General features: G+C 32.9%; 111 protein-coding genes (2 of these 111 only partly in view). 41 read left to right on the top strand and 70 right to left on the bottom strand.

Going from position 1 to position 115,343, the window contains the following annotated elements:
- The 7 genes from cobA to ACF91D_RS01180 all read right to left on the bottom strand — a co-directional run.
- A protein-coding gene (gene cobA / locus ACF91D_RS01150) for a uroporphyrinogen-III C-methyltransferase (RefSeq protein ID WP_327620741.1) crosses the window boundary here: on the bottom strand, positions 1-930 show its 5' portion. It extends 27 nt beyond the left edge of the window; the window shows 930 of its 957 coding nt (coding positions 1-930); it begins with the start codon at positions 928-930; its stop codon lies off the left edge, out of view.
- Positions 921-1,235, bottom strand: a complete 315-nt coding sequence (gene nirD / locus ACF91D_RS01155) for a nitrite reductase small subunit NirD (protein WP_039067297.1) — start codon at positions 1,233-1,235, stop codon at positions 921-923. The genes cobA and nirD overlap by 10 nt, the downstream gene beginning before the upstream one ends.
- Positions 1,232-3,643, bottom strand: a complete 2,412-nt coding sequence (gene nirB, locus ACF91D_RS01160; protein ID WP_101093862.1) for a nitrite reductase large subunit NirB — start codon at positions 3,641-3,643, stop codon at positions 1,232-1,234. The genes nirD and nirB overlap by 4 nt, the downstream gene beginning before the upstream one ends.
- On the bottom strand, positions 3,636-4,100 hold the full coding sequence (locus ACF91D_RS01165) for a precorrin-2 dehydrogenase/sirohydrochlorin ferrochelatase family protein (protein WP_107549827.1): 465 nt from the start codon (positions 4,098-4,100) through the stop codon (positions 3,636-3,638). The genes nirB and ACF91D_RS01165 overlap by 8 nt, the downstream gene beginning before the upstream one ends.
- Complete coding sequence (locus ACF91D_RS01170) at positions 4,081-4,821, bottom strand: sirohydrochlorin chelatase (RefSeq protein ID WP_327620742.1); 741 nt, start codon at positions 4,819-4,821, stop codon at positions 4,081-4,083. Before ACF91D_RS01170 ends, ACF91D_RS01165 begins: the two co-directional genes overlap by 20 nt.
- A 136-nt stretch (positions 4,822-4,957) precedes the next feature.
- Positions 4,958-5,497, bottom strand: coding sequence for a GNAT family N-acetyltransferase (locus tag ACF91D_RS01175; protein ID WP_101049846.1), 540 nt, complete (start codon positions 5,495-5,497; stop codon positions 4,958-4,960).
- 302 nt (positions 5,498-5,799) lie between these two features.
- Complete coding sequence (locus tag ACF91D_RS01180) at positions 5,800-6,618, bottom strand: formate/nitrite transporter family protein (protein WP_327620743.1); 819 nt, start codon at positions 6,616-6,618, stop codon at positions 5,800-5,802.
- A gap of 195 nt (positions 6,619-6,813) precedes the next feature.
- On the opposite strand from ACF91D_RS01180, the gene ACF91D_RS01185 reads away from it, so the two are divergent.
- Positions 6,814-7,215 carry an Rrf2 family transcriptional regulator gene (locus tag ACF91D_RS01185; RefSeq protein ID WP_069792329.1) on the top strand — a complete coding sequence of 134 codons (402 nt, stop codon included), beginning with the start codon at positions 6,814-6,816 and terminating at the stop codon, positions 7,213-7,215.
- A 65-nt stretch (positions 7,216-7,280) separates the two neighbouring features.
- Here ACF91D_RS01185 and ACF91D_RS01190 read toward each other — a convergent pair whose 3' ends face one another.
- Positions 7,281-7,982, bottom strand: coding sequence for a GntR family transcriptional regulator (locus tag ACF91D_RS01190; protein ID WP_327620744.1), 702 nt, complete (start codon positions 7,980-7,982; stop codon positions 7,281-7,283).
- A gap of 177 nt (positions 7,983-8,159) precedes the next feature.
- On the opposite strand from ACF91D_RS01190, the gene ACF91D_RS01195 reads away from it, so the two are divergent.
- Positions 8,160-10,046: a beta-glucoside-specific PTS transporter subunit IIABC gene (locus tag ACF91D_RS01195; RefSeq protein WP_107548637.1), complete on the top strand. Its 1,887-nt coding sequence runs from the start codon at positions 8,160-8,162 to the stop codon at positions 10,044-10,046.
- A 23-nt stretch (positions 10,047-10,069) separates the two neighbouring features.
- Positions 10,070-11,512 (top strand): 6-phospho-beta-glucosidase, encoded by a 1,443-nt coding sequence (locus ACF91D_RS01200; RefSeq protein WP_069792326.1) that lies wholly within the window; start codon positions 10,070-10,072, stop codon positions 11,510-11,512.
- Positions 11,513-11,576: 64 nt separating this feature from the next.
- Here the strand turns inward: ACF91D_RS01200 and ACF91D_RS01205 are convergent, their stop codons facing one another.
- The 3 genes from ACF91D_RS01205 to ACF91D_RS01215 form a co-directional block, all read right to left on the bottom strand.
- Positions 11,577-11,753 carry a hypothetical protein gene (locus ACF91D_RS01205; protein ID WP_176723088.1) on the bottom strand — a complete coding sequence of 59 codons (177 nt, stop codon included), beginning with the start codon at positions 11,751-11,753 and terminating at the stop codon, positions 11,577-11,579.
- An 89-nt stretch (positions 11,754-11,842) separates the two neighbouring features.
- Positions 11,843-12,316, bottom strand: a complete 474-nt coding sequence (locus ACF91D_RS01210) for an SRPBCC family protein (protein WP_069792325.1) — start codon at positions 12,314-12,316, stop codon at positions 11,843-11,845.
- Complete coding sequence (locus ACF91D_RS01215) at positions 12,317-12,910, bottom strand: helix-hairpin-helix domain-containing protein (protein WP_039067311.1); 594 nt, start codon at positions 12,908-12,910, stop codon at positions 12,317-12,319.
- Between the two features lie 143 nt (positions 12,911-13,053).
- On the opposite strand from ACF91D_RS01215, the gene ACF91D_RS01220 reads away from it, so the two are divergent.
- On the top strand, positions 13,054-13,392 hold the full coding sequence (locus tag ACF91D_RS01220) for a PadR family transcriptional regulator (protein WP_039067312.1): 339 nt from the start codon (positions 13,054-13,056) through the stop codon (positions 13,390-13,392).
- The gene (locus ACF91D_RS01225; RefSeq protein ID WP_039067313.1) at positions 13,382-14,161 is read left to right on the top strand and encodes a hypothetical protein; all 780 of its coding nucleotides are present in this window, start codon (positions 13,382-13,384) and stop codon (positions 14,159-14,161) included. Before ACF91D_RS01220 ends, ACF91D_RS01225 begins: the two co-directional genes overlap by 11 nt.
- A 168-nt stretch (positions 14,162-14,329) precedes the next feature.
- Here the strand turns inward: ACF91D_RS01225 and ACF91D_RS01230 are convergent, their stop codons facing one another.
- The 4 genes from ACF91D_RS01230 to ACF91D_RS01245 all read right to left on the bottom strand — a co-directional run bounded on the left by ACF91D_RS01230 (position 14,330) and on the right by ACF91D_RS01245 (position 17,877).
- Positions 14,330-14,845, bottom strand: coding sequence for a YceI family protein (locus tag ACF91D_RS01230; RefSeq protein ID WP_039067315.1), 516 nt, complete (start codon positions 14,843-14,845; stop codon positions 14,330-14,332).
- Between the two features lie 170 nt (positions 14,846-15,015).
- Positions 15,016-16,560: a zinc ABC transporter substrate-binding lipoprotein AdcA gene (gene adcA, locus ACF91D_RS01235; protein ID WP_327620745.1), complete on the bottom strand. Its 1,545-nt coding sequence runs from the start codon at positions 16,558-16,560 to the stop codon at positions 15,016-15,018.
- Positions 16,561-16,864: 304 nt separating this feature from the next.
- A complete protein-coding gene (locus ACF91D_RS01240; protein WP_107549822.1) occupies positions 16,865-17,467 on the bottom strand; it encodes a DsbA family protein in 603 nt (200 codons plus the stop codon).
- Between the two features lie 41 nt (positions 17,468-17,508).
- Positions 17,509-17,877 (bottom strand): cystatin-like fold lipoprotein, encoded by a 369-nt coding sequence (locus tag ACF91D_RS01245; RefSeq protein ID WP_039067321.1) that lies wholly within the window; start codon positions 17,875-17,877, stop codon positions 17,509-17,511.
- A gap of 250 nt (positions 17,878-18,127) precedes the next feature.
- Here ACF91D_RS01245 and ACF91D_RS01250 point away from each other — a divergent pair, with 250 nt between their 5' ends.
- Positions 18,128-19,360: an aminoacyltransferase gene (locus ACF91D_RS01250; RefSeq protein WP_101049856.1), complete on the top strand. Its 1,233-nt coding sequence runs from the start codon at positions 18,128-18,130 to the stop codon at positions 19,358-19,360.
- Between the two features lie 160 nt (positions 19,361-19,520).
- Here ACF91D_RS01250 and ACF91D_RS01255 read toward each other — a convergent pair whose 3' ends face one another.
- Complete coding sequence (locus ACF91D_RS01255; protein WP_080750265.1) at positions 19,521-19,856, bottom strand: ASCH domain-containing protein; 336 nt, start codon at positions 19,854-19,856, stop codon at positions 19,521-19,523.
- A 30-nt stretch (positions 19,857-19,886) separates the two neighbouring features.
- Positions 19,887-21,332, bottom strand: coding sequence for an MDR family MFS transporter (locus ACF91D_RS01260; protein WP_039067324.1), 1,446 nt, complete (start codon positions 21,330-21,332; stop codon positions 19,887-19,889).
- Between the two features lie 220 nt (positions 21,333-21,552).
- Between ACF91D_RS01260 and ACF91D_RS01265 the strand changes: the two genes are divergently transcribed.
- Positions 21,553-21,657: a putative metal homeostasis protein gene (locus ACF91D_RS01265; protein ID WP_017722768.1), complete on the top strand. Its 105-nt coding sequence runs from the start codon at positions 21,553-21,555 to the stop codon at positions 21,655-21,657.
- Positions 21,658-21,862: 205 nt separating this feature from the next.
- Here ACF91D_RS01265 and ACF91D_RS01270 read toward each other — a convergent pair whose 3' ends face one another.
- Positions 21,863-22,549, bottom strand: a complete 687-nt coding sequence (locus ACF91D_RS01270) for a 2,3-diphosphoglycerate-dependent phosphoglycerate mutase (RefSeq protein ID WP_039067326.1) — start codon at positions 22,547-22,549, stop codon at positions 21,863-21,865.
- Between the two features lie 371 nt (positions 22,550-22,920).
- Between ACF91D_RS01270 and ACF91D_RS01275 the strand changes: the two genes are divergently transcribed.
- Complete coding sequence (locus ACF91D_RS01275) at positions 22,921-23,298, top strand: aggregation-promoting factor C-terminal-like domain-containing protein (RefSeq protein WP_039067328.1); 378 nt, start codon at positions 22,921-22,923, stop codon at positions 23,296-23,298.
- 530 nt (positions 23,299-23,828) lie between these two features.
- Here ACF91D_RS01275 and ACF91D_RS01280 read toward each other — a convergent pair.
- Positions 23,829-24,698 (bottom strand): cation diffusion facilitator family transporter, encoded by an 870-nt coding sequence (locus tag ACF91D_RS01280; RefSeq protein WP_069792320.1) that lies wholly within the window; start codon positions 24,696-24,698, stop codon positions 23,829-23,831.
- A 332-nt stretch (positions 24,699-25,030) separates the two neighbouring features.
- Positions 25,031-25,411, bottom strand: coding sequence for a GtrA family protein (locus ACF91D_RS01285; protein WP_039067330.1), 381 nt, complete (start codon positions 25,409-25,411; stop codon positions 25,031-25,033).
- Positions 25,412-25,694: 283 nt separating this feature from the next.
- Here ACF91D_RS01285 and tcaB point away from each other — a divergent pair, with 283 nt between their 5' ends.
- On the top strand, positions 25,695-26,897 hold the full coding sequence (tcaB, locus tag ACF91D_RS01290; protein WP_039067331.1) for a putative multidrug effflux MFS transporter TcaB: 1,203 nt from the start codon (positions 25,695-25,697) through the stop codon (positions 26,895-26,897).
- A gap of 206 nt (positions 26,898-27,103) precedes the next feature.
- Here tcaB and ACF91D_RS01295 read toward each other — a convergent pair whose 3' ends face one another.
- Positions 27,104-27,568 carry a GyrI-like domain-containing protein gene (locus tag ACF91D_RS01295; protein WP_327620746.1) on the bottom strand — a complete coding sequence of 155 codons (465 nt, stop codon included), beginning with the start codon at positions 27,566-27,568 and terminating at the stop codon, positions 27,104-27,106.
- Positions 27,569-27,753: 185 nt separating this feature from the next.
- On the opposite strand from ACF91D_RS01295, the gene ACF91D_RS01300 reads away from it, so the two are divergent.
- Positions 27,754-28,365, top strand: coding sequence for a C39 family peptidase (locus tag ACF91D_RS01300; protein ID WP_039067334.1), 612 nt, complete (start codon positions 27,754-27,756; stop codon positions 28,363-28,365).
- Positions 28,366-28,493: 128 nt separating this feature from the next.
- On the opposite strand, the gene ACF91D_RS01305 is transcribed toward ACF91D_RS01300, so the two are convergent.
- Entirely contained in the window at positions 28,494-29,303 is an 810-nt protein-coding gene (locus tag ACF91D_RS01305; RefSeq protein WP_039067335.1) for a metallophosphoesterase, read from the bottom strand.
- Between the two features lie 174 nt (positions 29,304-29,477).
- Here ACF91D_RS01305 and ACF91D_RS01310 point away from each other — a divergent pair, with 174 nt between their 5' ends.
- The 3 genes from ACF91D_RS01310 to ACF91D_RS01320 all read left to right on the top strand — a co-directional run bounded on the left by ACF91D_RS01310 (position 29,478) and on the right by ACF91D_RS01320 (position 33,080).
- On the top strand, positions 29,478-31,499 hold the full coding sequence (locus ACF91D_RS01310) for a cation:proton antiporter (protein ID WP_327620747.1): 2,022 nt from the start codon (positions 29,478-29,480) through the stop codon (positions 31,497-31,499).
- 139 nt (positions 31,500-31,638) lie between these two features.
- The gene (yidC, locus tag ACF91D_RS01315) at positions 31,639-32,448 is read left to right on the top strand and encodes a membrane protein insertase YidC (RefSeq protein WP_039067337.1); all 810 of its coding nucleotides are present in this window, start codon (positions 31,639-31,641) and stop codon (positions 32,446-32,448) included.
- A 131-nt stretch (positions 32,449-32,579) separates the two neighbouring features.
- Complete coding sequence (locus ACF91D_RS01320) at positions 32,580-33,080, top strand: GNAT family N-acetyltransferase (protein ID WP_039067338.1); 501 nt, start codon at positions 32,580-32,582, stop codon at positions 33,078-33,080.
- Positions 33,081-33,175: 95 nt separating this feature from the next.
- Here the strand turns inward: ACF91D_RS01320 and pcp are convergent, their stop codons facing one another.
- The 6 genes from pcp to ACF91D_RS01350 form a co-directional block, all read right to left on the bottom strand.
- A complete protein-coding gene (gene pcp, locus ACF91D_RS01325; RefSeq protein WP_327620748.1) occupies positions 33,176-33,817 on the bottom strand; it encodes a pyroglutamyl-peptidase I in 642 nt (213 codons plus the stop codon).
- A gap of 31 nt (positions 33,818-33,848) precedes the next feature.
- A complete protein-coding gene (locus ACF91D_RS01330; RefSeq protein ID WP_327620749.1) occupies positions 33,849-34,775 on the bottom strand; it encodes a DUF979 domain-containing protein in 927 nt (308 codons plus the stop codon).
- Positions 34,768-35,472 carry a DUF969 domain-containing protein gene (locus ACF91D_RS01335; protein WP_039067342.1) on the bottom strand — a complete coding sequence of 235 codons (705 nt, stop codon included), beginning with the start codon at positions 35,470-35,472 and terminating at the stop codon, positions 34,768-34,770. The genes ACF91D_RS01330 and ACF91D_RS01335 overlap by 8 nt, the downstream gene beginning before the upstream one ends.
- Positions 35,473-36,378: 906 nt before the next feature.
- Complete coding sequence (locus tag ACF91D_RS01340; protein WP_039067343.1) at positions 36,379-36,819, bottom strand: DUF805 domain-containing protein; 441 nt, start codon at positions 36,817-36,819, stop codon at positions 36,379-36,381.
- A 149-nt stretch (positions 36,820-36,968) separates the two neighbouring features.
- Positions 36,969-38,567: a M20/M25/M40 family metallo-hydrolase gene (locus ACF91D_RS01345; RefSeq protein ID WP_327620750.1), complete on the bottom strand. Its 1,599-nt coding sequence runs from the start codon at positions 38,565-38,567 to the stop codon at positions 36,969-36,971.
- A gap of 236 nt (positions 38,568-38,803) precedes the next feature.
- Positions 38,804-40,195 (bottom strand): MFS transporter, encoded by a 1,392-nt coding sequence (locus tag ACF91D_RS01350; protein ID WP_039067346.1) that lies wholly within the window; start codon positions 40,193-40,195, stop codon positions 38,804-38,806.
- Between the two features lie 437 nt (positions 40,196-40,632).
- Here ACF91D_RS01350 and ACF91D_RS01355 point away from each other — a divergent pair, with 437 nt between their 5' ends.
- From ACF91D_RS01355 to lrgB, 4 genes are all read left to right on the top strand, one after another.
- Entirely contained in the window at positions 40,633-42,384 is a 1,752-nt protein-coding gene (locus tag ACF91D_RS01355; RefSeq protein WP_039067348.1) for a sensor histidine kinase, read from the top strand.
- A gap of 2 nt (positions 42,385-42,386) precedes the next feature.
- On the top strand, positions 42,387-43,151 hold the full coding sequence (locus tag ACF91D_RS01360) for a response regulator transcription factor LytR (RefSeq protein ID WP_039067349.1): 765 nt from the start codon (positions 42,387-42,389) through the stop codon (positions 43,149-43,151).
- A gap of 121 nt (positions 43,152-43,272) precedes the next feature.
- Positions 43,273-43,716 (top strand): antiholin-like murein hydrolase modulator LrgA, encoded by a 444-nt coding sequence (gene lrgA / locus ACF91D_RS01365; RefSeq protein WP_039067351.1) that lies wholly within the window; start codon positions 43,273-43,275, stop codon positions 43,714-43,716.
- Positions 43,713-44,414, top strand: a complete 702-nt coding sequence (gene lrgB / locus ACF91D_RS01370; RefSeq protein ID WP_029378323.1) for an antiholin-like protein LrgB — start codon at positions 43,713-43,715, stop codon at positions 44,412-44,414. Before lrgA ends, lrgB begins: the two co-directional genes overlap by 4 nt.
- Positions 44,415-44,551: 137 nt before the next feature.
- On the opposite strand, the gene ACF91D_RS01375 is transcribed toward lrgB, so the two are convergent.
- From ACF91D_RS01375 to ACF91D_RS01420, 10 genes are all read right to left on the bottom strand, one after another.
- Positions 44,552-45,310 (bottom strand): alpha/beta hydrolase, encoded by a 759-nt coding sequence (locus tag ACF91D_RS01375; RefSeq protein WP_069792308.1) that lies wholly within the window; start codon positions 45,308-45,310, stop codon positions 44,552-44,554.
- Positions 45,311-45,328: 18 nt separating this feature from the next.
- Positions 45,329-46,021: an ABC transporter permease gene (locus tag ACF91D_RS01380; RefSeq protein ID WP_069792307.1), complete on the bottom strand. Its 693-nt coding sequence runs from the start codon at positions 46,019-46,021 to the stop codon at positions 45,329-45,331.
- Positions 46,021-46,965 carry an osmoprotectant ABC transporter substrate-binding protein gene (locus ACF91D_RS01385; RefSeq protein WP_327620751.1) on the bottom strand — a complete coding sequence of 315 codons (945 nt, stop codon included), beginning with the start codon at positions 46,963-46,965 and terminating at the stop codon, positions 46,021-46,023. The genes ACF91D_RS01380 and ACF91D_RS01385 overlap by 1 nt, the downstream gene beginning before the upstream one ends.
- Positions 46,966-46,980: 15 nt before the next feature.
- Positions 46,981-47,616, bottom strand: a complete 636-nt coding sequence (locus tag ACF91D_RS01390; protein ID WP_017722793.1) for an ABC transporter permease — start codon at positions 47,614-47,616, stop codon at positions 46,981-46,983.
- A complete protein-coding gene (locus tag ACF91D_RS01395) occupies positions 47,616-48,800 on the bottom strand; it encodes a betaine/proline/choline family ABC transporter ATP-binding protein (RefSeq protein ID WP_039067360.1) in 1,185 nt (394 codons plus the stop codon). The genes ACF91D_RS01390 and ACF91D_RS01395 overlap by 1 nt, the downstream gene beginning before the upstream one ends.
- 294 nt (positions 48,801-49,094) lie before the next feature.
- Positions 49,095-49,568: a thioesterase family protein gene (locus ACF91D_RS01400; protein ID WP_069792306.1), complete on the bottom strand. Its 474-nt coding sequence runs from the start codon at positions 49,566-49,568 to the stop codon at positions 49,095-49,097.
- Position 49,569: 1 nt separating this feature from the next.
- Positions 49,570-50,535 carry a 3-hydroxyacyl-CoA dehydrogenase NAD-binding domain-containing protein gene (locus ACF91D_RS01405; protein WP_101049895.1) on the bottom strand — a complete coding sequence of 322 codons (966 nt, stop codon included), beginning with the start codon at positions 50,533-50,535 and terminating at the stop codon, positions 49,570-49,572.
- Entirely contained in the window at positions 50,532-51,422 is an 891-nt protein-coding gene (locus tag ACF91D_RS01410; protein WP_069792304.1) for a beta-keto acid cleavage family enzyme, read from the bottom strand. The genes ACF91D_RS01405 and ACF91D_RS01410 overlap by 4 nt, the downstream gene beginning before the upstream one ends.
- Before the next feature lie 192 nt (positions 51,423-51,614).
- Positions 51,615-52,163: a TetR/AcrR family transcriptional regulator gene (locus ACF91D_RS01415; RefSeq protein ID WP_039067368.1), complete on the bottom strand. Its 549-nt coding sequence runs from the start codon at positions 52,161-52,163 to the stop codon at positions 51,615-51,617.
- 259 nt (positions 52,164-52,422) lie between these two features.
- On the bottom strand, positions 52,423-53,019 hold the full coding sequence (locus tag ACF91D_RS01420) for a YdeI/OmpD-associated family protein (RefSeq protein WP_327620752.1): 597 nt from the start codon (positions 53,017-53,019) through the stop codon (positions 52,423-52,425).
- A gap of 186 nt (positions 53,020-53,205) precedes the next feature.
- Here ACF91D_RS01420 and ACF91D_RS01425 point away from each other — a divergent pair, with 186 nt between their 5' ends.
- Positions 53,206-54,561 (top strand): APC family permease, encoded by a 1,356-nt coding sequence (locus tag ACF91D_RS01425; RefSeq protein ID WP_101049901.1) that lies wholly within the window; start codon positions 53,206-53,208, stop codon positions 54,559-54,561.
- A 276-nt stretch (positions 54,562-54,837) separates the two neighbouring features.
- Positions 54,838-56,208 (top strand): CitMHS family transporter, encoded by a 1,371-nt coding sequence (locus ACF91D_RS01430; protein ID WP_069792300.1) that lies wholly within the window; start codon positions 54,838-54,840, stop codon positions 56,206-56,208.
- A 147-nt stretch (positions 56,209-56,355) separates the two neighbouring features.
- Here the strand turns inward: ACF91D_RS01430 and ACF91D_RS01435 are convergent, their stop codons facing one another.
- The 4 genes from ACF91D_RS01435 to ACF91D_RS01450 form a co-directional block, all read right to left on the bottom strand.
- Positions 56,356-57,534, bottom strand: coding sequence for an MFS transporter (locus ACF91D_RS01435; protein ID WP_069792299.1), 1,179 nt, complete (start codon positions 57,532-57,534; stop codon positions 56,356-56,358).
- Positions 57,535-57,845: 311 nt separating this feature from the next.
- On the bottom strand, positions 57,846-58,619 hold the full coding sequence (locus tag ACF91D_RS01440; RefSeq protein WP_327620753.1) for an ABC transporter permease: 774 nt from the start codon (positions 58,617-58,619) through the stop codon (positions 57,846-57,848).
- Positions 58,616-59,266, bottom strand: a complete 651-nt coding sequence (locus ACF91D_RS01445; RefSeq protein ID WP_039067376.1) for an ABC transporter ATP-binding protein — start codon at positions 59,264-59,266, stop codon at positions 58,616-58,618. Before ACF91D_RS01445 ends, ACF91D_RS01440 begins: the two co-directional genes overlap by 4 nt.
- Before the next feature lie 104 nt (positions 59,267-59,370).
- Positions 59,371-60,147, bottom strand: a complete 777-nt coding sequence (locus ACF91D_RS01450) for a CPBP family intramembrane glutamic endopeptidase (RefSeq protein WP_327620754.1) — start codon at positions 60,145-60,147, stop codon at positions 59,371-59,373.
- 186 nt (positions 60,148-60,333) lie between these two features.
- Between ACF91D_RS01450 and ACF91D_RS01455 the strand changes: the two genes are divergently transcribed.
- The gene (locus tag ACF91D_RS01455) at positions 60,334-61,917 is read left to right on the top strand and encodes an FMN-binding glutamate synthase family protein (RefSeq protein WP_101049907.1); all 1,584 of its coding nucleotides are present in this window, start codon (positions 60,334-60,336) and stop codon (positions 61,915-61,917) included.
- Positions 61,918-61,971: 54 nt separating this feature from the next.
- Here ACF91D_RS01455 and ACF91D_RS01460 read toward each other — a convergent pair whose 3' ends face one another.
- On the bottom strand, positions 61,972-62,490 hold the full coding sequence (locus tag ACF91D_RS01460) for a thioredoxin domain-containing protein (RefSeq protein WP_039067381.1): 519 nt from the start codon (positions 62,488-62,490) through the stop codon (positions 61,972-61,974).
- Positions 62,491-62,689: 199 nt separating this feature from the next.
- Between ACF91D_RS01460 and ACF91D_RS01465 the strand changes: the two genes are divergently transcribed.
- On the top strand, positions 62,690-63,766 hold the full coding sequence (locus ACF91D_RS01465; protein ID WP_327620755.1) for a M42 family metallopeptidase: 1,077 nt from the start codon (positions 62,690-62,692) through the stop codon (positions 63,764-63,766).
- 164 nt (positions 63,767-63,930) lie between these two features.
- Here ACF91D_RS01465 and ACF91D_RS01470 read toward each other — a convergent pair whose 3' ends face one another.
- Positions 63,931-64,749, bottom strand: a complete 819-nt coding sequence (locus ACF91D_RS01470) for an SDR family oxidoreductase (protein ID WP_039067383.1) — start codon at positions 64,747-64,749, stop codon at positions 63,931-63,933.
- A gap of 220 nt (positions 64,750-64,969) precedes the next feature.
- Between ACF91D_RS01470 and ACF91D_RS01475 the strand changes: the two genes are divergently transcribed.
- The 13 genes from ACF91D_RS01475 to hisIE all read left to right on the top strand — a co-directional run bounded on the left by ACF91D_RS01475 (position 64,970) and on the right by hisIE (position 79,428).
- Complete coding sequence (locus ACF91D_RS01475; protein WP_039067384.1) at positions 64,970-66,508, top strand: AbgT family transporter; 1,539 nt, start codon at positions 64,970-64,972, stop codon at positions 66,506-66,508.
- Between the two features lie 233 nt (positions 66,509-66,741).
- Positions 66,742-68,271, top strand: coding sequence for an exopolyphosphatase (gene ppx / locus ACF91D_RS01480; RefSeq protein WP_327620767.1), 1,530 nt, complete (start codon positions 66,742-66,744; stop codon positions 68,269-68,271).
- 68 nt (positions 68,272-68,339) lie between these two features.
- Positions 68,340-70,499 carry an RNA degradosome polyphosphate kinase gene (locus tag ACF91D_RS01485; RefSeq protein ID WP_039067386.1) on the top strand — a complete coding sequence of 720 codons (2,160 nt, stop codon included), beginning with the start codon at positions 68,340-68,342 and terminating at the stop codon, positions 70,497-70,499.
- A 321-nt stretch (positions 70,500-70,820) separates the two neighbouring features.
- Entirely contained in the window at positions 70,821-72,137 is a 1,317-nt protein-coding gene (locus ACF91D_RS01490; RefSeq protein ID WP_101049917.1) for a D-serine ammonia-lyase, read from the top strand.
- Positions 72,138-72,516: 379 nt separating this feature from the next.
- Entirely contained in the window at positions 72,517-73,332 is an 816-nt protein-coding gene (locus tag ACF91D_RS01495; RefSeq protein WP_039067389.1) for an ATP phosphoribosyltransferase regulatory subunit, read from the top strand.
- Between the two features lie 16 nt (positions 73,333-73,348).
- Positions 73,349-73,966, top strand: a complete 618-nt coding sequence (hisG, locus tag ACF91D_RS01500; protein WP_327620756.1) for an ATP phosphoribosyltransferase — start codon at positions 73,349-73,351, stop codon at positions 73,964-73,966.
- A complete protein-coding gene (gene hisD / locus ACF91D_RS01505; RefSeq protein WP_039067425.1) occupies positions 73,956-75,212 on the top strand; it encodes a histidinol dehydrogenase in 1,257 nt (418 codons plus the stop codon). Before hisG ends, hisD begins: the two co-directional genes overlap by 11 nt.
- Positions 75,212-76,216: a pyridoxal phosphate-dependent aminotransferase gene (locus tag ACF91D_RS01510; protein ID WP_101049923.1), complete on the top strand. Its 1,005-nt coding sequence runs from the start codon at positions 75,212-75,214 to the stop codon at positions 76,214-76,216. The genes hisD and ACF91D_RS01510 overlap by 1 nt, the downstream gene beginning before the upstream one ends.
- On the top strand, positions 76,194-76,772 hold the full coding sequence (gene hisB / locus ACF91D_RS01515) for an imidazoleglycerol-phosphate dehydratase HisB (RefSeq protein WP_327620757.1): 579 nt from the start codon (positions 76,194-76,196) through the stop codon (positions 76,770-76,772). The genes ACF91D_RS01510 and hisB overlap by 23 nt, the downstream gene beginning before the upstream one ends.
- A complete protein-coding gene (gene hisH / locus ACF91D_RS01520) occupies positions 76,769-77,365 on the top strand; it encodes an imidazole glycerol phosphate synthase subunit HisH (RefSeq protein WP_327620758.1) in 597 nt (198 codons plus the stop codon). The genes hisB and hisH overlap by 4 nt, the downstream gene beginning before the upstream one ends.
- Positions 77,340-78,044, top strand: coding sequence for a 1-(5-phosphoribosyl)-5-((5-phosphoribosylamino)methylideneamino)imidazole-4-carboxamide isomerase (hisA, locus tag ACF91D_RS01525; RefSeq protein ID WP_039067396.1), 705 nt, complete (start codon positions 77,340-77,342; stop codon positions 78,042-78,044). The genes hisH and hisA overlap by 26 nt, the downstream gene beginning before the upstream one ends.
- A complete protein-coding gene (gene hisF / locus ACF91D_RS01530) occupies positions 78,041-78,799 on the top strand; it encodes an imidazole glycerol phosphate synthase subunit HisF (RefSeq protein ID WP_039067398.1) in 759 nt (252 codons plus the stop codon). The genes hisA and hisF overlap by 4 nt, the downstream gene beginning before the upstream one ends.
- Positions 78,796-79,428, top strand: a complete 633-nt coding sequence (gene hisIE, locus ACF91D_RS01535; protein ID WP_039067399.1) for a bifunctional phosphoribosyl-AMP cyclohydrolase/phosphoribosyl-ATP diphosphatase HisIE — start codon at positions 78,796-78,798, stop codon at positions 79,426-79,428. Before hisF ends, hisIE begins: the two co-directional genes overlap by 4 nt.
- Positions 79,429-79,516: 88 nt before the next feature.
- On the opposite strand, the gene ACF91D_RS01540 is transcribed toward hisIE, so the two are convergent.
- Complete coding sequence (locus ACF91D_RS01540) at positions 79,517-80,434, bottom strand: ABC transporter substrate-binding protein (protein ID WP_101050239.1); 918 nt, start codon at positions 80,432-80,434, stop codon at positions 79,517-79,519.
- Positions 80,435-80,613: 179 nt separating this feature from the next.
- On the opposite strand from ACF91D_RS01540, the gene ACF91D_RS01545 reads away from it, so the two are divergent.
- Positions 80,614-80,982, top strand: a complete 369-nt coding sequence (locus tag ACF91D_RS01545; protein WP_069792285.1) for a VOC family protein — start codon at positions 80,614-80,616, stop codon at positions 80,980-80,982.
- A 136-nt stretch (positions 80,983-81,118) separates the two neighbouring features.
- Here ACF91D_RS01545 and ACF91D_RS01550 read toward each other — a convergent pair whose 3' ends face one another.
- From ACF91D_RS01550 to ACF91D_RS01560, 3 genes are all read right to left on the bottom strand, one after another.
- The gene (locus tag ACF91D_RS01550; protein WP_081324984.1) at positions 81,119-81,652 is read right to left on the bottom strand and encodes a GNAT family N-acetyltransferase; all 534 of its coding nucleotides are present in this window, start codon (positions 81,650-81,652) and stop codon (positions 81,119-81,121) included.
- A gap of 40 nt (positions 81,653-81,692) precedes the next feature.
- Positions 81,693-82,193 carry a GNAT family N-acetyltransferase gene (locus ACF91D_RS01555; protein ID WP_039067405.1) on the bottom strand — a complete coding sequence of 167 codons (501 nt, stop codon included), beginning with the start codon at positions 82,191-82,193 and terminating at the stop codon, positions 81,693-81,695.
- Between the two features lie 155 nt (positions 82,194-82,348).
- A complete protein-coding gene (locus ACF91D_RS01560) occupies positions 82,349-83,053 on the bottom strand; it encodes an SDR family oxidoreductase (protein ID WP_039067406.1) in 705 nt (234 codons plus the stop codon).
- A 194-nt stretch (positions 83,054-83,247) separates the two neighbouring features.
- On the opposite strand from ACF91D_RS01560, the gene ACF91D_RS01565 reads away from it, so the two are divergent.
- Positions 83,248-83,517 (top strand): DUF1413 domain-containing protein, encoded by a 270-nt coding sequence (locus ACF91D_RS01565; protein WP_039067408.1) that lies wholly within the window; start codon positions 83,248-83,250, stop codon positions 83,515-83,517.
- Positions 83,518-83,738: 221 nt separating this feature from the next.
- Here ACF91D_RS01565 and ACF91D_RS01570 read toward each other — a convergent pair whose 3' ends face one another.
- From ACF91D_RS01570 to ACF91D_RS01590, 5 genes are all read right to left on the bottom strand, one after another.
- Entirely contained in the window at positions 83,739-83,930 is a 192-nt protein-coding gene (locus ACF91D_RS01570) for a hypothetical protein (RefSeq protein WP_029378284.1), read from the bottom strand.
- Positions 83,931-84,159: 229 nt separating this feature from the next.
- Positions 84,160-85,224 carry a mannonate dehydratase gene (gene uxuA, locus ACF91D_RS01575; RefSeq protein WP_069792283.1) on the bottom strand — a complete coding sequence of 355 codons (1,065 nt, stop codon included), beginning with the start codon at positions 85,222-85,224 and terminating at the stop codon, positions 84,160-84,162.
- A gap of 18 nt (positions 85,225-85,242) precedes the next feature.
- On the bottom strand, positions 85,243-86,649 hold the full coding sequence (gene uxaC / locus ACF91D_RS01580) for a glucuronate isomerase (protein ID WP_327620759.1): 1,407 nt from the start codon (positions 86,647-86,649) through the stop codon (positions 85,243-85,245).
- A 20-nt stretch (positions 86,650-86,669) separates the two neighbouring features.
- Entirely contained in the window at positions 86,670-88,073 is a 1,404-nt protein-coding gene (locus tag ACF91D_RS01585) for an MFS transporter (RefSeq protein WP_069792281.1), read from the bottom strand.
- A gap of 410 nt (positions 88,074-88,483) precedes the next feature.
- A complete protein-coding gene (locus ACF91D_RS01590) occupies positions 88,484-89,122 on the bottom strand; it encodes a bifunctional 2-keto-4-hydroxyglutarate aldolase/2-keto-3-deoxy-6-phosphogluconate aldolase (RefSeq protein WP_392436356.1) in 639 nt (212 codons plus the stop codon).
- A gap of 520 nt (positions 89,123-89,642) precedes the next feature.
- On the opposite strand from ACF91D_RS01590, the gene ACF91D_RS01595 reads away from it, so the two are divergent.
- Positions 89,643-90,488 (top strand): HAD hydrolase-like protein, encoded by an 846-nt coding sequence (locus ACF91D_RS01595; RefSeq protein ID WP_101049942.1) that lies wholly within the window; start codon positions 89,643-89,645, stop codon positions 90,486-90,488.
- Between the two features lie 3 nt (positions 90,489-90,491).
- Positions 90,492-92,216: a glycoside hydrolase family 3 protein gene (locus ACF91D_RS01600; RefSeq protein ID WP_069792279.1), complete on the top strand. Its 1,725-nt coding sequence runs from the start codon at positions 90,492-90,494 to the stop codon at positions 92,214-92,216.
- Between the two features lie 547 nt (positions 92,217-92,763).
- Here ACF91D_RS01600 and uidA read toward each other — a convergent pair.
- The 12 genes from uidA to ACF91D_RS01660 all read right to left on the bottom strand — a co-directional run bounded on the left by uidA (position 92,764) and on the right by ACF91D_RS01660 (position 106,411).
- On the bottom strand, positions 92,764-94,557 hold the full coding sequence (uidA, locus tag ACF91D_RS01605) for a beta-glucuronidase (RefSeq protein WP_069792278.1): 1,794 nt from the start codon (positions 94,555-94,557) through the stop codon (positions 92,764-92,766).
- 34 nt (positions 94,558-94,591) lie between these two features.
- Entirely contained in the window at positions 94,592-95,995 is a 1,404-nt protein-coding gene (locus tag ACF91D_RS01610; protein WP_039067421.1) for an MFS transporter, read from the bottom strand.
- 525 nt (positions 95,996-96,520) lie between these two features.
- The gene (locus tag ACF91D_RS01615; RefSeq protein WP_069792277.1) at positions 96,521-97,735 is read right to left on the bottom strand and encodes a helix-turn-helix domain-containing protein; all 1,215 of its coding nucleotides are present in this window, start codon (positions 97,733-97,735) and stop codon (positions 96,521-96,523) included.
- 116 nt (positions 97,736-97,851) lie between these two features.
- Complete coding sequence (locus ACF91D_RS01620; RefSeq protein WP_039069720.1) at positions 97,852-98,925, bottom strand: YkvI family membrane protein; 1,074 nt, start codon at positions 98,923-98,925, stop codon at positions 97,852-97,854.
- Positions 98,926-99,229: 304 nt separating this feature from the next.
- Complete coding sequence (locus ACF91D_RS01625; RefSeq protein ID WP_253270284.1) at positions 99,230-99,319, bottom strand: hypothetical protein; 90 nt, start codon at positions 99,317-99,319, stop codon at positions 99,230-99,232.
- A 43-nt stretch (positions 99,320-99,362) separates the two neighbouring features.
- Complete coding sequence (locus tag ACF91D_RS01630; RefSeq protein ID WP_327620768.1) at positions 99,363-99,812, bottom strand: SDR family NAD(P)-dependent oxidoreductase; 450 nt, start codon at positions 99,810-99,812, stop codon at positions 99,363-99,365.
- A 321-nt stretch (positions 99,813-100,133) separates the two neighbouring features.
- Positions 100,134-101,492, bottom strand: a complete 1,359-nt coding sequence (locus tag ACF91D_RS01635) for a gluconate:H+ symporter (RefSeq protein ID WP_069792276.1) — start codon at positions 101,490-101,492, stop codon at positions 100,134-100,136.
- Between the two features lie 213 nt (positions 101,493-101,705).
- The gene (gene gntK, locus ACF91D_RS01640) at positions 101,706-103,244 is read right to left on the bottom strand and encodes a gluconokinase (protein ID WP_069792275.1); all 1,539 of its coding nucleotides are present in this window, start codon (positions 103,242-103,244) and stop codon (positions 101,706-101,708) included.
- A 35-nt stretch (positions 103,245-103,279) separates the two neighbouring features.
- On the bottom strand, positions 103,280-103,960 hold the full coding sequence (locus ACF91D_RS01645) for a GntR family transcriptional regulator (RefSeq protein ID WP_039069717.1): 681 nt from the start codon (positions 103,958-103,960) through the stop codon (positions 103,280-103,282).
- Between the two features lie 237 nt (positions 103,961-104,197).
- Positions 104,198-104,917, bottom strand: coding sequence for a MerR family transcriptional regulator (locus tag ACF91D_RS01650; RefSeq protein WP_039069716.1), 720 nt, complete (start codon positions 104,915-104,917; stop codon positions 104,198-104,200).
- Positions 104,918-104,979: 62 nt separating this feature from the next.
- Positions 104,980-105,675 carry a GTP pyrophosphokinase gene (locus ACF91D_RS01655; RefSeq protein ID WP_069792274.1) on the bottom strand — a complete coding sequence of 232 codons (696 nt, stop codon included), beginning with the start codon at positions 105,673-105,675 and terminating at the stop codon, positions 104,980-104,982.
- A gap of 322 nt (positions 105,676-105,997) precedes the next feature.
- Positions 105,998-106,411, bottom strand: a complete 414-nt coding sequence (locus ACF91D_RS01660) for a DUF2188 domain-containing protein (RefSeq protein ID WP_039069714.1) — start codon at positions 106,409-106,411, stop codon at positions 105,998-106,000.
- Positions 106,412-106,594: 183 nt separating this feature from the next.
- Here ACF91D_RS01660 and ACF91D_RS01665 point away from each other — a divergent pair, with 183 nt between their 5' ends.
- On the top strand, positions 106,595-107,755 hold the full coding sequence (locus tag ACF91D_RS01665; RefSeq protein ID WP_039069713.1) for a hypothetical protein: 1,161 nt from the start codon (positions 106,595-106,597) through the stop codon (positions 107,753-107,755).
- On the top strand, positions 107,755-108,960 hold the full coding sequence (locus tag ACF91D_RS01670; RefSeq protein WP_039069712.1) for a hypothetical protein: 1,206 nt from the start codon (positions 107,755-107,757) through the stop codon (positions 108,958-108,960). The genes ACF91D_RS01665 and ACF91D_RS01670 overlap by 1 nt, the downstream gene beginning before the upstream one ends.
- Positions 108,961-109,112: 152 nt before the next feature.
- Here the strand turns inward: ACF91D_RS01670 and ACF91D_RS01675 are convergent, their stop codons facing one another.
- The 4 genes from ACF91D_RS01675 to ACF91D_RS01690 form a co-directional block, all read right to left on the bottom strand.
- On the bottom strand, positions 109,113-111,020 hold the full coding sequence (locus ACF91D_RS01675) for an FUSC family protein (RefSeq protein ID WP_039069711.1): 1,908 nt from the start codon (positions 111,018-111,020) through the stop codon (positions 109,113-109,115).
- 449 nt (positions 111,021-111,469) lie between these two features.
- Entirely contained in the window at positions 111,470-112,168 is a 699-nt protein-coding gene (gene budA, locus ACF91D_RS01680; RefSeq protein ID WP_039069710.1) for an acetolactate decarboxylase, read from the bottom strand.
- A gap of 177 nt (positions 112,169-112,345) precedes the next feature.
- Entirely contained in the window at positions 112,346-112,636 is a 291-nt protein-coding gene (locus ACF91D_RS01685) for a putative quinol monooxygenase (RefSeq protein WP_039069709.1), read from the bottom strand.
- A gap of 68 nt (positions 112,637-112,704) precedes the next feature.
- Complete coding sequence (locus tag ACF91D_RS01690) at positions 112,705-113,982, bottom strand: pyruvate MFS transporter (protein WP_069792273.1); 1,278 nt, start codon at positions 113,980-113,982, stop codon at positions 112,705-112,707.
- Between the two features lie 243 nt (positions 113,983-114,225).
- On the opposite strand from ACF91D_RS01690, the gene uptA reads away from it, so the two are divergent.
- The gene (uptA, locus tag ACF91D_RS01695) at positions 114,226-114,834 is read left to right on the top strand and encodes an undecaprenyl phosphate transporter UptA (protein WP_069792272.1); all 609 of its coding nucleotides are present in this window, start codon (positions 114,226-114,228) and stop codon (positions 114,832-114,834) included.
- A gap of 271 nt (positions 114,835-115,105) precedes the next feature.
- Here the strand turns inward: uptA and putP are convergent, their stop codons facing one another.
- On the bottom strand, positions 115,106-115,343 hold the final stretch of the coding sequence (gene putP, locus ACF91D_RS01700) for a sodium/proline symporter PutP (protein ID WP_069792271.1). It continues 1,319 nt past the right edge of the window; the window shows 238 of its 1,557 coding nt (coding positions 1,320-1,557); its start codon lies beyond the right edge, outside the window — the gene reads right to left on this strand; the stop codon is at positions 115,106-115,108.

A 115,343-nucleotide genomic window follows, 5' to 3' on the forward strand; every position in this document is an offset into this window, starting at 1 on the left:
ATGTTCATCAAATTCTAAGTCTTTTTCCTGCTGTTCATAAAGTTTAAATTGAGATTTATGATAAGGTTGTTGGGAATCTATTTTAATCAAGCAATAATGTCCTGCTGCATATAATTCAAAAGCTTTCTCAATAGCTAAACTTCGCTTTCCAGAAATCAAATAATTTTTTCTTTTCGTATTATAAATGTTTCTGAACATTTCATTTGCCATATCCATGACTTTACCTATAATAATGATACCTGGTGTCATTTCTAAATCTTGTGCTTCTACTTGTTTGATTATTGTAGTAAGGTGGCCAGAAATCATTTGTTCATGATAAGTAGACACATTATAAAATATTGCTATAGGGAAATCTATTTTTGTTTCTTGATATATTTGTTTTACTATTTGAGGTAGCTTTTTTATGCCCATATAAATAGCCAATGTGTCTCCGTGCATAAGACTGTGTAAATCAAGTGCCTCTACTTGACCTTTACAGTGAGAAGCAGTTGTGAAAGTAATAGCTTTAGCAACATTTCTTGCAGTTAGCCCTATACCCATTTTAGCAGCTGCAGCACTAGCTGATGTAATACCTGGTACAATTTCAAAAGGGATTCCCTGTACAGATAATGCTACGGCTTCTTCTTGAACTCTACCAAATATTGCAGGGTCGCCGCCTTTTAATCTGACTACACACGAATGGTGTCGTGCCGCTGAAATGATTTGTTCATTAATTTCACTTTGTTGTATATGTTTTTGGTAAGGTCGTTTTCCTACATCGATAATTTCACTTTCAGGTTTAGCTAATTGTAATATGAATAGGTTTACTAATCTATCATATAATATAATGTCTGCACATCTTATCAATTGCTCAGCCTTTCTTGTTAAAAGTGTTGGATCACCTGGGCCGGCACCAACAAGATACACTTTGCCTGATTCTACTAAATGCATATATAAACATCCCTATCGATAATTTCAACTTTATATACTTCTACACATCCTGTATCTGGTTCTTCCACAATGCCTGTCTTTAAGTCAATCTTTTGATCATGTAAAGGGCAATATATAAAGTCACCACTCACTGTCCCTTCCGAAAGTGGCCCTTGTTTATGAGGACAAATATTATTAACTGCATGAATTTCACCATTAGCAGTTAGAAAAATACCAATTTCATGGTCTTTAACTCTTACTTTCTTTCCGATTAATGGTGTGAGTTCATCGACGCTCGCCACCTTTACTTTGTTCGTCGCTATCATACTTTCACTTCCTCTACTTCAAATATACTTTGTGCAAATTCATTATCTACAATCTGCCTCCAAGGTTCATTACCCGCTGCTGCTTTTGCTTTCATAATACGATTAAATAATTTCTGTTGTTTTTCTTGATCTAACAATACTGCTTGCACATTTTCAAAACCTAGTCTGTTTAACCAAGGCGCTGTACGTTCAGCGTAATTTGCAGTTTCTCTATAATATTGCATCAACGCCCCACATAATAGAACTACTTCATCTTCAGTTTCCACTGTAGTTAAATGTTGGCCGACAGTTACTTCTGTACCGCCATTACCACCAATATATATTTGAAAACCATTTTCTACACCAATAACACCAAAGTCTTTAACGCCTGATTCTACACAGCTTCTTGGACATCCAGACACACCCATTTTGAACTTATGCGGTGTATCGATATACTCAAACATTTTTTCTAACCTGATTCCTAGTTGTGTTGTATGTTGTGTACCAAAACGACAAAATGATTTTCCAACACAACTTTTAACTGAACGTGTCTTTTTACCATATGCAGAAGCAGAACGCATCTCTAAATCTTCCCAGACTTGTGGCAACAACTCTTTCCTTATACCATATAAACCGATACGTTGAGAGCCTGTTACTTTCACTAGTGGTACATTATATTTTTTAGCAACTTCTCCTAAACGTATTAATTGATCTGCATCTGTAACGCCACCACGCATTTGTGGGATTACAGAGAAAGTGCCATCTTTTTGAATATTTGCATGATAACGTTCATTCGCAAATCTTGAAGCAATTTCATCTTCGTGATCAAATGGATATACCATATTTAAATAGTAATTTAATGCTGGTCTACATTTAGGGCAACCATCTTTATCTTTAAAGTTTAATTGGTTTCTTACTGCTTCAGACGACTTTAATTGTTTCGCTCTGATTTGTGTTACAATTTGATCACGTGTTAAATCTGTACATGCACATATACCTGTAGGTTTAGCAGCAATAAAGTCATCACCCAATGTATATTCTAAAATTTGACCTATTTGTCCTTTACACTTACCACATGAGTTGCCCGCTTTTGTCGTCTTTGTTACTTCTTCCACATTTGTTAATCCATTTGTTTTTATGGCTTCAATAATCTTACCTTTCGACACACCATTACATCCACAAATTGTTTCGTCGTCAGCCATATCTTCAATACTAAGTCCTACAGATTCACCGCCTTTATGCAACAGAGATACCATAGTATAATCATCGAGCAATTCTTCCTTTTTCATCATATTAAAGAAACGTGGCCCATCTTCAATGTCACCATATAATACTGCTCCGACAATTACATTATCTTTTACAAACACTTTTTTATAATGGTTTTGTTGACTATCAAAAATTTCAATACCTTTAACATCTTTGTCTTCAGTAATATATCCAGCACTATACAAATCACATCCTGAAACTTTCAATGAAGTAAACGTTGTAGATCCTTTGTAACCTGCCGTATCGCGACCTGTTAAATAATCTGCCAGAACTTTTCCTTGTTCATATAATGGAGCAACTAATCCATATACTTTACCATCATGTTCCGCACACTCACCTACAGCGAAAATATCTGAGTCACTAGTTTGCATATAATCATTTACTTGAATACCTCGATTTACCTCGAGACCACTTTCTTTAGCAACTTCTATAAATGGTCTTATCCCGACAGCCATAACTACTAAATCCGCTTCCATCGTTGTTCCATCTGATAGTTCGATACCTGTTACATCTTCATTACCTAGTATGGCACTCGTACTTGCTTGTAATTTAAAGTTCATGCCTTGCCCCTCTAGATCTTCTTTTAATAGTTCTCCTGCTTTTTTATCAAGTTGCATTTCCATTAACCACTCCGCCAAGTGAACAACAGTAACCGCCATACCTTGATCCATTAGTCCTCTAGCACATTCTAACCCCAGTAACCCTCCACCTATTACGATTGCACGTTTTTTAGATTGCGCTATTTCAATCATACGTTCAGTATCTTCAATAGTACGCCAGCCAATTACGCTTGGTAATGTTGAACCAGGTATTGGTAATACAAACGCTTTTGAACCAGTGGCAAATATACATACGTCATATTCAAATTTACATCCCGCTTTTGTTGTCACGTATTTTAAATTACGGTTAACTTCTACGACTGGATCACCCGTAACAAGTTGTATATGATTTTCTTTATACCAGTCGTAACTATTCATAATAGTTTCTTCAACTGTCATTTTCTTTTGTAAAATATTCGACAACATGATGCGGTTATAATTAGGGTATGATTCTTTACCTATTATCGTTATTTCATATTTTTCTGCTTCACGTTCTAATATTTCTTCTATCGTCCGTAGCCCTGCCATCCCGTTACCAATCATTACTAATTTTTTCTTAGTCATGTTTATCCTCCTTATAAACCTCTGTTAAATAAGCTTGTATTACCTGTGATATATGCTTCACTTTTGCACAATCGTACCCATTAGATCTCAAACAAATTTTTATATCTTCAAATTCTATCTCTAACATATTGAAAAAATCGGACTGGCGCTGATCGCTTGTATGATTGACTAGTTGATGCGCCTTTGCATCTTTTTTTATTTGGTCATTAACCTTTGAATTATCAGTAGCAGCTATAACCAACGATGCATTTTTAATATCATTTTTGTCATAACACTTTGTTAATAGCTTTACGTTAGGATGTTCAATTTCAAAAAATTCAGGTAAAAATTTTTTACTAATAATCATTACTGAACAAGCATCTTCTTTTAATATTTGCGTTAGTTTTCTATATGCAATCTTGCCTCCGCCTATAATGACAATTTGTTTGTTGGTTACATTAAGTTGAATAGGATACATTTGCTAATTCCTCAATTTCTTCTATTCTGTCTTCTATTATTGCTAAAAGCTCATTATTAAAATTAATCACATCGCTATAATAAACATGTGACGCTATATTAAATTGATTAATTTCTTTTTTTATTTTTTTTACTAAAAAGCCGTTATAAAGAAAAACTGGCACAATCAATATACCTTCACTCTTATTTAAATACTGTTCTATATATAATTGATAGCTATAATCGCCATACACTGTCATCATCTGCATAGGTATATTAAAAACATTACAGTCACGCATTAATTTATTTAATGCATAATCCGGTTCTTTATAATAAGAACTTCCATGGGCGATTAAAATAATTCTGTTTACATGGCCTACTGAAACTAAAGCATTGGCAATCCGTCTGTTAATAATATTCGACATTTCTCTATGTGTACCCAGTGGTTGTGCAATATTACTTCTAATATGTGGATAGTCACTTTTCAAGGTTCCTAAAACTGAGGGTATATCATATAAATAATGTTTTGCCGGAAACAACAACAAAGGAATGATATTAAATTCAAAAGATCCTTGTCGTATTAAATTGTTCATGACAACTCTCAAATTGTGCGTTTCACCCTCTAAAAATGCAATATGCACATGTCTGTTCTTTGACATCATCAATTGTTTTACAAATTCATAAATTATGTTGTTTTGTTTACCTTTTCGCATGCCATGAATCACTAAAATATTTTCAGCCATTTCCTCACCATCCATCTTATACTTGCATTGTAATACAAATTTAAGAACTAATGTGAATTTATTCACAAATATATATATAAATAGGGAATCCCCTTATACTTAAGATAAAAGGATTCCCTAATATATCTTTTATTAATTAATGAAAAGGTGGCATACCTAAGACTTCTTCATCAAATCTTTCAGGTATTAGCACTTTACGCATGATTACACCTAAATCTCCATCATCACTTTCATGTTCAGCATAGACTTCATAACCGCGTTTTTTATAAATATCTAATAACCATGGATGTTTACGTGCAGAAGTACCTAAAGTTACTGCAGGTGCTTTAAGAGTATCTCGTAAGAATGTTTCTTCGACATAATTTAAAAGTTTACTACCATAACCTTTACCATCATAAGACGGTTTTGTAGCAAACCACCAAACGAATGGATAATGAGAGATACGACGTTTACCTTCCCAAGGATAACGAACCGTAATTGTTGAAATAATTTCCGACTCATTTTCCAATACAAATGTCGTACTTGTAATGATATTTTTTTTGACCAAATCTACGCTTGCATTAACAGATGGCCAATCAATTCCTAACTCTCTTAATGGTGTAAATGCTTCATACATTAATTTTTGTATTGATTCTGCATCAGATTCTACCGCAACTCTTATATTATAATTAGACATGTTGTCACTCCTATCTATTGTTCGCTCATTTATCCACTAAAATATTCCTATAATAACAAACAATTTTGCAATCATATAAATACAATATGGCTTCTTAATAATTGAGTCAATCGATACGTTTTATAAACTTAAATTAAATAAAAAGCAGTGAGACAATCATCTATTCTTAATGAATAAACTTTTGTTTTCTCACTGCTCGAGAAATGCTCAATATTTAAATAACTTAATTCGTTTGCTTAGACTCAACATAAACTTTGTCATATCATATTAAAGTCACAACTAATATTTTTGTTAAAGATAAATTAATTGCTCAAGCTATCTCTTCTACCATTTAAATAAGCATATACAAGCCCAACAAAAATACCTCCACCAATATAGTTACCAATAAAGGCGAATACAGTATTTTTCAATACGTGTAACCACGCCACCGCGTCAAAATCATAAAAGATCATACCTGAATACAATCCAGCATTAAATACGACATGTTCATAGCCCATAAATACAAAAACAACTACACCACAAGCAATAAAGAATGCTCTAGATAAGCCATCCTTAAATTGGATTGACACGTAAATGCCAATATTAATAAAGAAGTTACAGAAAATGGCTTTCACTAAAATTGCGTACCACGTTGCACCAACTGTTTTACCATCTACCATTTTAATTAAACTGTTAACCATTTCTGTTGTCATGATGGGAGTAAATTTCATTAATCCAAATAATATAAGGCCACCTATAATGTTAAATAAGAAACAAACAAGCATAATTCCAAATGCTTTATTCATACCAATAATTTTATAATACCAACCGACAGTTAAATACATAAAATTACTCGTTAATAATTCAGAATGTGTTAACACAATTAGGACCAATGCTAAACTAAAAGAAATAGCTGCCATTAAATTTATTAAACCTTCATTTGTCCCAGCAAATTGCGTCTTGATACCTAACATAAATACTGTAACGATAGCTAATAAAAATCCCGACATCACTGATTTAAGTGCATAACGTCCTGGCGTTTGATTAAACATAACTTCTTTCATTTGTACTTGATTGTTTATGTTTTCAATAGTTTCATTCGACATATATGTATCTTTTATAGACTTATTATTATCTATCATTGAATTTTAAGCACCTCTCGTAATTCATTTTTAACACTTTTTCATACTAATAACCATATTATATTGCTTTCACTTGATATTTAATAGTATATCAAGCAATTTTTTTAATTTTAATTTATTGCGAGTTTTCAAAAATTATCGTAAACTTCACTTGTATAAAAAACAAACTCAAGTTTATAGTCAGGAGTTTTTACTTTGAACACACAATTTTCGGTGTCAATACATATACTAAGTTTATTAGGGACAAACAGCATACCCATGTCTAGTCAATATATTGCAGACAGTATCAATAGTAATGCTACACTTGTTAGAAAATTATGCCGTCATCTTAAAGAAGGGCATTATTTACAAAGTAGCCAAGGTGTTACTGGATATCGTTTAACATGTCCGACAGATACTATAAGATTAGGTGACTTATACCAACTTATTTTTTCTAATGCAGATCATTTCGCCAAAATCCATGGAGACAGTAATGTTGAATGTCACGTAGGTAAAAATATAAGCCACGCGCTAGATAAAATCTATACTGAAGTTGATCAATCAATAGTTAATAAACTTAATACATTTACAATTAAAGATGTTATTAACCAACTATAAAAAAGCTTGTGCAACATGCTTACAACTCATTTAATATATGGAGTGAAGCGCGTAACACAAGCGTTTTATTTTTGTGAAGGTATATAAAAATAGGCATTTTGATAATGGTAGAGTAAATGAGAACAATCAAATGGAACTCCTGTTGTTGTATAAAATACTTGTTCGTAATTTAAACAAGGGTCTCCTTCTACTAACTCCAACTTGTTAGCATCCGAGGCTTTTAATTTATCTACGGTAAAATAAATATCCGAAAAACCGATTTTAACCTTTAGGTGATTCTCTAAATAGTTAAAAATAGATTGTTCTGCGATCGATTCATTTAAAAATAGTACGATATCTTTATTAAAATATGACTGTTCATAACATAGAATATCTCCATTTACATAAACAATACGTTCTAATAAATAAACTGACACGTCGTCTTTTAATTTTAATTTTTGTCGAACACTTTCGGGTGGTGTTACTTCCTCTACTTTCAACACTTTATTTGTCACTTCAAGCCCTACAACCTCGTCACTAAAACCACCTGTAGAGAATAAATTAAGGTAACCTTCTCTTTGCTTATTACGTACATAAATACCACTACCTCGAGCTTGATATATAAATCCTCGTTTCTCAAGCACTTCTAAAGCTTTAATTACTGTACTTTTACTCACTTGGTACTGCTCTTTTAAAGTTTCAACACTTGGTAGTTTATCTCCTGCTTGAAAATGCCCTTCTTCTATAAATAAGTTAATCTTTTGCGCAATTTGTTCATACTTGAGCATATATTTACTCCTTTAAATTTTAAATTCAACTCATTATAACATGTACACGATATAAATAAACCGAACCAAATTTTTGTAAGGGTATTTACAAATTGTACCGGTATAATTATAATAGGGTTTAAATGAAACGCTTACATTATTGTAATTTATATTAAGTATATTAAGGAGCTGAAGCGTGTGGCTGATAAAAACGAGATCCTTGCACAAAATATTCTAGATGCAGTTGGTGGCGAAGAAAATATTGTCAATAGTACGCATTGTGCTACAAGATTACGTTTAGTATTAAAAAGATCTATTCCTAATGCTAAACAAAAAGTCTCTGAAATCGAAGGTGTTGTGACAGTTGTAGAAAATAACGGTCAATTCCAAGTTGTTATTGGAAATAATGTTGGTGAAGTGTTTAAATCCTTCGAAGGTCTAACCAGTGAACATCAACACGATGACGATGATAGTTCTGAGAATAAAGGTTCAATACTTAACAGAGTTATTGCAACCATGTCTGCAGTATTTGCCCCGTTCATCTATATTTTAGCTGCAGCAGGTATTTTACAAGGTTTATTGATTGTCATAAATCTTATTATTCCATCATTCAAAGACACAGGGACTTATGAAGTATTTAACTTTATGTCCTGGGCACCTTTCACTTTTTTACCAATATTTATTGCTATGACGGCTGCTAGACATTTCAATGTAAATGTTTATATTGCTGTCGCTTGTACTGCTGCACTTGTTAGCCCAGATTTAACTAATATGATAGAAAGAATACAGGATGGAGAAGCAATCAAACTATTCGGTATTCCATTAACAGAAACAAGTTACACGTCTTCTGTGTTACCACCACTTTTCTTAGTATGGATATTATCTTATGTTGAAAAATATTTGAATAAATGGATTCATGATGTTGTTAAACCCTTATTCACACCATTTTTAAGTATTGTCATCATGGTACCAGTTACATTACTAGTTATAGGGCCTATCACTACAATCGCTGCACATGGTATTGCCGGAGGTTTTAATTATCTTGTAGACGTTGCGCCATGGTTAGCAGGAGCCCTTATTGGCGGTTTATGGCAAGTATTTGTGATTTTCGGAGTACACTGGGGGATTACACCTATGGTATTAGCTAACTTTGAACAGCATCAAAGTGACGCTTTCCAAGCATTCCAGACAATTGCCGTAATTTCACAAATTGGTGCTGTTATAGGAGTATTAATTAAGGCAAAACGTACAGAAATTAAGCGTGTAGCTTCATCGGCAGGTATTACCGGCATCTTCGGTATTACTGAACCATCAATGTATGGTATAAATTTACGCTTCAAAAAGCCGTTTATTATCGCATGTATAAGCGGTGCAATTGGTGCTTTTATCGCTAGTTTCTTTAACCCTAAATATTATGCATATGCTGGCTTACCAGGACCAATTACAATCGTTAATGGTTATAGTGCTGATAATCCTTCATCAATTTGGGGAATTATCATCGGATCGACGATTGCTATACTTTTACCAATTATTTTAATTCAATTTTTAGGATACGGAGATGATACAACAGAAGAAGTAGAAAATAATGCATCTTCCCCGCTTAATGCAGAAAGTACAGAGCACCCTCTAGAAACGATTGTCTACGCTCCTATTGATGGACAAGTGGTATCACTTTCAGAAGTTAATGACCCTATATTTGCTGAAGGTATGATGGGAAAAGGTATAGCCATTAAACCAGAAGATCAAACAATTCATGCACCTTTCGATGGTGTTGTGAGCATGGTTGCGGCCAGTAAACATGCTATAGGAATCACTTCTTCAACAGGGGTAGAACTATTGATTCACGTTGGTTTAGATACTGTTCAATTAAATGGAGAAGGCTTCGAAGTTTTAATTAATGAAAATGATTCATTACAACAAGGACAACCAATATTGAAATTCGATAAAGTATTACTTGATTCAAAAGATTATGACAGCATTATTCCTGTCATTATTACTAATTCAGCTGAATTTAGTGAAATTATAACAACAACAGAATCACAAATAGTAACAAACAATGAACTACTCACTATCATTAATAAATAATAATCTATTAGGAGGCAATTAAAATGACGAAATTACCAAAAGATTTTTTATGGGGTGGCGCTCTCGCTGCCAATCAATTTGAAGGTGGCTATAATCAAGACGGTAAAGGGCTAAGTGTCATAGATGTTATGACAGGCGGCGCCCATGGCAAAGCACGTGAAATCACTCAAGATGTTGAGCCTGACAAATATTATCCGAATCATATTGGTATCGACTTTTATAATCGCTACAAAGAAGATATTGCTCTATTTAATGAAATGGGGCTGAAGTGCTTACGTACTTCAATTGCTTGGTCACGTATTTTCCCTAACGGCGATGAAAGCGAACCAAATGAAGCAGGTTTAAAATTTTATGATGATTTATTTGATGAATTGTTAAAATATGGTATTGAACCTATCATCACATTATCTCACTTTGAAATGCCGTTACATCTAGCACGTGAATATGGTGGTTTTAGAAATAGAAAAGTAGCAGACTTCTTTGCCCACTTTGCCGAAACAGTATTTACACGTTATAAAGATAAAGTTAAATATTGGATGACATTTAATGAGATTAATAACCAAATGGATACAGACAATCCTATTTTCTTATGGACCAATTCAGGAGTAATTATAGAAGAAGAAGAAAATCCTGAAGAGGTTTTATATCAAGTGGCCCATAATGAACTTATAGCTAGTGCAAAAGCCGTTAAAATTGGTAAAGAAATCAATCCAAATTTTGAAATTGGTTTAATGATTTCTCATGTTGCAATTTACCCTTATTCTTCAAATCCTGAAGATATGATGGAAGCGGTAAAAGCAAACCGCCTACGCTTTTTCTTCCCTGATGTGCAAGTGCGTGGTTATTATCCAAGTTACGCGAACAAAATGCTGACACGTAAAGGTTACGATATAGGTTGGCAAGACGGTGATGAACAAATTTTAAGTGAAGGTACAGTGGATTACATTGGCTTCAGTTATTACATGAGTACAGTAGTTAAACACGATGCTGAATCATACACAGGTGAAAATGTTACCAATGGCGGTTTAGCAAATTCAGTAGATAACCCTTATATTCAACAAAGTGATTGGGGTTGGGCAATTGACCCTACAGGTTTACGCTATACGTTGAATATATTATATGACCGCTATCAACTTCCATTATTTATAGTAGAAAACGGTTTTGGGGCAGTAGACGAGATAGATCATAATGGTCAAATTATTGATACGTATCGTATTGAGTATTTGAAAGCACATATAGATGCTGCTATTGCTGCTGTTGACGAAGATGGCGTTGACCTTATAGGCTATACACCTTGGGGTATTATTGATATTATTTCATTTACTACAGGTGAAATGAAGAAACGCTATGGTTTAATATACGTAGACAGAGATAATGAAGGTAATGGTACGTTAGAAAGAAAGAAAAAAGCATCCTTTGATTGGTATCGTAAAGTCATTGAAACAAATGGCGAATCATTAGATTAAAGCTAAATATCATCATTGTGAGAAATGGTCCGGAACATAAATATATGTCTCGGACCATTTCTTATTATTGTTTAAACTTGCTTAACACGTGTAATCCATAGGCAAAAATACCGTACCCAGCCAATGTACGTACTACCCATTTCAAAGTTTGATTGGGGACTAATTTTTCAGTTGCTATGATAGCTGGCACAAAAGTGCTAAATGAATATAATCCAAGCACTTTAATATATCGTTTTTTCATTAGACACACCTCTTTTCACTTTCTATTATATCTAAAAAAGTTGTGTTATAACTGCGCCATTTCTAACATTTCTTTGACGTTTTATACTTCTAATTATTTTCCACTAGTATTGCCAAATTATCAAAAGTGCTATTCATACCTTCTTCAACGCCCATGTCTAACAACTGTTGTGCAGCTTTAGGGTCGGGTAATTCAGCAGTAGATTGAATCGTTGTAGTACCATTATCGTTTTCAGTGATATGAATGATATTGTGCATACCTGCCATCTTTTTATCTATATTTCCATCTTTATCAGCAAAGTAATCATTATAGTCGATTTTTTTAGGTTCAACGACTTCATTATAATGTGTCACTGTATAACTTGTTCCTTGGGGCGCATGGATTGCAAAAAATGCATCACCGCCTGTTTGTACATCATATTTATATACTTCTGTGGTAGCGCCTTGAGGGTGAAACCATTTTACAAACAATGATTGATCCGTATAAGCGTTAAAAATTTGTTGGGCTGTTGCTTTAAAGTTTCGCGTATAAATAATTTTATTTTCGTCTATTTGAATACTCATTTAAGATTCTCCTTCATTCATAATGATATATGACGTTATGGATTTAACTTTAGCATCTTTACGATGACTTTCAAATTTAAAAATGTCTGTAAAATAAACTATTGAACCATCTTGTGCTATTTGTGTTCCATGTATTGCCCCTACCTTTCCATGCGAAATATTATCCTTCACCTCTAAAGAAGCAATATTAATTTTATGATCTTCAAGTTCTTTATAAAAATCATCAAAACCTTCTAATTTGAAGCTACCCGGCACTTCCCAAACAAAATCATTGGTAACTATATTTGATAATTTCTTCTTATCAACTGTCGCTGAAGCAATTAAAAATGTTAACATTGTCCTCCTCTTTGGCGCATTATCGCAGGACAAATCACCTGTTAATTCAAATGGAACTTCAAAATTCGTTTCGTTTTTAAAATTTAAATTATGTGCTTTTAATGCTTCCTCAAGCAGTTCAATTGCTTTAGGACCAATTCCATGAATGCCTAGTAATACGGTACGTTCATATTTAGATACCGCTTCTAATGACTTCACGCCTATATTATGCAAAGCATTTGTTGCTGGTTTTCCTATATTTGGTAAACCTGTGGGCATACCATCGACCTCCCCTTTTACGCTTACTATACCCAAATTAAAAACAATTAAATTTTATTCTCGCTATCTTATATTAAAAGATAGTTGACAAACAAAATTTTCTTCACTATCTTATATAATAAGATAGTGAAAAGAGGGATGCCATGTCAGTTTCAAATCAAATGATGAAAGGATTGTTGGACGGCGCCATTTTAGGTCTAATTTCTCAAGGAGAAACTTATGGCTATGAAATTTTAGATAAATTGAAAGCTCAACAATTTCCTGAAATCAGTGATGGGAGTATCTATCCTGTACTATTAAGATTAAGTAAAAAAGGGTATGTAACTTCAATTTCAAAAAAATCAAATACGGGTGGCCCAAAACGTAAATACTATAACATTACAGAAGAAGGTAAAGTTGAATTAGCTAACTTTATTTATAAATGGAATTATTTAAATAATGGAATGAACAATTTGATGAGGAGTGTTAATGATGTTGAGTAAAAGAGCAGAAGATTTCTTATTAAAATTAAGAATAGAATTATTATTTCGCGGAAAAAATGAAGATGAGGTAAATACAATTGAAGAGGAATTACGAGACCATATTACAATTGCTGAAGAGAATAATGAAAATATCGACTCTCTATTAAACACACCTATCAAGTCTTACGCAGACAAATTCTCAACACATTTAAATATGACACAAGGTTTGTTCAAATATATTTTATATTTCATATCCTTCATGTTTATTATGACGACAATACCTAGAATGTTAGATAATTCATTTCAGTTAACGATTGCTTTAATTTGTTATTTCCTTTTTATTTTTTTAGGATCATTTATCTTTATTTTATTCTTTGTCAAAAAATTAATTATGCGCTGGGGAGACAGTAAAATAACTTATACTATTGTTGGAATTTCATCTGTAGCTATTTTTGGTATATATATATTAAGTGAATATTTATTACGAAACTACCCACTTTATATAATTTGGTCACCTAATCAGACAACTAATTTTACCCTTGGGCTAATACTTTTATTATTAACAATGCTGACTTGCTTTATTTTAAAACAAAAATTTTACGCTGGTCTTATACTATTGTTATGTATACCCAATCTGATTGGTACGCTTTTTACAGGCGGTGACTTTACGAACAAAAACTATGTAATTATTTCTTCAATTATCTTATTGATTATAACTTGGAGTTTTATCATTTATACAATTATCAAATATTATCGCGAAAGAGAATCAAATGACACGAACCAATCATAAGTATGAGTGACATACTACAAAGTTGAACCATACCCCAGCCAAGCATGCACAGTCAAAATCGTATGATATGTATATAAAAAGGACTAATCCGTTTTAAAATGGATTAGTCCTTTACTTGAAGAATAGGCTTTATATCTAAGTCACACTCTACTATATTTAAAAACTGTATTAGTCTTCTAAAGCAAATTCTAAACTTACTTGGAATAATACATCTTTACCAATCATAACGCCACCTGTTTCAAGTGCTTGGTTAAATGTAATTCCGTATTTTTCACGATTAATTTTACCATTAACGATAAATCCAGCTGTTGTAGCACCATTTAATGGATTTTTACTTTGGCCTTCATATGATAAATCAAAAGTTTCTTCATTTGTTACACCTTTAATCGTTACATTACCTGTAACAGATGAACTATCCGCTTTTGTTAATTCAAATTTAATTTCAGGATAGTTTTCAACATCTAAGAAATCTCCACTACGTAAATGGCCGTCACGATCTTCTACACGTGTATCAATTGAATTAGCATTGATAGTGAAATCACCTGATAATGAACTTAAATCATTTAAGTCACCATCTAAATTTGCATCAAATTCTGTAAATCTACCTTTAATATTAGATATCATTAAATGTTTAACCGAAAATTCAACTACTGAATGTGCTGGGTCAAAATTAAATTTTGTCATTATAAATATACCTCCAAAGTATTTGAGTTTTTATGATATACTAATTATATCAACTATATAATATATATCAACCATAAAACCTTATTTTCTTTGTTACTTTAAATTTTATTCCCTTTAAACTAAAATTCATGCATTCAAAATATAAAATTTAAACGTAGGGATAATGGTTTTTAGTGCGCCAACATCTCTTCTTTGATTTCAGTTTTCGTTAATTTTTCAGGGTAATACGTTGGCCAGTTATCTAGTTCTTTCAACACTTTATCTTTATCATCGCCTGTAAATATATGGAAATGTTCTGTCTTCTTAGGTGCTATATTATGATCGCTGAACTGAACGTATTTTGGTAAATCTTTATTATTATCTTCTAATTTATATGTGTATCTAACGCCTCTATTACCTTTTTCATATTTCAAAATGTCTTTACCATCGTAACTATACTTTCCAGTTATATCTTTACCATTTTTGTTAAATGTAATTGTATCATCAGTAATTTTTATCTTATCTACATCTGTTTTATAACCTTTATCGTAGTATTCCTTATATTCTTTAGCAGTCATAGAATCATCATCTTTAGCTTTATGTTTCATCACTTCGTCTAGAGTGCCATCTTTAAGATAAGGATAAACTGATTGCCACTCTCCTTTATAATCAGATAATGCTCTATCTTTAACTTGTTTATCTTTAAAATAACCATCAGAAATAGCCTTATCATGTTTCGCTTCATGCTTATCATCATCACTATGGATATTGTCACTTAATGCTTTATCAATATTTTTAATATTTTCTTTCATTAGTTTTTGATAAGTTAAATTATCATCTTTTTGCTGTTCTTTATTCAATGATTCCATATTATAGAATTTTAATGGTTTCGCTGATGTTTCTTTTCTTATAGTATCTGTCACTTTATTAGATACATTATCTTCGTATAATATATATTTGGCACCTGATTCTTTGATTTCTTTGACAATTTTAGTAAGTGCTTTTTGTGATGGGTCTTCTGCATTCATATTCTGAACGCCTTTTTGAACAAAGCCATATCTATCAGCTAGATAACCAATAGATTCATGTGAAATAAATACAGTGTTGCCCTGCTTCTTACTACTAGTTTCTTTCATCTTCTCATCTATGTTTTTTAATTCATCATTTAATTTATTGTAATTTTTTTCATAATACTTCTTGTTATCAGGATCTTTTTTAATCAATTCATCTTTAATTGCTTTTGCAAAAACTTGATCATATTTAGGGTCTAACCAAACATGTGGATCATATCCACCATGATGATGGTGTTCACCCTGTTCGTGTTCATGCTCCTCTTCATGTTCAGATTCACCGTGACTATGTTGATCAGTGAGCAATTGTGATTTGTCTAATTTATTTTCTAAAGATAATTTCTTGTCATCTTTTTTAATTGTAGCTGCAACTTTTTTGGCAACTGGATCTAAATTATCACCAGTATATACGAATAAATCTGCTTTTGAAGCGTTTATAATATCTTTTTGCGTTGGTTCATAACTATGTAAATCTGTACCTGCTGGATAGATAGAATTAACTTCTACATGTTTCCCACCAATTTCTTCTGCAAAAGATTTTAAAGGAAAAACAGTCGTATTAACTTTTATTTTTTCGCTTCCTTTATTAGACTCTGCGTTACCACATCCTGCTAACACCATTACTAAAGCTATCATGCTAAACATGATATATGTATATTTTTTCATTTCTAAACCCCCAAATAGTAATTGTTACGATTTATAATTATAAGCTTCTTTTTTCTAAAGTGCAATAGCAAACAGGGAATTAATCGTAACATTTACGATTTAAAAAATATTAAAAAAAGCGGCATAACAATAACTTATGTTTTCTAATAAGTTTGGTTATGCCGCTCCTACTAAATAAGTCTATATTAGTAATTCATAGAATATTTATATTTAGTAATGTCCTCCAACTACAGTAAAACACTACTGATGAAGTTCTTATTATAAATAACTATGATTCACTGTATCATGCATATATAAGCCAAGATTATTTATCTAATAATTTTTTATAATTTTTATATTTATAAGGATCTTCTAATTTTTCACCGGCGACATATACAGTTGGCGCTGTCTCAACATGATGTTCTTTAGCTTGTTGTTGATCTTTCTTTGCAGCTTTCCAAGATTTACTGTCTGGCGTTGTGTATTCATTTTTAATTTTATTTTTCATATCTTGGTTTATCGGTAATTTATCTATTTGATTATCTACTAATGATTTATTAATCCATTCCTTTTCAGAATCTGGCTGCTGCTCAAACATTAACTTTTGAAATGTTAAATATTGATCAGGTGCAACGTGCTTAACCGCGTGACCAGCTCTTGAACCTATAATAGAGTCATCACCTAAAAATGCCATATTTACAAATTGGTAGTCTACCTTGTCTTTATCGATGTAATCCTTTTTTAATTTAGGCATTACATTAGTTTCTACTTTTTTACAATATGGACATTTAAAATCACCATATTCGATTATTTTAATTTTGCCATTTTCATCTGTTTTATCATCTTTATGTACATGTTGATCACTTGAACATGCTGTGACTAATATCATAATAGCTACTAATCCTATACTTAACCATAACTTTCTCATATTCCTATTAGTACACCTCTAACTCGTTCTTGTATTATTGGTTATTCTTCAAGATCCATATTCTCTTCTTTATAGTCTGGTTCATTTTTATGCAAATAACCTTTAGTATTAAAGTTCTTTACATATTTTGCTTTTCCATCTTCAAACTTATAAGTAAAATAATGAATTTCCGCATCATTTTTTAATGGTTTATAAGCGATTGTAACGTATCTCCCTTTTTCATTAACGTAAATATTGGCGTCTTTTTTATCGAATTTACGCTCGACGTCACCTTTATGTTGTTTAGCAAGATTTTTTTGATATTGCTGTTGCTTATTTACTGCTTTATCTATTTTATCAGCATATTTTCCACTGCTACATCCAGCAAGTACTAGTCCAAATATAGCAAGTAAAATCAATAACTTTTTCATAGTATGAAACTCACTCCTAAAACCTATCCATTTATCCATTCCAAGTAGATAGTTTAATATACATTATCACCGTAAATCATATCATACACCGATTATATAAAATATACTATATTAATTTGCAATTAAACACATGACTTCATCGCAAATATATGCGTAGCAAAATTTATGTTATTCAACAATACTTTTGATATAATGAATATGTATCACCCAACTTATTATTAAGATATTGTCGTTTAAGGAGGCAAAAACAATGTTATTTGTGAAGATTACTCCTGAAGAGTTTGAAAAATTCACACACAAACACTTTTCACACTATACCCAAACACGTATAAATTATGAAGCTCAACAACAAGCTCATTTATTAGGCGTTAAAAATGACGATGGGAATGTTATTGCTGCAGGTATGTTTACAGAGGCACGCGCTCTTAAATTTTTTAAATACTTTTATAGTCAACGTGGTCCCATACTCGATTATTCCGATATTTCATTAGTTAATTTCTTTTTTAAATCACTAACTCATTACTTAAAACAACATAATTGTCTTTATGTCTTACTTGATCCATATATTTTAGAAAATTTAAGAAATGCTGATGGTGAAATATTACGGTCTTATGATAATAGAATGCTAATACGTACTTTAAACCAATTAGGATATCAACACCAAGGGCTACCTGTAGGCTATTCCAAAACAAGCCAGATTCGTTGGTTATCTGTACTTGATTTAAAAGATAAATCAGAACAGCAGCTTTTAAAAGAAATGGATTATCAAACACGACGTAACATCAAAAAAACTGAAGAAATGGGTGTTAAAGTACGTCAATTACCTATCGATGAAACAAGTCGTTTTTTCAAACTATTTCACATGGCTGAAGAAAAACATGGCTTTAGTTTTAGAAATCAGCAATATTTTGAACAATTACAAAAAGACTATCAGGAGTATGCCTCTATACAATTAGCGTATATTGATTTGAATGAATATAAGGATGATTTAATTAAAAAGTTAGATTCACTACACAGCCAGTTGAAAGATGCAGAAGTTGCATTAGAAGAGAGTCCAAATTCTAAAAAACAAAAAACGAAACGAACACAACTCATGCAGCAAATCACTAGCCTACAGCGTAAAATTAATGATACAGAAACTACTATTGCATCAGATGGTTCAATATTAGACTTAGCTGCTGCCATATATATTTATAATGATTACGAAGTATATTATTTATCCAGTGGTTCAAATCCAACATACAATGCCTATATGGGTGCTTATAAATTACAATGGGAAATGATAAAGTTCGCTAAAGCACATGGTATTGAGCGCTATAATTTTTATGGTATCACCGGTGATTTTAGTGATACCGCAATTGATTACGGTGTACAGCAATTTAAAAAAGGATTTAACGCGCACGTTGAAGAATATATCGGTGACTTTGTAAAACCTGTCAGACCTGTATTATACAAATTGGGTAAATTAATTGGTAAATTATAACAAACACATATGAAATAACCAAATCTATAAAAACACCCATTCATTCTATTAGCTATGTACTGCTTAAAGGTTAGGCTTGAAAGCCAACTTTTAGCTACATGCTAAAGTAATGAATGGGTGTTTTGAGTTATATCATTTAGTCTATTTTATATGATTGAAACTACTTACTAATTAATTGGAGTTCAATCGCTAGCGCCCCGTAAGCCAACTCGTCGGTTTGTGAGTATATCTGGTAAATTGATGCTAATTTTTGTGATAATTGTATATTGTTGCTAAAGCCAGTCACTTGATTAGAATAATGATTCAACAGTGCTTGAAAAGAGGTGAACACTTCAGTTCCAATAACCTTAACTGTTATTTGTTCCGTCGATTTTAAATTTGTAAAAGTAATAAAATCCCCACTTTGTATTCCCTGTCTTTTAGTATCATTTAACCTCACTTCAACGGTCTTTATACCTTCTCTTACTAATTGAAATGGTTCATCATTTAATCTCATCGAATGTTCTATAAGGCTCACGCTCCATTATTATAAATTTTCTTGTTCTTGTTCAATTTTACGTTTACTTTTCAACATAAACACACTGATTAAACTAATAAATGAAATAATTACTGCAAACCAAAAGGCTGCATGATAACCACTTAATAACGCTTCGTGTTGTATTTGCATAGTCATTTCTTTTTTACCCATGCCTTTGTAATCGCTCATATTAGGTGTGAAATCTTTTGCTACTTGACTCATGATTGTAATTAAACCTGCTGTCCCAATTGAAGCAGATATTTGTTGCACCGTGTTAGTCATAGATGAACCATGGGCGTTCATATCGCGAGATAATTGATTCATTGTATGCGTCATTAATGGCATTAACCCAAGTGCAATACCAATCATACGAATCGCATAAACGGTTGCTAACACTGCTGCAGAAGTATTTTCATCCATTATAACAAAATATGATGTTGTAATTACTACGATAAGCATACCGATAAACGCTAATATTTTCGCACCATACTTTTCATATAAAAATCCTGAAGCTACAGACATAATCCCCATTACGATTGCGCCAGGCAATAATATCAATCCTGATTGAAGTGCTGAATCATTCATTATATTTTGAACAAACATTGGTAGTACAGTCTCTGAACCTATCATTGATATCATTGTGAACGCCATAATAACAATACCTACTGCGAATTGACTATTTTTAAATACTGAAAAATCAAGTAACGGTGTTTCTAATCTTGTTTGACGGAAAATAAAAATCGCAACAAGAATTATACCACCTATAACTGATGTTAATACAATGGGATCATTCCAACCATCACGTGAAATTGAACTTGTACCATACAAGAGTCCACCAAAACCTAATACCGATAAGGAAATGGATAATATATCAATCGGTGCTTTCCTATTTGTCCCTACGTTTTTCACAAACTTAAATGCACCTATAAACGTCAATGCTGCAATTGGAGCAACTACGTGGAACAATGAGCGCCAATCAAAATATTCAACAAGATAACCAGATAAAGTAGGCCCAATTGCTGGAGCCAATCCAATTACTAGTCCAAAAGTCCCCATATATTTACCACGTTCATGTGGTTCGAATATATCTAGTATAGTTGTCATCATTAAAGGCATCATAATACCTGAACCAAGTGCTTGCACAATTCTTGCACTTAATAAAATCGTAAAGTTCGGGCTAAAGCCCGCAATAATCGTACCGATAAAGAATATTGAAATTGCTGTTAGAAATACTTGTCTTGTAGAATAGCGCTGTATCACCATCGCTGATAATGGTATAACGACACCGTTTGTTAACAAGAATGCTGTAGTTAGCCATTGTACTTGCGTATAATCTATATTAAAGTCTTTCATTATACTTGGTAATGCTGTGGTCAACAATGTTTCATTTAAAAGTCCAAAGAAACCACCAAACAACATCATCAATATCATTATTATTTTAGTTTTTTGAGTCATTTTTATCTCCTACATTTCTTTAAGTTTAGCCTCTGAGAAATTAGCCACATTGGTGCATTATACATATAATTTTCAAATATAACATTAAAAATACTCAAAAATATTGTAATTTTTACATCTCATTAATAAAACTGATCTTTTCGAAATAAATCGTAATAATTCCTATTTACATTTTTGTATATTTCCTCCATAATGACTTTTGTGAAGGAGGTCATGTCAAATGAAATTAGATTTACAAACCGCTCGACGTAACTTGAATAGCCCAAACATTAAAACTAGAAAACGTGCGCGCAAGATTATTCAACAGCATAAGCGTAATAAATAATTCATCAATTCCTATTTATTACAAATCATTAATTTGGTAGTGATATCCCTAATATTAATATAGTTATTAAAAAGATTTGATAAGCCCAATCTCAATTATTAAATAACTAAACAATCAAATATACAAATGTTAATACACATACAAAAGGTCCAAGGGATGAATAAATGCCTTGAACCTTTTACATAAATTTTATTTATTCCTTTAATTATAAATAATACTTATCTATTACTTGTAAATCATCTGTCAGTTCATATATTAATGGAGCGCCTGTTTTTATTTCATAGCCAATAATATCTTCGTCAGAAACATTTTCTAAGTATTTAATTAGTGCACGCAACGAATTTCCATGTGCTGAAACTAGCACTGTTTTACCATCTAAAAGTTGTTGTGAGATTTGGTCATTCCAATAAGGTATTACTCTTATTAATGTATCTTTCAAACTTTCTGATTCAGGCATAACTCTTCTATCTAAATGTTCATATTTTCTATCATTTAAATAATCATTTCTTTGTTCTTCACCTTGCTTAGGTGGCGCAACATCATAAGAGCGTCTCCAAATATGTACTTGTTCTTCGCCAAATTTTTCACGTGCATCATCTTTATTCAAACCCTGCAAATCACCATAATGTCTTTCATTTAGTCTCCAAGATTTTATAACTGGAATGAACAATTGATCAGATTCATTTAAAAGATGAAACGTAGTCTTAATCGCTCTTTCTAGTAAAGAAGTATATACAATATCAATTTCGATACCTTGATCCTTTAATTTCTTACCAGAAGTAATGGCTTCGTTTTTACCTTGCTCAGATAAATCTACATCTGCCCACCCTGTAAATAAATTTTCAGCATTCCAGACGCTTTGTCCATGTCTACATAAAATTAATTTTGGCATATTATTCCTTCTTTCATTAATTAAAATATAATTTTTCTGATTTTTACAGAAATGTTACAGCGAAAATAATTTATGAAATATATCATAAATGCAATCATAAAAGCATTTACGAATTTATCTTGCTTCTCTATATATTAAAATTATAACAATTTACACACATTTTTGAAATAAATGTCTTCTTATATTCACAAAAGATACTTTATTTTTATTTCACTGTAACCTACATGCACTTTTATGATGTTATAGTTGTAAACGTTGAATTAAGAAAGTAAGTATAAGCAAGTAAATAAAACAGATAATTATAAGAAATATATAAACCTGTATAGTTCGTTTTCGTACACAGGTAAAATCAATTAGGAGGATTTTTAACAATGAAAAAATTATTATTAGCATCTTTCGCGTCGATTACAATTGCAGCAACTGGATTTGGCGTGAGTTCAAATGTATCAACAGCTGACGCAGCTGAAACACCTGTACAACAAACAACACAATCAACAAACGATGTATATGATCAATTTATTGAAGCAGGCGGTACTAAAGCTTTATGGGACAATATTGTAATGCCAGAATCAAGTGGCAATCCAGATGCTGTAAATGAATTAGGCTATAGAGGTTTAGGACAAACTAAAGAATCTTGGGGAACTGGATCAGTTGAAGAACAAACAAAAGGTATGATTAACTACGCCGAAGAACGTTATGGTTCGGTTGACGCAGCGATTGACTTCCGTGTAGCTAATGGCTGGTGGTAAGTATTACACCTGGTTTCTAGGTTTAAATATATATAAGTAAGCGAATGGGTCATAGGACTCATTCATAAAAAAGGGACTAATTCCATATTAATGATATGAGATTGGACATAAATCCCGGAAAAATAGCACTCAGATGATTTGATTCTATTCAATTCATCTGAGTGCTTATTTTTTATTCAATACTTCGCATTGTTGACTCGCTTTCTTAGGGGACAACTTCAGACTGTAGTCTTTAGCTTGCGTTGTTCCCTCATGAGCCGTGCCAAAACACGTCGCATTCATATGTAATTTTACATTAAAATACTAAAAAATAAGGCCCTTACGTAAAATTTAATAAACACTACTTAACTATATTAACGAGGACCTTATATATAAATTTTATAACATCGCTCAACTAATATTATCAATTGAAACTTCTGTTTTAACCCACTACAACGCAAAATACTATATTAGCTTTTAACGTTGTTTCTATATAGCAATTCAGTTGTCTGAAATTGATAAATTATATTTTTTTATTATAATAATAGATTTTACTGTATTGATGCAGGTTCGGGATGTACATAGACAGACGATATACCTTTACCATGCATATGTTGTTCCACTTTATCACAAATATGATGCGCCTCTTCTAATGATAAATCTGAATCTACAACGATTGTTACATCAACGAAAATACTACTACCATGATATCTACCTTTAATTGTATGGACATCAATCACTTCTTCAATGTCTAATACATAATTCTTATATGCTTCTAGCTCCTGTTCATTAAATCCATCACTTAATGTAAATATAGCTTCTTTGAAAATACCGAAACCTGTATATATAATAAGCAAACCTAAAACAGTTGCTAGCAATGTATCTATGATCGGTAAACCAAACTGAGTAAATACTAAACCTATTGCGGTACCAATACTAACTAAAGCATCTGATAAATTATCTTTGGCTGCTGAATTAAGTGAACTACTGTTCGTACGCTTTGCAAGCTTTTGGTTGATAGTAAAAACGGCTAACATAATCAAACCACTAATAACACTGACATAAATCGTGACCGCATTTGGTGTACTGTGTTCATTTGAAAATACATTCGGCAGATTTTCAATTACTACTTGAATACCAACAAACATAATAATAAACGAAACCAGTAATGATGAAATATTCTCAGATTTTAAATGACCATAGGGGTGGTTTTTGTCTGCTGGTTTAATAGAAATTTTCAAACCAATAATAACTGCTAATGAAACAATAATATCTGTCATATTATTGATACTATCAGCCCTTACCGCTGCCGAATCATAGATATACCCTACTATAAATTTTAAAATAGAAAGTATAATATAAACGATTAAACTCAGATATGCACCTTTTTGTGCAAGTTTTAGATTCTCACTTTGTGTCATGTGCTACATCCACCTTAATTGATATTGGATTATATATTATGACCTATCACAAGCATATTTACAACATTTTTTATTATAAAATTATTTAATATTTTTTAGTTAATTATTTTTTTAGCCATTCCTAAAACATACTGTTAAATTGTGCAAAAATTAAAATTATAAAGTTGAAAGTCCTGATGTATCTTCAAGCTTTTCTATTAGTGTCCTACTAGTTCTTTGGTTATATAGTAGTATTAAATAAAAAGAGCATTATCATAGCCACTCCAAAATACAGATAGGACAACTAATAATGCTCAATAATCAATGTCATTTCCTCAAAATTTAATTTGATGTCAGTCTCTTAATATATATTTAGATAATACAAACGTAATTGGTATAGTAATAATAAGCCCAGCAAATGGTGCGATAACAGATGAAATGTGGAACCATTGTACAAATATATATAATAAGATGGTTTGCATCCCCATATTAACTACTTGAGTTAATGGGAATTGAATAAATTTGCGCCATGTCGGTTTTACTTTGTATACAAAATAACAATTTAGATAATAAGAGACTATAAAACTAACTATAAATCCACTGATATGGCTGACTAAATAATTTATATCAATTAACTTTAATAAAAATAAATAAATTACGTAATAATTAAAGGTGTTAATTCCACCAACAAGAATAAATTTTATAATTTCATATTGTGTCTTGGTTAAATCCATCAATTTTCTCCTTTGTGTGCCAATCTAAAATCTCCATACTACAATAAAATATAATTTGTTTACCAAGGTGAAATACGTATAAATATATATTGCTTATAAATCAGTATTTCATCATAATAAATTGTATTATATATTAAAAATAATATCTCGAATAGTGTGCACGTATTAAATATGTAACTTTGTCATTGCATTTATATTCACGTGTGCGATAATAATCTAGTTACTAAACATTCAATTTTTCTTTATTATAACGTAACTAACTGTGCTTAAAGGAGTACTTTATATGGATAAAATTACCAATCGCCAACTGCCTTTGATGGTCATTATTATGTTAGGTATTATGACTACTTTTGGACCTTTAACAATAGATATGTACGTACCGTCACTACCAAATGTACAGAGTGATTTTGGAGCAACTACCTCACAAGTACAACTTACACTGTCGTTTGCTATGATTGGGCTTGCAATTGGACAATTTACTTTTGGCCCTCTATCTGACGCGTATGGGCGTAAGAAAATAGCCTTACTTATTATTTCAATATACGTCATCGCTTCATTAATAGCGGTATTTACAACATCGCTTTCACTTTTACTAATAATACGCCTTATACAAGGGCTAACTGGGGGAGGCGCCATCGTTATTGCCAAAGCATCCATTGGCGATCAACACAAAGGGAAATCTCTTGCTAAGGGATTAGCCTCTTTACTAGTCGTTAATGGGATTATCACTATCCTTGCACCTTTAATTGGTGGATATGCTTTAAGTGTTTCAAATTGGAAAGCAATATTCCTAATTTTAACCGTTGTTAGCTTTGCAATATTAATTTTTGCATTCTTCAAAATGGAAGAAACGAGAGATACAGATCTTACAAAACTTAATTTTCCCTTAATATTTAAAGACTTTGGATATTTACTCAAGAAACCAGCGTTTATCATTCCAATGCTCTTACAAGGATTAACTTATGTGATGCTCTTTAGTTTTTCCTCTGCTGCACCATTTATTACACAGAAGATATACGATATGACACCGCAACAATTTAGTGTTTTATTTGCGTTAAATGGTATCGGCTTAATTATTATGAGTCAATTAACAGCCTTACTCGTAGAATATATGAATCGCTATCTTCTTCTTGTATTATTGACATTAATACAGATTTTAGGCGTTGTGTTAATTATATTCGTGCTTATATTCCACTTACCATTATGGGTATTAATCATCGCATTTTTCCTTAATGTATGTCCTGTAACTGGAATTGGTCCACTAAGTTTCACATTAGCTATGGAATCAAGAACTGGTGGCAGTGGTAACGCATCGAGTTTACTCGGTTTATTCCAATTTATTTTGGGCGGGATTATGTCCCCTCTTGTAGGCTTAAAAGGTGAATACAGCGTTATGCCTTACCTTATTATTCTAGTAATTACTACTATATTAATTATTTTATTAGAAGTATTATTAAAATCTATCTTAGTTAAACATAAAGCATAAATTCTAAAAGCCAACATTTTAGAGTGTATAGAATAACAAACTAACAATGCTAACAAAACCGATTAACTAGTCAAATACGACTGGAATGGAAAGCTATATGTAAATTTCATTTCTATTCTAGCCAATTATATGGGGCGAGCTTACAAAATCAAGTTTTAAATTTTTGATTTTTAGCCTGCCCCTATTTTAATTAATCTATTTTTAATTTAAACAATTGGTAACCATATTTCTGTAATATAATCTTCAGCTCTAATTTCCCCTTCTTTATAAAACTCAAAAAATGGCGCATTTCGTAATTCATAATCTAATGATGGTAAGATATATCTATTAATAGATTCCATAGCTTTTTTTATAGAACCTGGTACTGGACCTTCAGCATCAAACACAATGTATCTCCCGCCTGCTATTTCTGTTTGTTGCCAAGTTGCATTAGTATCATCACTAGTAACCCCAATTAAATAATGCATTTCCCCATTATCGAGTGGTTTACATAAACCTAAGAGACCTAGTAAACGTTCGTTACCTAATTTTAATAAGTCGTGTTTTTTACCACTTTCATCAAAATCCATCCAGAACATAAAAATATTTTCTTGTGCTTTTTGTCCTGTAGCATATTCTCTTTTTTCTCCCACTACAGATAATGTTGGTAGTGTTTCTATTCTATGGTTCATATGTAATCCCCCACATTCATTTTTCTGTTATTATAACCAAAACATCATAGCAATATCTATTCTAAGCTATTAACAGATTGCTTAAGCATCTTAATAGGTATTTTTTAAGAATAAATATATAATAAATGAAATGTAAAGTTGCTTCGTTTTTACATTGGAATAAAATCATTAGGGAGAGCGTCATCATGAAATTAAATATATTACCTGTTAAGCCAATCAGTCAGTTGTTTCCAATACCAATGGTTATGGGCTGTGAAGGGGTATCTACAGCAATGATGTTACAGTTTAATCAGCATAAAATACCAGCTACTCAAATAATGAAACATTGGCCTAAACATAAAAATAATCCTTATAAAGGATACGTAGGTCATCACTTATGGATTAAATGGGGGCACCATCAAACTATTTTCCCTTCTGCCCTCGTCCCACATCTAAAGCGCTATGATCAACATATTATAGATAGCACGGGGCAATCTTTAACGGATTTATGTGCAGTTTTAGATAGTGGTCAACCTGTTGTTATTTATCATACCGTACTCGGACAACGACCATTGCGTCGTACTTATAAATTAGATAATCAACCAACTAAATTAGTTTCTAATATCCATGTTACTTTACTCATTGGCTATGATGATAATCATTACTACTACATCGACCCCCTATGGTCACATATAGGAAAATCAATTGTATTTCCAGCACTAATACCTAATAAATACCAAGTAATAAAAATTAGAAAATCAAAGTTAGCACAAAGTTACAACGCACCAGGCCGTTTGAGCTTTCATATACAAACGTAATTATTTTTTGAACGCTAAATAAAAATCAGTTACTTAATAAATGGCTATATCAGGTGCTTCAATATGTAGTTACAATAAATTTAATAATAAAGAAGCGACCATGTTATCTTTATGGTCGCTTCTTTTCACTATATGTTAATGGTATATAAAGCGTGATTAATTTCTTGCGCTATATTATCAGAACGCCATTCTCTTTGATAACCCAGACATGAACAAATATATGTTATCCCCTGTTCTTCAAAGACATTTCTAAAATGGACATGTCCCATAATGCTGTATCGAATATCATATTGTTGATAAATCGCATCAAAATCAGAAGTCCCAATAAAAGCATTAAAATAATCAAATATTCTATGAGGCATTGGTACGGCAAACCTAGGGTGTGTCACAATATGCGTCATTAAAATAATATGTTTATGTTTCACTTGTTCTATATCTTTAATTGTTTGTTTTGCTGCAATCGTCGATAGCTTTCTATCTTCCATAGGCCAATCTATTTTAACTTTGTCTTGCCAAGTTGCGCCATAGTATTTTCTACGAGCTATACGCTCAAGTGAAAATTCTGGACTTGCGTACGTATAGTCATACCAACCTGTATTACCAACAATCGCCCATGAGTCATTGAGATGGTAAGGGTTACCTATCAAACACGCTTCCATATTCATATAGTAATCTAAAATTTCAGCGGACGATGCATCCGTATCTGTAGCCCAAAAATCATGATTTCCTGGAATAAATAATATTTTTATATGTGATTGAGTCTCTACATCATAGATAAACTTATGCGTTAATTTATAATTATTAGAAATATCTCCTGCAATAAGTAACAGTTCTATTTTTCGTTTCTGTATAGCATTTACTAATTCGTGTGTATAATCCTCTGGTGTTAATCTCTTGTGGCGATCAATATGCAAATCTGATATGACACCTATTTTCATTACTATCACGTTCCTCTATTATCTTAACACCTCTATTATGACACATTTGAATATTAACTTTTAAATCATGCGCCTATAAATTAATAAGTATTGAAGTCAATTGTTTTTTAAAATTACTATCTATGCTTTTGTGATAATGGTAATATAAAACAATCAAAAAAATAAGGAGTAAATATGTTATTATTAGAAGCTTTTTTAATATTTATTATAGCAGTGATTATTAGTTCAATTATACATAACAAGTTTCCAAAGATACCAATGGCTTTCATTCAAATTGGGTTAGGTGTTTGTTTATATATTCTTCCTATCCCCTTACACTTTGAATTTGAACCAGAAGTATTTATGATGGCTGTGATTGCCCCATTACTATTTGTTGAGGGCACACATGTATCTAGGTCTAAACTGTTAGAATATCGCAAACCTATTATTTTAATGGCGATGGCGTTAGTATTTACAACTGTGATAGGTGTAGGTTATTTCATTGGGTGGATTTGGCCTGAATTGCCCATGCCTGCTGCCTTCGCGATAGCAGCCATTCTTTGCCCCACAGATGCTGTCGCTGTACAAGCTATTACTAAAGGAAAAGTATTGCCTAAGGGTGCGTTAACTATATTAGAAGGTGAATCGTTATTAAATGATGCTGCTGGTATCATCTCTTTCAAAATCGCTGTTACTGCACTTGTTACTGGTGCATTTTCTGCGTTCGATGCAATAGAACAATTTATTATTTCAACTATTCTAGGCATATTGATAGGTGCAATTTTTGGCTTCATGATTGTACGACTCCGTGTTTATCTATCCATGAACAAGGGTCTTAAAGATGGTAATACAATGATATTCATTCAATTATTAACACCTTTTGTCGTCTACTTTATTTCTGAGATGTTGCACGCGTCGGGGATTATTGCAGTGGTAGTGGCTGGTTTAATACATGGATTTGAACGTGAACGATTGATTCGTGCTCAAACCGAACTACAAATGAACTATAATCAGATATGGAGTACATTAAGTTATGTTCTGAATGGCTTTGTCTTCGTCGTATTAGGTTATATTATACCTAAGGTTGTTTCTTCAATTTTCAAAGACGAACCGCAGAACATTATATTCCTGATTATTACAACATTACTCATTGCATTAGCTATTTATGTTTTCCGTTTCATCTGGGTCTTTATGTTATTCAAACAATTTTATTATCCAAATAATATCCAATCGTATCTTAATGACCAATATGAAGTGCCACCAAAACGTGTACACTACGCCTTTATTATGACAATGTGTGGGATTCACGGTACAATTTCTCTTTCTATGGCATTAACATTGCCTACTTTATTAGCACAACAACAAACTTTTACTTATAAAAATGATTTACTATTTATTGCTTCCTTAATGGTAATTATTAGTTTAGTCATGGCACAAATCGTGCTACCTATTATTACGCCTTCAGAAGAGAAAACAACATCAACCACTATGAGCTATGCGGTCGCAAAAATTTATATAGTACAGCATGTTATTAAAGATTTTAAAGCAAAATCTAAAGCACAAACGTCCACAAATTATAGTACAGTTATTTCTGATTATTTTGATGAACTATTCTTCCTACTGCAAATGACGCCAGAAGAAAATAATGCTAAAGAGGTCAAACGACTAGAAACAATTGCTGGCGAAGTAGAGACAGAAACGTTAGAACGTTTAGTAACTCAAAATAAAGTTGACCGTCAAACGATTTTGAACTATCGCTCAGCTATAGAAACATCAAGACAATTTAAAGAATCATCAGCTGTTCATAAATTTAAAGTTGTTATTAAAATGTTGATTTTAAGATGGAGAGCAAAAAAACATGAAGAGAGTTCACAGATAAAACAATTCAAATCAAATTTTCAAGAAGTAAAGAAAGTTATGCGTATCGTACATCATAATGTCACAATACGTTTGAAAGAAGAACAAACAAATGAAAATGTATTAGAAGTCAACATCGTTTTAAACCAGTATTACAACAGACTGCACAGAATTAGAAGAAATCGTAATAAGCAAAATGAAACACCTGTCACAACAAATGAAGCACATAAGTTAGAAGGGTTATATTTACAAAGAGCTTATCTTGATGAACTAATTCAAAATAAACAACTAGATGCACATGTCGCTGCACAAGTTAGAGAACATATTAATTATAATGAAATCATTTTGACTTCAAAATAAAACTACTGTCACTACATCCAATTTCACCTTGGGGTAGTGACTTTTTTACATTATTACAATATAAATATAAAGCCTTAAAATCATTTTTCAATTGTGTTAAAGTTATATTTATTAATACATTAATTGGAGGGAATATATTATGTATTGGAAAAGGCTCATTGTATTATTAGTTCCCCTATTTTTAACTGGCTGTGATTACTCTACAGACGAAGCTAAAAGCGGCTTATTTTATTCAATTTTTGTCCAACCAATCGACATGTTGTTACATGGATTAGGACATTTATACAAAGATAATTATGGTTTAGCAATCATCACAATCGTGTTACTAATAAGACTATTTCTGCTTCCTTTTATGCTTGCACAAGTAAAAAACATGCATATGATGCGCGAAAAAACAAAAATTGTTCAACCGCAAATTGACGAGCTGAGAAATAATATTAAAAATGCGAATTCACAAGAAGAAAAAAACGAAGCACAACAATCGCTAATGAATCTTTATAAACAATATGATATTAATCCTTTAAAAAATGTTCTAGGATGTTTACCTATACTTATACAATTGCCTATATTATTCGGTTTAATTATTACTTTAAAGTATCCTACAGGAGATGGCATTGATCGTTATCCAGACTTTTTATGGTTCAACTTAACAGAACCTAACCTTTGGATTTCGCTAATTGCAGCAGTAGTATATTTCTTCCAACCGTTAGTTAATGCGCGCCACTATCCTAAAGACCAAAGAAAAACACACTATATATTGATGGTTTTATCACCTATATTCATCACATATATTTCCCTACATTCTGCTGCAGCACTTGGACTATATTGGACTGTTGGTGGATTATTTTTAATTATTCAAATGCATTTTGCACATTCATATTACGGTAAACTTGCACGCAACAAAGCAAATCACCTTCAAGATCAGTTAAATGAGCGTAAATCGATTTAAATGTATTTAAAATTTTGTTATTTAAACACTTAATATTTTTGCTTTTTATAATTTATTTGAATTGAAAAATTTCTTTTTTCAAAATAATGATGCTATAATAACATCAATTTAGTATAGTAAGGGGGCTTTCTATGGATTTTACAATTAGAGAGTTGACGGAAGAAGATCGTCATGGTAAAGCCAATGTCCATTACGAGAGTTGGTTAAAAACGTATAATCACATTTCTGAAAACGACTACTTAGAAAATCTTGATAAAGAACAATTTATTAAGAAGTCCTCTATACACGATCTTCCTACCTTAGTAGCAACCGTCAAGGGAGAGATTGTAGGGTTTATCACTTATGGTAAAACAAAATCTATTTCAGAATCTGACAATTGGAGTGAGATATACGCGTTGTATCTTTTAGAAGCGTATCAACGTCATATGATTGGCTATGCTTTAACACAACGAGCACTAGAGCTATCTTATCCAGATAACGTGACACTCTGGGTTGTAGAAGAAAATACTAACGCTATTAATTTCTACGAACAAGTTGGATTTAAAAAAACGCCATATAAACAACCTACTTTCTTCGGCAAAACATATAACGAAATTCGCATGGATTACACACGTACTGAACACGATAATTAAATTCAACACAAATAAAAAGGGGATAGGAAATCTTGTTTTAAAGATTTCCTCCCCCCTTTGTTTATATTATACAATAGAATTTGTTAACTTTTACTTTAGTGTGTTTCTCCAAGTGCGACTTTAATATCTTCGTCAGACTCAATGATAGCTTCTAATGCAGCATTTAATCCCTTTCGAATCGTTTCCACAGACATTGAAGGCTTTTCGGGTTTATCTACTACTTGTTCAGGGATAAATGGCACATGAATAAAACCGAATTTTATATTAGGAAATTGCGTTGCATGTAAGTAACCTAATTGATATAAAATATGATTACATACAAAGGTTCCAGCCGTGTTAGATAAACGTGCAGGTACACCACTCGCTTTAATAGCTTCAGTCATACGTTTTACAGGTAAGTTTGAAAAATACGCCTGTGCCCCATCTTGATGAATGCATTCGTCAATCGGTTGTTGACCTTCGTTATCTTCTATCCGTGCATCATCAACGTTAATACCAACACGCTCTGGTGTTAATTCAAACCTCCCGCCTGCTTGTCCAATTGCTAACACAACATCATAATCATATTGCTTCATACGTGCTTCAACTGCATGTTTACTTTTATGAAAGACAGTTGGTATTTCTAACTTATCTATCGTATGTCCTTCAATACTATCTGGTAATAGTTTCACCGCTTCTAATGCAGGATTAATTTCTTCTCCACCAAATGGATCAAATCCAGTTATTAAGATTCTCATTTTAAAACGCTCCTTTTTCAATTGAAATCAGTTAAAACGCCCATACATACATTAAGCCAATATGTATTACTATAAGTATCAGTGCAATCGGTGCTTGTGCTTTGATAACGCCAAATTCCTGTTTCATTTCTAATAATGCTACCGGCAATGTATTAAAATTAGCGGCCATTGGGGTTAACAAAGTACCACAGAATCCGCCAGTCATAGCTAATGCACCTGCGATAACAGGGTCGCCACCTTGTGCGATGACAAACGGAATACCAATACTTGCAGTAATTACTGTAAATGCAGCAAAAGCATTTCCCATTAACATAGTAAAAAATACCATACCTAATATATATGCAGCTGCACCTATCAAGTGATTTCCTTCTGGTAATACAGACGAAATACCTTTTGATATAACATCTCCAACTCCACTTACAGTAAATAGCACCCCTAAAGCAGCTAAAAATTGAGGTAAAATACCCACCGTACCAATTTGTTGCGTTAGACGGTCGCTATCATAAAGTACATATTTCATCTTAGGTTTAATTACTATATATGCAGCTATTAACCCTAATATAGAGGAAACGCCTAAACCTATTGCGCCACCTAAAGGCGTCCAATTGGAAACAGCGATAGCTGCAATTGCTAAGATGACAGCTGGAACAAATAGTTTATTCCCATATTTTTGGGCACCATGTAGCCCTTCTTTTTCAGTCACATCAACAATATTATTAATTGTCACTTGTTTAAATAAAGTCAGTATCCCCATCATTAAAATAAATAAACCATTAATTACGTTTGGGGTATAAGGGCCAACAATAAATGTTGCCGCTAACAAAATCCAAAATAATGCTGTGCCATACTTCTTTTTATGGGTAGAAGATTTCAAAATTCGAAAAGCAGTGTATAGTAATTGTAAACCTATTAAAATATAAAAAACTTCTAAGATATTATTTAATACTTGTTCACTCATCACGGTTCACCTGCTTTGAGTTATATTTTTTATCTAAATATTTATCAAATCTTATATTATTAAGCCAGACAAGCACTAATACAATTAAAGCTATGGGTACTGATGCCAACACTAATTCAATTGCGTCTACCTTAATGCCTAATGATTGAAATGTCCCTACCATTAATAAAACCCCTGCAGCACCGACAAATAAATTTTGTCCAAAGAAGTTTCCATAATTTTCCATTGCAGAAGTTTGTGCTTTTATTTTTTCTATGTCTGCTTCATCAACTTCATCGTCTTTCAAATTATATCTAGTTTTTAACGCCCCTTGAACCATTGGATTAATCAGTGGACGCACAAATTGAGGATGACCACCGATGCGTATTGAAGCCACGCCAGCAATTTCTCTAATTAGTAAATATATTGTCATCAGGCGTCCACTTGTAACTCGTTTCACTTTTCCTATCATGTTAGAAGCTTGTTTTTTCAAACCGAATCGTTCAATCAAACCAACCATTGGTAACGTTAATATAAATAATGTAACTAAACGATTATCAACAAACGCTTTACCTAGTGTTTCTAAAATGGAATAAAAATCTAATCCAGACACGAGACCAGTAACAACAGCAGCAATTAAAATCACTGCAATCGTATCAATCTTAAACAGGAACCCCAATATAATAATTAGAATACCAATTAACTTTAACCACTCCATAAAACCCCTCCTTATGCCTACATTATAATTTTAAATTTTCTAAATACAATAAAAATTATCGAAATTTCAATAGTTTATAACCGTTCGTCATAATTATTAGTGCTTTTTAATATTACTAATAGAAAACACTTGCACTTAAACCGGCTAGACTAATATTAATTATTCATATTTGTATATAACAAGCCAACATGAACACGCTGACTTAAACATTTGATAATATTTTTATGTTATAACAATTTGTATATAGAAAAAGGGCAACACACATAAGTGTATCGCCCAATTGATTCCATTAAAAAGACGTTGGCTGGAGTAAATCAATAGATAATAGCCATCTTCTCCTTGCCAAAGATAGAGAAGCTTATTTTTTATGGTCACATTTACTAACTAATACCAAGCTAATGATTGTCAAAATGATCATCAGCATTTGATAACCAATATTACTCCTTTCTAGGAGTGTTACTATTCTTTATAGGCATCAACCTATTTAGAATGAGATTAGCCATCATCTATCCAACTTGCTCACTTTTTTATTCTAACTTCATGTCATTTTTAACTAATGTAGCAGAGAAAATCAAAATTAATACGTTATCTAATTTTGATAGCTCTTACTATCATCAAATGATTAAATTATAGTATATTTCAGTTATTTCCAAAATAAAAGAGCTATATCCTTTTAATATCAAGGGATAGCTCTTTTACTTTAACCAGTATATTGAGTCAGTGAGACCTATGCATGAGCTTTAGCTCAAGTAAAAATGTTATTTCTTTCAATACTAATCAGTTTCGATGTGCAAGACGACGAAACTTTTTAAAATAAATTAGATTTCTATAGCCTTCTATTTAAAATAAGCATTTATATCACGAACTCATTCATCACAATTAAAATAACTCTCGACATTCTATAAATTACAACCATTTTAATTCTGAATCAGCAACATTACGTGATGGTAATAATGTTTCTATCACCAGGATAATTGTACAAATTAACGAAATTATATTTAATGATACAGCAACACTATTGATTTGAATAATATCAAAGGTAATATTAACAAATATAGATAGTACAATTAGTATGATTGCTGTTGCGCGTTTTCTACCGGCATCATAAAATCTACGCAATGTAATTGCAAACATTGGTACGATTATCGCTAAAGCAAATATACCCACAAAAGCTGATAATATTGCCGCTACAATAAAGATACCCGTAATAAAGCAAACGATACCGATGAGCGCAATGATGAATATACTAATGATATGAATCAATACCGGTGTCCAAAATTCTAATCTGTTTGATTTGCCATTAAAATCTATATATTTTCTCCAAAAATCTTTATACGCCTCTAGCATGTGCTTACCACTCCATTTTCTTCTTGTGGAACTTTTAAAGTACATATACATATATTCACTAATATATCGTAATACCCTATTTTTTAAAACTTATACTAAAAATATTAGTAAATTTAAAAACATTATATCAAATAATTACTTATTTTGTTTTAAATATATGACTTTACGATACGAGTTAATACGTATGGCAATTCTATAAACGCACTATTTTTATGTAGTCTTTCACTTACTTTATGTGCATCTTTACCGATTGGTCCACAGAGTATGGTTGGCGCACTAATAGCTTGTATCGCTTCAAAAGGAATCGAATAAGTTTGATTAAAATTAGGTGCATTTTGTTGATAAGTAATTATTTGAGACATGTCGCCTGAAAAATTCAAATAACTACTATCACTAATGCCATTAAAATAATGAACACGTTCACTGTTACGTTGAAATTGTTCTTGTAAAGTTTGACGGACCAATTCTATAGTTTCCTCAACTTTTGCATCATAAGACGTATTAACTGCTGGATAATAAGGCGTTGCAAAAAAAGTAACGACCGCTGGCGCAATGTTTCTACAGATTTGCATTAATCTATCTGTCACTTTAATACTTTGTAAATGTAAATCCTTAGTTTGTCGTATCACTTCTCTTATTTCTTTATCTATAAATGCTTCACCATGATGTTTGATCGCATATGTTTTCAATTGCTCAAATGTCAGTACATTAATTTTAGTATCAAAAGGAATATTTTCGCTTTCTAAAACCGATAACCAATCACTTTCACAACGTTCTGTTGCTTTTATTACTGTATCAATAAATTGCCTATATAAGTCAGCAGGTTTCTGTTTGAAAAGGAACATATTAAATAATGCCATTGTTCTAAATGGTGTTTGTACATCGTATGTTTGCTTAATATCTCTTGTCATTAATAAAACAGGCAAAGGTGTCGTTTCATTTTCAAATGCTTCTTTAAATATACTATTGTATTCTACCGCTTGATTAATATAACTCATCATAAAATTAGAGCTCAAACCATCCATTGGGTTGCCTACATGTGTCTCTTTGCCATAACACAATACACCTGGCATTATTTTTCCAATAGAACCAGAATATATATAATGTTGTTCATCTGCACTAGCTTGTTGGAAAGTAGGTTCACTGTTTAAATGAAGCTGAATATCTAAATGATGTTGTTGTTTTAATCTAGCAATGGTCTCTACAGCTTTGCGCATACCCGAGGAATTCACTTCTTCATCTGGTACTGTGACTAGAATTAAATTGATATCCCAGTCTTCGATACTTGCTTGTTCTATTAAAGACAAATGCAACATTAAACCTGCCTTCATATCCATTACGCCACGTCCAAACAAGTATGTATCACGATTTAAATCTTCAATAGCATCTTCACTGAGATAACTATTGTTTTCTTTAAAAATAGTTTTTAACGCATCTGGATTAAAAGCATGTTTACTATACGGGCCAAAGTCTTCTACGCCTACAGTATCAAAATGACTGATTAGAACAATAGTTTTTCTAGAAGTAGGTGCCTTATAAAACGCTACAACTGCTTCTTTTTCATCTTCAGTCCGTTCAAGTAATATATGAGATTGATGCTGTTGAAAATAATTTAATTTTAATAGTAAATCTTTTACAAAATTAGGAAATGTAGTCTCACCTTCTGTATTAGTAATCGTCTCATGCTTAACTAAACTTTTTAATAAATTCAGTCTATCTTCATAAGTTTGCCATAGTTGCTGTGACACATAACCCCTCCTTATGTAAACGCTTCCTTAATTATAATATGTTTTTCATTTCATAATCAATATATTCTCGTCAAAAAGCTTGGTGAATTTAACATCCATGCACTTAATATAGTGTGAACTTCGAGTTTATATAAAAATATAATAAAAAACGGAATTACGAAATCAATATTATAAATTGATTTCGTAATTCCGGTTCGACAATAATTAATTATAATTTAAAGTTCTATAGATTTACGTTAATTATTAAATTGATTTTTTGGTACTAATATAAGTACTGCTAAAAATGCGATAATCGCTAATGCTGCATTGAACCACAAGCCAAACATTGCTCCAACTTGTATATTCGATACTACAGTCATCACGGTAAAGATAGTACCAGATAATGCGACACCAAATGAATTTCCTAATGATGATGCCATTTTATAAACACCTGATGCAACGCCAACTTTGTCTTCTGGTGCAGTTGATACTGCTGTATCTGTCGATGGTGTTGCGTACATACCTAATCCCATACCATAGATTAAATAACCTATTATACACGTTACAATATAAACTAGCGTAGGTAAAAACGTGAATGAAATTAAAATAATCCCAATAGCATTAAGTGCTGCACCAATTAGCATTGGTCTTCTTGGACCAACCTTTTGTAGCACTTTTTCTCCGACTCTAATCATTACAAGCACGGCTACTAAATACGTAATAGACATGACGCCAGATTGGAAAGAACTAAAATGTAATCCAGATTGGAAATACGTATTAGCAACAATAAGTGTCCCTGCCACTGCATTTAATAAAAAGTTAGAGATTGTAGCACCACTATAACCTTTATGTTTGAATAGTTTAAAATCTATAAGTGGATTTTTAACTTTGCTTTCATAATAGAAAAAACAAAGTGTTGAAATAATAAACACAACAATTAGTGACATGATGAATGGTGAGAAAATCCCATAATTAGATGATTCTGTGATAATCAAGTTAACACTTAGCATTGCAATAATTAAAATAATAAGGCCTACTATGTCAAATTTAGCTTGCTTTGTTTCTTCTGTTTGTATAGCTTTCGTTTCTGGTGTATGTCTCATTAAATACATCGCCATTAATGCTACAAGAATCGAAATAATAAATATTGATCTCCAACCAATAAATGTAGACATTATGCCACCAAATAATGAACAAATGCCTGTGCCTCCCCAAGAACCGATTGACCAATAACTCAATGCGCGTTGGCGACGACTACCAATATAATATTCATTGATAATCGCCAAAGTTGAAGGCATAATACACGCTGCAGATAACCCTTGGATTGCGCGTCCAACAACAAGTAATGGCATAAACCCTGGTATTATGATCAATAACGAACCAACAATACTTAATATCAATCCGATGTAGGTCATTTTCACTCTACCATATCTATCAGCCAGCCCTCCTGTTCCTACTACAAATAAACCACATAATAATGCAGTTAAACTTACTGCCACATTGATTGTTCCATAATTCGTATCAAATGATGACTCTAAATCTGGAACAATATTTACTAATGATTGGGCAAACAACCAAAATGTAATGACCCCTAAGAAAATACCGACAAGAAGTTTATTATCTCCTTCAAACGAATGTGTTGATTCCATATGCTTTTTTCCTCCTAATTTCCCGTAAACACATAGATCACATTTCAAAACAGGTATACACGCCTTTAACGCTATCCTCTATATAAACTGGAAAACCGCTAAAAAAGTCTATATCTATTTCAAAACTAATCTTTTAAGATACAATTGGCTTAAAATTATGTAATAATTATATGCAATTAAATTTATATTAATATCTACATTTTTTACAAATCCTTTTAAAAGCCAATATTAATAAAATAACACTTCACTCTCAATAATGCTAAAGAACTGCGTCAATTATGTATTTATTTACATAGTGAGTAATTTGATTCTCCACTCTAATCACTGCTATATTGGGATATTGGATATAATTTATATAAAATAATTCACATAAAACTCATTAATCTATAAAATTCTGTATAATCAACCATGTCAAACTAATAAAAAAAGGTGAAACCATGTTAAATTTATTTATCTTATTACTAGAACGCGTCGGCCTAATTATACTCATCGCATATATTTTAATGAATATTAACCATTTTAAATCGATGATGAATGACCGAGAAAAACGCCGTTCGCAATGGCAACTAATTATCATATTTGGTTGTTTCTCTATGCTTTCAAATTTTACTGGTGTACAAATTCGTGGTGATGAAATTATCAACGGCACGGTCTATAATCATTTGAGTCCTGATGCGTCGTTAGCAAACACACGCGTATTAACAATTGGAGTATCCGGGCTAATTGGAGGTCCATACGTCGCCTTAGCTGTGGCATCGATTTCTGGCATTTATCGTGTTTATATCGGGGGCGCAGATGCATACATATATTTAATTTCTTCAATTATCATTGCACTTGTTTCAGGCTATTTTGGACATAAAGCTATGCGAGCAAACAGATACCCAACAATTGTAAAAGGCGCGCTCATCGGTGGTGCTACAGAAATTATTCAAATGCTTTGTATTTTAGTATTTTCTGATAATACCGCACACGCGTGGACATTAGTGAAACTTATTGCCTTACCTATGATTTCCATTAACTCAATAGGTACAGCTATATTTTTATCAATCATACTTTCTACAATTAAGAAAGAAGAAGAAACTCGCGCAATCCAAACTCATGATGTCTTACAATTAGCTAACCAGACTTTGCCTTATTTCCGTTCAGGTTTAAATGAGCAATCAGCTAAACAAGCTGCTGAAATTATTCTGAACTTAATGCGTGTTTCAGCCGTTGCTATTACAAATCGTAAAGATATATTAACTCACGTTGGTGTTGCAAGTGATCATCATGTTGCACAAAAAGCAATTATTACGGATTTATCAAAGATTGCAATTCAAACTGGAACTTTAAAAGAAGCTTATTCAAGTGAAGAAATTGGTTGTAACCACCCTGGATGTCCGTTAGAAGCTGCGATTGTTATGCCATTACATGTAAAAAATGAAGTCGTAGGTACACTAAAACTCTATTTTACTAACAAGCATGACGTAAATTTTTCAGATAGACAGCTAGCAACTGGACTTGCAGATATATTTTCTAGTCAACTTGAGCTTGGACAAGCTGAAACACAAAATGCATTAATAAGAGATGCTGAGATAAAGTCACTTCAAGCCCAGGTTAATCCCCACTTTTTCTTTAATTCAATTAACACGATTTCAGCATTAGTAAGAATTGATAGTGAAAAAGCACGAGAATTATTATTACAGCTCAGCCAATTTTTCCGTTCAAATTTACAAGGTACACGTAATAATACCATTTCTTTAGAAAAAGAATTACAGCAGGTTGAGGCTTATTTATCATTAGAACAAGCACGTTATCCAGATCGCTTCAATGTTAGTTTTGATATCGATGATTCAAGCTATAGTGCTTTAGTGCCACCTTTTGCAATTCAAATCCTTGTAGAAAATGCAATTAAACATGCATTTAAAAATAGAAAGTATGATAATAATATTATTGTAAAAGCCCACAAAAATAATTTCGGATTAAATATTTCTGTCTCAGATAACGGTCAAGGCATACCAGTTAACAAACTTGATAAAATTGGCAAAACTAGTGTTTATTCAGATTCTGGCACAGGGAGTGCATTAGAAAATTTAAATCAAAGGTTAGATGGTTTATTTGGCTATAAAGCTAAACTTCAATTTGAATCAAATAAACAAGGCACAAAAGTAAGCTGTACAATTCCACATAATATTACAGAGGAGGAATAAATATGAAGGCGATTATCGTAGATGACGAACCGCTAGCACGTAATGAACTACACTATTTATTAAATCAGATTCGTCCTTTTGATTTAATTAAAGAAGCCGAAAATATCTCTGAAACATTAGAATTGTTACTTTATGATAACTATGATGTTATTTTCTTAGACATTAATTTAATGGATGAAAGTGGTCTTGATTTAGCTAATAAAATCAAAAAAATGAAGCATCGCCCTTTCATTATATTTGCTACTGCACATGATACTTTTGCGGTAAAAGCGTTTGAATTAGATGCCATTGACTATATTTTGAAACCATTTGAACAACAACGAATCGCACAAGCTATCCATAAAGTTGAACAAGTGCTTCACTCAAATATCGAACAACAAAATTTTATAAATAATGATAATAATCCTAATGAAACACACAACAAACTTGAGAATATGCCAAACGTACTTCCTATAGAAGTTAACGAGCGTATTCATATTATTAACTTAGATGATATTATCGCAATTTCCGTCAATAACGGTGTCACAACGATAAATACGACACTCAATGAATTTGAGACTTCTGAACCGCTGAACCATTACGAAAAAAAATTAGACACTACTCAATTTATGAGAATTCATCGTGCCACTTTAATTAACAAGACACATATTCAAACAATTGAACATTGGTTCAACTATACTTATCAATTAACCATGACTAATCAATTAAAATTCCAAGTGAGTCGCTCTTATATGAAACCATTCAAACAAGATATGGGGTTATCTTGATTTTCAAGTTCTAATTTATGCATTTCAGAAACAACGTCTAGTAAGTCGCATGCCAATCCAACTAAAGTAATCGCTTTCATTTTATAATTAACCCAAGATCAATACGGGAGGAACTTTAATTATGGAAGCAAACAAACAACAAAATGCAGCACAAACGCAGCATTCAAAAACATATAATTTTTTCCATCAAGCACTTGTGATTGCTATTATCATGCTTATTTCAAATATTATCGAAAGTTTCATGCCAATTCCTATGCCAGCTTCAGTTATAGGTCTTGTGTTACTATTTATAGCGCTATGTACAGGTATTATTAAACTTGGTCAAGTCGAGAAAGTCGGCACAACTTTAACGAACAATATTGGTTTTCTATTTGTACCAGCAGGTGTATCAGTTATTAATTCACTAGGTATTTTAAGTACGAGCCCTATCCTAATTATTTTATTAATTATTATTTCAACGCTCTTATTGTTATTATGTACAGGGTTCTTTGCTCAAATGCTTATAACGAAATCCTTTATTCCAAGAAAAAGACCACAAAAACAACTTGCGGAGGATAAATTATGATTGAACATTTAGCTATCAACACACCCTATTTCGGTATTTTACTTTCATTGATACCATTTATTATAGCCACATTTTTATTTAAAAAAACTAATGGCTTTTTCTTATTCACACCGCTATTTGTAAGTATGGTAGTAGGTATAGCGTTTCTAAAATTAACTGGCATAGATTATGCAAATTATAAAATTGGCGGAGACATCATTAATTTCTTCTTGGAACCAGCAACTATATGTTTCGCTATTCCTCTATATAAAAAACGTGATGTTTTAAAAAAATACTGGAAACAAGTACTAGGCGGTATTACATTAGGTACCACGGCAGCACTAATTTGCATTTACTTAATAGCTGAAGCATTCCAATTTTCTAATGGTATTATTGCATCTATGTTACCACAAGGTGCGACAACTGCTATCGCACTACCTGTTTCAGCGGACATCGGTGGAATTAAAGAACTAACTTCATTAGCTGTTATATTAAATGGCGTAATTATTTACGCACTCGGTACAAAATTAATCAAATTATTTAATATTACCAATCCTATTGCTCGTGGACTTGCACTTGGCACAAGCGGACATTCCTTAGGCGTCTCTTCAGCACAAGAATTTGGTGAAACTGAAGCTTCAATGGCATCTATTTCATTAGTTATTGTCGGTGTAATTGTAGTAGTCGTTGCTCCAATCCTTGCAACAATTTTACTTTAAAGAAAAGTAAATGTATTGTTATGATAACTGTTTTTTTGCATTATCCTTTGTGCAATCAACTTTTCAAGTCAAAAAACCTCAACCATTTTTATGATTGAGGTTTTTATTTATGCTAAATCATTGTTTTAATTTGCTATTTATCCTATGAACCATTCAATTGCACGTTTTACTGCCTTGTCCCAATAAGCATAATCGTGCTTACCAGGTCCATCTTCAAATTGGTAAGATACATTTTGTGCATCCAAATATGCTATAAATTGTTTATTATCTTCGTAGAGTTGATCTTCTGTTCCACACATAATAAGTAACTCTGGTATTACCTTGCTTTCAGCTATTGCTTTATCTACTAAATAATATGGATCAAGTTCTGTATCCTGTGTCATTTTATCTACACCTGCAATTGCTTGGCCTGAAAAGTCATTCCAATCAATGTCTATAAAGGTTTGTGCATTAAATACAGATGATAATGGACAAGCTTTAGCAAAACGATGACCTTGTGTTAAGGCATATTTTATCGTTCCATATCCTCCCATAGAATGCCCTGCAATAAAGTTATCCTCTCTCTTCTGTGATAACGGTAAGATTTGATGTGCATAGTCTAATACTTCTAACACATAGTCAAAGTATTTATGACCAAATTTCATATTACTATAACCACTATGGTCAGCGTTAGGCATAATAACTGCAATTTGATGGTCATTAGCATAACGCTCAATACTTGTATAGCGCATATAAGATGTTTCATCACTTGATAAGCCGTGTAACAATAACATTGTCTTTAATTGTTTAGGCTCTACGTCCGTATTAAAATAACTAACATCTTCAGGTAAAATAGCTATAAATTGGTGATTCATACCAATAGTTTTGGATTTGTAATTTATCGTTAACAACGCCATATTATTTCACTACTTTCTTTACTGATTAATACCCTGAGGTCTATGTTTTTGTTTCTTCTGTGTTCTATTTGTAGGGTCTAATCGTTTTTCTAATAACCTTAATACAATATCTATTAAAATTGCAATTAATGCAATTGGTATCGCACCAGCTAAAATAAATGTAGTTCCATCTGTAGCATTTGTTCCACGGATTACAATATCACCTAAGGTCGGTGCACCAATAAATGACCCAACAGCGACAACTCCAATAGCTACAACAAGAGCAATTCTTAGTCCTCCTAAAATAACAGATAAAGCTAATGGTAACTCTATCATGCGTAAGACTTGATTACGTGTCATACCCATACCTTTACCGGCATCTTTAATATTTTCATCTACGCCTACAATACCTGTAAAAGTATTTTTAATAATCGGTAATAAAGCGTATAAGAATACTGTTACTACTACTGTCGTCGGTCCTAGACCCATAACTAACATCAAAATGGCAAGCATCGCTATAACGGGTACGGTTTGTATAATATTAGCAATTGTAATAATCGTCCATGAGAGTTTCTTATATCTAGCTATAACAATGCCAAGTGGGATACCCACAATAGCTGCAAATAGCACGCCATACACTGACATAAGTAAATGCTTAATAAATAAATCCCAAAGGTAGCCAAAGTTTACTGAATAATATTCGATTAATTGCTGTAATAGATTACCCTCCATTATTTTTGACCACCCTTCTTCTCATCTTCAAAATAGTTATGTTTTTTCAAGAAGTTTTCTGCAACAACTGCAGGCTCTTTCCCTTTACCATCAGCCTGATAATTAAGGTCTTGCATTTCACTTGTTGAAATCTTATTCTCTAACTTATTAATAATCGGTTTTAACTCAGGGTATTTACCTAATAATTCATTTGTTACTACCGAACTAGCTGCATAAGGTGGGAAAAAATGTCTATCATCTTTCAACACTTTTAAATCGTATGCTGCAATTCGACCATCTGTGGAATATCCTACTGCCACGTCAAGATTTTTAGAATTCAAGGCATCATATACTAAACCAATTTGCATCGGTCTAACAGTATTAAATTTAAAACCATATTCTTTAGTAAACCCTGGATAGCCATCGCCTTTACGATTTAACCATGAGCTATCGACACCTAGTTTTAATTCATCACTATGTGCTTTCAAATCAGACACTGTTTCTAAATTATATTTTTCAGCTGTCTCTTTTGTAACCATAAACGCATATGTATTTGCAAAACCATATGAGTTAAAGAATGTTTGATTAAATTTCTTTTGGAAACCTTCTTGAGTAGCTTTCATTGCTTTCTCTGGATCTTTAATGGGATCTTCATTCAATGCGCCTGTTAAATCTGTACCATTGTAACGGGCACCCGACATATTTGCATCACCGTTTACAAGAGCGTTATGCTGAATCGTGCTTGAACCTAAGTTATTTATTAATGTTGGTTTAATTTTCCCATCAGTATCATGTTCTATTAAAAGTCTCAGCATATGAGACATAATTTGTGATTCACTCGTCGCAAGTGCTGTAATCTTGACTTCGTTGTCTGAGCTATTTCCACCTAAACCGGGTAAACTACATCCAGACAACACCGTCAGACACAGTACAAGCGCGATACAATACTGTTTCAATCTTTTCATAATGTCCTCCTTAATTTATCTGGATACTTTTAACCCTTTTGGTACTGCCCATTTTTCAACTAATGATAGTAATAGATCTACAATTAATGCTAATGCTGTTACAAGCACTGCAGCACTTACAATCATCAATGGATCATATAAGTTTAATCCGTTAAATACAAAGTCACCTAAACCGCCCGCACCGACATAACTGGCAAGCGTCGCCCAACTAATTACATAAACAGATGATAATCGAATACCACCTAAAATCAACGGTAAGGCTAATGGCAATTCCACATCTTTCATTAATTGAAAACGAGTCATGCCCATACTTATTGCCGCTTCTTTAATATTACTATCGATATTTTTAACACCTAAAACAGTATTATTTAATATTGGTAAAAGTACATAGATAAATAAAGCTATGATTGCTGGTAATTTTCCCACGCCAAAAATTGGTATCATGACCGCAAGTACAGCTAATGTAGGAATCGTTTGTAATACACCAGCAACTGTAAGCACAATATTTGAAGTTCTTTTCATCTTGGATAGAATTATTCCTAAAGGCACAGCTACTACAATGGCAATCAACAAAGCGATCATTGAGATATAAAAGTGTTCTACTGTTTTAGAAATCAGTTGACCACCATATTGCTCTATGAATTGTTTCATTATATATCAGCTCCTACATTATCGGGCTCTACAATTGCAGCTTCAGTAGCGCTAACATCCTCATCTAATTCTCCCCAAATACTGTCATAAACGATATCTACTAAGTTGGCTCTCGTAACTAATCCAATCAATGTTTTACCATCACTATCCACTACTGGCACATTTCTTACATTTCTCTTAAGGATTGTACGAACAGAGTCTTGTAATTTACTATCTATTCGTACTCTATAAATATCACGTTGCATCATATCAATAAGATCCTTATGCGTTCTTAAACCTTGATTGATATCTTCAATATCTAAGTAACCTAATAATCTGCTATTGTTACCTACTACAAAAATAGTATCGACACGACGTGCTCTCATAATTTCTACTGCTTCGTTCAATGTACTATCCGCATGTACTGTAACTGGTTTAATCATCGCATCTTTAACCGTACGCATGTTAGGTCTATCTTGTATCAATCTATTTTGACCAATAAAGTCACGTACAAAGTCATTTGCTGGATGTCGTAAAATATTGTCAGGTGTGTCATATTGAATCACACGACCTTCTGACATAATACAAATTTTGTCGGCTAGCTTAATCGCCTCATCCATATCATGTGTGACAAAGATAAATGTTTTACCTAATTTTTGTTGTAACTCTTTAACTAAATCTTGTAATGTATCTCTAGTAATTGGATCTAACGCCCCAAAAGGCTCATCCATCAGAATAACATCCTGTTCAGCAGCTAATGCTCGAACAACACCAATACGCTGTTGTTGACCACCAGAAAGTTGTGAAGGATATCTATCTAAAAATTCTTCAGGTAAGTCGACTAATTTAATTAATTCTTTCGCCTTTTTTTCTTTCTTTTCTTGTGACCATTTTAATAATTTAGGCACTAAAACAATATTTTCTCTAATAGTCATATGTGGCATCAATCCGATTTGTTGAATAACGTAGCCAATTTTTCTACGCAATTCTACTGGATTCATCTTACGGACATCTTTGCCATTAATTGTAATTTGGCCATCAGTTGCTTCTATCATTCTATTTATCATTCTTAAGGCAGTTGTCTTACCGCTACCACTTGTACCAATAAATGCTATAAATTCACCAGATTCAACCTCTAATGAAATATTATCTACAGCTTTTTTACCACCGCCATAGACTTTAGATAAGTTTTTAATACTTAACATGGGTCAATTCCTTTCTATGTATATATTCAATTTCAACTAATCCCTAATAAATTTAGGGCTACTTGTGGATGTTATACATATCCTAAAATAAGTAAAAACATGAGCACATATAGCCCTAATTTGTTTATGTTTTGCTAAATACATATAAATAGTCGTTTTTGCTTAAATTTTTATCAGCCTATATATAACAAGATACATCAATTAATAAAATTAAACAATTTATAATGATGAATTTTGTTTATCAATACATTCAAAAAACCTTTTATTCAATAGTTTAAAATTTATTAATAAAATTTATTTTCGTTTAATTCCAATATGATGCCCAAGTTCTTTAGGTTGATGTTGAATTAATGCAATATCTGCATAAAGTTCAACTGATTTTCTAATAGTTTCTGGAAATGGCTTCGGTTTATTATATTCAGTGTCAATACCCATTAGCATCACTTCATATGTCGCGCACCTATCATTTTGCTCATTAGTTAATGTCATAAATACATGTAAGCGTTTCGTATCAAAATCAAATAATTCAACTGTAACAGTAATTGACTCATTTACTGTTATTTCTTTTAAATACATCACGTGATTTTCAAGTGTAAATATTGTATATTGCAATTGTTCGATTGCTTGTAAATCTAACCCTAAAGTAGCTAACCACCCGTCTGTTGCATCACTGAATACGCGGTTATACTCAGCGTCATTCATATGGCCATTATGATCCACCCAAGTTTTTTTTACTGTTGTCGTATATTCAAATAATGATTGAGTCATATTAATACACCGACTGATTATTGCTTTTTTTCATTGAAGGTGTGTCTTCTGGCCAATATGTTTCTGCAAGTTGCTTCACTTTAACTAAGAATTCATTGCGTTTTTGGTCAAGTTCTGACATCGTTTGTCCTTGTGATGAAGATTCACATCCATTGACGACTTCATCATAAAGTTCTTGGGTTAATTCAGGAGCTAATAACTTAGTCCAAGGTTTTTTCAATGCAGGACCAAATTGTTTTAACATATGACGCATACCGCCCTCACCGCCAGCTAAATGGAACGTCATAAACGGGCCATATTGTGCATAACGTAACCCAGCTGCGTGGGTAAACGCTTTATCTACTTCTTCTGTAGTAGCGATGCCATCATTAACAATATGCAACGCTTCTCTCCATAACGCTTCCATCAATCTGTCCGCCACATGTCCTTCAATTTCATGTCTCACATGCAGTACATCCATACCAATACTTTCGTAAATTGTTTCAGCTTTTACTGTTATTTCTTCTGTAGTTAGTTTACCAGGAACAATTTCAACTAAGGGCAAAATATAAACTGGATGAAATGGATGCGCTACCACTAATCTTTCTGGATGTTGTAAATTCTTTTGTAATTCTGAGGGCATGATACCTGATGTACTAGAACCTATTGTAGCATCAGGTTTTGCATAGAAATCTATCTCAGTTAATACTTGATCCTTTAATGATTCAATTTCTGGAACATTTTCTTGAATGTGATCTGCATCTTTAACTGCTTCTTCTAAATGAGGGGTGAACGTTAAATTTTCTAAAGATGCATTTTCTGCTAAGCCAAGTTGTTCAGCATATGGCCAATTTTGTTTCACTTGTTTCAACATATTTTCAAATGCATTTTCACTCGGATCTGTCGCTATGACTTCATGTCCATGTGCTAATATTCTTGTAATCCAACCGCTACCGATTACACCTGTACCTACAACTGCAAACTTCATTTTGTACCTCCTTGTGGCGATCTAAGCTTATACTTTTCACGCGCCTCTGCCGGTGTCATCGGCTCAATATCTAAATCTTTGAGTATTTCTACTGCTTTTTCAACAAGTTGTTCGTTAGATGCTTTTACACCTTTTGCTAAATATAAATTGTCCTCTAAACCAACACGAACGTTACCACCACGTTTTGCTGCTTCCTCTACTGTTGGAAATTGCATCCTTCCAATACCAAATGCTGACCAATCTGCATTTTCAGGTATACGTGTTTTAAAATATTCGATGGTTTCTGGATCATTTTCAGCGCCCCATGGAATACCTAAACAGAATTGAAATAGCGGTGTACCTTCAATAAGTCCTTCATTTATCAATTGTTTTGCAAAAGAAATATGGCCACTATCAAAGCACTCTAATTCTGGTTTAACACCTACATCCTTGACCAATTGAGCTTGTTTTCTCAACCAATCTGCAGGGCTCAAATAAATAGCGTCGCCCATATTGACACTACCACAATCTAATGTACACATTTCAGGTAATAATGTGCCAACTGGTTCATGTCTCTCATCAGGGGTTTGCATATCAGATCCTTTCTCTGCTGTATATGGATCTTCAAGGCTTGGAATGAAATCTCCACCTCCGCCTGACGTAATATTAATAATGATATCTTCATCTGCTGCTCTAATTAGCCTTACTGCTTCCCTAAAAAACTCCACATTATGACTAATCTCTCCTGTTTTTGGATCTCTCGCATGAATATGTGCTACAGTAGCACCAGCCTTTGCGCATTTAATTGCAGAATCAGCAATTTCTTGTGGCGTCACAGGGACATGCTTATTTTTATCTACAGTATCTCCAGCACCTGTCAATGCTGCTGTTAGCATAACTTTTTTCATTGATATAAACCTCCAAGAGCGTTTTTAATACATCGGTTAGTGTACCAACTGGACGGTTTAGTTTCAAGCCTTTAAAGATTTAAAAAAAGGAATAATCAACTTTAAATTGTCGATTATTCCTTTAGTAACAGTATTTACCGTAGTTTATTCATTTTATTATTTTTTTATAAATTACATAGACTAAAAAATAATTTAGTCGTTTTTATCACTTTGAGTATATTCCGTCAATCTGTCCAACACTTTTTCTCTCATCGATTCATCTAAATTATCTAAACCAAAAATTTCTGACAACCACAGTCCATCAACTGCCAACCTAATTATAGTGGCGTCTACTTTATCTAGCCCATCATTTTCAATATTATGTTGCCACTCTTTATATGTGTCTTGTAATGGTAACAGTAAATTACTGTTTATGCCTTGGGCAGCAAGCATGCCAGATGTAATCGAACCATTTTCAGCACGATGTTCACGAGTTGCTTCAATAAAGGCACGAACCCATTTACCGTTCTCGTTATTATCTTTTTCTACATATTCATTAACATTGTTACGATATAGTTCGTCTGCATGGTCAACGAGCCCTTGTATTAACGCAAATTTGTTTTGAAAATGGTACAATAATCCTCCTTTACTGACACCAGCTCTTTTAGCAACAGCATCTAACGTTAAATATTCACTACCTTGTTCATCAACGATAGCTGCAGCTGCCTGTAATAATTGTATCCGTTTGGAAACTCTTGGCATTCATACACCTTCTTTCTCAATGTACTATCTGACCTGTTGTCTCGTAGTATTTTATATTCGAGCAAACTATATACGATAAACGCTAAAGTTGCAACTCTATCTTTCTATAACTTCTAAATTAAAGACATATGTATATTATCATAGTTTCTAATATAGTTTACTTTATGTACACTGCCACGGCATGCATGATTATAGGAATAATTAAAAGCAGGGACAGTAATTTTAAGCCCCAGCCTAAACGCTTTATTCATTTTAAAAATTATTTATCATTCATGCCTTTACCATTTAAAATATGATCTATATATTTCAATACGCGATTTTCACGTGTGGAAGTTCTTTTAGCCTGTGCTATATGATACATATATTGTCTTTGTCTACCAGGAGTCAATTGATTAAACGCTTTTTCAAGTTCTGGTATTTCATCTAATTTTGCTTGTAATTCTACTGGCATTTCGTAGTCTTCTATTTCTTTCATAGGTACTTTTTTTCCTAATTTTTCTATTCTTATAGCTTCTTCAATATACCATTTAATTTCTTCTCTACGACGCTCTATTTCTTCTAAACTCTCAAAACGTAATTGTCTAGCTGCTTGTACATTTTTAGTTTGTTGAATCAATGTTTGATAAGGATCTTCCATAATAGCACCTTTTTCAAACAACAACGCACAATAATGTTTGAAGTCTTGTACAATCACTATGTTTTTATTCTCTAGTGTATAACAAGGATGCATCCATTTGTAATCTTCAACTAATTCAGTTTCTCTAATAATTTCACGCATCAATTTAAACTCGTCTTGCCACTGTTTTAATCTATCAATAAATGCATCTACTTTTATATGATTTTGTTGATTTGGCATAACACTTGCACCTCATTATAATTTTTATTTATTTTTATTCTACTATAAAATGCTCTATTTTATCTATTTGGAATCTTTTTCATCATAAAACCTAAGTTTTCCGATTGATACACTATGAATTAAACAAGAATTATGTTATGATTTTTTTATTATTTTTACAATTACATAATATATAGAGGTGATTGAATGCAACAAGCAACAAATTTAAAAAAAGTGTTAGGTCTCACAGATGTTTTAGGAATTGCTATTGGGCAAATTATCGGGGCAGGTGTCATGTCACTAACTGGTATTGGTATACAGATGACAGGCAGTGGTATAACACCTGCGTTTATTTTATCCGCTGTTATAACGTTATTGACTATGTTTCCAATTGCTATATTAGGTTCTACACTACCTACTACTGGAGGTATGTACCAATATACTAGCCGTTTACTGACCCCTAAAACTGGTATATTTTGGCTAATGTTGTTTATGTTTTTACAAATTACCTTATCCTTATATGCACTGTCATTTGCGCAATATTTAGAAGGGCTTTTTCCTGGCGTACCTGTTAGAACTGTCGCCTTCTTATTGTTGACTATTTTATTCATCGTGAATATCGTCGGCGTTAAGTCAGCATCTATTATAGGAAATTTGATGGTCATTACCTTAATTGTAGCCCTTTCTTGTTTCATCATCTTTGGTATGCCACACGTTAACTTTGGCGTATTTAATTCAAAATCAATGTTCCCAGATGGATTTACAGGTTTCTTTACTGCTGTTGGTCTAGTTTCTTTTGCCACTGGCGGAGCACAAGTGGTTGCTGAATTAGGTGGAGAAATGAAAAATCCTAAAAGAGATATACCAATTGTTATTATTGTAGCCACTATTTTTGTTGGTCTATTATATGCCTTTATTGCGTCAATTGCAGTTGGAGTTTTACCGATACCTGAAGTTGCAGGTAGACCTTTAACAAGCGTAGCAAAAGAAGTACTGCCTACGCCCATTTTTATTTTCTTTATGATTGGTGGCGCGATGTTTGCTTTAGCTACAACGCTTAATTCGACTTTTACGTGGGTAACTAAAAGTTTGTTAATCGCAATTCATGACGGCTATTTGCCTAAAGTCTTAGGTCGTGTGAACAAGCAATTTGGCACACCACATTGGCTTTTACTTATTTTTTATATTATAGGTGCGTTACCTATCATTACAGGTATGTCTTTAAATGTTGTTGCACAGTTAGGTACTGGTATATCATTAATTGTATTTGCATTTCCTGCATTAGCTGTAACACAATTACCTAAAAAATACCCTGAAGCTTATAAACAATCACCCTTTAAAGTACCCTATCCATTACTAGTTGTTATCGCAATCACTGCTATAATTATTTTACTTTATCAGTCTTATTTATTAATATCAGACTTAAAAGTAGGTTATATGATAGGCACATTAATTTATATCTTAATTTCAGCTGCTATTGCACAATTTTCAAATAGCAAAGCAAATTTAAATATAGATGATATACGTTTAAATACAATACACATTTCAGAAAAAATAAATTAATAAATGACCTCTCTATTAGGAAGCAGAACAGGAATCAAATTTTACTATAATGATTCTTAATCTGCTTCCTTTATTTCTGTTTATACGTTTACAAATATATATTTTGCTACAGTACTTTTGTTTTACTTATTATTTAATATAAGTAAATTAATATGAAATAATACAATAATCATTACTTAACAATATTCAATTTTGGTACAATTAAATATAATCATTTTAATTAATCAGATGATAATCAGTATTTTTGTAAGCGCTTTAACTTAAGGGGGAAGTAAAATGCAACAAGAAAGTATTTGGTTAACAATTGTGGGCCTAGTGATTATTATTTCCATTGTAGGCTTATTAATTGCGCAACGTATTAGTCCAGTAGTTGGTATGATTTTAATACCGAGTATTGGGGCGTTACTTTTAGGTTATAATATTGGGGATTTAGTAAAATTTTTCAATAGTGGCTTAGACCAAGTTATAAATGTCGTTATTATGTTTATATTTGCTATTATATTTTTTGGCATAATGAGTGATAGTGGTTTATTTAAACCACTTGTAAAAAAATTAATACTACTCACTAGAGGTAACGTCATAGTAGTCTGTATCGTTACTGCTTTAATAGGTATCTTCGCACAACTTGATGGTGCCGGGGCAACAACATTTTTATTATCTATTCCTGCATTGTTACCACTTTATAAAGCCTTAAATATGAATCGCTATTTATTATTATTACTATTGGCTTTAAGTGCTGCTATTATGAACATGGTGCCCTGGGGTGGTCCTATGGCGCGTACGGCTTCAGTATTAAATGTTAAAAACGTCAATGAACTTTGGTACGGTATTATACCTGCTCAATTAATCGGTTTTGCACTTGTACTGATTTTTGCAGCTTATTTAGGGCTTAGAGAGAAAGCGAGAATTAACAAAGCTATAAATAAAGGTGAAGTTAGAGATACACAACATATAGATATTCATAAAATTGTAGATAATTACGAAAAAGATCAAGCAGTAAAATTCCCAGTACGTGGAACTGCAGTATCTAAACCATGGATTAATTGGGTTAATGGATTACTTACGATTATTATTATCGTCATGATGTTAGCTAATATCGCACCGCCAGAATTTGCCTTTATGATAGGTGTTGCTATCGCGTTAGTAATTAATTTCCCAAACGTAGATGAACAAATGAGTCGATTAAAAGCACACGCACCCAATGCATTAATGATGGCCGCCGTAATTTTAGCGGCAGGAATGTTTTTAGGAGTGTTAAACGAAACAGGTATGCTAGAAGCAATAGCTTTAAACTTTATAGCTATTATTCCAGACGCAGTTGGTCCATATTTACATATTATTGTAGGTATCTTTGGTGTACCGCTTGATTTACTTACGAGTACAGATGCTTATTATTTTGCTGTACTTCCAATAGTTGAACAAACTGCTGGTCAATTTGGTGTCCCTGCTATATCTACCGCATACGCAATGATAATTGGTAATATTATTGGAACCTTTGTTAGTCCTTTCTCACCAGCCTTATGGTTAGCTATCGGTCTTGCAGAGGCGAATATGGGAACATATATAAAATATGCCTTTTTCTGGATATGGGGATTCGCTATTATCATGTTGATTATCGCTGTATTAATCGGCGTAGTAGCAATCTAAGTTATGAATATAAATTTGAACTTTTGAGCTTAAAATGGGGACAGCTACCCGATACCAAGTTTTACTTGATATGTCGGAAGCTGCCCCCATTATTTATATAAAATATTGGCTTTATGCTAAGTAATTTTCACATGTTATCATATAACATCACGCTTGAACTTTGTTATATTTCGCCACGTTTTTTAAACTAATGATTAATATAAAGGCTAATAAGGCAATCGCGGCACTAAAGTAAGTTGTTGCAAAAACGTCTACTTTTGAAACAACTAAGCCACCTACTATGCCACCTATACCAATTCCTGCGTTTAAACTAGACATGTTCCAACTCATAACTTGGCTCGTATCACCCTCTACATGTTCAATGATACCACTTTGTACAGCTGGATTTGTACTCCACTGCATGATATTCCAAATAAAGATAACCATCAATAATAGACCTGTGCCCGGTAAGAAGACATTTAAGATTAACATCATAATAATAAAAATAGTTGTCGCAATCGTTAACCAACGTTTACTTGTGAGTTTATCTGATAAGAACCCACCCATTGATGTACCTATTACGCCTGCTACACCATTAATCAACAATGCGATAGACACAAATGATAAATCATGGCCACTTTTCAGCATCAACGGATTAATATAAATAAATGTCACTGAATTGGCAACGAGTAGTAAAAACGTTATACTCAAATATTTTACAATTTCTGCCGGTCTTAATATTTTAGAATAACTACTTGCACGTTGCGTTGTTTCTGTACCTGTTTTAGGTGTTTGAAATTGCGGTTGTGGTACGTAGAAGTACATTAGTATACCGACTAGCACGCTGACTGCGACAATAAATAAGAATGTATATCTCCATCCTACTAAGTCACCTATAATTGTCCCAATAGGTACACCAAATACATTAGCACCACTAAAACCTGAATAAACAATACCAATCATTTTCCCACGATGCTGTGGAGCTGTTAATAAAGCCGTTAATGCTAATATTTTCACCACGATTAACGCTGCCGCAGCTGATGATAATATACGTCCAAATACTAAGATTGAAAAATTAGGCGCCATAGCAATTATTACATTCCCTATAATAAAAGTTAGTAACGCCCATAACAAGACTGGCCTCGGTGAAAAGCGATTAGTTAATTTTACTAAGATTGGACCTGCTATAGCAAAAGTGATCGCATACAGTGTCACTAACTGACCTACTATCGCTTCTGAGACATGTAAATCATTACTCATTAGATTCATAATCCCAGCAACCATCATTTCAACCATACCTACAATAAATATACTTAAAATGAATGTTGCGATTCTCATCACTGACATAGATTCACTCCTCTCTTTTATAAATTTTTATTTTTACATAACCATTATATTATAAACCATACGTCAATACGTTTGAACATTTTAAAATGATAGTAGTTGTATGGTGTTATGATGGTTATTTGTCTTTGAAACACTTAAATTCAACAATTTCTAGAGATACACTCAAAAAATACCAACAAAACACGTAGCTTTGTTGGTACTGCGACTCAATTATAAACCGAATATATACCACTATAATTTACATGAGTCACTAAATATCCACAAATATTTTAAATATGAAGTTAAATAAGTCATCATAACTCGATTACATATTATCTATCTTCCGTATGTAGATGACGCCCAATCAGTTGATCTCGATGATTAAAGAATTGTTTATAGCTTAAGTATGTCGCAATTAAAGCTGACATAATCGTCGCAGTTGTATGGATAAATACAACCATTAACTGAAACTTCACTGCTTCTAATGGTGCAACGCCACCTAATATCAATCCTGTCATCATACCAGGTATAGAGACGATACCATATGTTTTTACAGAATCAATCGTCGGTACAATCGCTGTTTTAATGCTGTTCCTAATTGTTGCCTTAGAGGACAATTTAGGGTTTGCACCTAAAGCTAATTTAGCTTCTATTTGACTCATTTCTTTTACAAATTCTTTATCTAAATTTTGATAAGCCAAGTTGATGGCTATCAAACCATTACTTCCCAACATACCTGCAATTGGTATAACTTCATTGGGTTTGAACTGTATCGCACCAGTCAGGATTACTCCAACTAATGGCAAGGCAACACCAACGAATATAGCTATAAATGAAATCCAATACACATGATGCATTACTGGTGATGCCCTACTTATTGTATTCCAAGAAGCGTTTACAATAATTATCAATACAAATGTAAGCAGTAACCACTTTTGATTCACTCCAAAAATAAAATGTAAGAGATATCCCAAAATAACAAGTTGTACTACTGCACGTAATGTAGCAATTAATAAATCTTTAATGATATGTAATTTTTCTTTATAAGAGACAATGATAGGGAATAGTAACAGAAGACCGGTTAATGCTAACGCAGTTGTACTCATGATAAATCATCCTCCTGTTCAATCCGACCTTCAACGATTTTAATCCTTTTCTTGAAATGCCTACTACTTTGTTCATTACTATGTGTAATCCACAAAATTGAGACTCCTTCTTTGGCCATATTAAAAATTAGTTTTTCAATTTTTTCACTATTTTGCTTATCTAGTGCACTAGTCGCTTCATCTAACAACAACATCTGTGGTTTGTACATCAATTGTCTTGCTATTGTTATTCTCTGTCTTTCACCACCGGATAAATGATCTACTCTTGTATTAAAATTGTAATGGCCCAAACCAACTGTTTTCAATAAATATTTTGCTCTTTTACGGTCAAATTTCTCATTGCGTACTTCTGCTGGAAAAGCTAAATTTTCTCCTATAGTTCTATCAAACAAGTCGCTTTCCTGTAACAAATAACTAATTTTCATACGCAATGTTTCTGGGCTAATTTGCTCATAAGGCTTACCATTTAAATAGATTTCCCCTTCTGTAGGGCTGATTAAATTATTAATCAAACGCATTAGTGTACTTTTCCCACTCCCTGAAGGGCCTACAATCGCAATGGTTTCTCCTTGTTCAATTTTCAAAGAAATATTGTTGATGATGTCACGTTTATCAACATGATATGAAACATTTTTCAGTTCTAACATGCTACAGCCTCCCTAAGATTTGCTTTATTCATCATTATTCCCTAACACATGATATAAATAACCAATTTCTAAGAAAATATAACTTAACACTACCTGATTAAAAGTTATTTTAAAATAACAATCGTTATAAATGATATAAAATTATTTAAACTATGCAGCGTGATAGAAACGGCCAAATTCATGCCACTTTTTAGATAAACAAAGGCAAGACTGGCACCAATTATAATATAACTTCCTATTTCAAAAGGAGACGTGGCTCCCATAACATGTATACATGCAAAAAGGATTACTGATAGAACCGTAGCAAAACCATAGGTTATTTTTTTACCTAATTCATGAATTATTAAATGCCTAAATATTAATTCTTCAATAAAAGACGTTAAAATGACTATATCTATAAATAATAGTGGTAACATCCAATTATTATCAAACAACTCTTCTAATAACATTTGATTTTGAGTATCGCCATATTGAAGTGATTTAGGCAAAAAATCCGTCGCCCATTCATACCCAGTAATTAATACAATTGAAACGATATAAGTAGCCAAAATCATTAATAAATATTGTTTACTTTTCTTAAAACGATTCATCGCAATCGGTACTAATCGATGCTTCTTATGGATTAAATAAAAACTTAGCAAAATAATAATTTCAGAGATTACGGTACTTACAATCCTATAATCATTGTCTGCAACTGCATTTTTAATATTAAATAAAAAAGAAACGCCAAATATTACAGCTAAGACAATTAAAGGTACAACTTGATTGAATAGTATATAAAAAGGAATAAGCCAGAAATCTCTTTTCATAATATGCTTACTCTGCCATTTGTTTTTTTCTTGTAATTGCTTCGTGCTTTTTAACATTGATTCCTCATCCATAAGACACCTTCCTTTATATTTATATATTGCAAATATATCATGATTCAAATCACTTATATATATTTTATAAATTTTTCTATATCATTTCATTGTTTAGAACTTTAATATTAAGTGGCTTTTTCTTTAGCTATTTTATTGTAAAATGATCATTTTGTTGTAACATATAGTTATATGGGGGGATGTTTTATGACAATATTAACCGTACTACAGTTTATTGTTAATATAATCATTGTTTTATTTTTATTAAGTGGGCTTATTGTAGGTGCACTATTACTATTTAAAGATAAACGCCAAAAACAACATAGCGTATTACGTAATTATCCTTTATTAGCTAGAATACGTTATTTTGGTGAGAAAATAGGGCCTGAATTACGTCAATATCTCTTTTTGGCTGATACTAAAGGTAAACCTTTTTCTAGAAATGATTTCACTAATATCGTTTTAGCAGGCAAATATAATTCCAGAATGACAAGTTTTGGTACTCAACGCGATTATGAAGATGGTTTTTATATTCAAAATACTATGTTTCCATTACAATCCTCAGAATTACACATCGATCAATCACCTATGATATCTTCTTTTATTTATCAAATAGATAATGAACGTCTATTTGATCGTGACGAGCATAGAATAAAAACAGAAATCGACCCTTACTATTTATCAGACGATAATCAAATTATACTCGGACCAGAGCTTGAACAACCTTTCAAACTAAAACGTTTAGTCGGACAATCTGGTATGAGTTACGGGGCATTAGGCAGTCATGCTATTACTGCCCTTTCTAAAGGTTTGGGACAAGCTGGTACATGGATGAATACAGGAGAAGGTGGACTATCAAAACACCATCTTTCTGGTGATGTAGATATTATTTTCCAAATCGGGCCTGGTCTATTCGGGGTCCGTGATAAACAAGGTGATTTTGATATAGACGCCTTTACACATTTATCACGACAATCAAGAATTAAAGCTTTTGAAATCAAACTAGCTCAAGGCGCTAAAACAAGGGGCGGCCATATGCAAGGAAATAAAGTCACTGAAGAAATTGCAGAAATTCGTAAAGTTGAGCCATGGAAAACTATAAATTCACCTAATCGTTTTGATCAAATCGATAATCCGGTTGCATTACTTTCTTGGGTACATCAATTACAACAACTTGGTCAAAAACCTGTTGGCTTTAAAATAGTAATTAGCAAGGTCTCAGAGGTAGAAGACCTAGTGCGCTCAATGGTTGATACACACCAATATCCAAACTTTATAACAATAGATGGTGGAGAAGGAGGAACTGGTGCAACTTTCCAAGAGTTAGAAGATGGCGTAGGTTTACCTCTTTTCACAGCGCTGCCTATACTTACTTCTTTACTTGAAAAGTACGGCATTCGAGATCGCATCAAAATCTTTGCTTCAGGCAAATTAATCACACCAGATAAGATTGCGATTGCACTTGGTCTAGGTGCAGATTTAATCAACATAGCTCGTGGCATGATGATTAGTGTAGGTTGTATTATGAGTCAACAATGTCATATGAACACTTGTCCAGTAGGCGTTGCCACTACTGACCCAAAAAGAGAAAAAGGCCTAATTATTGATGAGAAAAAATACCGTGTCACAAATTTTGTAACAAGTTTGCATGAAGGTTTATTTAATATCGCAGCTGCAGTTGGTGTGGAATCACCGACACAAATTACTAAAGAGCATATTATTATTAAAAATAAAGATGGTAGTATTCAATCTATCCAAGACTATAAATTAAAATTGATAGAACATGTATAGAAAATAAAAACACTATGACAATCGTTTCGAATTGTTTGTCATAGTGTTTTTATTTTATTTGCTTAATTGGGTTATTTTGTCTGTAATCAATGCCTCTATTTCACTCTGTTCATCTTTTAATGGGTTAAACTCAAATTGAACTTCATTAATAAATACAGTTGGGATGCCTTTAATACCACGCTCAAATGTTTCTTCATTAATTGCTAGTGAACGTTCATCTGCTTCTTTGTTAGGTGTTAAATTAAGTGTTTGAGTCATTTTATCTTCAATTGCAGTAAAGCTCTTTTTCCATTCATCTTGTGTATCATATAAATCACGTATAATTTCTATCGTTTCATCAACTTTTTGATAATTTAAATGAATATTTGCAACCGTCCCTTTTAATAAGGCTTGCTTAGTTTTATCAAAATGTTTGACCACATGTTGCACTTTACCTGCCTCAATAAATGGTTTGAGTGCCTTGTCTGCAGCTCTAAAATAGTTCTTACAATATGGACATGCAAAATTAATAAAAGATTCGACTTGAATTGGCGCTTCATTTGAACCTAATGTAAGATGATTAACTTTTGTCATTTTAACCCCTCCAATTTACCTATTATATTTATTGAAACATGATTCCTGATTTATTGCACATTTTTAGTCTTAGTAAATTAGTAAGATTTATTTTTAGATTTATGCAGTTCTTATCAATTTTTATTTAAATCAAATGACTATATGGTATTAATCTTAAAATGGTAAAATATATCTATAAATCAAACTTGGGAGGGTTAATATGAATCAATCAGTAGAACTATTAAAATCTTTAACTGATGTCGATGGCATCGCAGGTCATGAAATGAAAGTGAAAACTTTAATGCATGATTATTTAAAACCTGTTAGTGATGAAATTGTAGAAGATAACCTTGGTGGTATTTTTGGTAAAAAATCCGCAACAAATGGTAACAAAACATTAATGGTTGCTGGGCATTTAGATGAGATTGGTTTCATCGTTACTAAAATTGATAATGATGGATTTTTAAAATTCACTCCAATCGGCGGTTGGTGGAATCAAGTCATGTTGTCACAAAAAGTTACTGTTACAACAGACAAAGGTAAGAAAATCAGAGGCATTATCGGTTCTAAACCACCTCATGTACTATCACCTGAAGAGCGTAAAAAAACAATTGATATGAAAGAAATGTTTATCGATATCGGCGTTAAAAGTAAAAAAGAAGCCGAGCAATTCGGTATAGAAATTGGAAATATGATTACACCGTATAGTGAATTTGAAACATTAGCGAACAACAAATATTTAACTGCAAAAGCTTTTGATAATCGCTACGGATGCGCGCTTGCCGTTGATGTTTTACAACAATTAAAAAATGATGCTATCGATATTAATTTAGTGGCTGGCGCAAATGTACAAGAAGAAGTTGGTTTACGCGGGGCAAAAGTTGCTGCTAATAAAATCAAACCAGACTTAGCAATCGCTGTTGACGTTGCAATTGCATACGATACACCCGGCATGTCTGGGCAAGTTAGTGATACAGCTATTGGCAACGGACCTGTTGTCATTATCATGGATGCTTCTAATATTGGACATGTCGGCTTTACCAAACATATTAAAGAAATAGCTAAGAAACATAACATTTCTATTCAATTAGATACTACAGCTGGTGGCGGTACTGATGCTGGTAGCATACACGTTGCGAATGAAGGTATACCAACTGTTTCCATTGGTGTCGCATTACGTTATATGCATTCAAACGTGTCAGTACTACACACTGATGATTATAAAAATTCAGTCGCACTTGTGACTGAAATTGTTAAATCTTTAAATGATGACGTTGTAGAAGAAATTATTTGGTAATATTTCTACACACTACGCTAAAAGATATAATACAATCAACACATACAAAACCTAGAGTGTGAATTTAAGCTACTGCCATTAATAAAGCGAGGCTGGGACAAATTAATTGTCTTAGCCTCGCTTCTTGATATAATTATTTTGTTTCTTATTAAAAATTGCTTGTTTTATTTAGTCGTGTTTTTCCAACTATCATCACTTAACATTTCACCAGGCCATGTATAGGCCATTACACCGCCATCAATGGTAATCGTTTCACCAGTAATAAACGAACTATCGTCTGATGCTAAGAATGCAACAAGTTTCCCAATTTCTTCAGGAGTTCCTAATCTGCCTAATGGAGTGACCCATTTTTGATTTTCTCTAAATGCTTTACCAGATTCTTCTTCAGCAGTACCAGTCAATTTATCAACAAGCGGCGTTTCAATAGTACCTGGTGCAATCGCATTAGCTCTAATATTTTCACGTCCATATTCTATCGCAGTTGAACGTGTAAAATTAATCACACCACCTTTTGCAGCATTATATCCAGAACGATTTAAGTCTGCAGCTAAACCTGAGAATGACGAAGTGTTAATAATAGAACCACCTTCATCCATCATTAATGGTAAGAAAAACTTAGTCATTAAAAAGGTACCTCTAAGATCGACTCCCATTATTTTATCGAAGACTTCTACAGGATATTCATGTATCCTACCAGCAGCATTATCAACACCTGCATTATTGAAGAGTACATCGATTGTTGAAAATTTTTCTTTAATAGCTTCTGCAAATCGTTCTACTGCATGTTCATCTGAAACATCAACAGTGTAACCTGAAGCTTTATACCCCGCATTATTAATTTCTTTAACCGTATCATGTACTTTTTCCGAGATATCTACTGCTATGACATGAGCACCTTCTTTAGCTAAAACATGCGCGGTAGCTGCACCAATACCTGTGCTCACTCCTGTTAATACAGCTACTTTATCTTCTAATCTTCCCATTGTTACTCACGACTCCTTTTTAAAATACACTTTATTTTTTAACGTATCTCAATTATGTACTTCCTTTTTTAATTGCCTACAAAACTTCATTTATTAGTTCTTTTAAATTAAAACGTTTACAAAATCTGAACTTTATACAACTCTAAATTTTCAAAATTTTCATTTAATTATTATCTTTAATTTGTTATACTTTCGACAACTTAATTGGGAGGTTAGGACCATGTCATTAAATTCAAAGGAAAAACCAACGCTTATCAATAGATTTTTAAATATAGTAGAAAAGATTGGTAACAGATTACCTGATCCTAGTATTTTATTTTTCTTAATGTGCTTAGGTCTCGCCGTATTAACTTGGATTATTTCATTTTTCTCTATCACAGTTAAACATCCTGGCACAGGTGATACCATTGCAATTAAAAGCATTTTAAGTAGCGACGGCTTATCAATGATTTTGAATGATGCTGTTAAGAATTTTTCTGAATTTCCTGCCCTAGGTCTTGTATTAGCTGTCATGCTAGGAATAGGTGTATCGGAAAAAACAGGCTATTTTGATAAATTGATGATACAAGTAGTACACAAAGCCCCCAAGAAAATTATAGTCCCTGTAATTATATTAGTTGGCATCTTAGGTAACGCTGCTGGTGATGCCGCTACTATCGTGTTACCTCCACTTACTGCCATGGTCTTTATTAAATTAGGTTATCACCCTATCGCTGGTTTAGCCATGGCTTATGCCTCAGCACTTGGTGGTTTCTCAGCTAATGTCATGATTGGTATGTCTGATGCTTTACTTTATGCTTTTACAGAGCCTGCAGCAAAAATTGTTGATGATAATGTGCACGTAAACGTCGCAATGAATTGGTACTTCATAGCTGCCAGTATTATTGTTTTATTACCAGCTGTATATTGGGTAACCATGCGATTTGTTATTCCTAGGCTCGGAACATATGATACATCCAACTCAGATATTAAAGTTGACGAAGAAAATACAGGATTAACACCTGAAGAAAATAAAGCAGTTTTTTGGGCAAACATAAGCTTCTTTGCAATGATTGCTTTACTCATTGTTTTAGCAATTCCACAAAATAGTTTTCTAAGAAATGCTAAAACAGGTAGTTTACTTAACGATGCACCAATTATTAATGGTGTCGGTCTAATTATTTTAGTCTTATTTTTAGTACCTGGTTTAGTATATGGAATTAAAATGAAAGCATTTCAAAATTCTAAAGACCTAGGTAAAATGTTGGCTGATTCTATGGGATCGATGGGTTCTTTTATTGTTATAGTATTCTTTGCAGCGCAACTACTAGCATTCTTAGAGTGGAGTAATCTAGGCGTTATCATTGCAGTCAAAGGAGCTTCATTACTCCAAGGACAAAATGGAATTGTATTAATCTTAGGCATTATTTTATTAAGCGCGATCATTAACTTACTGATAGGTAGTGCATCCGCTAAATGGGGAATTTTAGCACCTATTTTTATACCAATGTTAATGCTTGTTGGGTTTCATCCAGCTTTTACACAAATGCTTTATAGAATTGGTGATTCTATCAGTAATCCAATCACTCCGATGATGCCATATTTGCCATTACTATTATCTTATGCGCAAAAATATGACAATAATATGAAATTAGGTTCCTTACTTTCAAGTTTGATGCCTTATACCATCATTTTAAGTATTGTTTGGCCATTGTTTATGATTATTTGGTATTTATTAGGTTGGCCATTAGGACCCGGGGGACCTTTAAATATGAAATAATATATGACAATTATGCACATAACAGATAAATCTCTCATTGTTAGATACCTGACTGGTGGATTTGTCTGTTTTATATTATGTATTGTAATATATACGATTTATTTTAAATTAATTTCTATTGAGCAGTATGAAAATAATTAGTAACAAATTATTATATTTAATGTAATATAAACTTAAGAAATGGGTAAATAAAATACAACAATATAAATTACCTCATTAATATTTTAGGAGGCATTATGGAACGTATAGGATTAATTGATATCGGCTCAAATACCATTAGATTGGTTATTTTCGAATTTGATAAAAAAACTGGATTAAATGAATTATTAAATATTAAAACGCCAGCAAGGTTAAGCCAGTATTTAACTGAAGATTTGGCAATGAACGACGAGGGAATTGGAGTACTCACTGAAACACTAAGTAGCTTTAAAAAGGTAGCTGATAAATTTGAAGTCGATGCATTGCATCCTATAGCTACTGCAGCAATCAGACAATCAACAAATAGAGATAAAATTCTCGAAAAAATAAAAAAAGAACTTAATATCAAAATTAAAATCATAAACGATCAAGAAGAAGCATTTTATGGTTTTTATGCAATTACACATACTACAGACATTAATGATGGCGTTTCTGTTGATATTGGTGGTGGCTCAACAGAAGTCACACTTTTTAAAGATAAAAAACTAATAAAATCGCACAGTTTCCCTTTCGGTGTCGTTACTTTACAACGTAAATTTTTTGCTGGCAAAGACCATAACGACAAATCTGCAATTAAAGATATGGAAAAATTCTTATCTAAACAATTTGATCAATTACCATGGATAAAAAATCAAGAAGTCGCACTTGTAGGTATTGGAGGTTCTGCTCGTAACGTAGCACGTATACACCAGTCTGAACACTCATACCCTATCGGTGGCGTACACAACTATACAATGTCTGAAGATAACATTGAAGAAGTATATACAATCATTAAAAAGAGTTCACGTGATGATTTAAAAGATATTGATGGACTAAGTAGAGACCGTGTGGATATTATACTGCCTGCCGTAGCAGTCTTTAATACTCTATTTAATAAAATAGATGCCACTCAATTTACATTCTCTCGAAAAGGCCTTCGTGAAGGCTACGCCATGAATGTCATTGGCGAACGTCACCCAGAAGAATTTAAAAAAGAAAATATTAGAACAGATGCCTTGTATCATTTAGCAAATGAATACGGTATTGAAGAAGCTAGTGCTAACCAACGTGTAAAATTAGCACAATCACTCTTAGAACAATTAATTAAATTAGATAAAATTGAAGTTTCAGCAAAAGAAAAATCTTTATTTGCTGAGGGCGCATACTTGTATTACCTAGGTAGATTTATCGACGCTGATTCAAGTTCGCCCCACACGTATTATATTATTGCTAACTCAATGATTGATGGCTTCAAACACGAAGATCGTGTCAAATTAGCGTTGCTTGCAAGTTTTAAAAATAAATCCCTGTTAAAGTTCTTTAGTCATGAAACAAAATGGCTTCGTGGTAAAGAGTTAGATAATATCCAATACTTAGGAGGTATTATAAAGTTCGTCAATGCACTCAACATCTCTCATACAAATGCTGTTGAGCGTTTAAATCTCAAAAAAGAAAACGGTGAGTACATCCTTTACGTTTATTATAATGGCGCACCTATTGCTGAAGAATACCAAGCGCATAGACAAAAGAAACACATCGATAAAATCTTAAAGGAAAATATTTCTATAATCTTTACAAAATCTTAAAATTCTTATGATAAATTAAGTGTAGCAAAATATGTATCTAAGACTACTAATGAGGTGTAATAACAGTTATGCATAGAAATTTGGGAGATAAGTATTTAAATTCACCACAATATTATAATAATAGAGAGCTAAGTTGGTTAGATTTTAACTATCGTGTATTACAAGAAGCACAAGATAAAAACAACCCTTTATTAGAACAGCTTAACTTTGTTTCTATATTTAGCTCAAATTTAGATGAATTTTTTATGGTACGAGTAGCCGGTCTACAAGATCAAGTCAAAATGGGCTATGATAAACCAGAAAATAAAGCACAATTAACACCAAAGGAACAACTAGACCAGATTAAAATTAAAAACAAAAAAAACGTTGATTTACAGTATGAAATTTATAACGAATTAATCAATAATTTACGTCAGTATCAAGTAGAAATCGTAAAACCTCATAAGTTACCTGAAACGCTTTTAGCACAACTTGAAACAGAATTCAAAGTTGGTATACTACCTACTTTGACACCATTAGGTATCGATGCTTACCATCCTTTTCCTAAATTAAATAATAAGAGTTTAAACATTTTTGTAAATATAGATACACCTGATGAAATTAATTCTGCTATTGTACAAATCCCATCATTAATACCACGTTTTTACGCACTGAATGAAGGTGATAAACAATACATTATTATGGTCGAAGACATTATCACTTATTTTATAAATGATTTGTTCACAGGGTTTAATGTCATAAATACTTTTACCTTTAGAATTACAAGAAATGCAGATTTAACCATCCATGAAGACGGTGCAGAAGATTTATTAATTGAAATTGAACGTTTCTTAAAAGAGCGTAAACGCGGTACAGCAGTGCGTTTAGAAGTAGATGGTAGAGATACAACACATGAAGATATTATATGGATAATGAATCAATTAGAAGTTCATGATAATGATGTTTATTTCTTAGATGGACCACTTGACTTAACTATGCTTTCTGATTTAGTTGGTCATTTATCTAATAAATTAAAACACTTAAAATATAATAAATATGTACCACAAATTCCACAATCTTTAGGCGATAATAATATTTTTGATCTCTCTCTTAAAAGAGATATATTTTTTCATCATCCCTATGAATCTTTCGAACCTATAGTAGATTTTATACGTGAAGCATCTGAAGATCCTGATACGATTGCCATTAAACAGACACTTTATCGTGTCAGCAAAGACTCACCTATTATTAATAGCTTAAAAAATGCCGCAGAAAACGGTAAACAAGTTACCGTACTTGTAGAATTAAAAGCACGTTTCGATGAAGAAAACAATGTACATTGGGCTAGAATGCTAGAAGACGCTGGTTGCCATGTTATTTATGGTATGACACATTTAAAAACACATAGTAAAATTTCACTAGTAGTTAAACGTATTAATAATAAACTTACTTCTTTTGTACATCTAGGAACTGGTAATTATAATGATAAAACCGCTAAACTTTACACTGATATGGGGATTATAACTACGAACAATGAGATTGCTGAAGATGCAATTAACTTCTTTAACTATCTCAGCGGTTACTCAATAAAACCAATTTATAACAAATTAATTGTTGCCCCATTTGATATCCGTGACGTCTTTTTAGCGCGTATAGATAACGAAATCAAGGCGCAGCTACAATATGGTAATGGGAAAATTATTATGAAGATGAACTCTTTAACTGATAAAGACATTATACTCAAATTATTTGAAGCATCATGTGCCGGTGTTAAAGTGCAACTTATTATTCGTGGAATTTGTTGCTTAAAACCAGGTGTTCCGGGCATCAGTGAAAATATTGAAGTAGTGAGTATAGTTGGACGCTTTTTAGAACATTCTCGTATTTATTATTTCCATAATAATGGAGAAGATAACATTTATCTTTCATCTGCAGATGCGATGACGAGAAATATGATTAAACGTGTAGAAATTTTGTTCCCTGTTGAAGATAAAGCGATCGCAAGCCGTCTATTAGATTATATGAATCTTCAACTTTCTGATAATCAAAAAGGACGTTACCAAGATCAACATGGCAATTATCACTATATTGAAAATAATTTGTCGCCATTAAATTCACAAGCTTATCTTATGAATGAAGCTATAAAATTTGGTGAATCTTTACAAGAAAAATCTGCACATCCTCAAGTTATTTCAGCTAATAATCGTAAAGGCTGGTTTACTAAGATACGAAAATCTTTTAAAAAATAAATTCTTAACATAAAGATTTGATTTAAAGTCACGTCTCTAAAGCGTTCAAATTGTTGCATTAGTGAATATTAGACGTTATGTGACCTTATAAGAAGTGGAACAGCAATCAAATTAACCCTTGATGGCTGCTCCACTTCTTTTCTGTTTGTTAACTTTACCTATATTTCACTGACATACGCGATGAACGATTTTATTCAATAATTGTTAATGAAAGAGCATTTGTTTATTAACACTACCATAATATATAAGTCCATGTACCGATAAACAAACACAATTTGCTATAATATGAATGAGATAAATTCGTACTGCAGGAGGATTACCATGACTACACTCAATCAACTTAAACAAACTTTTCCTTTAATCAATAAGTTACAAAACTATACACCTTTATTCTGGGAAAACCCAAATTTTCACAAGTCAGAATCATTCCCTTTTTCTATAGACGATATTGAAGAAGCTGCTGCAAGATTGGATAGGTTTGCCAGCTATATTCGTATAGTTTTTCCTGAAACTGAGAAGAATGATGGCTTAATAGAATCACCTTTAAAACAAATTCCATTTATGCAAGATACATTAACAAAATCAGATTTTCAAACAAATATAGGAAAATTATGGCTTAAATGCGATAGTCACCTTGCAATTTCTGGTTCCATAAAAGCACGTGGCGGTATTTACGAAGTATTGAAACTAGCAGAAACTATTGCAGTAGATCAAGGCGGTTTAAATTATAGCGATGATTACAGTATTTTAGCTGAACCACAATATCAAGCACTATTCAGCCAGTATAACGTGGCGGTTGGTTCAACAGGAAATCTCGGTTTAAGTATCGGTATTATAAGCGCGAAACTCGGATTCAGTGTAACGGTCCATATGTCGAGTGACGCACGTCAATGGAAAAAAGATTTGTTACGCGACCGTGGTGTAGAAGTTATCGAACATCAATCTGATTATCAATTTGCAGTTGCAGAAGGCAGAAAAGCAGCGGAACATGACCCAACTTGCCACTTTGTCGATGATGAAGGATCAGCCGATTTGTTCTTAGGCTATGCCGTAGCAGCTTTAAGATTAAAATCACAAATTAGAGAACAAAATATACAAGTTGATGCTGAACATCCTCTCTTTGTATATCTACCATGTGGTGTTGGTGGTGGCCCTGGTGGCGTGACTTTTGGCTTAAATCGAATGCTGGGTGAGCATGTTTATTGTGTGTTTGTTGAACCTACACATGCCCCATGTATGTTACTAGGAATGATGACCCAGCTCCATGACACTATTGCTGTCACAGATATTGGTTTGGATGGTCGTACTGATGCTGACGGTTTAGCAGTATCACGTCCTTCTCGCCTCGTTGGACAAATAATGAATAACATACTTTATGGTGCGTGTACTGTATCTGATAAGCAAATGTATCGCTATTTATACACTTTGAGCCAAAAAGAACACATATTCATTGAACCTTCAGCAGCTTCTGGCTTTGCTGGTATAAAACCAACAACTCAATCAGCAATCAATAATGGAATTGCTGTAGAAAATGCGAACCACATCGTTTGGGCAACAGGAGGTAATATGGTGCCTAAAGATGAAATGCTCAAGTACGTAGATTATGGCAAGAACTTAGTTGAAAATAATAAATATTAATTTCACTCTTCACTACAACAATATACAAAAATCACTCAAGCAAAATAAATAACATTACTAGTTAAATTTAATTTGGTTACTATCAAAACTTAGAATTGTATAGTGGGACAGCGATCAATTTTTGGAAAAGTAATTTTGTTAATGCGCCTATTTAACGATGACTAAACACACTAAGTCCGAGACATCTATTTATGCTCGGGCTTTACTTTTATTTTTTATTAAAATGCATCATGTATATATTTTAAGGGGGCTAAAATGAACTCTGTCCATTATTTTCAGAATATTTATTGAATTACAAAAATATCTATGTTAAAGTGTTCTTTATCAATTCACTTTAGTTCGGTAGAGAAACAAAGTAAATGTAAAGGATGGTTATATTATGAATGCTACAACACTTATTAAAAACAAAGAAATTGAACTCGCATTTTTAAAGCATTTTCAACAAGCCGGATTTAAACTTGTCGATTTCAGCTTTATCGAATCTCTATCATGGCAAACACTTACAAAAGACGACCTTCAACAAATGACAGAGCGTAGTTTCTGGCAACATGACCATCATATCTTTGCGCTACGCAATGATTTTACTGATCAATTATTGCGTTATTATAGTAATTATCCACGACAGTTAAGCAATGTAGCTTATTCAGGACCTATTGTGCGTGATAATGAAGTCTATACTCAATTAGGTATAGAACACTACAACCCTACCATTACAGATATGCAAGAAGACTTTATGGCTTTTTATGAGTTTATAAAAACCTCACTTAACGATGAGATAGATTTTGTTATTTTAGGTCATTACCAGCTTATTGACTTACTTTTAACGACTAAAGAGCAAACTAATGAGATATTAAAACTCATTCAAGAACGCAATATTTCAGAGCTTACTTCGCAACTTGGTATCGCTCATCCAATCGTTCAATTACTAACTACTAAAACGACAGAACAACTAGATTTATTAAGTCAGATTTTCCAACATGATCATCGTACAATACAAGCGTTAAGACGTTGGGAACAGTGGTTCAAATCACTGGGTATTAATGATATACATCTAGATATTACGCCACAGCCACCCCGTTCATATTACAAAGGCGCATTCATGAGATGTCATCTTAAAGAAAATAAATATCAACAACTAACTGGTGGTTTTTACAAAGGTGATTTAGAAGGATTCGGACTCGGATTTATTTTATAAAAAAGGAGCGACGCACATGCTTACAGTAGCTTTAGCAAAAGGAAGATTATTAAAAAGCTTTATTGCTTATTTAAATGAAATAAATGAACAATCATATGCACAAGCGTTAGAACAGAGAGAACGTCAATTATTAATTACTGTTGGTTCTATCCAATTTGTATTAGTTAAAGGGAGTGATGTCCCTATCTATGTAGAACAAGGTGTAGCAGACGTAGGTATTGTCGGAAGTGATGTACTGGAAGAAAGTAATTATACAATCAATAACCTTTTGGACTTATCTTTTGGCAATTGTCACTTTGCTTTAGCTTCTAAACCAGAAACAACTACTTTCACTAAAGTTGCTACTTCCTATATGAAAACCGCGCGTAAATATTTTGAATCACAGGGACTTGATGTAGAGCTTGTAAAGTTATCTGGTTCTATCGAGTTAGCTTGTTTAGTTGATATGGTAGATGGCATCGTTGATATCGTCCAAACCGGTACAACATTGAAATCTAATGGGTTAGTCGAAAAAGATACCATTAAGAATATAAATGCAAAACTTATTACCAACAAGCAATCATACTTTAAAAAATCAACGGAAATTGACGATTTAATTCAAACTTTGGAGGTGTCACTCATTGATTATAAATAAAGCGACATTTTTAAATGACTATTTAGATCAGTCCTCTTTAAATGAGGATTTGTATCCCCTAGTTAAAACAATTTGTGAAAAAGTTAAATTGGAAGGTGATCAAGCACTCAAAGCCTACAATAAAGAGTTAGACAAAGTAGATACACCTCAATTAGCAATTCCATTCTCAGAGTTAGAAGCAGCCTTCCACCGGTTAGACAATAACTTGCGAGAAGCTTTACAACACAGTCACGCTCGTATTGAGACTTACCAAAAATCTATCAAATGGACAGATCAGCAAGGTTCTATTGAATGTTATGAAATGTATCATCCTATAGAACGCGTTGGTGTGTATGTACCAGGTGGCAAAGCGAGCTACCCTTCAACTGTATTAATGACTGCAACACTTGCGAAAGTTGCAGGAGTCGAAAATATAACTGTTGTAACACCACCGCAAGCAGATGGCCTACCTGATATCGTTTTGGCCGCATGTTATATTGCTGGCGTTGATGATGTATTTCAAGTTGGTGGCGCGCAAAGTATAGCTGCACTTGCTTATGGAACTGAAACGATACCTAAAGTTGATAAAATTGTCGGCCCAGGCAATCAATATGTCGCTTATGCGAAAAAATATCTTTTTGGTCAAGTAGGTATAGATCAAATTGCAGGACCAAGTGAAATTGCTTTAATCATTGATAAGACTGCTGATTTAGATGCGATTACATATGATGTATTTGCGCAAGCTGAGCATGATGAATTAGCACGTACATTTGTTATTAGTGAAGATGAGGAACTGCTACAACAACTCGAACAAAAGATTCAACAAACACTCACTGACATTGAACGTCAATCTATCGTAAAGGCAAGTTTAGCTAATCACCATTTCTTGATTGCTGTTGATGATTTCACAGAAGCTTGTGATTTAATGAATCAAATCGCACCTGAACATGCATCAATCCAAACCGCTTCACCACGAGACTATTTAAATCATGTACGCTATGTAGGAGCTCTATTTTTAGGTCATTATTCACCAGAAGTCATAGGTGATTATGTTGCTGGACCAAGCCATGTATTACCTACGAATCAAACAGCAAGATTTACGAACGGTTTATCAGTGAATGACTTTTTAACGCGTCACTCGGTCATAGATTTGTCTCAAGATACCTTCAATCAAATTGAAAAGCCTGCTCGTGAACTTGCCCATATTGAACAACTATATAATCATGAACAATCTATTGAAATTAGAACGACAAAGGGGTCATATTAATGATAAGAATTAACAAAAATGAAAGTCCACTTCGTCCTTTAACAGATTCACAACTAGCTACAATAATACAAGATGCTGCCTTTAACTTTTATCCAGATGACGAATACGAACGCTTTAAAGACGCTTATGCAAATTATTATGGCTTTACTGCTGAACAAGTCATAGCTGGTAATGGATCTGATGAACTGATTCAAAAATTAATGCTAATCATGCCAGAGGGTCCGGCATTAACACTTAATCCAGATTTTTTCATGTACCAAGCTTATGCTGCTCAAGTAAATCGTCCTATTGAATTTGTGGAAGCTGAAGACGATTTAACATTTAATCTTGAACAGATTTTACAACGTATCGAGGAAGTGCAGCCTGCATTCTTTATAATGAGCAATCCACACAATCCATCAGGTAAACAATATGGTACTACATTTTTAACAGCTATCGCTGACAAAATGAACAATATTGGTGGTTATTTCGTAATAGATGAAGCATACTTGGATTTCGGTAAAGCTTACAACTTTGATATGCAACCACACGTACTACAAATGCGTACCTTGTCAAAAGCATTCGGTATCGCTGGCTTAAGGTTGGGCGTTCTAATTGGTACACCAGAGACGATTCAACATATACAGAGTATTGAGCATCCCTACCCATTAAATACGCTTACCCTACACATTGCTTTGTATATGTTTGAACATCCTGAAAAAACCAAACAATTTATAGAACATCAACGTCAATTAGCACTTAGACTAAGAAACTTATTTAACGATTATGTTGCAGATATTATGGTCGTATTTCCATCATCTACTAATTTTGTGCTTACTAAAGGAACGGAAGCACAAAACTTAGGGGAATATATTCAAGCACATGGTTTTTTACCTAGATTATATAATGGAACAGAAATGAATGACTACGTGCGTTATTCTATTGCTACGGATTCACAATTGGATGATTTAGAAGAAATTATTAAAACTTGGAGGTCTCAATATGATTTATCAAAAAACGCGTAATACTGCTGAAACACAATTATCTATCTCACTTGCAGACGACAATCGTCCAAGCGAAATAAACACTGGCGTGGGTTTTCTGGATCATATGTTGACTCTCTTAACCTTTCATAGCAACTTATCTATTACTATTGATGCAAATGGTGATACAGAAGTAGACGATCACCATGTCACAGAAGACATAGGTATCGTTTTAGGTCAATTGCTATTAGAAATGACACGAGAGAGAAAATCCTTTCAACGTTATGGGGTAAGTTATATCCCTATGGATGAAACATTAGCTCGTACTGTAGTTGATATTAGTGGGCGTCCATTCCTTTCATTTAATGCCAGTTTAAGTCGCGAAAAAGTAGGCACTTTTGACACTGAATTAGTAGAAGAATTCTTCCGTGCGCTAGTTATTAATGCGCGCTTAACAACACATATAGATTTAATTCGTGGTGGCAATACGCATCATGAAATAGAAGGGATTTTTAAATCTTTTGCGCGTGCCCTTAAAGTAGCCTTAACAAGTAATGATACGGAAGGCACACCGTCATCTAAGGGTGTGATAGAATGATTGCCATAATTGATTACGGTTTAGGCAACATTAAAAATGTACAACGTGCAATCAATCATCTTGGTTATGAATCTAAATTAACAGATAATCCAAAAGATATTGAAGCTGCTGATATGGTTATTTTACCTGGTGTCGGTCACTTTAAAGATGCCATGCGAGCTATCCATTCCCGAGGTTTGGTTGAAGTTTTGCAATCCGTTACAAACAAGCCTGTGATTGGTATTTGTCTTGGCATGCAACTGCTATATGAATGGAGCGCTGAAGGTGATGTCTTTGGATTAAAACTAATACCAGGTCGCATCATACCAATTGAAACGCCCTACCCAGTTCCTCACTTAGGTTGGAACAATCTAATTAGTAACCAATCGACACTTTCTCAAGATGTCTATTTTGTACATTCTTATCAGGCACAAATGTCTGAATATGTTGTAGCATTCGCCGAATATGGCACACAAGTCCCTGCAATTGTACAATTTAAAAATTATATAGGCATCCAATTCCACCCTGAAAAGAGTGGCGATGATGGCTTAGCAATATTTAATCAAGCACTGAAAGGCGGATTCCTAAATGATCAAACTATGGCCAGCTATTGATTTAATCAATGCAACAAGTGTACGTCTTACTGAAGGTAAATATGATTCAGAAGAAAAAATGTCACGAAGCGCTGAAGAAAGCATTCAATTTTATAACCAATTCAATTGTGTAGATCGTATCCATATCGTAGATTTAATCGGGGCTAAACAACAATCTTCTATTGAACAAGACTACATTAAAGCCTTACGTACACTAACCGATAAACCGATAGAAGTTGGTGGTGGTATTAGAAGCGTAGAAACTATTGAAGCTTATTTTAACGATGGCATTGATTATTGTATTATCGGTACTAAAGGTATTCAAAACTTAGAATGGTTAGCCGAAATGGCGCACCAATTCCCTAATCGTTTATATCTCTCTGTGGATGCATATAAACGAGAAGTAAAAATAAATGGTTGGGAACAAGATGCTGAACTAGATTTATTTGAGTTAATTGAAAAAATTGAGTCTTTACCTCTTGGCGGTATCATCTACACAGATATTTCAAAAGATGGACGACTAGAAGGCCCTAATTTTGAGATTACTGGTCAATTAGTCAACGCAACTCAAAAACCTGTCGTTGCTTCTGGGGGTATTCGCCATCAACAAGATTTAGAAGAATTAGAAGCGCTTGGCGTTTCGGCAGCTATTGTAGGTAAAGCTGCACATAATCCTAATTTTTGGGAGGGCTTGTCATGATTAAAAAGCGTATCATTCCTTGTTTAGATGTTAAAGATGGGCGCGTCGTTAAAGGCATCCAATTTAAAGGATTAAGGGATATTGGTAACCCTGTCGAATATGCACTGTATTATAACGAGCAAGGCGCTGATGAATTAGTCTTTTTAGATATTTCACGTACAGAAGCGGGCCATGACCTTGTACTCGATGTTATTGAAGAAACTGCAGACAAACTATTTATACCATTAACTGTAGGTGGTGGTATATCAACGATCGCTGATATTTCTCAACTCTTAAATCATGGTGCTGACAAGGTATCACTCAATTCAAGTGCACTTAAAAATCCATCATTTATTAAAGAAGCTAGCGAAAAATTTGGCAGTCAATGTATATGTATCGCTATAGATAGTAATTATGACGATGAATTAAATGACTATTTTTGTTATACACATGGCGGCAAGCAACGTACAGATAAACGTGTTTATGATTGGGTTCAGGAAGTTGAAGCTTTAGGTGCTGGTGAGTTACTTATTACAAGCATGACCCATGATGGTATGAAGCAAGGCTTCGATGTCACTCACTTACATGAAATCGAACAACTTGTAAATATTCCAGTTATAGCTAGTGGTGGCGGGGGTAATCCAGAGCATTTCGTTAATCTATTTAAGCAAACCGATGTTTCTGCTGGTCTTGCCGCAAGTATTTTACACGATAAAGAAACAACTGTAGATGAAATCAAAAAAACAATGGCACAAGGGGGTGTCCCAGTAAGATGAATACAGAACAACCTGATTTTAGCAAAGGTCTTTTGCCAGCTATATTACAAGACATTAATACAAATCAAGTGCTAATGCTCGGTTATATGAATGAAGAAGCTTATCAGCAAACACTCACAAGTGGTGTTGTTTGTTTTTATTCACGTTCCAAAGACCGTTTATGGACAAAAGGAGAAACGTCTGGAAATACTCAAATCGTTAAAAATATTCATTTAGATTGTGACCGAGATACACTCCTTATCGAGGTTGTACCAAATGGGCCAACATGCCATACAGGTAGTCAAAGTTGTTTTAATACGCCCATACCTTTCAACGTGCAACAACTAGAACAAACAGTAACTACTAGTGCCGAATCTAATAAAGAAAACTCATATACACAGTATTTATTAAATGAAGGACTAGAAAAAATCACGAAAAAATTCGGCGAGGAATCATTTGAAGTTGTTATAGGTGCAATGAAAAATGACCGTGAAGAAGTGACGAATGAAACTGCTGATTTAATGTATCACTTATTTGTGTTGTTACATGCCTTAGATATAAAATTTGACGACGTTGAACAAGTACTCGCTCAACGTCATCAAACCGCTAATAACTTTAAGGGAGAACGCACAGATATTAATCATTGGTAACAATGCCTTAAATATAAAGACGAGATAAATTTGGAACAAAAATCTATTTTTAATAAGATTTCTGTAAACCATATTCATCTCGTCTTTTTTATTTGTTTTTCAACAATTCTTTTTTAAATAAATCTGCCTGTTTTTCCACAGAAATTAAATCTGCATAAATCGCTTCATCCATAGCATAATAAACCACATTACCATTCTGTACAGCTTGGTTATTTTTCCAAGTATTTGATTTTACAAAATCATTATTAGGTTTCTGTCCGTCTTTTGTAGGAACTAATAAATAGTCTCCTGAGTACGTATTAAATTTTTCTTTAGGTACTTTCATAAACTTCTCTTTTGGCATAGCTTGTTTCGCTTCGGGATCCTCTTTTAAACCGAATCCTTCATAGATTGCTTCACTACCCCGACCAAATCTAGGCCCAAATTGATATATATCTTTTGCTTGAATATCCATAATTGAAAAAGTTTTATCTTCTCCAATTGCTTTTTTAATTTCTTTACCATCCTTGGCTAATTTGGATGATAATTTACTAGCTTGCTTTTTAGCTTTTGCTTCTTTATTCACTAATTTACCTATTTCTATATGTGTATCTTTATAATCCATATTTTGCACCTTAATCGGAACAGTTGGCGCAATTTTTTCTAATTTTTTGTTATTCTTATTTTCTTTATATGTAATGATTAAATCGGGTTTTAATTTTGCTGCTGCTTCCACATCTTCAGGATCTATCTTCTTAATGTTTGCCATATCTAAATATTTTGAATCAGGAAAAACACTCGTTATCGCAATCGGTTTAATACCTAACTTTTTAAAATTGCCATAATTAGCTGTTAAATCAAGTACCCTTTTAGGATTTTTAGGAATTTGCACCTTATCCCCTTCACCTGTTGTATATGTTTTCGTCTCGGTATTTTCTTTTGAAGCTGCATCTTTAGACTCATCATTATTACCACAAGCTGCTAAAAATAATAGTAAGCACAACATGAAATAAAATAATTTTTTCAAAATATTAACCCCTTCCATAATATTATACTTCTATTCTAATCGAAAACGATTATCAATTGCAATATAATAATATAGAATTTTTAATTATTTATAGTTTTGCATTTTTCTAAACTCGAAATTTATTATAGTCGTTTTATTTTTACACTTTTGATATTATAAGTACAAAAGGAGTTGCTATTATGGAAAAATATTTCATAGGCATTGATCATGTACAAGTTGCTGCACCAGCAAACCAAGAAGATTTAGCTAGAGCGTTTTATGCTGAAAAATTAGGATTCAAAGAAATAACCAAACCAGCTAATCTTGCACGAAAAGGCGGGGTTTGGTTTCAAATCGGACAACAACAACTTCACATTGGTGTTGAAACCAATTTTGAACCAGCCAAAAAGGCACACCCTGCATTTGCAGTACACAACGCGACGGAAGTAAGGAAAAACCTTGAATTACAAGAAGTCGAAATTATATACGGAGATGAACTTGAAGGAGCTGATCGCTTTTATATTTACGACCCATTTGGCAATAGGATTGAAATTATAGAATGGCTGTAAAGTCCCACTCTCTAAAGAACCACTTCTTTAAAGAAGTGGTTCTTACTCAGATGGCCTACTAAAACTTTACAATTATTGGAAGTTGGGCTATGTAACATCTCATCGCCAACACGTATCATATAATCATAAACAGATATTACTCAAAAAGATAGACGTCTCCCATTTCTTCATAATTGTTATAACTGCTTATTTCTTCAAATCCTAATGATTGGGCAGTCATAATAGATGGGCGGTTATCTTTTTTGGTGCGCACAAGTATTTGATTACTGACTTGTATGTCTTCTTTCACATACTCTATAACCGCTAAACATGATTCTTTGGTATAACCTTTGCGTGCAAAATCTGGGTTCAAGCGATAAGCTAAATTAAGATATGTTTCACCTAACATTGTTTTATATGTCAAACCACACATACCAATCATTTTACCGCTTCCTTTTTCTATCATTAATGCGTAACCAAAACGGTATTTAAACCAATGTTCAATCCATGACTTAAGCATCTCTTCTGTTTCTTCTATACTTTGGTGAGGCCCTGCTGGGTTATAAACATTTGTTCTTGGATCTGAATGTAAATTGTACAAGTCGACTAAATATTCGTGTGAAGGTCTCACTAAATATAATCTATCTGTTTCAATAATAAAGTTTGTCTCCATAATATAATCTGTCTCCATATTTTCCCCACCTTAGCTTAATATTTTCAACTGTTATATATTATAATTCCATGTACATTAAATCTTCATCATAATAATTAATTCCATCATAGAGTGCTTTAGGTTCTATGCCATAACGTTTAAATCCTAATTGTTCATATAATGCAATGGCACTTTTATTTTCGGACAGGACGCTTAATTCAATTATTTTCACAAACCCTAGTTCTTTTGTCTCATCAATTATTTTTTGAAGCAATAACCTGGCAATACCTTGTCGTCTATACTGGGGATCACAGTAGACCGCCACTAAGTTTCCTTTATGTTTTACCTTCTCTAGGCTTTCACTATAAAAAGCACCTATACAAACTAATGAGGTGTCGTCAAATGCGCCAATTGTAAATTGAGTTTCTGTAGGTATGATTCGTGATTTAAACTTATCTATGGAGAATTCAATCTCACGCTTGTAAGTAGATGCAAAACCTTTCGGATCAGTTTGCAATGATTTCAAACGCAGCTTGCGATATTCTTTCACGTCACTTTCAATTAAACGCCTATAATACATTGATTAACACTTCTTTCATAAATTAGATACAAAAATATAACTTTTAAGAGTGAGAGGAAAATCAAAATTTGTAATTTTATTTTCCTCTCACTCTCATATGGCTAACAGATAACAAAGAACATAATAAATAAAACAAGGCTTGTCTACGCGCTATTTTATACTGGTCTTACGGTAACTTCATTTATATTGACGTGACTAGGTTGTTGTAATGCATAAACAACAGCTTCAGCAATATTTTTCGGGTCTAACTTTTTACGAGAACCCCAATCAGTATTACCACTTAATGGCGTATCTACCATACCAGGTGAAATACTTGTGACCCTTACACCTGTTTTAGCTAATTCTTTTTCTAACCCTTGGGTAATAGTATGTACCGCCGCTTTAGATGCGCTATATAAGGTGCTTTGTTTTGTAACTTCAAAACCAGAAATAGAAGCAATATTTATAATATGTCCTGTAGATTGATTTAAAAATATTGGTAATACGGCATTAATACCATATAAAGTACCTTTGACGTTGACATCAATCATATTTTCCCATGCCTCAACATCACCATCTGTAATTGCAGAAGAGAGCATTAAACCTGCACTATTCACTAATATATCTACATGACCAAATTTATTTTCAGTCTCTTTTACTAATTTTGCTACTTCATTTTTTTGCGTAACATCAACGATATGTGTAGCAATTTCAGACTGACTATTTTCTTGAAGTTGTTCTGCTACATCAGATAAACGTGCTTCATTGCGCCCTGTTAACATTACTTTCACGCCATGTTGTGACAATGTTTCGGCAATACTTGCACCGATACCACTACTTGCACCTGTAACAATTGCAACTTTATCTTTTAATTCATTCATTCATATCTTCCTTTCTTCTTCAATTTAACTATTTATAAGGTCATTTCCCTATTTTCAATTATTTTATCATGTTAATTTATTTTTTATTAAAATTTTGTGTTATAACAATTATTCATTACCTATACTTCAATTTAATGTGGGTATATAATAGATATATATCAATTTAGCAACGTTTGATTAAAGGGGGATAAAATTTGAACTTTGATGAAAAAATCAATCATTTACATGCATTTAAGGGCAAAGACAACTTTGAATTTCGCTTTGAAGCATTGTTTGATCAAGAAGAGTGGATTCAAATGTCTTTAAATCAACGCAAACAACTAGAACGTGAATTCCGTATCTATGTAGAACACCATGATCACTTACGTATACCTTATGCGTCACAAGACCATATTCGCATGGGTATGTATAATTCCGTTTATGACTTCAATTCGGTTAAACATAATTTCAAGGCCTACATTTAAGATTAATCTTTCAATAGGTTTCGTTTAAATCAATATACAAAAAGCCTACACTACTATAAAAACAGTAGTGTAGGCTTTCTTAATACTGGGGGTGAGGGTGTTTAAATAAATCATGAAAGTTTTACTGGGGAGAAAAACTTGCACAAAGTTAATAGGTTTTTATTGTAAGCGCAGTTTAAAAACACTATTAAACCTCGATTTACATCGATGTATACAGCGTATTATTGATTAACTAATAGCTCTTTCTTTAAACCATAGTTGTAAATTTTCTCTGCATCAATGTAAGCTATATAGTCAATACTTCTGTATCCATCTTTAATGTCATTAATAATACCTTGATTTACACCTGTGTGTGTGTATATTTCGTAACTACTTTCGTTTGAAAAAATAACTGCTTCAATTACTTTTCTCATAATTAATCACTCCGTAGTTTTCTATTAAGAAGCTTTGTTTATCTTCTACACCCTTATCATAATGCATATTCTAATAATTTAAAAGGATTTTGTGATTATTTTCACAAATTTATCACTTTTGTTCTTTTTTCTTCTCCCATTCAACTCTTATATTTGACATTCCCTTTGCTCAACAAATATTAAGTTGTTGTTTACAATAATTACGCTTAAATTTTCATAAAAGCTGCGCTTATTTTCGAGGACTCTGTGCTATACAATTTTTATTTATCGCCTCATATAAACCATTTAAATATGTTGCGCCTAACGCCCGATCATATAAACCATACCCTGCTTTACCTGTTTCTCCCCAAATCATGCGTCCATGATCTGGTCTAATGGGTCCCTTATATCCAAAATCATGTAATGCCTTTATAACTTTATACATATCGATAGACCCTGATTCTGATAAGTGTGCAGATTCTTGGAATGACTTATTCCCAACTAATTTCACATTACGCGCGTGAACAAAATGTACACGTCCTTTTTGACCAAAATATGTTAACATTTCCGGAAAATCATTATGCTTATCCGACCCTAAAGAACCTGAACACATCGTTAATCCATTATGTTTAGACGGATGTATGCGAATGAACCTTTCCAGATTTTCTCTATTTGTAATAATTCTGGGTAATCCAAATATCCCCCAAGGTGGATCGTCTGGATGTATTGCCATCAGTACATCCGCTTCTTCTGCAACAGGTATTACTTTGTTAATAAAGTAACTTAAATTCTCCCATAACTTTTCTTCATCAATTGTTTTGTAATCTGCAAAGAGTGCAGCTAAGTCTTCTTTGGTGTAGCTTGAATCCCAACCTGGTAAAGAAAGTTCACCCTTTAGTGGATTCATTTTAGCAATTGCTTCTTCATCATATATCAATGCTGTCGAACCATCTGCTAAAGGAAAATCTAATTGTGAACGCGTCCAATCAAATACTGGCATAAAGTTATAACATACTACTTTAATACCCACTTGACCTAAATGTCGTAATGTTTGGCAATAATTTTCAATATATTTATCGCGCGTTGGCTTCCCTAATTTAATATCTTCATGTACGGGCACACTCTCAATGACTGAAAGTTCTAAATTGGCACTTTCGATTTCTGATTTTAATTCCTTAATTTTATCTAATGGCCAAGCTTCACCTACTGGTATATCATAGATGGCGCTGACAATGCCTCTCATGCCTGGTATCTGCTTGATATATTCTAAGCTGATTGGATCATCCTTGCCATACCATCTAAATGTCATTTCCATTCCAAATGACACCCCTCTCTATATCAATTTAAAGTAGTTATAAGCATTGTTATAGCAAATATTTTTAATTAGCTTCTCTAATAGTCTTGGATCCTCAGGTATTTCTCCTAACTCAACCAAATTACCAATATAAGTACATAGAATCCTTCTAAAATAATCATGTCTAGAATAAGAAATAAAGCTTCTAGAATCTGTTAACATACCAACAAAGTGCATTAATAAGCCTTGATCAGCCAAGGATGTCATTTGATTTAACATACCGCGTTTTGTGTCGTTAAACCACCAGCCAGCACCATGTTGTACTTTACTTTGTATATGTGCTTGATTTTGGAAATTGGCAATAGTAGACCCTACGATGTCGTTATATGTAGGATTTAAATTGTATAATATTGTTTTTGGCAAGTGCCTACTTGAAGCCATCATATTTAATAAACTATTTAAGTTTTCAGCAAGATTTTGTTGATCACGTATAGAATCAAATCCGGCGTCAGGGCCTAATTGTTCAAAGGCAGTAGTGTTATTATTGCGAATTGCACCAAAATGAATTTGCATAACCCAATCTTTTTCGTTATAAATTTTACTTAATTCATATAATAAGAATGTTTGAAATTGTGCATATGCTTTACTACTTACTTGTTGTTTTTTCAACGCTTTTTGGAAAATATCATCAATATCTGAACGATTATATGACTGATATTCAATAGAACTTAATCCATGATCTGCTAATCGTCCACCTTTGTCATGGAAATAATTAACTCGCATTTTTATAGCTTCTACAAAATCATCTACATTACTAATAGGGTGTGTTAAGCTACTTAATGTTTCTATAAATTCAGCAAAACTTTCTTCACCAACTTTAAAAGCAACATCGGGTCTAAATGAAGGTAATACCTGAGTCTTGAAGTCCATTTGTGTTTGTAGCTCATCATGATAACGCAAATCGTCTGTAGGGTTATCTGTAGTACAAATCACTTTAACATTTGATTGCGTAATTAAAGATTGTACTGTGATATTATAACGCTTCAAATAACCATTAACTTGATCGTATATTTGATCAGCATTGTTTTCGTTTAACACTTCATGCACATCAAAATACATAGCTAGCTCTAAATGAGACCAATGATATAAGGGGTTTGCAACCGAATTTTCTAAAGTAAGTGCCCATTTTCTAAACTTTTCTCGTGGTGAAGCATCACCAGTTATATAATATTCATCAATACCTTGCGCACGCATCGCTCTCCACTTATAATGATCTCCCCCTAGCCACAACGTTGTGATATTATCAAAGTGCGTATTCTCGCTAATTTGTTGTGGATCTAAATGGCAATGATAGTCATAAATAGGCATATCTTTTGCGTATTTATTATATAGCTCAACCGCTTTTGTATTTTGTAACATAAAACGATCAGTGATAAATTGAGTCATTACTGAAAACGCCCTTTCCTTTAAATTTCTTCTCTTAATGCTAGTTCTTTAACAATTTGTTTATGACGCTTGTCTGTTAGTGGATAACCAATTAAGAATATAATTAGCGCAATTAAACAACCTACACCTGGCACAGCAAAGAACAATACTTTAAGCCCTGTTAATGTTTCCGTAGTCTGAGCAACATTAGGTTGATAACCGATCATAGTTAATGCAAGCCCAGGAATAAAACCTGCCAAAGCTTGTGAAATCTTACGGGTGAAACTATAGCTTGAATACGTAATGCCTTCAGAACGTATACCAGATTTCCATTGCCCATATTCAACAACATCAGCAATAAATGCCCAAGTCACTGTATTAGGTATAACTAAAAAGAATGAAGAAATTGTATTTACTATTAAAAATGTTGTAATATAATCTCCAAAAAGTGCAAAGTTTAAAATTTCGCACACTACAAATCCTGCTATACCTACGATAGCTGTCATCTTTTTCCCTATCCTCTTGCTTAACAACGTTGTTATATAAAGCGCTGGAACAAGAACGGCAAAGTTCAAAGTACTAACAAGACCAACTAAATTAGGTGCATCCATAACATATTGGAAATAATATAATTGTGACGATTGTTTTAAAAACATCGACATAATTGTTAGTAATGTATAAATTGCTAATACTGCAAATGCTCCATTTTTCAACAAGCTCACAAAAGCTTTTTTACCCATTCCTTTTGTCTTAGGACGTTGTATCACATGTCTTTCTTTGACATTTTTATAACAAATTAAATGTAGTATAACGCCGACAATAGCTAATAATGCTACTGCAATAGGATATCCTACTGCATGATTGGGAAATTGATTAACTAATGGTATGACCACGATACCTGCCACAAATAACGCGGCTTGTGACCCTAAGTTTCTATACACTGATAGCTGCGTTCTATCTTCAGCATTAACAGTCATAGACGCAGAAAGTGAACCATAAGGTATATTAACAACTGAGTATGCCGCATTAAATAACATATAAGTCGCAAATGCCCAAATGGTTTTACCAGTTTGATCTAAATTTGGCGCAATAAATGATAAAACCGTACAAATTGCAAGTGGTACTGTACCGTATAAAATAAATGGTCTAAATTTACCTCGTTTACCAATATTCGTTCTTGAATCCACATAAGTACCTACACCAGTATCTACAAAAGCATCAAATATTTTTGATACAAGAAACACCAGTCCACCATAAAAAGCGGAAATACCTAGTATATCCGTAAAAAATTTCAATAAATATATTTGTCCCATATCAAACATCATACCGTTACCTAAATCACCTAAACCGTATGATAACTTTTCTTTGAATTTTAATTTTGGTGTACTAATATCGTCAAATTTTTCTTGCTTTGTTTGTTCTTTCTTCGCTGACATTGAAACCATAAGATGACCTCTTTCTAACGTTTGATGTCCCCTAAACATTTACTTAAGCATTAAAATTATCTAAATAAAACTGTCTTTGTCTTTATTTAATATTTGATTTGTGATTTTAGAAGCACTTTCTTCTATAAATACTTTAAACATAATTTGGAGCATAGATTAATTACAATAAGGGGTAATCAAACCTACCTATATTCATATTCCAATTACACATATATTTTTATAAGCTAAAGGTTCTATGACTTTATTTTATAATTCCAACAATATATGTAAGCGATTTCAATAAACTTCAAAATTTTTATTACTCATGCTCATGTTACATATACCGTTCCCTAATACAACAATTAGCGTTGTTTGTAATGTTATGCTATTTTCTTAAATAATGAGAATTGACAGTTATCAAAGTTAAAATATTAAGATTTTAAATTTTTAAAACTTTCCACAAATGCACGTGTCTGTTCTACAATAATTCGATCTGCTCCATCTTGAGCACCTTTGGTTAATGCACTACCAATACCTAAGGCAAACGCCCCTTTTTCATACCATTCATGCATATTTTCTATGGATACACCTCCTGAAGGCATCATTTCCACTTGTGGTATCGGGCCGTGTACATTTTTTATAAAATCTGCTCCTAAGCCATCTCCAGGAAATAACTTCACTACATCAACACCATGTTGTAAAGCAGTCGTTATTTCTGTAACTGAACTACATCCAGGTAAATAAGGTATCGTATATAAATTACACATCATTGCTATTTGTGCGTCAAAATGAGGACTCACAATAAAGTTTGCGCCATTCATAATTGCGATACGCGCTGTAGTAGCATCCATAACTGTTCCGGCACCAATCAAAACATCATTCTTATATTTCGTATTTAAAGATTTTATGACTGTTTCCGCATTTGGTGTCGTGAATGTAACTTCAATATTTAGTATGCCGCCTTCAATAATTTGTTTACATTTTTGCCATGCGTCATCCTCCGTATTACCTCTAACAACCGCAACTAGATAATTTTCTTGTAGTTGTTGTAAAGTTCGCATTTTATTCATCATCATCTTCCTTTTCTGATTAAAATCTCATACTCAACTCACTTTCATTATATTTTTTATTTATTTCCAGTCAATTACAATAAAAATATGTCTAAATAGTGTCATGAACTCATTTACAATAGAATCATTCGAAAGTACTTGATAAATCTAAGATCAATACTAATATCTCAAATTTCAAATGATGCAAAATTAAATAGCTCACAAATTTGTAGCAGCGCAGTTAACCATTTGAATTATTGAGATATATCCTCCTTTTTATAAACTTATTAACATTTTTAGAAATAAATTAGCCTAAAATAGCAATTTTGTGAATTAAATCACATAATCGCTGATTATTCTGTAGTTTTTTTGAATTCTAAATGCTAACTTTAATAGTGTGAAGAAAGCGCTTTATCATATGGATTAACTACTTTAATAGAACAATAATTCCACTCGTCTTTTACACTACTCAACTCAATTATGATTGTAAAAAACATTATGATAATCACTTTATTCAAACTTATGGGAGAGGAATTTTAAAATGATTCAATCTTTATCACACTATAAAGCTAAATATAATAAACTCATTTGCGTTGATTCAGATGGATGTGCCATTGATTCTATGACTATTAAACATGAACGCGCTTTTGGTCCAGCGCTTGTCGAAGAATGGCATCTCGAAGATAAATCTGAAAGGATCTTAGAACGATGGAATGCATTCAATCTTTATGAAATAACCAGAGGCATCAACCGTTTTAGAGGTCTTGAAAAAATGTTAGGAGAACTTGTTGCAGAGGGTTTAGACATTCAAGGATATGACGACATAAAACAATGGGTACAAACTACCCAATCTTTTTCAAACCCTAGTCTAGAAGAAGCTATTGAAAATAACCCAAACAAATATGGTTTACGCAAAGCTTTATCTTGGTCTCATAAAGTCAATGCACGTATTAAAGAACTTCCTAGTATCGGTCCTTTTGAACACGTACACAATACCTTAAAAGATGCCGCTTCATTTGCAGATATAGCTATCGTATCGTCAGCCAACCTTTCTGCAGTTCAACATGAATGGGAGTCTTATCATTTAACACCTTACTTGAGCGGCATGTTCGCCCAAGAATCAGGTACAAAAGAGCATTGTCTTGAAGTATTAAAGTCATTCTATGACTTAGAAAATATTATTATGCTAGGTGATGCCAAAGGAGATTTGGAAGCTGCTCAAATGCATGATTTATATTTTTATCCTATCCTTGCCGGCCACGAAGATCAATCATGGTTAGATTTTCACAATAAATACTTAAAACTATTCAGAGAAGGTCGTTTCAATCAAGAAATACAAACTTCTCTAATTTCTATATTTTATAATAATTTTGAAGGAGCGAAATAATTAATGGTAAAAGTAAACTTAAAAGCATCCCCTTATAATCTAGACGACACACAAATTGCTTGGGTTGAAGAAACACTAAAAGATTTATCAAGTGAAGAAAAAATTGGCCAACTCTTTTTCAATTTATTTTCATTGGAAGGTGGGAAAAAATTCCACGACGCAGATTTGAGTAATAAGGAAGTTTTAGAACGTTATCATATTGGTGGCGCACGTTATGAAGGCGGTAATAAAGTTGATGTACAAAGCTTACTCAATGACTTACAACAAAGTACAAAGGTTCCGGTACTTGTTGCAGCTAACTGTGATTCTGGAGGTAATGGCGCATGTAAAGATGGCACTTATATTGCAAGTGCAGCACAATGTGAAGCTGCACAAGATACTAAGGTTGCATACAATGCTGGGCTTGTTTCTGCACGTGAAGCTTCAGCATTAGGTGTACATATCAATTTCGATCCGTGCGTTGATATTCTTAAAAACTGGCGCAATACTATCGTAAATACACGCGCATACGGGACAGATGCACAAACTGTCATCAAATATTCTAGCGCTTTTATTGATGGTTTCAACTCAGAACGTGACATGATTACCTGTATTAAGCATTTTCCTGGAGATGGTACAGAAGAACGTGATCAGCATTTAGTATTAGGGGTAAACGAATTATCTACAGAAGAATGGGACAATAGTTTCCGTAAAGTCTATCAACACCATATTAATCGAGGCGTACAAATGATTATGGCTGGACATATTGCACAACCTGCTTATTCTAAAAAGTTAAACTCAAACTTAGAGGATAAAGATATTTTACCAGCAACATTATCAAAAGAACTTATCACTGATTTACTTAAAGACGATATGCATTTCAATGGTTTAGTCGTTACAGACGCTAGTCATATGTTAGGTATGACTGCTTCTATGCGTCGTGAAGATTACGTGCCACTTTCAATTGCCGCTGGATGTGATATGTTTCTATTCTTCAATGATTTAGAAGAAGATTATCAATTTATGTTAAACGGATATAACAATGGTATCATCACAGATGAACGATTAGATGATGCTGTTCGTCGTATCTTAGGACTTAAGGCACAATTGAATTTACACAAGAAACAAAAAGATGGCACGATTATTCGCACTAAAGAAGACTTGGAAGTTATCGGTTGCCAAGAACATTTAGATATGCGTGCTGAAGCTGCTGATTTAGGTATTACACTCGTAAAAAATACTTTGGATCAATTACCGATTCGTCCAGAAACACATAAAAACATTCGTCTTTATGTAATTGAAGGTGAAAAAGATGGCATTTATAAATCTGCTAATAATGTGCCTGAAGACATTATTAAAGAACTGGAATCGAGAGGTTTTAATGTTACTTTAAACGATGGTTCAACACGCGTTAAAGGCAAGACATTATCTTATCGAGAAGACGTTGATGCAGCACTAGTTTTCGCTAACATTATTGGTTACGCTGCTGAAAATAACTATCGAATCAAATGGGGTACTGCAATGAGCAATGAAATTCCTTGGTATGTACATGAAGTTCCAACGGTATTTGTTTCCTTAAACTTCACAACTCATTTACACGATGCAACGATGGTGAAAGCTTATATAAATGCTTATCATTCTAACCCTGAAACTATTAAACAAACGGTCGATAAACTTATGGGATTAAGCACTTTTAAAGGTACTTATAACGATTTGGTTTGGACTGATAAATGGCAAGCCAAATTATAATATAGACAACAGCATAATATAAATGAATAAATAGGGATTGGAACATAAATCCCAGAAAAATAACCACTTAGATGATTTGATTCAATTCATCTGAGTGGTTATTTTTTTATTCAATACTTCGCATTGTTGGCTCACTTTCTTAGGGAGACAGCTTCAACCTGTAATCTTCAGCTTGTCCTATCCTCTCAAGAGTTTCCCGAAAATACGTCTCATTCATATGGATTTTCACATTAAAACACTTAAAAAATAAGTCCCTTTCGTATAGTTTAATAAACACTACTAAGCTAAATCAACGAGCTAACTATAATCAAAACAATATTGAAAAAGACAATTTCTATTTTATTTCAATAGAAAACGCCTTTTTTCACTTATCCAAGAACTTTATGTCCCAGATTCTTAATCATTATATTGGGCTAGTGGGACTTATGCTTGAACTTTAACTCACAGTTAAGCCTGTTATGTTTTCACCCCTAGTTATCCTTATTACAGGTATGACCGAAACCTTTTTAAATAAATTATTTTTCTGTCTGACTCCCGTCCTCATCTATTATATTTTATATCCAAAATCCGGAATATTTGACCATCTTTCTTTGAAGTAATGAGCGACGGCTTTTGGCCTTCTTTCACGGGTGAAAATCCCTTTCTTATTTCCTTGAACTCTAATAATACCCGTAGAAGTTTCAAAATCTGCAAAATTCCATACCTGTTCTCCAATAAATTGTGGATACTTATCAATAACTTCATGATTGGCTTCGTAATAACGTATTTGGTATTCCTCTGTGAATAATTCATCGTTTATTGAATGCATTCCTGCCACTGTATCAGCACCATATTCAGTAAACATAATTGGTTTATCTGGTTGTTTAATACTCCAACCATCTAACTCTTCTGCTAGTGCCAATTTAGCAGCTTTCAAATCTGCTGTTTGAGTATACCAACCATAGTACCTATTTAAGCATAATACATCGACTAAATCTTGCACTTGGCATGTATCTGGTTGAGAAGTCAGTATTGTTACAATTGTAACAGGTCTCTGTTGTGGATCACACGTTCGTGCTAGATTCACTAATGGTTCGAAATACGCTTTAGCCCCCTGTTCGTCAGAAGCTGGTTCATTGGCAATCGACCACATAACCACACATGCATGGTTTTTATCGCGTTCAATTAACCCTTTAATCGCAGATTCATGCGCCGCTTTCGTACCTATTTCTTCAAATGTATTTCTTGCTTTTTCACCAGTTAAAATTGCATTAAAGTTTAAATGAACTCCTACAGCAGTCGTTTCATCAATCACCACTATACCCTGCTCATCAGCTAAACGCATCATTTCTTCTGAATACGGATAGTGCGAAGTTCTAAATGAATTTGCTCCTATCCATTTCATCAAATTAAAGTCTAATACATTCGCTACTTCATTCATACCTCTGCCATGATAATAACTATCCTCATGCTTACCAAAACCTTTAAAATAAAACGGCTCTCCATTAATTAAAAATTTACCCTTAGCTACTTCGACAGAACGTATACCGAAACGCTCAGAATAAGTATCAATTAACTCTCCATCTTCTATAAGTGACACTTCTAAATGATATAAATACGCATTTAATGGTTTCCAAAGATGTGGATTCTGAACCTTTATCGTACCTTCTACACCTGTTGCTTCTGCTATGACTTGTTTGTCTTCATCCACTAATCGAACCTCAACAGTCCCTCTGCTATGGTTCGTGCTTACTTTATAATTTACATAAGCATCCTCACCTTGTAATTCAGGTACAATTTCAATATCTTGAATATGGATCTTAGGTGTTGTATATATTTTTACAGGTCTATGTAAACCCGCATAATTGAAGAAATCAAAATTTGGTGTATTTTTCTTAATCACATTACCTTCTGCATCTGTTATTTCGCTATAATCTCCAACCGGTAAAGTTGTTTCATCTAATATATTATTTACGCATACCGTTAAACGATGCGTCCCAACTGTGTATGATTTATCTAATGTTACTTCAAATGGTAGGAAACCTCCTTGGTGTGATGTTACCTCTTTACCATCAATATATACGGTTGCCTTATGTGTTGCAGAACCAAATCGTAAGACAATACGTTCATTTTTTAAAACGTTAGGAACAGTGAATGTTCTCTCATACCAAACGTTCCCTACATGGTGGCGAATATTAGCAGTGACACCTTGGTCATTAAACGAACCTGGCACAGCCATAACTTGTTCAGTATTTAATGGTTGTGACACATCAATTTGATCTTCGTCCTCTTCTAATTTAAAACGCCAAATACCGTTTAAATTAATGATACTTCTAAATTCATTTACAACTGGATACAACATACTCAATTACTCCTTTCAATTTCATTAAATCTATCTACAATTCTTCTCTCAATGCTAACTCTTTAACAATTTGTTTATGTTTACGGTCAGTTAATGGATATGCAAAGAAGAATAGTACGACTGCAATTAAACAAGCTGTCGCAGGAACGATAAAGAATAATACTTTCAATCCATGTAATGTATCTGCTGATTGAGTAGCATTAGGAACAAATCCAATAAGTGTTAAAGATGCACCTGGTATAAAACCTGCTAAACCTTGTGATATTTTTCTTGTAAAACTATAGCTCGCATATATAATCCCCTCAGATCTAAGACCCGATTGCCATTGCCCGTATTCCACAACATCAGCAATAAATGCCCAAGTTACAGTATTAGGAATGACCAAGAATAATTGTGCAATCGTATTAATAACCAAGAACATTACGATATGATCTGAGAAAAAAGTAAAGTTGATGAATTGGAATAGAATAAATCCTCCTACACCTATAATCGCAGTCATTTTCTTGCCAACCAATCTACTTAAAAACGTTGTTAATATTAACGCAGGAATTAGCACAAGGAAGTTTAGCGTACTAACTATCCCTACTAAATTTTGTTCTCCTAATACATATTTAAAATAATATAATTGAGAAGCTTGCTGTAAAAATAGTGCACTAATTGTTAAAAGTGTATAAATTGCCAATATGATAAATGGTCTATTTTTCAATAGATTTAAAAACGCCTTACGACCAATCCCTTTCTCTTTCGGTCTTTCAATCGTATGTCTTTCAGTTACACCTTTATAACAAATCATATGGAATATTACCCCAGCAATAGCTAGAAACCCTACTGCTATTGGATAACCAATTTGATGATTTGGAAATAAACTAACAACAGGTATAACGACAATACCAGATATAAACATCGCACCTTGAGAGCCCATATTACGGAATACAGATAATTGCGTACGATCATCCGCATTAATAGTCATTGATGCAGATAATGAACCATATGGAATATTTACAAATGAATAAGCTGCATTAAATAATAAATACGAACCAAAAGCCCATATAATTTTTCCGGTTTGCCCTATCTCTGGTGATAAAAAAGTTATGACTGTAAGTGCTGCTAGCGGTATACTGCCATATAAGATAAACGGTTTAAATTTGCCACGTTTAGCAAAATTAGTCTGATTATCTACAATTGTACCTACCGCTGTATCCACAAAGGCATCAAAGAATTTCGAAACTAAAAATACCAAACCTCCTACCCACGAAGGTATACCTAAAATATCAGTGTAAAATAATAGTAAGTAAATCTGACCCATGTCAAACATCATACCGTTACCTAAGTCCCCAAATCCGTAAGATAACTTTTCCTTAAACTTCAGCCTTGGTTCCTGAATTTCTTTAAAACGCTTTAGTTTACTGTTTGCTGGCTTTAATTTTGCTGTAACCATATCGATTACCTCTTTCCACTATTGAAGTTATTGGAATAATTGATTGTTCCAATAACTTCTTAGTATGTATTAGTAACTGTATTCATAATTAACACTCAATAAGCACGCGCTTCTTTGTAAGCGTTTTCTTATGTGTGCAAAAAAAGTAACTCTACAAATTTCTCCATCATATAATATGGTTGAATACATCCCCTGTAAGTAATTTATAGAGATCTTTCTTTTATTATATTTTTTAAAATAAAACAGTCAACACAAAAATAACAACGTTGTTATAATTACATAACATACAGCCTTGTGTTCTAAACTGAGATAATACGAATAAAAGCTATAACTAAAGTATGTTGAAAAATTACATAGACTGGGACCATTTATTACAATATACACAACTTAAATTATTTTCATATATTGTAAAACTGCATTTTTCATTCCATTTTGATTAATTTTTGAGATTATTTTTACATTTTTTATAAAAAATTTACTAAAACCGCAACTTTTTTATGATTTTAAATTTTTGAAGTTAATTTCTTAGTAAAATTCTTTATGCTCAGTTCTATATTTCAATGGAGGCATGCCATATTGCTTTTTAAAACATTGTGTGAAGTAACTCTGTTCTTTAAATCCTACATACGAAGCAACTTCAGCAACCGTCATCTTGGTTCTCGCAATCAAATCGCGGGCTTTTTTAACTCTTAGTTCAATGATATATTGTGAAATTGATTTGTGTATTTCTTGATTAAATATTCTAGACAAGTAACTCGGTGCTAAATCTACATGACTAGCTAATTCTTTCAAAGTAAGTTGATTATCTAAATTTCTTTCTATATACTGTATTACTTTACTGACCTTTGGGCTGTAGGCATTCGCTTTTGTCTTCATAGCTCTTTCTGCATATTCTTTAACAATTGCATGAATGACTTCATCAAGCATCTCACCGTCCATAGTTTGATCAATTATACCAGCATACCTCTCAGACATTTCATCGATGTGAATTAAACTAATACCTGCTTTTTCACCCGCTTTTCTACATAACGTGTTGATGAGAAAAGCTTTATATTGTTCATTAGAAATGTCATCTTTAACTCTGCGTAAACCTGACACAGATACATTCATTTCATTTAAAATTGATAAGGCTTCTGTCACATTCCCATTTTCAATTGCAGTAAGTAATTGGTTTTCTAAATTATAGCGTTGTTCTATTTCTTGCAATGTATACTCCATTTGTACTCTCGATTCAGCTAATACTTCTATAGTAGAATGAAATTTGAAATCAATTTTCACAGTTTCATAAACAACGTTTCTATTTTTTAAAAAGCGTATTGCTAACCGACACATCTTTTGAGCTTTAACATGATGACACAAAGGTATACTGAGTAAATACTGTTTTAATATCGATAACTTTGATATTTTAATATCTGCTCTTTGCAATAGTTCATTACAACGTCGTTCATTCGGTCTTTGCTCCATATACGGTCCAATAATATAAATCTGCTTATTTTTCTTAAATTTAAAAATCAAAAAATTAACATCAAAACTATTAGAATAATGATAAATTTTATTACTGTTCATATGAACAATAAAGTGTTTTAACTCATTCTTAAACTGTTTTCGCGCAGTATTTGTAAATGGTGTTTTAATATGCGTGCTAATACCCTTTATATCACTCATATCATAACCTTCTAATTGAATACCTAATAATTGAAGAGCATTCATTTGTAAAATTTCTAACGTGTTCTCGTTCATAAAAAATCACCCCATTTCTTTATTTTATTATAACTAAAAATAAAGAAATGGGGTTGTAAATTTTATTTTATTAAGCCTGATTTTTCATTTTATTTTAGTAGCATTTTTTAATTTGCTTATGATTTTTTATTATTAAACTTAAGTTTTATTGGAGCATAGAATAAAACAAATATAAGTACGAGTCCTAAATAGCCAATTAACGGATAGAATATAGCTACTAGATCTGTAAATCCAACAAAACTTAAACATAACCCTACGATAACTGCTATTGTATAGAATATTTTAAATCTCATTGTATCGACTATCGTAAAACGTGACGCAAAAGCATAAAACATACCTAATCCAGTATTGAATATCATAGCAAATATAACAATGGCCATAATAATACCTAACACAGGTGAAATATTATTTACAATACCTAACATCGGCATATCCATATTTCCCACAACATCAATTTGGGTGAAAATAGCCAAGTGACTCAGTACAATCATGATACCTAAAGCAAGACCACCAATTAATCCACCAGTCGCAGCAACCTTTGTATTCTTTTCTGATCCTCCCATAACTATAGCCATTGAAGCACCAACAGCAGTATTAAAGGAAGCATAGTTCACTCCAGCTACAAACCAGTTTGGCAACGTTGACGGTTTAGCATCTGATAATGAATTAAGCTGTGAAAATGGTGTGTTTGTAGTAATAAAACTATAAACTGAAATAATGATAATAAATATAATTAAAAATGGCGTTATATTGCCAATAACTTTTACCACACCTTCAACTTTTAACATGCCTGCAAGCAAGATTAATGCAGTCATTAATAACGTACCAACAATGGAAGGTAAACCAAATTGCTGATTAAGATTTGAACCCGCGCCTGCAATCATCACTACACCTACACCAAATAATGTAAAGATAATAACTAAGTCAATAATCCAGCCGAGTACTTTTCCTACTAATGATTTTCCTGTTATATTATGTATCACTTCTTTATGAGAATCTGTCTTGAATTTACTACCTAACCATACAAGCATCATACCAACATAAGTAAATAGTGCAGTGGTAATTATCGCACCAAACGTACCCATAATACCGAAACTTGTAAAATATTGGAGTACTTCTTGACCAGATGCAAAACCTGCACCTACAATGACACCAATAAACGCACTTGCAATTAATAATATCCTTTTCATAGTGTAATCCCCCTATAATAAAAAAACAAAATAACTTACCCCTTAAACCATCATAATATGACTGAATTTATATAGCCTAACTTTCTGACTCATATATAAATTTATCTCCCATTTACCATATTTATAAAATGAGCAATCGTTTCTACATTTTATCATTTAAAGCGTAATTAATGTTGTATTTTCAATAGTACACCTCATACAATGAGCATTTATTTTATTATTAATTCTTCAATATTCTATAAAAAAGAGGCAAGTACAAAACGATGTACTCGCCTCCTATAACTAAATTAGTAATACGCTTTTATTATCTTAATAAATAACCACCATCAACAGGTAAAGTAGTCCCTGTAATATAATCAGATGCACTACTTGCTAAGAATATTAATGGTCTCATTAAATCTTCGGGTACGCCCCACTCACCAGATGGTATATGTCCTTTAATTTCTGGGCCTCTTATTTATTGGATCTTCTTCTAATACTTTAGTCATATCAGTACGAATGTAACCAGGAGAAAGTGCATTCATTTGTATGTTATAGGGTGCTAATGCATCAGCATACGCGCGAGTAATACCAACGACACCATGTTTACTAGCTGCGTATGGAAAGATGTTTTTACCTGCATGGTATGACTGCATAGAACCTATATTTATAATTTTGCCTGATTGCTGTTCTGACATGACTTTAGCCACTTCATGTGCCATATAATACGTTGCATTCAAATTGATATCTATAACATTTTGCCAGTCTTCATCTTTATAGTCTAAGACATTATTTCGAATTTGAACCCCAGCATTATTTACTAAGATATCTAAACTTACCCAAGTTTCTACAGCTTGTGTAACAATTTTTTCTGCAGCACCTTGTTCTTTGAGATCTTGTTGTATAATTAAGACTTCACCTTCATTTTGTACTACGCTTTATTTTAACGCTTCCCACGCTTGGTTTGAAGAACTTACAACCGTTACGTTGGCGCCATACATCGTTTATGCGATAGTGTAATATTTACCTAGTCCTCTAGCACCGCTCATAATATTAATTACTTATATTATATAATTTTACATTGTCATTGTGTTGATAAAAATATAGGAGACAGGCAGAAATCAAAGTTTGATTTCGCATACCTGTCTCCCTAAATTTTCATCTCATTATTTGATTTTAATTTTCATTCTAATTTTCTGCTGTAATATACTTAAGCATATTATAATCGTTTACACAAAAATACTTAATATTAATATAAATACAAGCCCAGAAACTGAAATTACTGTTTCTAGTAATGACCAAGTTAAAAATGTTTCTTTGACTGTTAAGCCAAAATATTCCTTGAACATCCAGAAGCCGGCATCATTAACATGAGATAATATAACACTACCTGCACCTATAGCAAGCACTACTAAAGCCACGTTAACATCTGACGCTTGTAATAACGGTAATACTATTCCTGTTGATGAAATCGCCGCTACAGTTGAAGACCCTAAAGCAATACGTAGTACGGCAGCCACAATCCACGCTAATAGTATTGGAGACATTTCTGTACCTTCAAATAATTTAGCAATTGTATCTCCTACGCCGCCATCAATTAGTACTTGTTTGAAGGTACCGCCACCTCCAATAATTAAGATCATCATACCAATTGGATAAATTGCATTAGAAACTGAATCCATAATTTCTGAATTGTTACGGCCTTGTTTAATTCCCATTGTAAATATGGCAAATAATACTGCAATAAGCATCGCGGTTCCTGCTGTACCTATAAAGTAAACTACAGATTCAAAACCATTTGTTGCTGTTTCATTTCCTGTAATTAACTGGACGATTGTTGAAAATAACATTAGTATAACTGGCGAAATAGCTGTTAACAAACTAATACTAAATCGTGGCATCTCATCTTCACTAAATTCTCTTTGTGCACCTAATGCTGATATATCGCCTTCACGTGTGTAAGCAGTTGGCGCAATTTTTTGTGCAATTTTATTAAATAATGGACCCGCTATCAATGTAACAGGAATCGCAATAATAATACCGTACATTAATACATGACCGAGGTTAGCTTCCAATTCTTTTGCGATAACTACTGGGCCTGGATGTGGTGGCAAGAAGCCATGTGTCACAGATAAAGCTACTACCATTGGTAAACCTAGTTTTAATTGTGATACGTTTGCACGCTTAGCTATTGTAAACACTAATGGTATTAATAATACTAATCCCACTTCAAAAAATAGTGCGATACCTACAATAAACGCTGCAACAAGCATTGCCCATTGTACATGTTTATTGCCGAATTTTTTAATCAACGTGTCAGCTATACGCGTCGCGCCGCCACCATCAGCAAGTAATTTACCTAAAATGGCACCAAGTCCAAAAATCAAAGCAATATGACCTAGAGTACTGCCCATACCATTTTCAACAGTTTCTATTATTTTATCTAAAGGCATTCCCAGTAAAATTGCAGTTACAATAGATGTAATTATTAATGAAATAAAAGTATTTAATTTCAAGAAAATTATTAATGATAGTAATACGATAATCCCTATTACCACCGTAGCTAGTGGCCAAATTGTTTCAAACATCTTCGTTCTCCCCTTTCATAGTAAAGAGTGAATATAGCTAACAGACATAGCTATTTCCATTCTTGGTAACGCTTTCTTTTTATTCTAAAAAAACTTTACTAACTGTAATATTTGTAGGTATGTAGGAAAGGTAATTAAATAATTTGCCACCCAATGACAACAATTAATTACTGCTTTCCTTCTCCTCCAACCTACATACTTACTTGATTATCATTAATCCATATGTTCACGTTGGAACGCTGAAATTTCTGTATAACGCTCCTCTAGTGAACGGCTTAGATTTATAAATATTGAAATTAGTTGTTGGTATATTTTCACATTGTCCTCATTTGGTTTATGTTCGTTAGTAGTACCAACCATTTCCTCAATAATTGAGAAATCTTCAATTTCTCCTAACGCTTTCATTCCTAATACACAAGCGCCTAAGCATGAGCTTTCATAACTTTCTGGGACGCTTAAATTAGTATCGAAAATGTCTGCCATCATTTGACGCCAAACTTCACTTTTAGCGAAGCCACCAGTAGCTTTAATAGTTGACGGTGTCTCATCCATGACTTCAATCAGAGCTAAATAAACTGTATATAGATTATAAAGAACACCTTCTAAAGCAGCTCTAATCATGTGTTCTTTTTTATGAGATAGTGTTAAGCCAAAGAAAGAGCCTCTCGCATCTGCATTCCATAATGGCGCACGTTCTCCAGCTAAATACGGATGGAATATGAGACCTTCTGCACCAGGCTTAACTCGGTTAGCAATTTTAGTAAGCACATCATATGGATCAACGCCTAAACGTTTTGCCGTTTCAACTTCACTTGCTAATAACTCATCACGTAACCATCGTAGTACTACCCCGCCATTATTGACAGGGCCACCAATAACGTAATGATCATCTGTTAATACATAGCAAAAGATTCTTCCTTTATAATCTGTACGCGGTTTGTCTATAACAGTTCTTATCGCACCCGATGTGCCTATGGTTACAGCGACTTCACCTTTTTTAAAGGCATTCACGCCTAAATTAGATAGCACCCCGTCACTTGCGCCAACCACAATTGGTGTATCTTCATCAATGCCCATCAATGTTGCATACCGACGTTTCATACCTTTTAATATATGCGTTGTTGGTACAAGTTTTGGCAATTGAGATTCGTTAATACCTAATAGGTCGAGCGCTTCTTTATCCCAATTTAATGTTTCCAAGTTCAACATACCCGTTGATGATGCCATAGATTTATCTATTACAAATTCTTCGAATAGTTGATAAAAAATATACGTTTTGATATCAGCAAATGTAGCTGTTTGATTATATATTTCTTGTTGCTCATGCTTCATCCAAAAAATTTTAGATAAAGGTGACATCGGGTGAATTGGTGTACCTGTTCTTTGATAAATAGCATCGCCATTATGCTTATTTTTAATTTCTTCCGCGTATTTACTCGCTCTGTTGTCAGCCCATGTTAAGTTTTCAGTTAGACGTTGATTGCTAGCATCCATAGCTATAAGACTATGCATTTGAGCGCTAAATGAAATAAGCTTCAAATCTTTTTTATCAATATCAGCCTCTCTCATGACATATTTAATCGTCATTAATACCGCATCAAATAACTCATCTGGGTTTTCTTCTGATATTTCAACATTCGGTGTATGCAATGGATAACCAATATTATGTTTCATTATAAATTGACCTTTTTCGTCATAAAGTACTGATTTTGTACTTGTTGTGCCTATATCGACACCTATCATGTATTTCATGTTTTTGCCTCCCGATTCTTCACTGCGTTAAAATGCTAAGTTAACCAAAAGCTTTCGATATCATCACCTACGTCATCAAAGTTTAAATGAAATGCTTCTTTCAATTTGTGCGCATCTTTATTTGCAATCGCTTCGATAAATACTTCGTGGTTTTGGTGAATCCTTTCAAAGTCTTCAGGGTTTTCATTCATACGTTTACGCATAGATAACAAAATAAGTGCTTCCATTACCGGGCGTAAATTATTCCAACATGTTTTTAAGTATTGATGTTTAGATGCCATAATTGTTACTTCATGAAATTTCATATCATGTTCTGTAAACGCTTCTGCATCTTCAAATTTCACCGCTACCTTCATCATTTCTAATTGCTTTCTTAATTCTTTTACAATTTGATTATGCATTAAGGGTTTAATTCTACTGAACGCAAAAGATTCCAACATAATTCTTAAATCATAAAGTTCTTTTTTCTCATTATCATCAAATGGTAGAACTTCTGCACCCATTCTTTCTAGATGGATTAACTGATCTTGTTTTAACAATTTAAAAGCATCTCTAACTGGTGATCTACTGACGTTAAATTCTTTAGCAATTTGATTTTCTGTTAATAAAGTGTCAGGTGTTATCGTACCATCAACAATTCTCAAACGAATTTCAGCTGCAATCATTTCGCCTTTTGATACACCGTCTAACCATTGTTCAGGATATGAATAATCCACTAAAACATCACCTCTTTATCAATACGATATACTTGTATACAAGTATGGTAATACACAACTATCAATATTGCAAGCGCTTGCAACTATTGATTGATATGCTTTACATCATAAAAAACCGACACATCAGGTTTTTCAAACCTAATATGCCGGTAAAAATTTTTTTAGTAACGCTAATACAGATATGTAAACTCTTGTATTCTTTAATATAATTAAATTTGTTTTAGTGTGTTTAAATTTTCATATTTTCTGTCCTATTGCCATACAATGACTAGTCTCACAGCAATTAGGACACTTCAGTTTTCTAGTCTTTGGTGTGTGCGATGCAAAGAGCCAAAACTTTATATTTGGCTTGAAAACCTCCTGGCAATTTGGACAAACATACATCAAATGCTTATAGATAAAACGTGTAAAATAGACAGCAAAAGCTATTAAAAACGGTAATACAATAACACTGGGCCACCACTTTCTCGTAATAACGCTTGTTACTAGCGCTGTATATTGTACAATCGCAACTGGTAACACTCGATATATGATTGAGCGAGTCAATATGTTCATGTTACCTTTATTTGTTACATATTGATTAGTTTCTAATAATTTATTTAATGGTGCCTGAGAATCTTTATCGATATAATTTTTAAATTGCTTTATTTCTGATAAAAGCATTTGGTTTCTCTGAATTTCATGTTCTATATTTAATGCTCTTTGTTCAATCATTGATCGTACCGACTTTAATTTATTCTCTTCTATGGTAATTTTTTTAATATCTTTCAAACTAAATCCAAACCGCTTAAGAATTAAAATTATTTCTAAGTCTTGCTTACTTTGATCGTCAAACACTCGTCTTCCATTCTGTTCAGTCTTAGTTGAAGTTAAGAGACCCTTTCTATCATAATATTGAATTGTTCTTATTGAGACATCACATTGCTTTGCTAATTCACCTGTTTGATACTGTGTCATATTTTTATACCTCCTCAATAAAAATATACATGGTGACGTTACGTAATCAGCAAGCAATTCATTTAATTTTTAAATACTTCTGAATATATATCTTGTAATTTACCTTCTACAGAAGTAATATCTGTTGCACATTGCTTCAATACAGCTCTATATTTTTCTGTATTTTCACTATTTTTATAACGGATTTTATGTTCTAGGCTAGCCCACATATCCATTCCTATTGTTCTTATTTGTATTTCTACTGGTACAAGTTCCATAGAATGCGCTAAGTAAACCGGGATAGTCACTACAATATGCAAACTCCGATATCCATTTTCTTTTGGATTTTCAATATAATCTTTACGTTTTATCAAATTAACATCTGCTTGTTTAAGTAATAAATCTTCAATCACGTATATATCATCTAAATAATTACAAACGACTCGGATACCGGCAACATCTAAAATATTCTCTTTTGCAGATTCTGTACTTATCTCATAACCTTTGCGCGCTAATTTGTTTATCAAACTCCGCATTTCTTTAACACGGCGTTCCATATGATGTATTGGATTATGTTTATACATCTGCTGAAATTGGTCATCTAATATATCTAATTTTGTACTTACTTCTTTTAAAGCTGAAGAATACAGTTGTTCTAAGGCAACAAAACCCACAACCATTTCTAAAGCCTCTTCCGATTCATTAATATGATCAATACTTTCTTTAAATTCTTCCTTCAAGTCGTCAACATTCAGCGAAGGTTTACGTTCTATGTACATATTTCGTACCTCCAATTAATAACTTCTTATAAAACATTATAGCTAATTCTAAATTACAATTTAAATATAAAGATAAACCACTTATATTATTCGCCATCCTAAACATGTTTTGGTTATTAAATTTTATGTATCCTATTCAATTAATATTTAAATACAAAAAGAGGGGCAAGCCAGAAATCAATTTTTGCTAAAATGATTTCATCGTCCCGCCCCGGTGAGTATGACTTGGAATGAAGGACTACGTAGTCCACAACATCTATTTATGTCAAAAACTGTTTTAACGCTTTAACAAATACATAGCATTATTAAATAGTAAATATGATTATTCATCTTTTTTATGCTCTATAATTTCTGTTTCTCTATTATCCGTAATATTACGTGCTCGTTTCATTGCATCTTCTTTTTTAGGAAAGGTATCTGAGGCTTGTTTCGCTCCATCTGATTTAACTTTCCATTCCTCGTCTTCATAATATACGTGTACGTCTTTTTGATTTAATTTCGGATTGGCTGAGTCATCTTGTTTGTGATTAGTGATTTTTTTGTTTTTTAATTCTTTTAATTCGCTGTCTGAGGCGTCTTTATACCATGATTCAGCTTGTTTAGTTGCGATAGGAATTATGTTTTCTTCTTTATAACCATCTTTTAACATAGCGTTACCTATATCAATTGCCTTTTTACGTTCTAACTCATCAAAATTTTTCCAACTTTGAGGATAATCTTCCATTGTCCAAGGCATGAACACCACTTCCAATCTTTTTATTCTTGTTTATTGTTTACCACTAATAAATTAGTGTAAACTGTTCGTTGTACTCAATTCATATTAAAAGTCATACAGTTAACAATGATTAATCATTGTCATAAAGGGAATTGTAGTACATGTATTAATTTGATAAATCTCATACATATTGGAGGGACTTTTATGGCAAATATCACAGTTGGTTTAATCCCTTCACCTGATATGCCGCATAAAATTATAAATAAAATATACGACGAATTACCTAGAGCAATTCAAGAACAGACAGATTATGACGGCTGGCACTTTGATAAACATGTAGCTTCTATTGTTGGTACTGCTGAACATATGGATAAAGCCATGGATATAGCAGCTAACATGAAAAAGCAAAAAGAATGGGATTACGCCATTTGTATTACTGATTTGCCCAACTTTTCTAACCATAAAACAGTTATCTGTGATATAAATTATGATAATAATATTGCACTTATTTCATTGCCCGTCTTAGGCGCAGTCAAACTTAAAAAGAAGTTGAAACATTTCATTACCTATGTCATCCAATTATTACACAATGGCAGTTCTGACCAGCAACTTCTAAATAAACGACACTTTAAATTAACTCAATTCAATACTGTAATACCTAATGAAGACACCGATGATCAAAATCATGAACGCATCGTTGTAAAGTCTACCACTTTAGGATGGTTTCATTTGATAGCGGGAATGACTTACGCCAACGAACCATGGTCTGCAATTTTTGATTTCAAAAAAATAATTTCAGTTTCTTTCGCTACTGGAACCTATATATCGATTTTTTCTACCCCATGGGATTTAAGTTTAGATTATAATTATTGGCGTTTTATATTACTTACGCTGTTGTCTATATTCGGGATGGTTGGCTGGCTAATTTATTCTTATAGTTTATGGGAACGACAAAGCCCTAAAACTCAAAAACTATATAGATATATTTATAATTTCACTACAGTTACTACTTTAACTACCATCACACTTTTTAACTTTTTAAGTTTATTTCTACTACTAACAATTAGTACCTTACTTTTTGTGCCTCCAGAATTATTCTCAAACTGGACAGCACTTAACAGCAAAGAGCCTACTTTATTAAACTATATTAATTTAATATGGTTTATAACTTCTCTAGGTATTTTGGCAGGAGCGATGGGTTCAACAGTAGAGAATGCAGATAAAATTAAACGTGTAACTTATTCCTTTAGGCAATATTATAGAAATAAACAGTTAGAACAGGAAGATGAGGATATTTATGATAAATATGAGGAAAATCATTCTTACGTAGGGCAAAAACAAACACATAGAGAGGAGCGTAAGTAATGTGTAGTAATATCGTGAAAATCGGTTTAGTTGCAGCGCCTGGTGTAACTGAAAAAATTGCTCAACATTTAAAAAAAGAGCTGCCAGAATTGCTTGCTTCACATTTTACCGAAGACAAAAAATGGCAAATCGAGACTATTATTGATCCTCTTACCGGTTCGGCAGAAACTGTCCAAAAAATATTTCGTAAGATTTCTGATTATCAAAATAACAATGAATGGCAATATACAATTGGCCTAACCGATTTACCGATTATCAGAAATGGGAATGCTGTCGCATTTGATATCAATAGTAGTAATGGGGCAAGCTTAATCTCTATACCTGCTTATGGTTGGCGTCCTATAAAAAAACGTCTCCAACGTTCTATATTAGGTATTATAGAAGCTATTAATGAAGATAATAAATCGACTATGACACAAACACAAGATAAAAGTGAACAACAATTAAATGCTCAGTTTCCTTTTTCGAATTTAGTCACAACAACTGAGTATTTTGAAGATACAAATTCTCAACATACGTTGTATTACGTTTCTTCAAATACGAAAGGCTCATTTCGTTTAATTAGCGGTATGACCTTTGCCAATAATCCATTTAATATGTTAAAAAGTCTTAGTAACGTAGTTGCAATTGCTTTTACCACAGGAGCCTTTGGTATCGTTTTTACTACTATGTGGAATTTAAGTTTTGTCTACTCTGCGTGGCGCATGCTATTGATTATGCTAGCCGCCATTTTAGGAATGATGGTATGGATTATTGTTGCACATAACTTATGGGAATCATCCAAAGAGAGTAACAATAAGCAAATAACAATGTTATATAATTTAACAACCACTTTGACTTTAACTGTATCTATTGTTTTTTACTATTTAATTTTATTTTGTCTTTTCTTGTTGGCTTCACTAGTAGTGTTACCGTCAGGCTACTTAGGACAAACATTGCAGTTAAATGGGCCAGCCAACTTCATTACTTATATTAATCTCGCATGGTTTGCAACATCTATTTCTACCGTTGCAGGGGCGATTGGCGCTGGTCTAAATAATGAATCGCAAATATTAGAAAGTACGTATGGTTATCGACAAAAACAACGATATCAAAAAATGAATGAAGATGAAAAAGAACGTGCTGAAAGAGAAGAAGATGCTCAAGATGAAATAAAAGCAAAAAAACAAGAAAGTGAAACTAAAGCCAAAGAATATAACAATTAGTATTCAACACTCACCGATAGCCTAACCTGAGACAAACCTCAGTCTCTTTTGCTTCTTTATATTCAAAGTAACGACTAACTTTTTTATAAAACAAATAAGCCATCCTTAATGCTGTCGAAGCAGCAAAAGGATGGCTTACTTTATACATTTAATTATAATATCGCTTCTTGCCTCACATTCATACAATTATTTTGAATACTCAACAATGAAGTTTTTATATGTGCATACTGAGGTAAATCTGGTAATGCTTTTAATTGAATATGGTTACCTCTTTCAAAATGTTTAGCAATGTTTTCAAAAATCAATAAATAATCTCCCATAGTATCATCATCTATGTGATAACGTTGTTCATTGCTTAACGCTCTCGTCAGCATAAAACTAATTTCCTCTAAAGCATAAATACTCGGATAATAATTTTGTATTACCATTTTATCACTAAATATTTCACCATTAGCGCTATTATAAACTTGCGTCATATTATTTAACTTCACACTGAGTTTTAACATTTCACGTTTATCTTGTTCTCTTGAAGCGTATTTATTACTTGAAAATAAATAATGGAAAATAACTGCCTCATCTCTAGCAACTGCAGCCAACGTATCAGGTAGCATAGATGAAGCTGTTTTTCTGCCAATGAATAGCAAACAAATCACAGCAATGAGAATACCTACTATAACATCTATCACTCTTGGTAATGCAATTAAAATGGTTAGATGATTAGAGGCAAGCCCGTTTAATAAAATAACTTGTATTGTAATAAATATCACTGCAAACGAATAGTTAGCACCGACAAACATTTCAGTTATTCCTGCTGCCACAGCCAATAATATAATTGCTACAGGAATTGGTGGTGTTGCTAATAATATTAGCGATAAGAATAATACACCGATAATGGTGCCAATTCCTCTTGCCCCTGCACGTTCAAAACTGTGTAACGTAGTCGATCCTAATAATACAGTATGTGCACTTAATGGAATCCAATATGCTTTTTCAAAATCAAACATAAGCGCAATAAAAATAGCAATTGTCATGATAACGATATAACGTATCGTATTTCTAAATACAAATGAATCTAAAGTTAAATTCTGCATCATACGATGGCCATAGATAGGCACTCGAATATCTATTTCATGTTCAACGCGTTCACTATCTGCATTCATAATTGCATCCACTTTAATAATACTATCAACTAAATTTTGATATACAGAATCTACTTCTACTTTTTGTGTCCATTGACGCGTTGTATTACCTTGTGAATAAACCCGTTTAATTACATAATCGGCCATCTCTTTTATTTCTTCTGGCAAAGAGCGTGCACCCTTTTCATTTAACTCTAATAATTCTGAATGAATACCTTGTGCCGTATTATGTAACAATAACAGACGCTGAAACTCTGCTGATTCTTTTGATTTTGCTGTACTTGATGTGATGAGTTGAATATCTGAATTTCTGAACGCCGTTACTGCAAATTGTGACGCCTTAGCAAATGCTTTTGAATCATCAAAATTATAAATCAACTGTTTGATAATGTTGTAATCATTTTTGATTGCTTTTGATTCTGTAGATTCTTTGGATAACAATATTACTAATATCACAATAACAGTTGCTAGCAAACCTCCGACAAACATTGCGCCCCCTCTTATTAAAGCTTCTTCTGGCGCTATAGGTAAGTTAATTGGCAAACTAAATGCAACGATAAAAAACGTGGAAGATGGTCCAGGAATATTTAAGGAGCTAAAGATATAGTACGGTATTACTGAAACAACCAAAAGCAATACACCAAATATGATAGGTTGGCTAACAGTTAACGTCCCTAGAATCATAGCTAAAGACAATCCTATTGCTGAAAATAGCACCGTACGTAATTTAGATTTAGCTGGTCCTCCAAAAACATAGATATGTGCCAAAGTACCAGTTGAAATTAATAATCCAATAGAAAAATAGCCAGTGGCATAACCAATAAGTAAAGGAATTAACATTAAAATACATTGTCTAATCCCTTTTGTTACATCTATTTTCATTGAATTAAAGCGTAGTAAAGATTTTATATAATTAGCCAATATGATCAAACATCTCCTTTTCTGTTTTATTTTACAACGATATGTATCATTTTATTAAGTCTATCACCACATAAAGAGAGCGGGACAGAAATCAACAATGAGATGATTTCGTATTCCCGCCCTCATAAGGCCAATTAAATAGCTAAAGCGTCCTGTATTGAAACATGCCAACCTAATTGTCGGATGACAAGTTTGTTATATTTGCTTTAAATATCAGTGACTACCATTGCTTACTATAATTAATATGCCCGTTTATTAAAAAGCCATATGATTTAGTGAATTTGTTATTTACCTATTTAGTTTAATAAAATATATAGCGTCATCTTTAATATATACTCATACATTAGAAATATTACTTCTCTATTTTAACACTTTTTCTAAATTCTTCTAGATGTGATTCGTATGAGCACTTTTCATCTTATTCAACTAAAAATTAACGGTTGCTTTTGCTACTCTGCTTCTTTAATGTCTTCTTCCACATTTGAATAATCAATATCCGCTTCTAAGAAAGTTTGATTATTTACTGGGAAATGTTGTTCTAGTGTCTCTATATTACTCAATTCAACACTACCATGATTCATTTCAAAATCTAGTACGTGCCCTCCGACTGATTTATAATCATCTACAAAGTGTAAATGGAAGCCACTAGCAGCTATTCCATGAAATAGTTGTGGGGCATAAAAGCCAACAATTGTACCATCTATTTGTTCATGTGTAAATTCCGGTTGACGTTTAGCAGATTCAATAAGTTTCGTATATGGTTGTTCTTGTTTTGGCATCATACGTACATGCACCATTTCAAATTTACCAGTTATTTTTACAGCAATAAAAATATTATCACTTAAAGCTTGTTGTTGTACTTTATTTAATAATGTTTCAGAATCAGTTATATTACGAACATCAAATTGTTTATCTGGATTGAATGGTGTAACTGTAGCAAAAGGTGTTAGCTCGTCACCATTTAACTCTTTAAATTCTCCATATTCATTTGCATGAAATGCTTGATTGTCTAAAATAATCACTTCACCATCAGAACCTGTAAGTGTACCGATACCTAAATCACCGTGTTCTAAAATTTCATTAATTGTTGCAGTACCCTCTAATAAACCGGCCATTAACGTTCCTAAAGTCCCGTGTTGATATAACATTATTTTTACACTCCTAAAACTACTTTTCTCTACCAAAATCATTATTATATTACCCGCAACATAAAATTATACACTTATTAATATGATTAAAACAGTATGTTGCTTATATTTTCTAAGATAAAAGAGTGGGATAGAAATCAAAATTAAATTTTGATTTCTATCCCACTCTTTTATTATTTATGTTGTTTGATCTTGTGAAACGCTAATATCTGGTTTTTCAACTAAATATTGGCTTACTTCAGCAAAGAATGCTTTAAAATGATCAGAATTGTTATGTGCTTCAACAGCTGCTTCATCTTTGTAACGTTCTATGAATGCGAAAGTATTAGGTTCATCAGTTTGTTCGAAATGTTTATAGAATAATGATCCTTCCTCTGTGCTAGCACCTTCAAGTAATGGTTTTACTAATTCTAAATAATCATCTCTTTTAGCTGGGTCAATTTTCATTATTGCGTTAATAGTAATCATATTTTTCTCCTCCTCATAAGTATAATTATTATACTAGGAGCTAAATAAAAAATACAAATAATTAAACTTTATAAATTTTCTTTTTCTATAATTAAAGGTTGATCAGGTTTTACAAAGAACCACATAATAATTGCAAACACTACTGGGATAATTACTAATTCTAATGTCATTGTCCAACCCACGATGTCAACCATCATACCAGCTAATAAGGGGCTTAATAACGCACCGATGTTCCCCCAAAGATTCATCCAACCTGATACTGAACCAGAGAAATTACGTCCTAAATCCGTTGCTGCTGCCCAACTCATGCCTGTAGCAATACCAATACCACCAAGACATAACGACAACCAAAATACATTAACTACTAAGTTCTCTGTTTGTAAAGACATAAATAGTGAGATACAAAATACTAGAAAACCAATAATCGCAATTGATGCACGTGCTACAAAGCGAGATTTACCACTTTGTAATAGCTTATCTGAAATAGCTCCTCCACAAAGTATAAGTAAGAACATCGCTATCCAAGGGGCACCTGCTGCCCATGCCATATCAGGATCAGTAAGTTTCACCTTATACTGTTCTGTAAGATACGTTGGTAACCAAATTAAAAATAATGAGACTACAAACTGTACTACAAAGTATTGTGCTGCTATCGCATAAAAACTAAAACGTATAAAAAAGATATTCCACGGCGCATTCGATTTTTCTGTCTTGATAACATCCCTATTCTCAATAATATAATTTTTCTCTGCTTCATTTACCATCTTGTGTTGCTCCGGTAAATCTTTAGCAATCACCATCCATAATATAGCAATAACAAAACCTACCGCACCAAATATGTAAAATACCGCTTGCCAACCAAACATATTTACAATTGCTATCGTTACCACTGGCGCAATTACTGGACCAAAGTACGAACCAGCGAGCAATGCACTAGACGCACGCCCTTTTTCACCTTTTGCAAACCAGTTTGTATTAAATACCGCATTAGAAGGATACATTGGTGCTTCGCCAATACCGAATAAGAAACGTACCGCGTAAAGCATACCATGATTTTTCACAACACCAGTTAAAATTGTAAAAGCACTCCACCAAACGAGTGCGATTGTTAATAATTTTTTTGAACCAAATTTTTCTGCCAAAAACCCAGAAGGCACTTGCATCAATGCATATCCTAATGAGAAGAATGACGCTAATAAACCAAATTGTGTTTTATTTAAGTTTAAGTCTTCCATCATCGGTCCTGCAATTATAGATATATTGGAACGGTCCATATAAGCAATTACCCCAATAATAAAAAATGCTATTGCAAAATACCATCTAATATTCGTTCTTTTTTCTTTCATTTCTCTCCAACTTTCTCCCTTAAGTCACTAGTCATCATATGACCTATTGTTTTTAATGATATTATCACAATATGAAATCGCTTACAATATTTTTTTACTTTCTTCTTAAATAAATAAAATCAATCATAATATCATACTTGAGCCGTATATAAGTTCCATGGACAATTTAGTATTTTAGATTATACTTAAATATATACAAAAAAATTTTGAATTTTTGAATTTAAAGGAGCCAATCTTAGAACTATGGAACAAATACTTACTGACTTTATTAGCACATGGGGCTATGCTGCCATTGCAATATTAATATTATTTGAAAATATATTACCTTTCATACCTTCTGAAATCATTCTAACTTTTGCAGGGCTAATGTCTGTTAAATCTGGATTATCTATACCAATACTTTTTATAATTTCAACAATTGCATCGTTAATAGGTTTACTTGTACTTTATTATATAAGTAGACTTGTTTCTGAAACACGTTTATACCGATTTGTTGATAAGTATGGTAAGTGGATCAAACTAAAAGGGAAAGATGTTGAACGTGCGAATGATTGGTTTAAAAAATATGGTGCCGTTGCAGTATTCATTTGCCGCTTCATACCAGTTTTACGTGTACTCATTACTATCCCTGCAGGAATTAATCGTATGAATGTTGTAGTTTTTACGATTCTTTCATTAATTGGTACAACCATTTGGAACTTCGCTTTAATTTATTTAGGCAAATTATTGAGTGGCAGTTGGGATATGCTAATGAATGGATTACATACCTATTCATATATTATGTATGTCATTATTATTTTAGCGGTGATTTTTGTCATTTATAGACTTTTCAAAAAAGACAGCGTCCAATAAGAAAACTTTCCAATTGAAAGTCTAATTCAACTAGCCTAAGGCTAACAAAAAAACATGCTCTTGCCACAGTAATCAAATATTGTGGCAAGAGCATGTTTTATATATACGTCTTTAGTTTTGAAACTATTATCAATATTCGAACGTAAAAAAGACTAACTTCCCCTTTGAAGTTAGCCTTTTACGATTTATATAAAATTTCTCCCATTTAATTAAAACTATAATGTTTCATTGAACATGTGAACATCAACCATAATTTAAACCCCTTTTTAAATTATGATTCACTCTGTTCATCTTTATTTTTAACAATTCGACGTACATCAGCTAAATCAGTCGCTACATCAATTTGTGGTTTTTTAGTCAATTTACTGACTATGAATGTAACAATCAGACTTGTTAAAAAGCCAGGTATGATTTCATATAAATTAAAGAAATCATTTATATCTCCTAGTGGTTTAACAAACGCAATCCAAATTATAACTACTATTGCACCTGACACCATGCCACTTATC

It is taken from the genome of Staphylococcus sp. 231237_7MaSpsaltlick (genome assembly GCF_043107035.1).

Bases quoted from the DNA above. Each gene is read 5' to 3' on its own strand.
- nirD (WP_039067297.1), bottom strand. From the start codon at position 1,235: ATGATAGCGACGAACAAAGTAAAGGTGGCGAGCGTCGATGAACTCACA.
- nirB (WP_101093862.1), bottom strand. From the start codon at position 3,643: ATGACTAAGAAAAAATTAGTAATGATTGGTAACGGGATGGCAGGGCTA.
- ACF91D_RS01165 (WP_107549827.1), bottom strand. From the start codon at position 4,100: ATGTATCCTATTCAACTTAATGTAACCAACAAACAAATTGTCATTATA.
- ACF91D_RS01170 (WP_327620742.1), bottom strand. From the start codon at position 4,821: ATGGCTGAAAATATTTTAGTGATTCATGGCATGCGAAAAGGTAAACAA.
- ACF91D_RS01175 (WP_101049846.1), bottom strand. From the start codon at position 5,497: ATGTCTAATTATAATATAAGAGTTGCGGTAGAATCTGATGCAGAATCA.
- ACF91D_RS01180 (WP_327620743.1), bottom strand. From the start codon at position 6,618: ATGATAGATAATAATAAGTCTATAAAAGATACATATATGTCGAATGAA.
- ACF91D_RS01190 (WP_327620744.1), bottom strand. From the start codon at position 7,982: ATGCTCAAGTATGAACAAATTGCGCAAAAGATTAACTTATTTATAGAA.
- ACF91D_RS01200 (WP_069792326.1), top strand. From the start codon at position 10,070: ATGACGAAATTACCAAAAGATTTTTTATGGGGTGGCGCTCTCGCTGCC.
- ACF91D_RS01205 (WP_176723088.1), bottom strand. From the start codon at position 11,753: ATGAAAAAACGATATATTAAAGTGCTTGGATTATATTCATTTAGCACT.
- ACF91D_RS01210 (WP_069792325.1), bottom strand. From the start codon at position 12,316: ATGAGTATTCAAATAGACGAAAATAAAATTATTTATACGCGAAACTTT.
- ACF91D_RS01215 (WP_039067311.1), bottom strand. From the start codon at position 12,910: ATGCCCACAGGTTTACCAAATATAGGAAAACCAGCAACAAATGCTTTG.
- ACF91D_RS01220 (WP_039067312.1), top strand. From the start codon at position 13,054: ATGTCAGTTTCAAATCAAATGATGAAAGGATTGTTGGACGGCGCCATT.
- ACF91D_RS01225 (WP_039067313.1), top strand. From the start codon at position 13,382: ATGTTGAGTAAAAGAGCAGAAGATTTCTTATTAAAATTAAGAATAGAA.
- ACF91D_RS01230 (WP_039067315.1), bottom strand. From the start codon at position 14,845: ATGACAAAATTTAATTTTGACCCAGCACATTCAGTAGTTGAATTTTCG.
- adcA (WP_327620745.1), bottom strand. From the start codon at position 16,560: ATGAAAAAATATACATATATCATGTTTAGCATGATAGCTTTAGTAATG.
- ACF91D_RS01240 (WP_107549822.1), bottom strand. From the start codon at position 17,467: ATGAGAAAGTTATGGTTAAGTATAGGATTAGTAGCTATTATGATATTA.
- ACF91D_RS01245 (WP_039067321.1), bottom strand. From the start codon at position 17,877: ATGAAAAAGTTATTGATTTTACTTGCTATATTTGGACTAGTACTTGCT.
- ACF91D_RS01250 (WP_101049856.1), top strand. From the start codon at position 18,128: ATGTTATTTGTGAAGATTACTCCTGAAGAGTTTGAAAAATTCACACAC.
- ACF91D_RS01255 (WP_080750265.1), bottom strand. From the start codon at position 19,856: ATGAGATTAAATGATGAACCATTTCAATTAGTAAGAGAAGGTATAAAG.
- ACF91D_RS01260 (WP_039067324.1), bottom strand. From the start codon at position 21,332: ATGACTCAAAAAACTAAAATAATAATGATATTGATGATGTTGTTTGGT.
- ACF91D_RS01265 (WP_017722768.1), top strand. From the start codon at position 21,553: ATGAAATTAGATTTACAAACCGCTCGACGTAACTTGAATAGCCCAAAC.
- ACF91D_RS01270 (WP_039067326.1), bottom strand. From the start codon at position 22,549: ATGCCAAAATTAATTTTATGTAGACATGGACAAAGCGTCTGGAATGCT.
- ACF91D_RS01275 (WP_039067328.1), top strand. From the start codon at position 22,921: ATGAAAAAATTATTATTAGCATCTTTCGCGTCGATTACAATTGCAGCA.
- ACF91D_RS01280 (WP_069792320.1), bottom strand. From the start codon at position 24,698: ATGACACAAAGTGAGAATCTAAAACTTGCACAAAAAGGTGCATATCTG.
- ACF91D_RS01285 (WP_039067330.1), bottom strand. From the start codon at position 25,411: ATGGATTTAACCAAGACACAATATGAAATTATAAAATTTATTCTTGTT.
- tcaB (WP_039067331.1), top strand. From the start codon at position 25,695: ATGGATAAAATTACCAATCGCCAACTGCCTTTGATGGTCATTATTATG.
- ACF91D_RS01295 (WP_327620746.1), bottom strand. From the start codon at position 27,568: ATGAACCATAGAATAGAAACACTACCAACATTATCTGTAGTGGGAGAA.
- ACF91D_RS01300 (WP_039067334.1), top strand. From the start codon at position 27,754: ATGAAATTAAATATATTACCTGTTAAGCCAATCAGTCAGTTGTTTCCA.
- ACF91D_RS01305 (WP_039067335.1), bottom strand. From the start codon at position 29,303: ATGAAAATAGGTGTCATATCAGATTTGCATATTGATCGCCACAAGAGA.
- ACF91D_RS01310 (WP_327620747.1), top strand. From the start codon at position 29,478: ATGTTATTATTAGAAGCTTTTTTAATATTTATTATAGCAGTGATTATT.
- yidC (WP_039067337.1), top strand. From the start codon at position 31,639: ATGTATTGGAAAAGGCTCATTGTATTATTAGTTCCCCTATTTTTAACT.
- ACF91D_RS01320 (WP_039067338.1), top strand. From the start codon at position 32,580: ATGGATTTTACAATTAGAGAGTTGACGGAAGAAGATCGTCATGGTAAA.
- pcp (WP_327620748.1), bottom strand. From the start codon at position 33,817: ATGAGAATCTTAATAACTGGATTTGATCCATTTGGTGGAGAAGAAATT.
- ACF91D_RS01330 (WP_327620749.1), bottom strand. From the start codon at position 34,775: ATGAGTGAACAAGTATTAAATAATATCTTAGAAGTTTTTTATATTTTA.
- ACF91D_RS01335 (WP_039067342.1), bottom strand. From the start codon at position 35,472: ATGGAGTGGTTAAAGTTAATTGGTATTCTAATTATTATATTGGGGTTC.
- ACF91D_RS01340 (WP_039067343.1), bottom strand. From the start codon at position 36,819: ATGCTAGAGGCGTATAAAGATTTTTGGAGAAAATATATAGATTTTAAT.
- ACF91D_RS01350 (WP_039067346.1), bottom strand. From the start codon at position 40,195: ATGGAATCAACACATTCGTTTGAAGGAGATAATAAACTTCTTGTCGGT.
- ACF91D_RS01355 (WP_039067348.1), top strand. From the start codon at position 40,633: ATGTTAAATTTATTTATCTTATTACTAGAACGCGTCGGCCTAATTATA.
- ACF91D_RS01360 (WP_039067349.1), top strand. From the start codon at position 42,387: ATGAAGGCGATTATCGTAGATGACGAACCGCTAGCACGTAATGAACTA.
- lrgA (WP_039067351.1), top strand. From the start codon at position 43,273: ATGGAAGCAAACAAACAACAAAATGCAGCACAAACGCAGCATTCAAAA.
- lrgB (WP_029378323.1), top strand. From the start codon at position 43,713: ATGATTGAACATTTAGCTATCAACACACCCTATTTCGGTATTTTACTT.
- ACF91D_RS01375 (WP_069792308.1), bottom strand. From the start codon at position 45,310: ATGGCGTTGTTAACGATAAATTACAAATCCAAAACTATTGGTATGAAT.
- ACF91D_RS01380 (WP_069792307.1), bottom strand. From the start codon at position 46,021: ATGGAGGGTAATCTATTACAGCAATTAATCGAATATTATTCAGTAAAC.
- ACF91D_RS01385 (WP_327620751.1), bottom strand. From the start codon at position 46,965: ATGAAAAGATTGAAACAGTATTGTATCGCGCTTGTACTGTGTCTGACG.
- ACF91D_RS01390 (WP_017722793.1), bottom strand. From the start codon at position 47,616: ATGAAACAATTCATAGAGCAATATGGTGGTCAACTGATTTCTAAAACA.
- ACF91D_RS01395 (WP_039067360.1), bottom strand. From the start codon at position 48,800: ATGTTAAGTATTAAAAACTTATCTAAAGTCTATGGCGGTGGTAAAAAA.
- ACF91D_RS01400 (WP_069792306.1), bottom strand. From the start codon at position 49,568: ATGACTCAATCATTATTTGAATATACGACAACAGTAAAAAAAACTTGG.
- ACF91D_RS01405 (WP_101049895.1), bottom strand. From the start codon at position 50,535: ATGAAGTTTGCAGTTGTAGGTACAGGTGTAATCGGTAGCGGTTGGATT.
- ACF91D_RS01410 (WP_069792304.1), bottom strand. From the start codon at position 51,422: ATGAAAAAAGTTATGCTAACAGCAGCATTGACAGGTGCTGGAGATACT.
- ACF91D_RS01415 (WP_039067368.1), bottom strand. From the start codon at position 52,163: ATGCCAAGAGTTTCCAAACGGATACAATTATTACAGGCAGCTGCAGCT.
- ACF91D_RS01420 (WP_327620752.1), bottom strand. From the start codon at position 53,019: ATGCCAAATCAACAAAATCATATAAAAGTAGATGCATTTATTGATAGA.
- ACF91D_RS01425 (WP_101049901.1), top strand. From the start codon at position 53,206: ATGCAACAAGCAACAAATTTAAAAAAAGTGTTAGGTCTCACAGATGTT.
- ACF91D_RS01430 (WP_069792300.1), top strand. From the start codon at position 54,838: ATGCAACAAGAAAGTATTTGGTTAACAATTGTGGGCCTAGTGATTATT.
- ACF91D_RS01435 (WP_069792299.1), bottom strand. From the start codon at position 57,534: ATGTCAGTGATGAGAATCGCAACATTCATTTTAAGTATATTTATTGTA.
- ACF91D_RS01440 (WP_327620753.1), bottom strand. From the start codon at position 58,619: ATGAGTACAACTGCGTTAGCATTAACCGGTCTTCTGTTACTATTCCCT.
- ACF91D_RS01445 (WP_039067376.1), bottom strand. From the start codon at position 59,266: ATGTTAGAACTGAAAAATGTTTCATATCATGTTGATAAACGTGACATC.
- ACF91D_RS01450 (WP_327620754.1), bottom strand. From the start codon at position 60,147: ATGGATGAGGAATCAATGTTAAAAAGCACGAAGCAATTACAAGAAAAA.
- ACF91D_RS01455 (WP_101049907.1), top strand. From the start codon at position 60,334: ATGACAATATTAACCGTACTACAGTTTATTGTTAATATAATCATTGTT.
- ACF91D_RS01460 (WP_039067381.1), bottom strand. From the start codon at position 62,490: ATGACAAAAGTTAATCATCTTACATTAGGTTCAAATGAAGCGCCAATT.
- ACF91D_RS01465 (WP_327620755.1), top strand. From the start codon at position 62,690: ATGAATCAATCAGTAGAACTATTAAAATCTTTAACTGATGTCGATGGC.
- ACF91D_RS01470 (WP_039067383.1), bottom strand. From the start codon at position 64,749: ATGGGAAGATTAGAAGATAAAGTAGCTGTATTAACAGGAGTGAGCACA.
- ACF91D_RS01475 (WP_039067384.1), top strand. From the start codon at position 64,970: ATGTCATTAAATTCAAAGGAAAAACCAACGCTTATCAATAGATTTTTA.
- ACF91D_RS01485 (WP_039067386.1), top strand. From the start codon at position 68,340: ATGCATAGAAATTTGGGAGATAAGTATTTAAATTCACCACAATATTAT.
- ACF91D_RS01490 (WP_101049917.1), top strand. From the start codon at position 70,821: ATGACTACACTCAATCAACTTAAACAAACTTTTCCTTTAATCAATAAG.
- ACF91D_RS01495 (WP_039067389.1), top strand. From the start codon at position 72,517: ATGAATGCTACAACACTTATTAAAAACAAAGAAATTGAACTCGCATTT.
- hisG (WP_327620756.1), top strand. From the start codon at position 73,349: ATGCTTACAGTAGCTTTAGCAAAAGGAAGATTATTAAAAAGCTTTATT.
- ACF91D_RS01510 (WP_101049923.1), top strand. From the start codon at position 75,212: ATGATAAGAATTAACAAAAATGAAAGTCCACTTCGTCCTTTAACAGAT.
- hisB (WP_327620757.1), top strand. From the start codon at position 76,194: ATGATTTATCAAAAAACGCGTAATACTGCTGAAACACAATTATCTATC.
- hisH (WP_327620758.1), top strand. From the start codon at position 76,769: ATGATTGCCATAATTGATTACGGTTTAGGCAACATTAAAAATGTACAA.
- hisA (WP_039067396.1), top strand. From the start codon at position 77,340: ATGATCAAACTATGGCCAGCTATTGATTTAATCAATGCAACAAGTGTA.
- hisF (WP_039067398.1), top strand. From the start codon at position 78,041: ATGATTAAAAAGCGTATCATTCCTTGTTTAGATGTTAAAGATGGGCGC.
- hisIE (WP_039067399.1), top strand. From the start codon at position 78,796: ATGAATACAGAACAACCTGATTTTAGCAAAGGTCTTTTGCCAGCTATA.
- ACF91D_RS01545 (WP_069792285.1), top strand. From the start codon at position 80,614: ATGGAAAAATATTTCATAGGCATTGATCATGTACAAGTTGCTGCACCA.
- ACF91D_RS01550 (WP_081324984.1), bottom strand. From the start codon at position 81,652: ATGGAGACAGATTATATTATGGAGACAAACTTTATTATTGAAACAGAT.
- ACF91D_RS01555 (WP_039067405.1), bottom strand. From the start codon at position 82,193: ATGTATTATAGGCGTTTAATTGAAAGTGACGTGAAAGAATATCGCAAG.
- ACF91D_RS01560 (WP_039067406.1), bottom strand. From the start codon at position 83,053: ATGAATGAATTAAAAGATAAAGTTGCAATTGTTACAGGTGCAAGTAGT.
- ACF91D_RS01570 (WP_029378284.1), bottom strand. From the start codon at position 83,930: ATGAGAAAAGTAATTGAAGCAGTTATTTTTTCAAACGAAAGTAGTTAC.
- uxuA (WP_069792283.1), bottom strand. From the start codon at position 85,224: ATGGAAATGACATTTAGATGGTATGGCAAGGATGATCCAATCAGCTTA.
- uxaC (WP_327620759.1), bottom strand. From the start codon at position 86,649: ATGACTCAATTTATCACTGATCGTTTTATGTTACAAAATACAAAAGCG.
- ACF91D_RS01585 (WP_069792281.1), bottom strand. From the start codon at position 88,073: ATGGTTTCAATGTCAGCGAAGAAAGAACAAACAAAGCAAGAAAAATTT.
- ACF91D_RS01590 (WP_392436356.1), bottom strand. From the start codon at position 89,122: ATGAATAAAATGCGAACTTTACAACAACTACAAGAAAATTATCTAGTT.
- ACF91D_RS01595 (WP_101049942.1), top strand. From the start codon at position 89,643: ATGATTCAATCTTTATCACACTATAAAGCTAAATATAATAAACTCATT.
- ACF91D_RS01600 (WP_069792279.1), top strand. From the start codon at position 90,492: ATGGTAAAAGTAAACTTAAAAGCATCCCCTTATAATCTAGACGACACA.
- uidA (WP_069792278.1), bottom strand. From the start codon at position 94,557: ATGTTGTATCCAGTTGTAAATGAATTTAGAAGTATCATTAATTTAAAC.
- ACF91D_RS01610 (WP_039067421.1), bottom strand. From the start codon at position 95,995: ATGGTTACAGCAAAATTAAAGCCAGCAAACAGTAAACTAAAGCGTTTT.
- ACF91D_RS01615 (WP_069792277.1), bottom strand. From the start codon at position 97,735: ATGAACGAGAACACGTTAGAAATTTTACAAATGAATGCTCTTCAATTA.
- ACF91D_RS01620 (WP_039069720.1), bottom strand. From the start codon at position 98,925: ATGAAAAGGATATTATTAATTGCAAGTGCGTTTATTGGTGTCATTGTA.
- ACF91D_RS01625 (WP_253270284.1), bottom strand. From the start codon at position 99,319: ATGAGACCATTAATATTCTTAGCAAGTAGTGCATCTGATTATATTACA.
- ACF91D_RS01635 (WP_069792276.1), bottom strand. From the start codon at position 101,492: ATGTTTGAAACAATTTGGCCACTAGCTACGGTGGTAATAGGGATTATC.
- gntK (WP_069792275.1), bottom strand. From the start codon at position 103,244: ATGAAATACATGATAGGTGTCGATATAGGCACAACAAGTACAAAATCA.
- ACF91D_RS01650 (WP_039069716.1), bottom strand. From the start codon at position 104,917: ATGACACAGTATCAAACAGGTGAATTAGCAAAGCAATGTGATGTCTCA.
- ACF91D_RS01655 (WP_069792274.1), bottom strand. From the start codon at position 105,675: ATGTACATAGAACGTAAACCTTCGCTGAATGTTGACGACTTGAAGGAA.
- ACF91D_RS01660 (WP_039069714.1), bottom strand. From the start codon at position 106,411: ATGCCTTGGACAATGGAAGATTATCCTCAAAGTTGGAAAAATTTTGAT.
- ACF91D_RS01665 (WP_039069713.1), top strand. From the start codon at position 106,595: ATGGCAAATATCACAGTTGGTTTAATCCCTTCACCTGATATGCCGCAT.
- ACF91D_RS01670 (WP_039069712.1), top strand. From the start codon at position 107,755: ATGTGTAGTAATATCGTGAAAATCGGTTTAGTTGCAGCGCCTGGTGTA.
- budA (WP_039069710.1), bottom strand. From the start codon at position 112,168: ATGTTATATCAACACGGGACTTTAGGAACGTTAATGGCCGGTTTATTA.
- ACF91D_RS01685 (WP_039069709.1), bottom strand. From the start codon at position 112,636: ATGATTACTATTAACGCAATAATGAAAATTGACCCAGCTAAAAGAGAT.
- ACF91D_RS01690 (WP_069792273.1), bottom strand. From the start codon at position 113,982: ATGAAAGAAAAAAGAACGAATATTAGATGGTATTTTGCAATAGCATTT.
- uptA (WP_069792272.1), top strand. From the start codon at position 114,226: ATGGAACAAATACTTACTGACTTTATTAGCACATGGGGCTATGCTGCC.